Annotated in this window: 111 protein-coding genes and 1 riboswitch (2 of these 112 cut by a window edge); of the genes, 51 read left to right on the top strand and 60 right to left on the bottom strand. The window is 72.9% G+C overall.

Features of this window, described 5'->3' with window-relative positions:
- The 5 genes from MUB56_RS13730 to mraZ form a co-directional block, all read right to left on the bottom strand.
- Positions 1–794, bottom strand: partial view of a penicillin-binding protein 2 gene (locus MUB56_RS13730; protein WP_244927584.1) — the start only. Its footprint begins 1,003 nt before the window's first position; 794 of the gene's 1,797 nt are visible here — the first part of the coding sequence; it begins with the start codon at positions 792–794; its stop codon lies off the left edge, out of view.
- 17 nt (positions 795–811) lie between these two features.
- Entirely contained in the window at positions 812–1,405 is a 594-nt protein-coding gene (locus MUB56_RS13725) for a hypothetical protein (protein ID WP_244927583.1), read from the bottom strand.
- A gap of 10 nt (positions 1,406–1,415) precedes the next feature.
- Positions 1,416–2,384, bottom strand: a complete 969-nt coding sequence (gene rsmH, locus MUB56_RS13720; RefSeq protein WP_244927582.1) for a 16S rRNA (cytosine(1402)-N(4))-methyltransferase RsmH — start codon at positions 2,382–2,384, stop codon at positions 1,416–1,418.
- 2 nt (positions 2,385–2,386) lie between these two features.
- Positions 2,387–2,524: a hypothetical protein gene (locus tag MUB56_RS13715; RefSeq protein ID WP_244927581.1), complete on the bottom strand. Its 138-nt coding sequence runs from the start codon at positions 2,522–2,524 to the stop codon at positions 2,387–2,389.
- A gap of 178 nt (positions 2,525–2,702) precedes the next feature.
- Complete coding sequence (gene mraZ, locus MUB56_RS13710; RefSeq protein ID WP_244927580.1) at positions 2,703–3,131, bottom strand: division/cell wall cluster transcriptional repressor MraZ; 429 nt, start codon at positions 3,129–3,131, stop codon at positions 2,703–2,705.
- A gap of 369 nt (positions 3,132–3,500) precedes the next feature.
- On the opposite strand from mraZ, the gene MUB56_RS13705 reads away from it, so the two are divergent.
- From MUB56_RS13705 to MUB56_RS13695, 3 genes are read left to right on the top strand one after another with little or no spacing between them, the layout of a single operon-like run.
- Positions 3,501–4,484 carry a MoxR family ATPase gene (locus MUB56_RS13705; protein WP_244927579.1) on the top strand — a complete coding sequence of 328 codons (984 nt, stop codon included), beginning with the start codon at positions 3,501–3,503 and terminating at the stop codon, positions 4,482–4,484.
- 4 nt (positions 4,485–4,488) lie between these two features.
- Positions 4,489–5,748, top strand: a complete 1,260-nt coding sequence (locus tag MUB56_RS13700; RefSeq protein ID WP_244927578.1) for a DUF58 domain-containing protein — start codon at positions 4,489–4,491, stop codon at positions 5,746–5,748.
- A complete protein-coding gene (locus MUB56_RS13695; protein ID WP_244927577.1) occupies positions 5,745–8,132 on the top strand; it encodes a DUF3488 and transglutaminase-like domain-containing protein in 2,388 nt (795 codons plus the stop codon). The genes MUB56_RS13700 and MUB56_RS13695 overlap by 4 nt, the downstream gene beginning before the upstream one ends.
- A 178-nt stretch (positions 8,133–8,310) precedes the next feature.
- Here the strand turns inward: MUB56_RS13695 and MUB56_RS13690 are convergent, their stop codons facing one another.
- The 5 genes from MUB56_RS13690 to MUB56_RS13670 all read right to left on the bottom strand — a co-directional run bounded on the left by MUB56_RS13690 (position 8,311) and on the right by MUB56_RS13670 (position 12,102).
- A complete protein-coding gene (locus tag MUB56_RS13690; protein WP_244927576.1) occupies positions 8,311–8,808 on the bottom strand; it encodes a DUF3040 domain-containing protein in 498 nt (165 codons plus the stop codon).
- 76 nt (positions 8,809–8,884) lie between these two features.
- Positions 8,885–10,111 (bottom strand): DNA polymerase IV, encoded by a 1,227-nt coding sequence (dinB, locus tag MUB56_RS13685; RefSeq protein WP_244927575.1) that lies wholly within the window; start codon positions 10,109–10,111, stop codon positions 8,885–8,887.
- Between the two features lie 12 nt (positions 10,112–10,123).
- Positions 10,124–10,864, bottom strand: a complete 741-nt coding sequence (locus MUB56_RS13680) for a methyltransferase (RefSeq protein WP_244927574.1) — start codon at positions 10,862–10,864, stop codon at positions 10,124–10,126.
- Positions 10,865–10,936: 72 nt separating this feature from the next.
- Positions 10,937–11,383: an SAV_6107 family HEPN domain-containing protein gene (locus MUB56_RS13675; RefSeq protein ID WP_244927573.1), complete on the bottom strand. Its 447-nt coding sequence runs from the start codon at positions 11,381–11,383 to the stop codon at positions 10,937–10,939.
- Between the two features lie 224 nt (positions 11,384–11,607).
- Positions 11,608–12,102, bottom strand: a complete 495-nt coding sequence (locus MUB56_RS13670) for a hypothetical protein (RefSeq protein ID WP_244927572.1) — start codon at positions 12,100–12,102, stop codon at positions 11,608–11,610.
- Between the two features lie 91 nt (positions 12,103–12,193).
- Here MUB56_RS13670 and MUB56_RS13665 point away from each other — a divergent pair, with 91 nt between their 5' ends.
- The 3 genes from MUB56_RS13665 to MUB56_RS13655 are packed head-to-tail and all read left to right on the top strand — an operon-like array spanning position 12,194 to position 15,372.
- On the top strand, positions 12,194–12,667 hold the full coding sequence (locus tag MUB56_RS13665; protein ID WP_244927571.1) for a YbaK/EbsC family protein: 474 nt from the start codon (positions 12,194–12,196) through the stop codon (positions 12,665–12,667).
- A gap of 3 nt (positions 12,668–12,670) precedes the next feature.
- Complete coding sequence (locus MUB56_RS13660) at positions 12,671–14,044, top strand: ATP-grasp domain-containing protein (RefSeq protein ID WP_244927570.1); 1,374 nt, start codon at positions 12,671–12,673, stop codon at positions 14,042–14,044.
- Positions 14,045–14,061: 17 nt separating this feature from the next.
- Positions 14,062–15,372: an NAD(P)/FAD-dependent oxidoreductase gene (locus MUB56_RS13655; RefSeq protein ID WP_244927569.1), complete on the top strand. Its 1,311-nt coding sequence runs from the start codon at positions 14,062–14,064 to the stop codon at positions 15,370–15,372.
- A gap of 18 nt (positions 15,373–15,390) precedes the next feature.
- On the opposite strand, the gene metF is transcribed toward MUB56_RS13655, so the two are convergent.
- The gene (gene metF, locus MUB56_RS13650; RefSeq protein ID WP_244927568.1) at positions 15,391–16,278 is read right to left on the bottom strand and encodes a methylenetetrahydrofolate reductase [NAD(P)H]; all 888 of its coding nucleotides are present in this window, start codon (positions 16,276–16,278) and stop codon (positions 15,391–15,393) included.
- Positions 16,279–16,354: 76 nt separating this feature from the next.
- Between metF and MUB56_RS13645 the strand changes: the two genes are divergently transcribed.
- Positions 16,355–17,422 (top strand): polyprenyl synthetase family protein, encoded by a 1,068-nt coding sequence (locus MUB56_RS13645; RefSeq protein ID WP_244927567.1) that lies wholly within the window; start codon positions 16,355–16,357, stop codon positions 17,420–17,422.
- Between the two features lie 105 nt (positions 17,423–17,527).
- Here MUB56_RS13645 and MUB56_RS13640 read toward each other — a convergent pair whose 3' ends face one another.
- The gene (locus MUB56_RS13640; protein WP_244927566.1) at positions 17,528–17,896 is read right to left on the bottom strand and encodes an Rv2175c family DNA-binding protein; all 369 of its coding nucleotides are present in this window, start codon (positions 17,894–17,896) and stop codon (positions 17,528–17,530) included.
- Between the two features lie 126 nt (positions 17,897–18,022).
- Here MUB56_RS13640 and pknB point away from each other — a divergent pair, with 126 nt between their 5' ends.
- From pknB to MUB56_RS13600, 8 genes are all read left to right on the top strand, one after another.
- Entirely contained in the window at positions 18,023–20,053 is a 2,031-nt protein-coding gene (pknB, locus tag MUB56_RS13635) for a Stk1 family PASTA domain-containing Ser/Thr kinase (protein ID WP_244927565.1), read from the top strand.
- A gap of 37 nt (positions 20,054–20,090) precedes the next feature.
- On the top strand, positions 20,091–20,987 hold the full coding sequence (locus MUB56_RS13630; protein ID WP_244927564.1) for a deoxyribonuclease IV: 897 nt from the start codon (positions 20,091–20,093) through the stop codon (positions 20,985–20,987).
- Positions 20,984–21,877 carry a DMT family transporter gene (locus tag MUB56_RS13625; RefSeq protein WP_244927563.1) on the top strand — a complete coding sequence of 298 codons (894 nt, stop codon included), beginning with the start codon at positions 20,984–20,986 and terminating at the stop codon, positions 21,875–21,877. Before MUB56_RS13630 ends, MUB56_RS13625 begins: the two co-directional genes overlap by 4 nt.
- Positions 21,878–22,157: 280 nt before the next feature.
- Positions 22,158–23,195, top strand: a complete 1,038-nt coding sequence (aroF, locus tag MUB56_RS13620) for a 3-deoxy-7-phosphoheptulonate synthase (protein ID WP_244927562.1) — start codon at positions 22,158–22,160, stop codon at positions 23,193–23,195.
- A gap of 57 nt (positions 23,196–23,252) precedes the next feature.
- Positions 23,253–24,248, top strand: coding sequence for a discoidin domain-containing protein (locus tag MUB56_RS13615; RefSeq protein WP_244927561.1), 996 nt, complete (start codon positions 23,253–23,255; stop codon positions 24,246–24,248).
- The gene (locus MUB56_RS13610; protein WP_244927560.1) at positions 24,245–25,417 is read left to right on the top strand and encodes a M48 family metalloprotease; all 1,173 of its coding nucleotides are present in this window, start codon (positions 24,245–24,247) and stop codon (positions 25,415–25,417) included. Before MUB56_RS13615 ends, MUB56_RS13610 begins: the two co-directional genes overlap by 4 nt.
- Positions 25,417–27,558 (top strand): DUF4011 domain-containing protein, encoded by a 2,142-nt coding sequence (locus tag MUB56_RS13605; protein ID WP_244927559.1) that lies wholly within the window; start codon positions 25,417–25,419, stop codon positions 27,556–27,558. Before MUB56_RS13610 ends, MUB56_RS13605 begins: the two co-directional genes overlap by 1 nt.
- 1,289 nt (positions 27,559–28,847) lie before the next feature.
- Positions 28,848–30,395, top strand: a complete 1,548-nt coding sequence (locus MUB56_RS13600) for an AAA domain-containing protein (protein ID WP_348536728.1) — start codon at positions 28,848–28,850, stop codon at positions 30,393–30,395.
- 11 nt (positions 30,396–30,406) lie between these two features.
- On the opposite strand, the gene MUB56_RS13595 is transcribed toward MUB56_RS13600, so the two are convergent.
- The 5 genes from MUB56_RS13595 to MUB56_RS13575 all read right to left on the bottom strand — a co-directional run bounded on the left by MUB56_RS13595 (position 30,407) and on the right by MUB56_RS13575 (position 36,179).
- Entirely contained in the window at positions 30,407–31,666 is a 1,260-nt protein-coding gene (locus tag MUB56_RS13595) for a sigma-70 family RNA polymerase sigma factor (protein WP_244927558.1), read from the bottom strand.
- Between the two features lie 21 nt (positions 31,667–31,687).
- Positions 31,688–32,110 (bottom strand): YciI family protein, encoded by a 423-nt coding sequence (locus MUB56_RS13590; RefSeq protein WP_244927557.1) that lies wholly within the window; start codon positions 32,108–32,110, stop codon positions 31,688–31,690.
- A gap of 95 nt (positions 32,111–32,205) precedes the next feature.
- Entirely contained in the window at positions 32,206–33,198 is a 993-nt protein-coding gene (locus MUB56_RS13585; RefSeq protein WP_244927556.1) for a GntG family PLP-dependent aldolase, read from the bottom strand.
- Positions 33,199–33,317: 119 nt separating this feature from the next.
- The gene (locus MUB56_RS13580) at positions 33,318–34,661 is read right to left on the bottom strand and encodes a 3-deoxy-7-phosphoheptulonate synthase class II (protein WP_244927555.1); all 1,344 of its coding nucleotides are present in this window, start codon (positions 34,659–34,661) and stop codon (positions 33,318–33,320) included.
- Between the two features lie 66 nt (positions 34,662–34,727).
- A complete protein-coding gene (locus tag MUB56_RS13575) occupies positions 34,728–36,179 on the bottom strand; it encodes an APC family permease (protein ID WP_244927554.1) in 1,452 nt (483 codons plus the stop codon).
- Positions 36,180–36,293: 114 nt separating this feature from the next.
- Between MUB56_RS13575 and MUB56_RS13570 the strand changes: the two genes are divergently transcribed.
- Genes MUB56_RS13570 through MUB56_RS13555 form a run of 4 tightly spaced genes read left to right on the top strand, consistent with a single transcriptional unit; the run spans position 36,294 to position 39,697 of the window.
- A complete protein-coding gene (locus MUB56_RS13570) occupies positions 36,294–36,851 on the top strand; it encodes a helix-turn-helix domain-containing protein (protein WP_244927553.1) in 558 nt (185 codons plus the stop codon).
- Positions 36,848–38,359, top strand: coding sequence for an MFS transporter (locus MUB56_RS13565; RefSeq protein WP_244927552.1), 1,512 nt, complete (start codon positions 36,848–36,850; stop codon positions 38,357–38,359). The genes MUB56_RS13570 and MUB56_RS13565 overlap by 4 nt, the downstream gene beginning before the upstream one ends.
- A 58-nt stretch (positions 38,360–38,417) precedes the next feature.
- Entirely contained in the window at positions 38,418–38,993 is a 576-nt protein-coding gene (locus MUB56_RS13560) for an RNA polymerase sigma factor (protein WP_244927551.1), read from the top strand.
- Entirely contained in the window at positions 38,978–39,697 is a 720-nt protein-coding gene (locus MUB56_RS13555) for a hypothetical protein (RefSeq protein WP_244927550.1), read from the top strand. The genes MUB56_RS13560 and MUB56_RS13555 overlap by 16 nt, the downstream gene beginning before the upstream one ends.
- A 1-nt stretch (position 39,698) precedes the next feature.
- Here the strand turns inward: MUB56_RS13555 and MUB56_RS13550 are convergent, their stop codons facing one another.
- Positions 39,699–40,727, bottom strand: a complete 1,029-nt coding sequence (locus MUB56_RS13550) for a 6-phosphofructokinase (RefSeq protein WP_244927549.1) — start codon at positions 40,725–40,727, stop codon at positions 39,699–39,701.
- Between the two features lie 126 nt (positions 40,728–40,853).
- On the opposite strand from MUB56_RS13550, the gene MUB56_RS13545 reads away from it, so the two are divergent.
- The gene (locus tag MUB56_RS13545; protein WP_244927548.1) at positions 40,854–41,669 is read left to right on the top strand and encodes a DUF1028 domain-containing protein; all 816 of its coding nucleotides are present in this window, start codon (positions 40,854–40,856) and stop codon (positions 41,667–41,669) included.
- A complete protein-coding gene (locus MUB56_RS13540) occupies positions 41,666–42,094 on the top strand; it encodes a hypothetical protein (protein WP_244927547.1) in 429 nt (142 codons plus the stop codon). The genes MUB56_RS13545 and MUB56_RS13540 overlap by 4 nt, the downstream gene beginning before the upstream one ends.
- 144 nt (positions 42,095–42,238) lie before the next feature.
- On the opposite strand, the gene MUB56_RS13535 is transcribed toward MUB56_RS13540, so the two are convergent.
- Genes MUB56_RS13535 through MUB56_RS13510 form a run of 6 tightly spaced genes read right to left on the bottom strand, consistent with a single transcriptional unit; the run spans position 42,239 to position 47,018 of the window.
- Positions 42,239–43,120: a hypothetical protein gene (locus MUB56_RS13535; RefSeq protein ID WP_244927546.1), complete on the bottom strand. Its 882-nt coding sequence runs from the start codon at positions 43,118–43,120 to the stop codon at positions 42,239–42,241.
- A 7-nt stretch (positions 43,121–43,127) separates the two neighbouring features.
- The gene (locus tag MUB56_RS13530; protein WP_244927545.1) at positions 43,128–43,976 is read right to left on the bottom strand and encodes an arylamine N-acetyltransferase; all 849 of its coding nucleotides are present in this window, start codon (positions 43,974–43,976) and stop codon (positions 43,128–43,130) included.
- Positions 43,963–44,625: a response regulator transcription factor gene (locus MUB56_RS13525; RefSeq protein ID WP_244927544.1), complete on the bottom strand. Its 663-nt coding sequence runs from the start codon at positions 44,623–44,625 to the stop codon at positions 43,963–43,965. Before MUB56_RS13525 ends, MUB56_RS13530 begins: the two co-directional genes overlap by 14 nt.
- A 10-nt stretch (positions 44,626–44,635) precedes the next feature.
- On the bottom strand, positions 44,636–45,166 hold the full coding sequence (locus MUB56_RS13520) for a flavin reductase family protein (protein WP_244927543.1): 531 nt from the start codon (positions 45,164–45,166) through the stop codon (positions 44,636–44,638).
- Positions 45,163–46,287, bottom strand: coding sequence for a DUF5931 domain-containing protein (locus tag MUB56_RS13515; RefSeq protein ID WP_280637416.1), 1,125 nt, complete (start codon positions 46,285–46,287; stop codon positions 45,163–45,165). The genes MUB56_RS13520 and MUB56_RS13515 overlap by 4 nt, the downstream gene beginning before the upstream one ends.
- 8 nt (positions 46,288–46,295) lie before the next feature.
- The gene (locus MUB56_RS13510) at positions 46,296–47,018 is read right to left on the bottom strand and encodes a lysophospholipid acyltransferase family protein (protein WP_244927541.1); all 723 of its coding nucleotides are present in this window, start codon (positions 47,016–47,018) and stop codon (positions 46,296–46,298) included.
- Between the two features lie 67 nt (positions 47,019–47,085).
- Here MUB56_RS13510 and MUB56_RS13505 point away from each other — a divergent pair, with 67 nt between their 5' ends.
- The gene (locus MUB56_RS13505; RefSeq protein ID WP_244927540.1) at positions 47,086–47,856 is read left to right on the top strand and encodes an alpha/beta fold hydrolase; all 771 of its coding nucleotides are present in this window, start codon (positions 47,086–47,088) and stop codon (positions 47,854–47,856) included.
- Positions 47,857–47,888: 32 nt separating this feature from the next.
- Positions 47,889–48,356: a hypothetical protein gene (locus tag MUB56_RS13500; protein WP_244927539.1), complete on the top strand. Its 468-nt coding sequence runs from the start codon at positions 47,889–47,891 to the stop codon at positions 48,354–48,356.
- Positions 48,357–48,518: 162 nt separating this feature from the next.
- Here the strand turns inward: MUB56_RS13500 and MUB56_RS13495 are convergent, their stop codons facing one another.
- The 5 genes from MUB56_RS13495 to MUB56_RS13475 form a co-directional block, all read right to left on the bottom strand.
- Positions 48,519–49,538, bottom strand: a complete 1,020-nt coding sequence (locus tag MUB56_RS13495) for an ROK family protein (protein ID WP_244927538.1) — start codon at positions 49,536–49,538, stop codon at positions 48,519–48,521.
- A gap of 163 nt (positions 49,539–49,701) precedes the next feature.
- Complete coding sequence (locus MUB56_RS13490; protein WP_244927537.1) at positions 49,702–50,643, bottom strand: ROK family glucokinase; 942 nt, start codon at positions 50,641–50,643, stop codon at positions 49,702–49,704.
- Entirely contained in the window at positions 50,640–51,047 is a 408-nt protein-coding gene (locus MUB56_RS13485) for a hypothetical protein (RefSeq protein WP_244927536.1), read from the bottom strand. Before MUB56_RS13485 ends, MUB56_RS13490 begins: the two co-directional genes overlap by 4 nt.
- A complete protein-coding gene (locus MUB56_RS13480) occupies positions 51,044–52,234 on the bottom strand; it encodes an ArsA family ATPase (RefSeq protein WP_244927535.1) in 1,191 nt (396 codons plus the stop codon). The genes MUB56_RS13485 and MUB56_RS13480 overlap by 4 nt, the downstream gene beginning before the upstream one ends.
- 4 nt (positions 52,235–52,238) lie before the next feature.
- Positions 52,239–52,676, bottom strand: coding sequence for an SRPBCC family protein (locus tag MUB56_RS13475; protein WP_244927534.1), 438 nt, complete (start codon positions 52,674–52,676; stop codon positions 52,239–52,241).
- Between the two features lie 176 nt (positions 52,677–52,852).
- Between MUB56_RS13475 and MUB56_RS13470 the strand changes: the two genes are divergently transcribed.
- The gene (locus tag MUB56_RS13470) at positions 52,853–54,637 is read left to right on the top strand and encodes an AMP-dependent synthetase/ligase (RefSeq protein ID WP_244927533.1); all 1,785 of its coding nucleotides are present in this window, start codon (positions 52,853–52,855) and stop codon (positions 54,635–54,637) included.
- Here the strand turns inward: MUB56_RS13470 and MUB56_RS13465 are convergent.
- From MUB56_RS13465 to MUB56_RS13440, 6 genes are all read right to left on the bottom strand, one after another.
- Positions 54,628–55,890: a M48 family metallopeptidase gene (locus MUB56_RS13465; protein ID WP_244927532.1), complete on the bottom strand. Its 1,263-nt coding sequence runs from the start codon at positions 55,888–55,890 to the stop codon at positions 54,628–54,630. The genes MUB56_RS13470 and MUB56_RS13465 overlap by 10 nt on opposite strands.
- On the bottom strand, positions 55,887–57,095 hold the full coding sequence (locus MUB56_RS13460; RefSeq protein ID WP_244927531.1) for a hypothetical protein: 1,209 nt from the start codon (positions 57,093–57,095) through the stop codon (positions 55,887–55,889). The genes MUB56_RS13465 and MUB56_RS13460 overlap by 4 nt, the downstream gene beginning before the upstream one ends.
- 37 nt (positions 57,096–57,132) lie before the next feature.
- A complete protein-coding gene (locus tag MUB56_RS13455) occupies positions 57,133–58,116 on the bottom strand; it encodes a C40 family peptidase (RefSeq protein ID WP_244927530.1) in 984 nt (327 codons plus the stop codon).
- 13 nt (positions 58,117–58,129) lie between these two features.
- A riboswitch (cyclic di-AMP (ydaO/yuaA leader) is annotated at positions 58,130–58,304 on the bottom strand.
- A 135-nt stretch (positions 58,305–58,439) separates the two neighbouring features.
- Positions 58,440–58,646 (bottom strand): hypothetical protein, encoded by a 207-nt coding sequence (locus MUB56_RS13450; RefSeq protein ID WP_244927529.1) that lies wholly within the window; start codon positions 58,644–58,646, stop codon positions 58,440–58,442.
- Positions 58,647–58,702: 56 nt separating this feature from the next.
- Complete coding sequence (locus MUB56_RS13445) at positions 58,703–59,923, bottom strand: NYN domain-containing protein (RefSeq protein ID WP_244927528.1); 1,221 nt, start codon at positions 59,921–59,923, stop codon at positions 58,703–58,705.
- A gap of 75 nt (positions 59,924–59,998) precedes the next feature.
- Positions 59,999–60,259 (bottom strand): hypothetical protein, encoded by a 261-nt coding sequence (locus MUB56_RS13440; protein WP_244927527.1) that lies wholly within the window; start codon positions 60,257–60,259, stop codon positions 59,999–60,001.
- Between the two features lie 114 nt (positions 60,260–60,373).
- Between MUB56_RS13440 and MUB56_RS13435 the strand changes: the two genes are divergently transcribed.
- The 4 genes from MUB56_RS13435 to MUB56_RS13420 all read left to right on the top strand — a co-directional run bounded on the left by MUB56_RS13435 (position 60,374) and on the right by MUB56_RS13420 (position 64,636).
- Positions 60,374–62,164: a DEDD exonuclease domain-containing protein gene (locus MUB56_RS13435; RefSeq protein WP_244927526.1), complete on the top strand. Its 1,791-nt coding sequence runs from the start codon at positions 60,374–60,376 to the stop codon at positions 62,162–62,164.
- Between the two features lie 86 nt (positions 62,165–62,250).
- Positions 62,251–62,529, top strand: a complete 279-nt coding sequence (locus MUB56_RS13430) for an Lrp/AsnC ligand binding domain-containing protein (RefSeq protein ID WP_244927525.1) — start codon at positions 62,251–62,253, stop codon at positions 62,527–62,529.
- Between the two features lie 8 nt (positions 62,530–62,537).
- On the top strand, positions 62,538–63,980 hold the full coding sequence (locus tag MUB56_RS13425) for a hypothetical protein (protein ID WP_244927524.1): 1,443 nt from the start codon (positions 62,538–62,540) through the stop codon (positions 63,978–63,980).
- Between the two features lie 35 nt (positions 63,981–64,015).
- Positions 64,016–64,636 carry a hypothetical protein gene (locus MUB56_RS13420; RefSeq protein ID WP_244927523.1) on the top strand — a complete coding sequence of 207 codons (621 nt, stop codon included), beginning with the start codon at positions 64,016–64,018 and terminating at the stop codon, positions 64,634–64,636.
- Positions 64,637–64,646: 10 nt separating this feature from the next.
- Here MUB56_RS13420 and trpD read toward each other — a convergent pair whose 3' ends face one another.
- Genes trpD through MUB56_RS13405 form a run of 3 tightly spaced genes read right to left on the bottom strand, consistent with a single transcriptional unit; the run spans position 64,647 to position 67,117 of the window.
- Positions 64,647–65,672, bottom strand: a complete 1,026-nt coding sequence (gene trpD / locus MUB56_RS13415) for an anthranilate phosphoribosyltransferase (RefSeq protein WP_244927522.1) — start codon at positions 65,670–65,672, stop codon at positions 64,647–64,649.
- 1 nt (position 65,673) lies between these two features.
- On the bottom strand, positions 65,674–66,096 hold the full coding sequence (locus MUB56_RS13410) for a hypothetical protein (protein WP_244927521.1): 423 nt from the start codon (positions 66,094–66,096) through the stop codon (positions 65,674–65,676).
- Between the two features lie 58 nt (positions 66,097–66,154).
- Complete coding sequence (locus MUB56_RS13405) at positions 66,155–67,117, bottom strand: cytochrome c oxidase assembly protein (protein WP_244927520.1); 963 nt, start codon at positions 67,115–67,117, stop codon at positions 66,155–66,157.
- 106 nt (positions 67,118–67,223) lie between these two features.
- Here MUB56_RS13405 and MUB56_RS13400 point away from each other — a divergent pair, with 106 nt between their 5' ends.
- From MUB56_RS13400 to MUB56_RS13380, 5 genes are all read left to right on the top strand, one after another.
- Entirely contained in the window at positions 67,224–67,829 is a 606-nt protein-coding gene (locus tag MUB56_RS13400) for a heme-copper oxidase subunit III (protein WP_280637415.1), read from the top strand.
- A 30-nt stretch (positions 67,830–67,859) separates the two neighbouring features.
- Positions 67,860–68,732 carry a c-type cytochrome gene (locus MUB56_RS13395; protein ID WP_244927519.1) on the top strand — a complete coding sequence of 291 codons (873 nt, stop codon included), beginning with the start codon at positions 67,860–67,862 and terminating at the stop codon, positions 68,730–68,732.
- Positions 68,729–69,790, top strand: a complete 1,062-nt coding sequence (locus MUB56_RS13390; RefSeq protein ID WP_244927518.1) for a Rieske 2Fe-2S domain-containing protein — start codon at positions 68,729–68,731, stop codon at positions 69,788–69,790. The genes MUB56_RS13395 and MUB56_RS13390 overlap by 4 nt, the downstream gene beginning before the upstream one ends.
- The gene (locus tag MUB56_RS13385; RefSeq protein ID WP_244927517.1) at positions 69,790–71,541 is read left to right on the top strand and encodes a ubiquinol-cytochrome c reductase cytochrome b subunit; all 1,752 of its coding nucleotides are present in this window, start codon (positions 69,790–69,792) and stop codon (positions 71,539–71,541) included. The genes MUB56_RS13390 and MUB56_RS13385 overlap by 1 nt, the downstream gene beginning before the upstream one ends.
- A 135-nt stretch (positions 71,542–71,676) precedes the next feature.
- Positions 71,677–72,711 carry an LLM class flavin-dependent oxidoreductase gene (locus MUB56_RS13380; protein ID WP_244927516.1) on the top strand — a complete coding sequence of 345 codons (1,035 nt, stop codon included), beginning with the start codon at positions 71,677–71,679 and terminating at the stop codon, positions 72,709–72,711.
- Positions 72,712–72,740: 29 nt separating this feature from the next.
- Here the strand turns inward: MUB56_RS13380 and MUB56_RS13375 are convergent, their stop codons facing one another.
- From MUB56_RS13375 to coxB, 4 genes are all read right to left on the bottom strand, one after another.
- The gene (locus tag MUB56_RS13375; RefSeq protein ID WP_244927515.1) at positions 72,741–74,039 is read right to left on the bottom strand and encodes an Ig-like domain-containing protein; all 1,299 of its coding nucleotides are present in this window, start codon (positions 74,037–74,039) and stop codon (positions 72,741–72,743) included.
- Positions 74,040–74,084: 45 nt separating this feature from the next.
- Complete coding sequence (locus MUB56_RS13370; RefSeq protein ID WP_244927514.1) at positions 74,085–74,501, bottom strand: cytochrome c oxidase subunit 4; 417 nt, start codon at positions 74,499–74,501, stop codon at positions 74,085–74,087.
- The gene (gene ctaD / locus MUB56_RS13365) at positions 74,501–76,183 is read right to left on the bottom strand and encodes a cytochrome c oxidase subunit I (RefSeq protein ID WP_244932403.1); all 1,683 of its coding nucleotides are present in this window, start codon (positions 76,181–76,183) and stop codon (positions 74,501–74,503) included. The genes MUB56_RS13370 and ctaD overlap by 1 nt, the downstream gene beginning before the upstream one ends.
- Positions 76,184–76,251: 68 nt before the next feature.
- A complete protein-coding gene (coxB, locus tag MUB56_RS13360) occupies positions 76,252–77,046 on the bottom strand; it encodes a cytochrome c oxidase subunit II (protein WP_244927513.1) in 795 nt (264 codons plus the stop codon).
- A 234-nt stretch (positions 77,047–77,280) separates the two neighbouring features.
- On the opposite strand from coxB, the gene MUB56_RS13355 reads away from it, so the two are divergent.
- Together MUB56_RS13355 and MUB56_RS13350 are read left to right on the top strand one after the other, a co-directional pair.
- Positions 77,281–78,444: an aminotransferase class V-fold PLP-dependent enzyme gene (locus MUB56_RS13355; protein ID WP_244927512.1), complete on the top strand. Its 1,164-nt coding sequence runs from the start codon at positions 77,281–77,283 to the stop codon at positions 78,442–78,444.
- A complete protein-coding gene (locus MUB56_RS13350; protein WP_244927511.1) occupies positions 78,441–78,680 on the top strand; it encodes a sulfurtransferase TusA family protein in 240 nt (79 codons plus the stop codon). The genes MUB56_RS13355 and MUB56_RS13350 overlap by 4 nt, the downstream gene beginning before the upstream one ends.
- Before the next feature lie 18 nt (positions 78,681–78,698).
- Here MUB56_RS13350 and MUB56_RS13345 read toward each other — a convergent pair whose 3' ends face one another.
- Positions 78,699–79,682 (bottom strand): carbohydrate kinase family protein, encoded by a 984-nt coding sequence (locus MUB56_RS13345; RefSeq protein WP_244927510.1) that lies wholly within the window; start codon positions 79,680–79,682, stop codon positions 78,699–78,701.
- A 64-nt stretch (positions 79,683–79,746) separates the two neighbouring features.
- Here MUB56_RS13345 and MUB56_RS13340 point away from each other — a divergent pair, with 64 nt between their 5' ends.
- Positions 79,747–79,944: a hypothetical protein gene (locus tag MUB56_RS13340; RefSeq protein WP_244927509.1), complete on the top strand. Its 198-nt coding sequence runs from the start codon at positions 79,747–79,749 to the stop codon at positions 79,942–79,944.
- Between the two features lie 213 nt (positions 79,945–80,157).
- Here MUB56_RS13340 and erpA read toward each other — a convergent pair whose 3' ends face one another.
- Positions 80,158–80,520, bottom strand: coding sequence for an iron-sulfur cluster insertion protein ErpA (gene erpA, locus MUB56_RS13335; RefSeq protein ID WP_244927508.1), 363 nt, complete (start codon positions 80,518–80,520; stop codon positions 80,158–80,160).
- A gap of 62 nt (positions 80,521–80,582) precedes the next feature.
- Entirely contained in the window at positions 80,583–81,677 is a 1,095-nt protein-coding gene (locus tag MUB56_RS13330) for a glycerate kinase (protein ID WP_244927507.1), read from the bottom strand.
- Positions 81,678–81,700: 23 nt separating this feature from the next.
- On the opposite strand from MUB56_RS13330, the gene MUB56_RS13325 reads away from it, so the two are divergent.
- Both MUB56_RS13325 and nadA read left to right on the top strand, forming a co-directional pair.
- Positions 81,701–82,582, top strand: coding sequence for a GNAT family N-acetyltransferase (locus tag MUB56_RS13325; protein WP_244927506.1), 882 nt, complete (start codon positions 81,701–81,703; stop codon positions 82,580–82,582).
- A 40-nt stretch (positions 82,583–82,622) separates the two neighbouring features.
- Complete coding sequence (gene nadA / locus MUB56_RS13320) at positions 82,623–83,795, top strand: quinolinate synthase NadA (protein ID WP_244927505.1); 1,173 nt, start codon at positions 82,623–82,625, stop codon at positions 83,793–83,795.
- 171 nt (positions 83,796–83,966) lie between these two features.
- Here nadA and MUB56_RS13315 read toward each other — a convergent pair whose 3' ends face one another.
- The 10 genes from MUB56_RS13315 to MUB56_RS13275 all read right to left on the bottom strand — a co-directional run bounded on the left by MUB56_RS13315 (position 83,967) and on the right by MUB56_RS13275 (position 93,494).
- Entirely contained in the window at positions 83,967–85,163 is a 1,197-nt protein-coding gene (locus tag MUB56_RS13315) for a GAF domain-containing sensor histidine kinase (RefSeq protein ID WP_244927504.1), read from the bottom strand.
- Between the two features lie 68 nt (positions 85,164–85,231).
- Positions 85,232–87,082: an HlyD family efflux transporter periplasmic adaptor subunit gene (locus MUB56_RS13310; protein ID WP_244927503.1), complete on the bottom strand. Its 1,851-nt coding sequence runs from the start codon at positions 87,080–87,082 to the stop codon at positions 85,232–85,234.
- Positions 87,079–87,900: a DUF5666 domain-containing protein gene (locus tag MUB56_RS13305; RefSeq protein WP_244927502.1), complete on the bottom strand. Its 822-nt coding sequence runs from the start codon at positions 87,898–87,900 to the stop codon at positions 87,079–87,081. The genes MUB56_RS13310 and MUB56_RS13305 overlap by 4 nt, the downstream gene beginning before the upstream one ends.
- A gap of 119 nt (positions 87,901–88,019) precedes the next feature.
- A complete protein-coding gene (locus MUB56_RS13300) occupies positions 88,020–89,165 on the bottom strand; it encodes an ABC transporter permease (protein WP_244927501.1) in 1,146 nt (381 codons plus the stop codon).
- Entirely contained in the window at positions 89,162–89,860 is a 699-nt protein-coding gene (locus tag MUB56_RS13295) for an ABC transporter ATP-binding protein (protein ID WP_348536688.1), read from the bottom strand. The genes MUB56_RS13300 and MUB56_RS13295 overlap by 4 nt, the downstream gene beginning before the upstream one ends.
- The gene (locus tag MUB56_RS25955) at positions 89,857–90,384 is read right to left on the bottom strand and encodes a hypothetical protein (RefSeq protein ID WP_348536727.1); all 528 of its coding nucleotides are present in this window, start codon (positions 90,382–90,384) and stop codon (positions 89,857–89,859) included. Before MUB56_RS25955 ends, MUB56_RS13295 begins: the two co-directional genes overlap by 4 nt.
- A 199-nt stretch (positions 90,385–90,583) precedes the next feature.
- Positions 90,584–91,039 carry a biotin/lipoyl-binding protein gene (locus MUB56_RS13290; RefSeq protein ID WP_244927500.1) on the bottom strand — a complete coding sequence of 152 codons (456 nt, stop codon included), beginning with the start codon at positions 91,037–91,039 and terminating at the stop codon, positions 90,584–90,586.
- A 90-nt stretch (positions 91,040–91,129) separates the two neighbouring features.
- Complete coding sequence (locus MUB56_RS13285; RefSeq protein WP_244927499.1) at positions 91,130–91,717, bottom strand: hypothetical protein; 588 nt, start codon at positions 91,715–91,717, stop codon at positions 91,130–91,132.
- Between the two features lie 13 nt (positions 91,718–91,730).
- Positions 91,731–92,660 (bottom strand): zinc metalloprotease HtpX, encoded by a 930-nt coding sequence (gene htpX / locus MUB56_RS13280; RefSeq protein WP_244927498.1) that lies wholly within the window; start codon positions 92,658–92,660, stop codon positions 91,731–91,733.
- Between the two features lie 42 nt (positions 92,661–92,702).
- A complete protein-coding gene (locus MUB56_RS13275) occupies positions 92,703–93,494 on the bottom strand; it encodes a PspA/IM30 family protein (RefSeq protein ID WP_244927497.1) in 792 nt (263 codons plus the stop codon).
- A gap of 163 nt (positions 93,495–93,657) precedes the next feature.
- Between MUB56_RS13275 and MUB56_RS13270 the strand changes: the two genes are divergently transcribed.
- The gene (locus tag MUB56_RS13270; protein ID WP_244927496.1) at positions 93,658–94,242 is read left to right on the top strand and encodes a DUF3043 domain-containing protein; all 585 of its coding nucleotides are present in this window, start codon (positions 93,658–93,660) and stop codon (positions 94,240–94,242) included.
- A gap of 19 nt (positions 94,243–94,261) precedes the next feature.
- Positions 94,262–95,077: a hypothetical protein gene (locus tag MUB56_RS13265; protein WP_244927495.1), complete on the top strand. Its 816-nt coding sequence runs from the start codon at positions 94,262–94,264 to the stop codon at positions 95,075–95,077.
- Positions 95,078–95,121: 44 nt separating this feature from the next.
- Here the strand turns inward: MUB56_RS13265 and MUB56_RS13260 are convergent, their stop codons facing one another.
- Positions 95,122–96,129, bottom strand: a complete 1,008-nt coding sequence (locus MUB56_RS13260; protein WP_244927494.1) for an aldo/keto reductase family protein — start codon at positions 96,127–96,129, stop codon at positions 95,122–95,124.
- A gap of 44 nt (positions 96,130–96,173) precedes the next feature.
- Here MUB56_RS13260 and MUB56_RS13255 point away from each other — a divergent pair, with 44 nt between their 5' ends.
- From MUB56_RS13255 to MUB56_RS13245, 3 genes are read left to right on the top strand one after another with little or no spacing between them, the layout of a single operon-like run.
- Positions 96,174–96,728 carry a GNAT family N-acetyltransferase gene (locus tag MUB56_RS13255; protein WP_244927493.1) on the top strand — a complete coding sequence of 185 codons (555 nt, stop codon included), beginning with the start codon at positions 96,174–96,176 and terminating at the stop codon, positions 96,726–96,728.
- Positions 96,725–97,414: an AzlC family ABC transporter permease gene (locus MUB56_RS13250; RefSeq protein WP_244927492.1), complete on the top strand. Its 690-nt coding sequence runs from the start codon at positions 96,725–96,727 to the stop codon at positions 97,412–97,414. The genes MUB56_RS13255 and MUB56_RS13250 overlap by 4 nt, the downstream gene beginning before the upstream one ends.
- Positions 97,411–97,707: an AzlD domain-containing protein gene (locus tag MUB56_RS13245; protein WP_244927491.1), complete on the top strand. Its 297-nt coding sequence runs from the start codon at positions 97,411–97,413 to the stop codon at positions 97,705–97,707. The genes MUB56_RS13250 and MUB56_RS13245 overlap by 4 nt, the downstream gene beginning before the upstream one ends.
- Before the next feature lie 37 nt (positions 97,708–97,744).
- On the opposite strand, the gene MUB56_RS13240 is transcribed toward MUB56_RS13245, so the two are convergent.
- On the bottom strand, positions 97,745–99,733 hold the full coding sequence (locus tag MUB56_RS13240) for a PTS sugar transporter subunit IIA (RefSeq protein WP_244927490.1): 1,989 nt from the start codon (positions 99,731–99,733) through the stop codon (positions 97,745–97,747).
- Between the two features lie 197 nt (positions 99,734–99,930).
- On the opposite strand from MUB56_RS13240, the gene MUB56_RS13235 reads away from it, so the two are divergent.
- Positions 99,931–100,989 carry a zinc-dependent dehydrogenase gene (locus tag MUB56_RS13235; protein ID WP_244927489.1) on the top strand — a complete coding sequence of 353 codons (1,059 nt, stop codon included), beginning with the start codon at positions 99,931–99,933 and terminating at the stop codon, positions 100,987–100,989.
- 206 nt (positions 100,990–101,195) lie between these two features.
- Here the strand turns inward: MUB56_RS13235 and MUB56_RS13230 are convergent, their stop codons facing one another.
- Both MUB56_RS13230 and dapB read right to left on the bottom strand, forming a co-directional pair.
- On the bottom strand, positions 101,196–102,728 hold the full coding sequence (locus tag MUB56_RS13230; protein ID WP_244927488.1) for a M4 family metallopeptidase: 1,533 nt from the start codon (positions 102,726–102,728) through the stop codon (positions 101,196–101,198).
- 79 nt (positions 102,729–102,807) lie between these two features.
- Positions 102,808–103,554: a 4-hydroxy-tetrahydrodipicolinate reductase gene (gene dapB / locus MUB56_RS13225; protein WP_244932401.1), complete on the bottom strand. Its 747-nt coding sequence runs from the start codon at positions 103,552–103,554 to the stop codon at positions 102,808–102,810.
- 73 nt (positions 103,555–103,627) lie between these two features.
- Here dapB and MUB56_RS13220 point away from each other — a divergent pair, with 73 nt between their 5' ends.
- The 7 genes from MUB56_RS13220 (at position 103,628) to MUB56_RS13190 (ending at position 112,136) form a co-directional block, all read left to right on the top strand.
- Positions 103,628–104,143: a class I SAM-dependent methyltransferase gene (locus MUB56_RS13220; RefSeq protein WP_244927487.1), complete on the top strand. Its 516-nt coding sequence runs from the start codon at positions 103,628–103,630 to the stop codon at positions 104,141–104,143.
- Between the two features lie 83 nt (positions 104,144–104,226).
- On the top strand, positions 104,227–104,823 hold the full coding sequence (locus tag MUB56_RS13215; protein ID WP_244927486.1) for a SatD family protein: 597 nt from the start codon (positions 104,227–104,229) through the stop codon (positions 104,821–104,823).
- Complete coding sequence (locus MUB56_RS13210; protein WP_244927485.1) at positions 104,820–105,380, top strand: hypothetical protein; 561 nt, start codon at positions 104,820–104,822, stop codon at positions 105,378–105,380. Before MUB56_RS13215 ends, MUB56_RS13210 begins: the two co-directional genes overlap by 4 nt.
- A gap of 53 nt (positions 105,381–105,433) precedes the next feature.
- Positions 105,434–107,296 carry an ATP-binding protein gene (locus MUB56_RS13205; protein ID WP_244927484.1) on the top strand — a complete coding sequence of 621 codons (1,863 nt, stop codon included), beginning with the start codon at positions 105,434–105,436 and terminating at the stop codon, positions 107,294–107,296.
- 64 nt (positions 107,297–107,360) lie between these two features.
- Positions 107,361–109,337: a DUF4157 domain-containing protein gene (locus MUB56_RS13200; protein ID WP_244927483.1), complete on the top strand. Its 1,977-nt coding sequence runs from the start codon at positions 107,361–107,363 to the stop codon at positions 109,335–109,337.
- A gap of 2 nt (positions 109,338–109,339) precedes the next feature.
- Entirely contained in the window at positions 109,340–109,867 is a 528-nt protein-coding gene (locus tag MUB56_RS13195; RefSeq protein ID WP_244927482.1) for a hypothetical protein, read from the top strand.
- Positions 109,868–109,928: 61 nt separating this feature from the next.
- Entirely contained in the window at positions 109,929–112,136 is a 2,208-nt protein-coding gene (locus MUB56_RS13190; protein WP_244927481.1) for a hypothetical protein, read from the top strand.
- A 30-nt stretch (positions 112,137–112,166) separates the two neighbouring features.
- Here the strand turns inward: MUB56_RS13190 and MUB56_RS13185 are convergent, their stop codons facing one another.
- Positions 112,167–112,854, bottom strand: the final stretch of a protein-coding gene (locus MUB56_RS13185) for a pitrilysin family protein (protein ID WP_244927480.1). It continues 704 nt past the right edge of the window; 688 of the gene's 1,392 nt are visible here — the last part of the coding sequence; the start codon falls outside the window, past its right edge — the gene reads right to left on this strand; the stop codon is at positions 112,167–112,169.

The raw sequence follows: 112,854 nt of genomic DNA, 5'->3' as shown, positions 1-112,854 counted from the left end.
GAGGAGCCACCCGCGGACTCGACGGTCTGGCGGAGCACCCGTTGGGTGTACCAGCTCAGGTCGCGGTCGACGGTCGTGATGATGTCCTGGCCGTCGACGGCCGGCACCGTGGTGTTGTCGCCGAGCGGGATCTTGCTGCCCGCGCCGCGCTGGTACGTCGCCTCACCGTCGGTGCCGGAGAGCACCTTGTCGAACGCGAGCTCCATGCCGGCCAGCGGCCGGTAGCGCCCTTCCGCGTCGGGCGTGCCGACGAAGCCGATCAGGTTGGCGGCCACGTCGTCCGCGGGGTACTGCCGCACCGGGTCGCGCTCGGTCCACAGCCCGTCGTACTTCTTCTCCTTGGCGGCGTCGACGACCGCGTTGGCCTGCGCGGCCGGGACCTGCCGTGCGATGTACTCGAACCGGCTGCCCTTCTCGCGCTGCCCTCGCAGCAGCGGGAGGATCTTGAAGTAGTCGACGTCGAGCCGGTTGGCCAGGAACTTCGCGAGAGCGGGTGCCTCCTTCGCGGTGAGCGAGGGATCGGCGACCACCATCGCGCCGTCGCCGGAGTCCGCGAGCGGCTCGCCGTTGCGGTCGAGGATGTCACCGCGCTCGGCGGGCAGCACCACCTCGGCGAGGCCCTCGGCGGCCGCCATCGCGGCGTAGCCGTTCGGGTCGAGCCCCTGCAGCTGCACCAGGCGGGCACCGAACGCCGAGAGCACCATGGCGATCAGGATGAACCCGATCCGCAGCCGCACGTGCGGCGACCCTCGCAGGCTCCCCCGGGCGGTGACCGGCTGACGGTCTCGGCTCACGGTGCTCCCTCGACCCATCAGCGGTTGCGGTTCCTGGACTTGCGCTTGTCCTGCTTATCTCCCCGATCGACTGCGGCGTCGGAGGACACGCCCGGCGGCGGGGTTGCCGTGGTCGCCGCGGGGGGCGTGGGCGGCAACGAGACGACGATCGGGTCCGGGTCGAGTGCCTTCGGGACCTTCGGCTCGCGCTGCCCGAGCGGGAGCTTGGCGCCCACGGTCGGGCACGGCGCGCCGCCGACGGTGCCGGTGGCGGTGTGCAGGAAGCCGGTGCAGTCGGGCAGCACCATGCCCTGGCGCTGCGCCTTCACACCCAGCCGCTCGGGATCGCGCAGGTCCTCCAGCTCGGCGTTGAGCTGCTCCTCGCGCGCGGCCAGCCTGGTGGCCCGCTCCTGGTAGGTGCCCATCGTGAAGGACGCCTGCTGCATCGAGGTGTTGAACATCAGCAGGCCGACCACGCCGAGCAGCAGGATCAGGCTGACGAACAGCACGAACGGCACCCGGGCCGCGCGCACCGCCCGGGTGCGCGGCACCACGGTGAGGCGGGCCCGCTCGACGGCGGCACCGGCGATCCGCGGGACGCGGGATCGCAGCTGGGAGGCTGGACTGCTCATCGGGCACTGCTCATGACGGGGCTCCCGGGGAAGGGGGACGGACTCGTTCGACGGCCCGCAGCCGCACGGACGCGGCTCGGGGGTTCTGCGCTGTCTCGGTGGCGTCGGCCTTCTCGGCCCCTCGGGTGACCAGCCGGAGTGCGGGCTCGCTGCCCTCGGGCACGAACGGCAGGTCGAGGGGGACCTCGGAGCGGGTCACGGCGGTGAACGCCTGCTTGACCAGCCGGTCCTCGAGCGAGTGGTAGGACTCGACGACGACCCGGCCGCCGACGCCGATCGCGCCGATCGCGGCGGGCATCGCGCGCCGGAGCACGGCCAGCTCGTCGTTGACCTCCATCCGCAGCGCCTGGAAGGTGCGCTTCGCGGGATGTCCACCGGTACGGCGGGCGGGTGCGGGGATCTCGGCGTACAGCAGCTCGACCAGGCGGCCCGAGGTCGTGAACGGCTGGGTCTCGCGCTCGCGGACCACGGCGCCGGCGATCTTGCGGGCGAACTTCTCCTCGCCGTAGTCGCGCAGCACCCGGGTCAGCTCGGCGGCGGAGTAGGTGTTGAGCACGTCGGCGGCGGTCGGGCCGGTGGTGCCGTCCATGCGCATGTCGAGGGGCGCGTCCTCGGCGTAGGCGAAGCCGCGCTCGCGGACGTCGAGCTGCATCGAGGAGACCCCGAGGTCGAAGAGGACGGCGTCGACCGAGGCCAGGCCCTGGTCCTCGAGCACGTCGGCCAGCTCGTCGTACACCGCGTGCACGCCGGTGAACCGGTCGCCGTACGGCGCGAGCCGGGCACCGGCGAGCTCCAGGGCGGCCGGGTCGCGGTCGACCCCGATCACCCGGGCGGTCGGCACCCGCTCGAGGACGGCCTCGGTGTGGCCGCCGAGGCCGAGGGTGCAGTCGACGAGCACCGCGCCGTCGCGCCCCAGGGCCGGCGCGAGGAGGGCGACGACCCGGTCCAGGAGGACGGGGACGTGCTGGGGACGGGCCATGCTCAGTGCCCGAGGTGGGTGAGGACGACGACGGCCAGGGCGGCTCCGACCGACACGACGGCGGAGAAGGTCATCAGGACCACGGCGTCGCGCGCCTGGTGGCGCACCCGCCGTACGTCGTTCACTGGCGTGCTGCTCATCTCGACCCCATCCGGTGAAGCTGTCCCGAAACGGATCCGCAGGGCCAGGTCCCTGCCCGCTCTCCCGGGGAAGTCGCCGTCTGGAACCGGGGAAGTGATCCCAGCTGGCGAGTGAGAGAGCGGGCACGAGACCTGGCCCTGCGCGTCCGTTGTGCTGCTGTGTGTGTGACTGGTGGAGCTAGTTGCCGCTGGGTTCCTCGTCGAGCTCGGCGAACTTCTGCTGGGCACCGGTGGAGTACTCCCGCCAGCGGGCGGGGTCCCAGATCTCGATCCGGTCCATGACGCCGATCACGACGACGTCCTTGTCGAGATCGGCGTACTCCCGCAGGTTCGCGGGGATGCCGATCCGGCCCTGCTTGTCGAGCGCGCCCTCGTCGGCGCCCGCGAAGAGGACTCGCGCGTACTCACGCGCGCTCTTCACGGTCATCGGCGTGGCCCGGGCCCGGTTGGCCTCCTCCATGAAGACGTCCGAGGGCCACACGACCAGGCAGTTCTCCTGACCTTGCGTCACCACGAGCCCCTCCGCGAGTCGGTCCCTGAACTTCGCTGGAAGGAAGAGACGGCCCTTGTCGTCGAGTTTCGGCGTGTACGTGCCCATGAAGAACATCAGGCACCTCCACTCCCTCTTCCCCCACTTCGCTCCACATTACCCCACAACTCCCCACCGTCAATCACATCGAGCGTGTCTGCGCGCCCGATTCGCCCCTGTTTCGGGTCGGTGCACCGCGGGCTCCACCGCCCACTCCCCCGCATCCGTGCAGGTCAGCGCGGTACGACGCCCCACTCGACGGGACCGGTGGGGCGTGGTGGGGGAAACCGGCCCCCAGGTGGGGCGCAGGTGGGGGACGCGACGCGGCAACCAAGGGGGCGCGCCACGAGTCGAACGTTCGCCCGCACACCTGCACGGCACCGCGTAAGTTGCGCGAACGTCCTACGGTTGGAGAACCGAGGTGGGGACGACGGGGAAGGACCGCATGTGGACGCGTCGACTGCTGGAGGAGCCGACCTGGAGACGCTGGCCCGGGTGGTCAGCCGGATCCGGGGCAACATCGAGAGGGTCATCGAGGGCAAGCCCGACGTGGTGAACTCCGCGCTGGTCGTCCTGCTCGCCGAGGGACACCTGCTGATCGAGGACGTCCCGGGCGTCGGCAAGACCATGCTCAGCAAGGCGCTCGCGCGCAGCATCGACTCGACGGTGCGCCGGATCCAGTTCACCCCGGACCTGCTCCCGTCCGACGTCACCGGGGTCTCGGTGTTCAACCAGGACACCCGCGAGTTCGAGTTCCGCCCCGGGGGCGTGTTCGCCAACATCGTCGTCGGGGACGAGATCAACCGGGCCTCCCCCAAGACGCAGTCGGCGCTGCTGGAGTGCATGGAGGAGCGCCAGGTCACCGTCGACAACACGACGTACACGCTCGAGACGCCGTTCATGGTGATCGCGACGCAGAACCCCGTCGAGATGGAGGGCACCTACGCGCTTCCGGAGGCGCAGCGCGACCGGTTCATGTGCCGGGTCTCGGTCGGCTACCCGGTCGAGGCCGCCGAGATCGCGATGATCGCGAGCCACACGACCACCAACCCCCTCGACGACCTCGAGGCGGTGACCGACGCCGCCGAGATCCGCAAGCTCACCGCCATCGTCGGCCAGGTGCACGTCTCCCAGGCCGTGCAGCGCTACGTCGTCGCGCTCGCCGCGGCGACCCGGCGCACCGACGACCTGACCCTGGGCGCCTCCCCGCGCGCCACCCTCCACCTGGTCCGCGCGGCCAAGGCGTCCGCCGCCATGCACGGCCGCGACTACGTGCTCCCCGACGACGTGCACGGCCTGGCCCGGCCCGTCCTGGCCCACCGGCTGCTGCCCAGCGTCGAGGCCGCCATGAGCGGGCGGTCGACCGGCACGATCCTCGACGGCATCGTGGCGAGCGTCCCGGTGCCGGACTCGCGGCCGAGCCAGGTCTGAGCTCGTGCGCGAGGCACTCGCCGGGCTCACCGTCCGCGGCCGGGCGTTCCTGGCCGCCGGGATCACGGCGGTGGTCTGCGCCGTCGTGCTGGGCCAGCCCGCGCTGACCCGGATCGGCGTCCTGGTGCTGACCCTCCCCCTCGTGACCGCGTTCGTGATCGGCCGCAGCCGCTACAAGCTGGCGCTGGTGCGGACCGTCAGCCCGCAGCTGGTCGCCGCCGGCCAGCCCGCCCGGGTCAACCTGACCCTCACCAACGAGGGGCGCACCCCCAGCGGGGTGCTGCTGCTGGAGGACCACGTCCCGTACGTCCTCGGCACCCGACCCCGATTCGTGCTCGAGGGCATCGGCCACGGGTGGCGCCGGCACGTCACCTACCAGGTCCGCTCCGACGTCCGCGGCCGGTTCGAGATCGGTCCGATGACGGTGCGGGTCGGCGACCCGTTCGGATTCGTGGAGCTGGGCCGGGCCTTCCGGACGACGGTCCCCCTGACCGTGACGCCGCGGACGGTCCCACTGCCGGGGATCCCCCTCGGCGGCGCCTGGACCGGCTCGGGCGACAACCGGCCGCGGGCCTTCGCCACCGGATCCGCGGAGGACGTCACCGTCCGCGAGTACCGCCGCGGCGACGACCTGCGCCGGGTGCACTGGCGCAGCTCGGCGCGGGTGGGCGAGCTGATGGTGCGCCGCGAGGAGCAGCCGTGGCAGTCGCGGGCGACCCTGTTCCTGGACAACCGGCTGCGGGCGCACCGCGGCCAGGGCATCGCCTCGTCGTTCGAGGCGGCGGTCTCGGCGGCCGCCTCGATCGCGCTGCACCTGAGCCAGCGCGGGTTCACCGTCCGGCTCGTCACCGCCGCCGGCGAGGAGCGCGGGGCCACCTGGCACCTGCGCGACGCCGACCTCAACGCCGCCGCCCTGCTGGAGGCGCTGGCCGTCGTCCAGGCCGTCCAGGCCCCGCGGCTCGACTCCGGCTGGCTGACCGAGCAGTCGCACGGCGGGCTCACCGTCGCCGTCCTCGGCAGCATCGAGGCCGCCGACGTGCCCGTGCTGCGCCGGATGCACCACCACACCGGCGCGGCGGTCGCCGTCGCCCTCGACGTCGACGCCTGGGGGTCGAGCGGCGCCACCAACGGCGGGGCCGCCCCGGTGCTCGCCCAGCAGGGCTGGCGCGCGGTCCCCCTCGGTCCCCGGGACCGGCTGGAGACGGCCTGGCAGGACCTCGCCCGGCGCAGCACCCGCGCCCCGCAGCGGGCGGTCGCCCGATGAGCCGGGCCTCGTCCCGGCTGACCACGGTCCTGCTGACCGCGGGCGTCGCGGCCGCGACCACCTGGGTCTCCATGCTCTCGTGGGACGGCTTCGCCGCCGTCCCCGCCGGCTACCTCCGGCCGCTGCTGATGCTCGGCGTCGTGGTCGCGGTCACCGGCGCGCTGGCGCGCTGGCGCCGCCTGCCGGGGGTCGTGGTCTTCGCGCTGCAGCTGGTGCTCTCCGCCGCCGCGGCGTGCTGGGTCCTCACCGGGTCGCCGCTGCCGGTCGGTCCGGCGTACACCGAGCTGATCGCCGCCTTCTCCGACGCGGTCACCAGTGCCAACCGCTACGCCTCCCCGGTCCCTGCCCGGGTGCCCCCGATCGACCCGCTGCTGATCGCCGGCGGCCTGGCCTGCCTGCTCCTGGTCGACCTGGTCGCGTGCACCCTGCGCCGGGTGCCGCTGGCCGGGCTGCCGCTGCTCGTCGTCTACACGGTGCCGGTGAGCATGCTCGACAGCGGCCTGTCGTGGTGGATCTTCGCCCTCTCGGCGGCGGGGTTCCTCACCCTGCTCTTCCTGAACGAGAACGAGCAGATCGCGCGGTGGGGCCGCCCCCTCGGCTCCGACACCACCGTCACCGACCCGAGCACCTTCAGCGTCCGCACCGGCGCCGCGCGCACCAGCGCCGGCGCGATCGGTGGGGTCGCGACCGCGCTCGCCATCGTGGTCCCGCTCGCGATCCCGACCCTCGACCTGCACCTGTTCGACATCGGGCCCGGGTCGGGCGGCAACGACGAGATCACCCTCGAGAACCCGATGACCGACCTGCGCCGCGACCTCAAGCGCGAGGTGGACATCCCCCTGCTCCAGGTCACGACGGACGACCCGGACCCGTCGTACCTGCGGATCTCGGTGCTCAACCGCTTCAGCGACGAGGAGTGGACCTCCGGCGACCGCGCGATCCCCACCGACCAGCTGGCCGACGGTTCGCTGCCGCCGCTGGACGGCGTCGCCGACCGAGTGCCGCGCCGGGAGTACGACTACGAGGTCTCGATCGGCTCGGCCTTCCGCTCCACCTGGCTGCCGACCCAGGCGCCGGTCAGCACCGTCACCGCAGACGGCGACTGGCGCTACGACGAGGCGACCATGGACTTCCTCGCGGGCGACAAGGGTCTCGACACCGCCGGCCTCGACTACGAGATGACCGCGGTCGAGCTCGACCTCGACCCCGAGGACATGGCCGCCGCACCGTCGTCGCCGACCGCGGTGGGCAGCAGCTTCGTCGAGGTGCCCGACGACCTGTCCGAGCTCGCGCGCGACGTGGCGGCCGCGGTCACCGCCACGGCGTCCTCGCCCTTCGAGAAGGCCGTCGCGCTGCAGAACTGGTTCCGCGAGGACGGCGGGTTCACCTACTCCCTCGACGTCGACCTCGGCAACGGCTCCGACGACCTCGACGCCTTCCTGACCGACAAGGAGGGCTACTGCGAGCAGTTCGCCTCCGCGATGGCCGTGATGGCCCGCGAGGTCGGCATCCCCGCCCGGGTGGCCGTCGGGTTCCTCAGCCCGGAGCGGCGGGGCTCGTCGACCTACGAGTACAGCTCCTTCGACCTGCACGCCTGGCCCGAGATCTTCATCCCCGGCTCCGGCTGGGTCGCCTTCGAGCCGACGCCGGCCGACCGCGCCAGCGGCGTCCCGTCGTACACCCGGATCGACCTCGGCGACCAGCGCCCCGACGTCGTCCCGTCACCGACGGCCACCGGGAGCGACGACCGGCCCAGCCGCGGGAGCTCGGCGAGCACCGCGCCGACGGAGACCGCGGACCCGGAGGCCGCAGCCGGCGGCGGGAGCGACGGTGGCATCCCGTGGCTGCCCGTCGGCGGAGGGCTCGCGGGCGTGCTGCTGCTCGCCGGCCTGCTCGCCGTACCCCGGGCGGTACGACGCGCGCGGCGCGAGCGGCGCCTCGACGGTGATCCGGAGACCGTCTGGGCCGAGCTGCGCGACACCGCGCTCGACCTCAGGCTCCCCTGGCCCGCCCAGCGCTCCCCGCGCGAGACCCGCGACCACCTGGTCGGCTACCTCGGCGCCCCCGCCGACGGTCCGCCCGTCGAGCGACCCGCCCACGGGCGGCACCTCGCTCCCGGCCCGGTCCGCTCCCTGGACCGGATCGTCGTGGCGCTCGAGCTGGCGAGGTACTCGCGAGACGGCAGAGCCCAGGCGGAGTCGCTGCGCGAGGACCTGGAGGCGAGCATCGCGGGGCTGCGGGCCGGCGCCACGCCGCGCGCGGTGCGCCGTGCCGAGTGGTGGCCGCGCTCGCTGTTCCGCCCGGCGACCGCGGGGTGGGTGCGGAGCGGGACCGCTCAGCCGGCGGAGTCGGTGCACGGTGGGGTCGTCGATCGGGTGCGGTGACGCTCGGCGGTGGTGCGCTGCTCGGCGCACGGATCTGCTCGCGTGACCTAGTTGGGTCTCGACACGCCGGTTCCGGCTTCGTTCCTCAGCCGGACGGCTCGCTCGACCACCATCAGCGAGTCCGCTGGCGCGTCCTCGCTACTCGACCACCGACAGCCGATCCGCTGGCGCGTCTCGGCTAGAAGCCGGCGTCGCGGTCGCGCCGGCGGCGCCAGCGCGCCTCCATCCGCGACATGAAGGCGCCGGAGCGGGGCGCTCGCAGCAGGCGGGGGCGGGGACGACGGCCACCCTCGATGACCGTGAAGCCACGGGAGGGATGGCCCGCCATCCGAGCCGCGTCGGCGGCCGCGGCGGCCTGCTGACCACGGATCGCGTTCAGGCCGATCACGGCGGAGGCGAGCATGATGACGAAGCCGACGATGCCGACCACGATCAGATTGGTCATGGCGCCGGACAGCAGCACCGCCATGCCCAGGACGAAGACCACGCCTGCGGCGATGGCCCGGCGACGGGCGGTCCGACGTAGCGAGGTGCCGCGCAGCGTCGAGGCGAACTTGGGGTCCTCCTCGACGAGGGCGCGCTCCATCTGCTCGAGCAGTCGCAGCTCCTCTTCCGAGAGTGGCACCGGTTCCTCCAACGGGGTGAGCTGGCCGTCCAGGCTCCCCATGCCTGGCATGGGGCCAATTCTAGGCAGGCCCCTCGTAACACGGTAGCCGTCATCGCGAATTTGCTGACGAACGGTCCCACCGGTCTCAGCCGGCAGCCGGTCGGCGGCTGCCCCGGTCGTGCCGCAGCAGGCTCGCCGGAGCCACGACGGCGGCCCCGAAGCGCTCCGCGGCGAGATCGACCGCCCGGTCCGCGTCGGCCCACCCGTGCTCAGGCTCCCCCAGCAAGTGCTGGTGGTGGACACCCGTGCGCGCCACCAGCCCCTCGACCCGTACGCCGACCAGTCGCAGGCGGTCGCGGTGGCCGCCGAGGGCGTCGTACAGCGTGACCGCGATGCGGTAGACCTCCTGGGTCACGTCGGTCGGCTCGAACAGGGTGCGGGAGCGGTTGAGGGTGCGGAAGTCGGCGTAGCGGACCGTGATCGCCACGGTCCGACCGACCTTGCCGGCGGCGCGCATCCGGCGGCAGACCCGGGCCGCGAGCCGGAGCAGCTGGCGCAGCACGAACCCCCGGTCGGCCGAGTCCCGGACGAACGTCTCCTGCGCCCCCATCGACCGGTCGGGCTCCCCCAGCCCGAAGCCGGCGGCGTTGCGGGCCACGACCTCGCGTCGGTCGCTGCCCCACGCGAGCGCCATCAGGTGCGTGCCGGAGCTCGGACCGAGGTGGTGCTGCAGCACCTCGAGCGGCATCCGGGCCACGTCGCCCACGGTCTGCAGGCCCAGCCGACGCAGGGCCGCCCGAGTGCTCGCGCCGACGCCGTACAGCTCGCCGACGTCGAGCGGGTGGAGGTAGTCGGCCACCCCCTCGGGCGGGATCACGAGCACCCCGTCCGGCTTCGCGCGGCGGCTGGCCAGCTTGGCGACCGAGAGGGAGGCCGCAAGCCCGACCGAGCAGGTGATGCCCTGCTCGTCGTGGATCCGCGAGCGCAGCTGCTCGGCGATCGCATCCGGTGGGCCGAGCCGGCGTACCGAGCCGCGGACGTCGAGGAACGCCTCGTCCAGCGAGACCACCTCGACCAGCGGGGTCACCCGACGGAAGGTCTCCATGACCGCGCGCGAGACGGTCGAGAAGGCGTGGAAGTCGGGAGCCAGGGTCACCGCCTGCGGACAGCGCCGGCGGGCCTCCGCGCCGGGCATGCCGGAGCGGACCCCGAACGCCCGAGCCTGGTACGACGCCGACAGCACCACCCCGCGGTGACCGCCGCCGACGATGACGGGCCGGTCCTGCAGGTCGGGCCGGTCCCGGGTCACCACGGAGGCGTAGAACGCGTCCATGTCGACATGCAGGATCGGCGTCGCGACGGCGGCCGTCACGGCCGGCTCGGCTCAGCGGGACACGACGACGTGCAGCTGCGTGGCGAGCGGGAGGTACTCGGGGCGCTCGGCGACCGCCTGCTCGAGCGCGACGAGCGCCGAGGTGGCACCGGGCTCGAGGTCGAGCAGCGAGCCGGGCACCAGGTCGGCGAAGACCCGCACGCCGTGGACCCGGGGCGCACCGAAGCCGGCCTCGGACAGCAGCGCGACCAGCTCGTCGTGGGTGAACCGTCGGCCCGACCGGCCGGACGGCGTCGGGTCGTCGAGCATCGCGAGGGCCTGCTGGAAGTGCCCCGCCATCGCCCGGGCCACCACGGCGGCGTGCCGCTGGGCGACCAGGAGGCTGAGCGTGCCGCCCGGGCGGAGCACCTCGCGCAGGGTGGCCAGGGCGGCGGCGGGGTCGTCGACGACCTCGAGGACGCCGTGGCACAGGACGAGGTCGGCGGCCGCCGGGCCGGGTGCGTCGAGCAGGGTCGAGAGGTCGCCCTGCTGACCGACGACCTCGACGCCCTGCTCCCGCGCCCGGCGGGCGAGCGCCGCCAAGGCGTCGGGGCTGGGATCGACGACGACGACGCGGTGGCCGAGCTCGGCGACACGAACCGCGAACCCGCCGGTCCCGCCGCCGATGTCGAGGACGTCCAGTCCGGCTGCCGATCCGTCGAGGACCGGTCGCAGGGCCTCCCAGACCACGGCGGTGCGGGCGGCGCCTCGTCGTTCGCTGGGTCGCTCGCTCGGACGCTCGGTCGCTGGCATGCCGACCACCCTAGGGGGTCCCGGGAGACCAGGCCGGTCACAGGTCGGGACCGGGCGACGACCGCGTCGACGTCAGCCGGCACGGGTGGCCGGCGCGACCGCGCCGACGTGCGACACCAGGCCCAGCGTCCGCTCCACGACTCCGAGGAACCGGTCGGCGTCGCGCACCAGGTCGTCGGCCTCGCGCGCACTGACCGCCCGGGTGGAACCGGCCTCGGCGGCCGCGCGCTTCGGGGCGCCCGAGGCGAAGAAGGCGGCCCACTCGCCGAGCTCGGGCGCGACCTCGGTCAGCAGCACCCAGGCGTTCTTCTGGGGCCGTCGCCGAACCGGGGTCGGCCGGGCCCGGGCGGCCAGCAGCGCCGCCGCGGCCCGCAGTGCCGCCACATGGGCGCAGGCGTAGCGGGTCGGCACGTCCGTGGCCGCCACCGCCTCGCTCAACGACTCCGCCGCCCGGGCGAGGTAGGAGTGCGTGGTCGCCGGCAGGGCGTAGGGGTTGGGGATCGTCGGTCCGTCGTGCATGCGCGTCTCCTCGTGCCACCGACCCCCGAGGTCCGACGGGAACGGGGGTCGAGGTCGCTCCCGTCGGACCGTTCGAACATTTGTTCGAACGCCGTCACGGTACACCGCCGCACCGACAGGGCGTCAAGAGCTCCTTCGACGGCTCGGTCGACGCCTGCTCGACGGCTACCCGGCAACCACCACGCATGACGTCCCGCGCCCGCCCCCCGCGCCCAGGCGATCTCTCAGTCGACGGGGCTTCCGGCCCGGTCCGAGGCGCGCAGGAACCCGGCGGTGTCGCGGTGGTAGAGGAAGTACACGAGGACGATCTCGATCAGCAGCGAGAGCACCGCGAAGACGACGTAGACGGTCGGTGGCGTCGTCCGGAGCCCGGCGACGGTGCCGAGCGCGGTGAAGCCGATCAGGATCGTCAGACAGGTCCGGGCCCAGGAGTGCCCCGCCCGCACGAACGCCATCAGCACCATGGCCAGCCCCGCGATCACCACGAAGAGCACGACGGCCACGGGGGCGAATGCCGGGATGTGCACCGAGCTGTCCTTGACGGCGTCGAGGCCCCCGGCCTCCAGGGTCTTGCGCACCGACCGGTTGTGCTCGGCCCACGACCGGATCAGGGCGTCCTCGAGGACGACCGAGAGGACGGCCGCGACCGCACCGAGGGCCAGCAGCGCGCCCAGCACCTGGGTCGCGCGGGTGACGGTGGTCGGCTGGTGCCCGGCCATGTGGGTCCTTTCCAGAGGGTGGAGCCGCGAGGAGAGCCGCGCCTGCGAAAACCGGTCCCGGGACGTGCCGCGGGCTGGCTAGGGTCGCAGCATGACCACGGAGCACCCCACGATCACGCGCTTTCGAGACGAGCACGCACGCCGCGGAGGCACCGGTGAGGTCGTCATTCTGCCGGACACCGTCCACACCGCGGCACTCGCCGCCGCGGCGCTCGGGTGCGAGGTGGGGGCGATCGCCAACAGCCTGCTCTTCGACGCGGGCGGGCGACCCGTGCTGATCCTGACCTCCGGGGCGCACCGGGTGGACACCTCCAAGGTCGCCGACTCGATCGGCGTCGAGGCGCTGAAGCGCGCGAAGCCGGAGTTCGTCCGCGAGCACACCGGGCAGGTGATCGGCGGAGTCTCCCCCATCGGCCACCCCGCGCCCGTGCCGACGTACCTCGACCCGTGGCTGCGCCGGCACGAGGTGGTCTGGGCCGCCGCCGGCCATCCCGCGGCGGTGTTCTCGACCACCGTGGCGGAGCTGCTCGCGCTGACCGGCGCGGCCGAGATCGACGTGGAGTAGCCCGTGTCCGGCCAGACCGACCTGAGCGACCCGGCGGTCCGCGCGGCCGTCACCGCCCGGCTCGGTGAGCTGTACGCCGGGCGCAGCGTGGTGGTCGGCCCCGGCCCGCTGGCCGGCTGGTCGGGCTGGGTACGACGACTGCAGGCGCTCGGCTGTCGCGTGCTGGTCGTGGCGACCAGCCGCGGCACCGGTCCGGTCGCCGAGCCCGACGCCGTCGTCGAGGTGACTCCCCCGCCTGCCGTCCTGGTCAGCGACGAGCTGGGCGGCCAGGACCGCCTGGTGCGCACCCTGCCGACCGCGGCCCGCGCGGCGATCGACCGGTTCGACCCGGATCGCAGCGCGGTCTGGCTGGCCGCGCCGTTCGTGACGAGCGACGAGCCGATCGACGGCCGGACGGTGACCGGCGGGCGGCCGGCGTCGTACCTCGCGCTCGAGGACAAGTCGCGGGCCGACGCGGTGTGGGTGGGCGCCGGGGTGACCCACCCGCCGTACCGGCTCGTCGGCGCCGGTGACGCCGGCGCGCTCGCCGCCGCGACCGCCGACCTCTCCGGACCGCTGGGCGCGGTCTGGTCCGGCGACGGGTTCAACGGCGGCGGTGAGTACGTCCGCTGGGTGCGCGACCCGGACGACCAGCTGACCGCCCGGGCGTTCTTCGCCCAGCACTGTGCCCGGGTGCGGGTGCTGCCGTTCCTCGACGGGGTGCCCTGCTCGATCCACGCGATGGTGCTGCCGGACGGCACGGCGGCGTTCCGGCCCGTCGAGATCGCGGTGCTGCGCGACCCGTCGACCCGGCGCCTGCTCTACGGCGGACTCGGCACCTTCTGGGACCCGCCCCCGGCCGACCGCGACGAGATGCGCGCGGTCGCGCGGCGGGTCGGCGCGCACCTGGCTGCGGAGCACGACTACCGCGGCGCGTTCGGCGTCGACGGCGTGCTGGGCGCCGACGGGTTCCGCCCGACCGAGCTGAACACCCGGATGTCGGCCGGGCTCAGCCTGCTCGCCCGCGCCGACGTCGAGCTGTTCGCGCTGCTGCACGTCAACCTGCTCGCCGGGGTCGACACCGGGCTGCGCGCCGCGGACGTGGAGACCGTCGTCCCGCTCCTCGACGAGCACCGGCAGGCCCACGTCGTCGCCCTGGCGACCGGCACCCGGCTCGGGGCGGACGTCCGCGTGCCGCTGCACCTGGCCGAGGCGGCCGGCACCCTGGTCGCGAGCGACACGGCCAGCGGCTTCCACGCCACCCTCGACCCCTGCTCGCCGCCCGGTCCCGACGGCCGGGTCGCCCCGGCGCTGGCCGCGCTGCTCGCGCACCTGGACGCGACGTACGGCTCCTCCTTCGGCGCCCTCGAGCCCGCCCCCGACGTCCGCACCCGCTAAGCCCTAGGGTCACCGGCATGGCGCGGGTGGTGGTCGTGGGTGGCGGGTACGGCGGACTGGCGTCCGCGGCACGGCTCGCGAAGCTCGGCCACCAGGTCACGCTCGTGGAGCGCTCCGCGGAGCTGGGCGGCGCGCTCGGTCGCGTCGAGGCGGACGGCTTCGGCTGGGACGCGGGGCCGGCGTACACGCTGCTGCCGGCGGTGCTGCGCGACCTGTTCCGCAAGTCCGGCCGGCCCCTGGAGCGCGAGCTGGAGCTGGAGCAGCTCGAGGTCGTGCGCGAGCACCGGTTCGAGGACGACACCCGGGTCCGGGTCCCGGCGGGCCCGCGCGGCGCCCAGCTGGCGGCCTTCGACGCCCTGGAGCCGGGGCTGGGCCAGCGGTGGGTCGACCACGTGGCGTCGTACACCGACGACTGGGAGGTGCTGCGCCGCGGCTACCTCGAGGTGCCCTGGACGCCCGGCTCGCTGCCCCGCGAGCTCGCCGCCCGGCTGGACAGCCGCGAGACCCTGCACAAGCGGCTGCGGAAGACGTTCAAGGACGAGCGGCTGCGGTTGGTCGCCGGCCACCCCTTCGTCGCCGACGGGCACGACCTGCGCAACGTCCCCGCCTGGGCCGGGCTGGAGGCGTACGTCGAGCAGCGCTTCGGCGCCTGGACGGTGCCGGGCGGAATGGTCGGACTGGCGCAGGCGCTCGGGAACCGGCTGGCCACCCGGAAGGTGGAGGTGCTGACGTCGACGACCGCGCGCGACCTGGTGCTGCGCGAGGGCCGGGTCGCGGCGGTCGCGACCGACGCGGGCGACCTGGACGCCGACGTCGTCGTCTGCGCCGTCGACCCGCGACGGCTGCCCGCACTCGCGTCGTACGTCGACCGCACCACGCCGGCGATCCCGCCCGTGGTCTGCCACGTGGGCGTCGAGGGTGACCTGCCCGCGCTCGCCGACCTGCCGCCGGAGCTGGTGCTGCACGGCGACCCGCTGCTCGTGGTCCGCACCGGCGGCTCCGCCCCGGACGGCGCCACCGCGCTCACCGTGCACGGCCGCGGCCAGCTCGCCGAGGACATCCTGCGCGCGCTCGCCCGCCACCAGATCGATCTGCGGCACGCCCTGGTCACCCGCGTCGACCGGTCGCCGCGGGAGCTGGTCGAGCAGTGGGGCGGCTCGCCGCTGGGCGTGCTCTGGCAGGGCCGCGCGAGCGTGCGGCAGCGGCTCGGGCCGCAGACCCCGATCCCCGGGGTGTACGCCGCCGGCGCGTCCGCGACCCCCGGCAGCGGGCTGCCGTTCGTGGGGCTGTCCGCCGCACTGGTCGCACAGGCGGTCGGACCGGCGTAGGTCCGCTGGACCCTCGAGTCAGACCCCGACGTTGAGCGCCTCGAAGATCTCCAGCGTCGCCTTCGAGCGGTTCAGGGTGTAGAAGTGCAGGCCCGGTGCGCCGCCGGCGAGCAGGTCCTCGCACAGCTCGGCGGCGAGCCTGATGCCCTCGGCCCGCAGCGCGACCGGGTCGCCGTCGTACGCCGAGATCCGCTCGACCACCTCGACCGGCACGTCGGCACCGATCAGCTCACCCTGGCGGCGGATCGCGTTGAGGTTCAGGATCGGCATGATGCCGGGCAGGATCGGCAGGTCGACGCCGCGGGCGCGGACCCGCTCGACGAGACCGAAGTAGTCGGCCGCGCGGAAGAACATCTGGGTGACCGCGAACTCCGCGCCGGCGCGGGCCTTCGCGACCAGCACGTCGGCGTCGTGGTCGAGCGACTCGGCCGTCGGGTGGCCCTCCGGGAAGGCGGCCACCCCGATCCGGAAGTCGCCGCGGCGGCGGACCAGCTCGACCAGCTCGCTGGCGTAGGTGAGCCCACCCTCGGTCGGGGTCCACGCCGCCCGGGGGCCGTCGCTCGGGTCGCCGCGCAGCGCCATCACGTGGTTGACGCCGGCGGCCGTGTAGGTGTCGAGGATGCCCTCGATCTCCTCCTGGGTGTGGCCGACGCAGGTCAGGTGGGCGACGGGGAGCATGGACGTCTCGTGGGCGATCCGGCTGGTGACCCGGACCGTGGTGTCGCGCGTCGCGCCGCCCGCGCCGTACGTCACCGAGACGAACGTGGGCCGGTAGGGCTCCAGGTCGTTGATCGCACGCCAGAGCTGCTCCTCACCCGCCTCGTCCTTCGGGGGGAAGAACTCGAACGAGAAGGACCGCCCGCCCTGCGCGATCAGGTCGGCCATGCTGCGTCCGTGCTCGGTCATGGCCCGAAGTCTAGGTACGACGACCGGCCCCGGACCGAATCGTCCGGTCCCCGGGCGCCGGTCTAGGCTCGCTCGCGTGACTGCCAGCGGATGGGACGACGCCGGGTTCCGCGACCAGGTCCAGGGGGTGCTCGACGACTTCGTCGACGAGCAGGCCGCCCGACTCGCCCCCCTGGGCGACGACGCGGGGCGGCTGCTGACCGAGGTGCGCGGGGTGATCGGCGGCGGCAAGCGGCTCCGGGCCGCGTTCTGCTGGTGGGGACACCACGCCGTCGCCGCGCCGTCCGACGAGAAGGCCCTGCTCCGCGCCTGCGCCGCCCTCGAGCTGCTGCACGCGAGCGCCCTGGTCCACGACGACCTGATGGACGCCTCCGACACCCGCCGCGGGCGACCCGCGACGCACCGTGGCTTCGCGACGGCGCACCGCCGATCGCGCTGGCGCGGCGACCCGGAGCAGTACGGCGCCGCCGCCGCGATCCTGCTCGGCGACCTGCTGCTGTCCTGGTCCGATGAGCTGCTGCGCCGCTGCGGCCTGCCGCTGGAGCAGGTGGCGCCGGCGCTCGACGTGTTCGACCGGTGCCGCTCGGAGGTGATCGCGGGACAGTTCCTCGACGTCTCCGTGCAGGCCCGCGGCGAGGCCGACGTCGAGACCGCCATGACCGTGCTGCGCTACAAGTCGGCCAAGTACTCCATCGAGCGGCCGATCCACATCGGCGCCGCCCTCGCCGGCGCCGGTCCCGAGACCCTGGCGACGCTGTCGGCGTTCGGGCTGCCGCTGGGCGAGGCGTTCCAGCTCCGCGACGACCTGCTCGGCGTCTTCGGCGACCCGGCGACGACCGGGAAGCCCGCCGGCGACGACCTCGTCGAGGGCAAGCGCACCGTCCTGATCGCGCTCGCGCTCGACGCGGCCCCGCAGGCCGACGCCGAGCTCCTCGACCACTCGCTCGGCACCCCGCTGGGCGCGGACGAGGTCGCCGGGCTGCGCCGCATCATCGCCGACTCCGGCGCCCACGCCCAGGTGGAGGCCGTCATCGAGCAGCTGGCCGAGACGGCCGTGGCCGCGCTGCACCGCGGTGGCTTCGACCCCGCGGCCACCCAGGTCCTGGAGGAGCTGGCCTCCGCGGCCACCCAGCGAGTGGTGTAGCCCGGATCGGCGAGGTAGCCCGGATCGGCGGGGTACTCCGTCACACCAGGGGGATCCTGCCGTCGATCCACCCCGCTGGTGTGACGGACTATCCCGCCGACTCGGCTAGAGGGCCATCGCCTGGGCGCGGCGCTTGACCTCGCTGCCGCGGTTCTCCCGCAGCGCGTCGATCGGGCGCCCGGGGTAGCTGTCGTCGGTGAACAGCCAGGCGATGATCTCGCGGTCGGTGAAGTGACCGTCGTGGAGCATCGTCAGCAGACCGGAGAGGCCCTTGACGACGAGGCCGTCCTGGATGAAGTCGGCGGGGACCTGCTGGCCGGCACCGGGGGTCGGGACGGCGGCGGCGAGCTCGTGGTCGCGGATCATCGTCTTCACCTTGGCGACGGTGACGCCCAGCAGCTTGGCGGTCGCGGCCCAGTCCAGCCAGTCGGGGACCAGGGCGGCGAGGTCGGCGTCAGCGAGTCGTTCGGTCATGGCTCCCACTGTCCCACGCGGCGGCCCGCACGCCACGCCGGGGACGTGCGAACCGGCCCCGGAGGCCGCGCGACCGTACGATTGGCCCGACGGATCCTTCCCCATCCGTCACGCAGGAGGGTCGTTGTGGCGTCGGACGGGCACACCCGCGCGCCTGTTGGCGCGCCCGCGGACGCCCTGACCGGACGCATCCTCGACGGGCGCTACCGGATCGGGTCCCGGGTCGCCCGCGGCGGCATGGCCAGCGTCTACGAGGCCACCGACCTCCGACTCGAGCGGACCGTCGCGGTCAAGGTGATGCACCCCGGACTGGGTGACGACGACGAGTTCGCGGCCCGCTTCGTGCGCGAGGCCCGGTCCGCCGCCCGGCTCTCGCACCCCAACGTGGTCGCGGTCTACGACCAGGGCGAGGACGACGGCGTCGTGTTCCTGGCCATGGAGCTGGTGGAGGGCCACACCCTGCGCGACACCATCGGCAAGGAGAGCCCGATGTCCCCGCTGCGGGCCCTCGCGCTGCTCGAGCCGGTGCTCTCCGCGCTCGCCGCCGCCCACCGGGCCGGGCTGGTGCACCGCGACGTGAAGCCCGAGAACGTCCTGATCGCCGACGACGGCCGGGTCAAGGTCGCCGACTTCGGCCTCGCGAAGGCCGTCAGCACCGACACCCAGCACACCGCCACCGGCGGCGTGCTGATCGGCACCGTCTCCTACCTCGCCCCCGAGCTGGTCGTCGACGGCCGAGCCGACGCACGCGCCGACGTGTACGCCGCCGGGGTGCTGCTCTACGAGCTGCTCACCGGCCGCAAGCCGCACGAGGGCGAGTCGCCGATCCAGGTCGCCTACAAGCACGTCCACGAGGACGTCCCGCCCCCGAGCACGCTCGCGCCCGGGCTGCCGGCGTACGTCGACGCGCTCGTCGCCCGGGCCACCGCCCGCGACCGCGAGCAGCGGCCCGCCGACGCTGCGGTGCTGCTGCGCCACGTGCACCGGGTCACCCAGGCGCTGGCTGCCGGGGTGCGCGAGGACGACGAGCTGACCGCCGACCTCCGGCCCCGCGCGGTGGTCGCCGAGCCCGAGCCGACGGTGCTGATCGAGCGGCCCGGGGACACCGCCCCCGAGATCTGGGACGCCGAGGAGCTGGGCCGGATCCTGGGCCCGTCGCTCAGCGACGCCACGCAGGTCCGCGCGCCCGCCCCGCCGGCCACCCCCGCACCGGTCCCCCTCGTCGAGCGGTCGGCCCCGCAGCGGCCCGCGCGTCCTGCCCGTCCCCGCCGGTCCCGCCGCGGGCTGGTCCTGCTGCTGGTCGCCGTACTCGTCGCGGCCGCCGTCGGCGCCGGCGCCTGGTGGTTCGGGTCCGGCCGCTACGTGAACGTGCCCGGCGTCGTCAGCCTCGGTGAGGCCGCCGCGATCGAGAAGCTGGAGGCCGCCGGCCTGGAGGCCGAGGTCGGCGACCCGGCGTACTCCGAGACGGTGCCCGTGGGCGTCGTGATCGCCACCGATCCGGGCGCCGGGGCGCAGGTCCTCGACGGAGGCACCGTGACGCTCACCGTCTCGCTCGGCAAGGAGCGCTACACGCTGCCCAACCTCGCCGGACTCACCGAGGCGCAGGCCCAGGAGAAGCTCGCCGAGCTCAACCTGTCGTTCGGCGCCGTCCGGCAGCGCTGGTCCGAGACCGTCCCCGAGGGCGTCGTGCTCAACAGCTCGCCGCGTCCGGGCAAGGTGCTGACCCGCGGCACCAACGTCGACCTCGCGGTCAGCAAGGGCCGCCGCCCGATCAAGGTCGGCGACTGGACCGGCAAGTCGTACGACGCCGCGCGGGACGCCCTGGAGAAGCGCGGACTGGTGGCGAAGGTGGGCGACGAGCAGTACTCCGACGACGTCGCGAAGGGTGACGTGATCGGCCAGGACCCGCGCGAGGGCACCCTCTTCAAGGGCGACACCGTCACCTTCACCGTCTCCCTCGGCCCCGAGCTCGTCGAGGTCCCGAGCGTGCGCGCCTCCGGGGTCGACGCCGCCCGCCAGCAGCTCGAGGACCTCGGCTTCGTCGTCAAGACGAAGGAGGCGGCGGGCTACCTCGGCCTCGGCTACGTCTTCTCCTCGGACCCGGGCGCGGGCGAGAAGGTCCCCAAGGGCAGCACCATCACGCTCTCGCTGATCTGATTTCCCGCACGCGGCGGGCCGCGGCTAGCCTCGCCCGGTGCCGACCTCCCCCGCCGCGACCCGCAACCCCGTCGGCACCCACGTGATCGTCGGCAAGGGGCTGGTCGCCGGCGCCCTCGCCTCCGCCGAGGAGCTGGGCTGCGAGACGTTCCAGGTCTTCGTCGGCAACCCGCGCGGCTGGGCGCTGTCGGCCGGCAAGCCCGCCGAGGACGCGGCGTTCCGGGCCGCGATCGCCGAGCGGGCGATGCGGGTGTTCGTGCACGCGCCGTACCTGGTCAACCTCGGCTCGCCGACCGCCGCGACGTACGAGAAGTCGGTCGCCTCGGTCGCCCACAACCTCAGGCGGGCCGCCGAGATCGGCGCCGAGGGCGTGGTCGTGCACACCGGGTCGTTCGTGGATCCGTCCGACGGCGACTCCTCCGCGCGGTACGACGCCGCGATGCGCCAGGTCCGCGAGGGCCTGCTGCCGCTGCTCGACGCGCTCGGCGACTCCGAGGACTCCCCCTGGCTGCTGCTCGAGCCGACCGCCGGGCAGGGCCGGTCCCTGTGCGCGGGCGTCGAGGACCTGGCGCCGTACCTCGCCGCCCTCGACGACCACCCCAGGGCCGGGATCTGCCTGGACACCTGCCACGTCTTCGCCGCCGGCGCGCCGCTCGACGAGCCCGGCGGCACCACCGCGACCGTCGACCGGATCGTCGAGATCGGCGGTCCGGGCCGGCTGCGGCTGGTGCACGCGAACGACTCGATGGACGTGCGCGGCGCGTTCAAGGACCGGCACCAGCAGCTCGGCCAGGGCCACATCGGCGTCGAGGCGTTCGCCGAGCTGCTCGCCCACCCCGCGACCGAGGGCGTGCCGTTCGTGCTGGAGACGCCCGGCTCGCGCGACGCCGGCAACCCCGACATCGCGCTGCTGAAGAAGCTGCGCGACCCGTGAGCACCTCCCGTCGGACCTCCCTGGTCGCGACGCTCGTCCTGCTGGCCATGACGGCGAGCTGGGGATCGACGTTCTTCCTGATCAAGGATCTGCTGGACCGGGTCCCGACGCTGGACTTCCTGGCGTTGCGCTTCGCGATCGCGGGCCTGGTGATGACGGCGGTGGCACCGCGGGCGCTGGCCCGGCTCTCCGCGGAGTCACGGCGGCGGGCGGTCGTCCTCGGCGGCGTGTACGGCGTCGCGCAGATCCTGCAGACCGCGGGGCTCGCCCACACGCCGGCGAGCGTGTCGGGCTTCATCACCGGCATGTACGTCGTCTGCACCCCGCTGCTCGCCGCCGTGCTGCTGCGGACCCGGATCACCCCGCTGGCCTGGGCGGCCGTCGCGCTCGCCGCCACCGGGCTGGGCGTGCTGACCCTGGACGGCTTCTCGGTGGGGTACGGCGAGGCGATCACGCTGGTCGCCGCGGTGCTGTACGCGCTGCACATCGTCGCGCTCGGTGCCTGGGCGAACGCGCGCGAGGCGCTCGGGATGTCGATCGTGCAGCTGCTGGTGATCGCGGTGATCTGCCTGGTCGCGACCGCGCCGGACGGCGTCGTGCTGCCCGACAACGGCCGCGACTGGCTCTCGATCGTCTACATGGCCCTGGTCGCCGGCGCCCTCGCGCTGATCGGCCAGACCTGGGCGCAGTCCCACCTGCCCCCGACCCGCAGTGCCATCGTGATGAGCATGGAGCCGGTCTTCGCCGCGTTCTTCGCCGTGCTGCTCGGCGGCGAGTCGCTCACCGGCCGGATGGTCACCGGCGGGCTGCTCGTGCTCGCCGCCATGCTGGTCGTCGAGGCCGCGCCCCGACGCAAGGTCGAGGGCGAGGTCCAGCACCTCGCGGTCTGATCGGTCCTCCCGGAGCAGTCCTCTCGAAGGCTCCGGACGCACCCCGCTGCCGCCCGGTGTCCGCACTCTGAAAACCAGGGGCGCTCGTCGGTGGCGTCGCCTACGGTTCAAGGCGTGGCACCGACCTACTTCTTTCGACACCTGCCGGGAGCACCCGTGCAGGCCGTCGTGACGTAGACGCGCCGCACCACCACCAACGCCCCCGGCTTCCGGCCTGGGGCGTTTCGTCTGTCCGGGGCCGCGCCGGCCAGAGAAGGGAACTACCAGCATGGTCGTCGTCATGTCCCCGGACGCCACCGACGAGGACGTCGCCAACGTCGTCGCCCGGGTCGAGGGAGTCGGAGGCGAGGCCTTCGTCAGCAAGGGCGTCGTCCGGACCATCATCGGCCTGGTCGGCGACATCGACTCCTTCCACCACCTCAACCTGCGCACCCTGAAGGGTGTCGCGGACGTGCACCGCATCTCCGACCCCTACAAGCTCGTCAGCCGCCAGCACCACGCCGACCGGTCCACGGTCTGGGTGGGCCGCGACGGCCACCGGGTCCCGATCGGGCCCGACAGCTTCACCTTCCTCGCGGGTCCGTGCGCGGTCGAGACGGCCGAGCAGACGCTGGAGTCGGCGCTGATGGCGAAGTCGGCCGGCGCCACGATCCTGCGCGGCGGTGCCTTCAAGCCGCGGACCTCGCCGTACGCCTTCCAGGGCCTGGGCGTCCCCGGTCTGGAGATCCTCGCGAGCGTCCGCGAGGCGACCGGCCTCCCGGTGGTGACCGAGGTGGTCGACGCCCGGGACGTGCCGGTGGTGGCGGAGTACGCCGACATGCTGCAGATCGGCACCCGCAACATGGCCAACTTCGGGCTGCTCCAGGCGGCGGGCGACGCCGGCAAGCCGGTGCTGCTCAAGCGCGGGATGACCGCGACCATCGAGGAGTGGCTGATGGCGGCCGAGTACATCGCCCAGCGCGGCAACCTCGACGTCGTGCTGTGCGAGCGCGGCATCCGGACCTTCGAGCCGGCCACCCGCAACACCCTGGACATCTCCGCCGTGCCGGTGGTCCAGGCGGCCAGCCACCTGCCGATCATCGTCGACCCCTCGCATGCCGCGGGTCGCAAGGACCTCGTGGTGCCGCTGTCGCGGGCGGCCATCGCGGTCGGCGCCGACGGCGTCATCGTCGACGTCCACCCGGACCCGGAGACCGCCCTGTGCGACGGGCCGCAGGCGCTGCTCGGCACCGAGCTGCGCGAGCTCGCGCAGGCGGTGCGCAAGCTGCCCGCGGTGGTCGGGCGGGTGGACGCGAGGAGCCTGGTCCGGACCGACTGAACCGGTCTCGCCTAATCTTTCGACGCGAGACCCGCGACCGGCCGGCGAAGGAGCGAGATGACGACCTGCACGAGGTGCGGCCACCAGTTCGAGGTGGGCCGGTTCTGCACCAACTGCGGCGCGGCGGTCGATCCGGACGTTCTGCGGGTCCCCGGTCCGGGGCCCACCGACACGGCGGAGCGGCCCGCCGTACCCCCGGTCGAACCGCCGCCTCCTCCGCCGCCGCTGCCGCCCGCCCCCACCAGTGCGCGGTTCCCGCTGTTCGCCGACGAGGTCGGTGAGCGGACCGACGCTGCCCGGACGCCCCCGCCGCCGCCGCTCTCCTCCGGACACCGGGCCGAGGGCCGGCGGTCCGGCTGGCTGGTCGGGGTCGCGGTCGCCGCCGTCCTGGTCGTGGTGGCGCTGGTGGGCGTGAGCCTGCTGCTGGCCGGCAACGGCGACGACGAGCCCGACCGGGCCGACGACCAGGCCGGGGCCGCGAGCTCCCCGCCGCCGTCGGAGCCGGCCGGCGAGTCCACCGGGCCGACCGGGGCCACCGAACCCACGGCCGCGACGGGCGAGCCCGCGGACGTGGCGGGCGCCGCGAGCGCCGAGGTGCCCGCGACGTCCCCGCCCGGCACCGACGTCGACGGCGCGCGGATCCGCTACGACGCCGCGAAGATGCTCGACGGGGACCCCGGCACCTGCTGGCGGATGACCGGCGACGGCACCGGCGAGGAGATCGTGTTGACCCTGGCCGAGCCGACGACCGTCACCGAGCTCGGCCTCGTCAACGGCTACGCGAAGACGGCCCGCGACGGTCGCAACCGCCCCCTCGACTGGTACGCCGGCAACCGCCGGGTGCTGAAGGCCGAGTGGGTGCTCGACGACGGTACGACGGTGCCGCAGGACCTGCGGGAGACCCGCGACCTGCAGACCGTCCCGATCGACCCGGTCGAGACCACGACCGTGGTGCTGCGGCTGGTCGAGGTCAGCGAGCCGGGCCGGGGCCGGGCGGAGCGCGACAACACCGCCGTCAGCGAAGTCACCGTGGTGGGCACGCCCGGCGGATGAGGCCGCTGCCGTACCACCGATCCGTCGCCGAGATCCTGGAGCGCGAGCACCCGGTCTCGTTCCGGGCCCTCGCCGCGAGCACCCGGCCGGGCGGACCGGAGCTGGACCAGTCGCTGCTGCGGTCGACGTACCGCCTGGAGCCGCAGGCGCATCCCGACGTGCACCAGGCCGTCGGGCGGGCGGCCGACGCGCTGGGCGTCGCGGTGCCCACCGAGGTGTACGCCGACGAGCGCGGCGGCGCGGCCAACGCCGAGCTGGTCTTCGTCCCCGAGCGGGCGATCCTGGTGTTCACCGGCTCGACCCTGGAGCTGCTGGACCCCGACGAGCTCTGCGCGGTCGCCGCCCACGAGCTCGCGCACCACCTGCTGTGGACCCTGGAGGACGGCCGCTACCTGGCCGCCTCCCGGCTGCTCGACACCGCCGAGACCGACGCCCGGACCCCGTCGGAGTACCTGGAGACGGCCCGCCGCTACCGGCTCGCGACCGAGCTGTACGCCGACCGGGCCGCCCTCGACGCGACCGAGGACCTGGTCCCGGTCGTCGGCGGACTGCTGAAGGTCGCGACCGGGCTGAAGCAGGCCGACCCCGCGGCGTACCTCCGCCAGGCCGCGGAGGTCGACCTCACGACCCCCAGCGCGGGCAGCACGCACCCGGAGACCGTGCTGCGGGCGTGGGCGCTCCAGCGGTGGGCCGAGGACCCGGCGAGCGCCGACGACCTCGTCGTCGAGGCCTTCGCGCCGGCGCTCGACCTGGACTCCCTCGACCTGCCGGGCCAGGACCGGCTCCTGGTCCTGACCCGGGACCTGGTCGCCGGCTGGCTCACCCTGACCGCCGAGCCGGCGACGCCGGCGACCGAGCCGGCGGCCGAGGTGCTCGAGCTCGCGGAGCAGTACGGCGTGGCCGCCGCGGCGTACCCCCGGACGCCCGGCTCGCTGCTCCCCGACCGGCTGCCGCCGGAGACCCGGCGCTACCTCGCGAGCGTCCTCGCCGACCTGGCGACCGCCGACCCCGAAGCCGGCCACGACACCCTCGCGCGCACCCTGGTCCTCGCCCGCGGGGCGGGGCTCGGACCGGACTTCCACCAGATGCTCGGGACCGACCTCGGCCTCGCCGACGGCGACCGGCAGCGGGTCGCCCAGCGGGCCGACGCCCTGGCCGGTGGTGAGTGATGCAGGAGCTGGTCTCCCGAGCGGTCGAGCGCGGCGGACTGCCCGTCGACGACGTCCTCGCCCTCCTGCTGCCGCTGGTCGCGCAGGTCCGCGAGACCCACGAGCGCGGCCGGGTCGCGCCGCTGCAGGGCCTGCAGCGGCTGCGGGTCGAGGACCACGCGCTGGGCTTCGACCCCCTCGACGCGCTGCACCCGCGGCACGACGATCGGGCGGTCCGGGAGGCGGGCCGGCCCGCGTCCGCGGTGGTCGACGTACGGCGTGCGGACGAGGGGCCGCGGATCGTCGCCGGCTGGCAGCGCTGGGAGCACCTGCTCGGCCACCACGACGAGCTCACCGACGTCGGCAGCCTGGGCGAGCTGCTCGCCGCCCTGTGCCTGGGGCTGGACCTCGCGGACCCGGGCGACGCGGCCCGGCTGGCGCAGCACCGACGCAACCTGTTCGCGCTCCACCCCGACCTGCACCCGGTGATCGCGTCGGTGGCGACGTCGATGCTGGAGCCGGATCGGCACCGGCGCGCCCAGGACCTCGGCGACGTCGCCGTCCGGCTGGCGAGCTACCGCGACCAGCCGGAGGACTTCGACCTCGACCGGGTCCTGTCCACCGGCGCGGCCGACCGGCGCGGGGCCGTCCTCACGCACCTGCGCGACCGGCTGTTCGACCTCACCCGGCGCAACCCGCTGCTGCACTTCCGGGCCACCCAGCGCACCCTCGACCTCACCGAGGCGTCGGTGCCACTGGTGCTCGACGTCCGCAGCATCCGGCCCGAGCAGCTGTTCACCTGGACCGGCCCGACCGCGCGGCGGCTCGCCGAAGGCAAGGCCGTCGACGTCGGCTCGATGGTGCGGTGGGATGACGCGCCGTACGCCGCCGCCGCGCTGGACGCGCTGATCTCGGCCGCGCGCCGCGACCGCGCCGAGTACGGCCAGGACCAGCTGCGGCTGGTGGTGGCGTTCCTGCGCTGGCACGACGTCAAGGGGGACCCGGGGACGCGGGTCCCCTCCCCGCTGGTGCTGGCGCCGGTGACGCTGACCAAGCAGCGCGGGGTGCGCGACTCCTACCGGCTCCAGCTGGTCGACGCCGTGGCCGAGGTCAACCCGGTGCTGCGCCACCAGCTCCGCGAGCTCTACGGGTTCGAGCTGCCCGAGACCGTCGCCCTGGACGACCCGGAGGCGCTGGCCGACCTGCGGGCGACCATCGAGCGGCAGGCCCGCACCAGCCAGCCGGGGGTGTCGGTGACGCTGGTCGACCGGCCGCGGGTCGACCTGATCCGCTCGCGCGCCCAGCTCGCGGTCACGGCGTACCGGCGACGGCGCAGCACCGGGCGGCCGACCATCGGACGGCGGCAGTACGCCTACTCCTACGCCCACCCGGGCTGGCTGCCGCTCGGCCTCCAGGTGTTCCGCGACCGGGTGCTGCGGACTCCGCTGCCGGTCTCGGTCGAGCTCGGTGACGCACCGGTCCCGCGGCAGGCGATGACCGAGCAGCCGCAGGACGGGGTCGTCGAGCGCGAGCTGTACTCGATCGACACCGAGGGCGACGACAATCCGTACGCCTGGGAGGTCGACCTCTGCTCGGTGACCCTGGCCAACTTCAACTACCGCACGCTCAGCCTGGTCCGCGACTACGACGCCCTGCTCGCCGACCCGGTCCCCAACGCCGCCTTCGACGAGCTGTTCTCCACCGCGCCGCGCGACCTGCCCGACCCGGGGATCGAGATCCCGGTCGAGGACCGCTACCTCGTGGTGCCCGCCGACGACTCCCAGCTCGCCGCGATCGCCCAGGCCCGCGCGGGCGACAACTTCGTCATCCAGGGACCGCCCGGCACCGGCAAGTCGCAGACCATCACCAACCTGATCGCCGACTACCTCGCTCGCGGCCAGCGGGTGCTGTTCGTCTGCCAGAAGCGGGCGGCGCTGGACGTCGTGACGCCCGACTGCGCTCCCAGGGGCTGGACGAGGTCTGCACCCTGGTCCACGACAGCCAGGCGGACAAGAAGGCGTTCGTGCACGGCCTGCGCGACACCTACGAGCGCTGGCAGGCCGACTCCGACGATCTCGAAGCCGCGGAGGCCGAGCGCGACCGGCTGGTCCGCGAGCTGGTCGCGGCACGCAGCGAGGTCGGCTCCTTCGAGCTCGCGCTGACCACCGGGCCCGAGCCCCGGGCGATCGACCTCCTCGACCGGCTGATCGAGCTGCGCGACTCCCGCTGGGACGGCGACCTCGGGCCCGCCGAGCGGTTGCTCCTCCCCCTGCCGGACGAGTGGCTGGCCGCCCGTCCCGGGGTGGACGGCCTGGTCGCGGCGCTGGCCAGGCACGACGGTGCCGAGGTGCTGGCCGCCTCGCCGGCCGGTCTCGTCGACCCCGGCTGCCTGGCCGACCCGCGCGCCGACGCCCTGGTCGCCGACCGGGCCGCAACCGCGACCGCGCTGCTGGGCCGGATCGCCGCCGCGCTGGCGGCCGGTCCGGCCGGCACCCTGGCCGAGGCCCGCGCGGTCGCCCGGCTGCACGCCCTGACCGACCCGCTGTCCGAGCGGGACCGGCTCGACGTACTCCGCCAACGCTCGGCCGGCGCGGCCGAGCTGCGCGACCTCGCCGCGGTCCACGACGAGGCCCGACAGGCTCTCGACCGGGCGAGCGAGGCCGCGGCCGGGTGGCGGCAGCCGCTCGGTCCCGACGAGGCCCGGGCCGCACTCGAGGTGGCGCGCGACAAGGAGGGCTCGTTCCTGCGCTTCCTCAGCGGGCGCTGGCGCCGGGTCCGCGACTCCGTCGCGCAGGGGTACGCCGACCCGACGTCCCCGACCGCTGCGCTCACCCTGCTCGTCGCCCGCCACGACGCCGACGCCCGGCTCGCCGCGCTCCGGGAGACGGCGGCCCGCGACTGGGGCCACGCTGACCTGGCCGCGCTGGACACCGAGCTGGCCGCGGTCCGCCGCCTCGACGGCCCCCTCGCCACCTGGCGCGACCTGCTCGTGACTGCCGAGGACCCGCTCCGCGACGACCTCGACGCGCTGGGTCCGCTGCTCGACGAGCTGGACACGGTGGCGGCGGGTGTCCTCGACCTGCGCGCGCCGATCGCCGATCTGGGTCGCGACCTTGCCGTGCTGGCCGGCGCTCCCGGCCAGGCGCTGGTCCGCGCGGTCGCGCCCCCGCTGCGCGCGCTCGCCGACCACCCGGCGGTGCTGGCAGCAGTGCGCGCACTCACCCTGCCACCGGACGCGCTCGAGCACGCCGTACTCCTCGCCGAGCTGGAGCGGCGCCGGGGCGCGGCGCCCGCCCTCGACACCGTCGACGGGCAGCGGCTCGCCGACCTGCTGGCGCGGCTCGGCGACCTGCTCCCCCGGCTCCAGCAGGCCAACGCCCGGGTCGTCATCGCCCGGCTGCGGGCCCGGTTCACCGCGAGCGTCGAGCTCAGCCGGCGCAGCGTCAGCGGGATGCCCCCGGAGGAGCGGGCGACCAAGGCGGTCTGGAGCGCGGGCCGGCGGGTGCTGGAGCACGAGTTCGGCAAGGTCCGCGCCTACAAGCCGATCCGCCAGCTCGCCTCGGCCGAGCCGGGCGCCGTCGTCGGCGCGATGCGTCCGGTCTGGCTGATGAGCCCGTCCTCGCTGTCCGACGTGCTGCCGCTGGAGTCGGTCTTCGACGTGGTGATCTACGACGAGGCGAGCCAGGTGCCGGTCGAGGAGGCGGTGCCCGCCCTGCACCGGGCCGCGCAGGTGATCGTGGTCGGCGACCGGATGCAGCTGCCGCCGACGACGTACTTCCAGGCCCGGGTGGAGCGCGACTCCGGACCCGATGAGGACGACGACGAGGCCACCCGGATCGGGGTCGTCCTCGACGCCGACAGCTTCCTGGCCGTCAGCTCGGTCCGGCTGCCGTCGACGATGCTGCTGTGGCACTACCGCAGCCGCTACGAGGCGCTGATCCAGTTCAGCAACGCGGCGTTCTACGACGGCCGGCTGGCCACCATCCCGGACCGGCAGCCGACGTCGCCCCGCAGCGCCGGCCTCGCGGTGGACTCCGAGGACCCGCCCGCCGGTCTCCTCGACGAGGTGCTCGCCCGCAGCGTCAGCCTGGTTCGGGTGACCGACGGCGTCTACACGCAGCGCACCAACCCCGCCGAGGCGACCGTCATCGCCGGGCTGGTGCGCGACCTGCTGCTGCGCGGCACCGGCCTGACGATCGGCGTGGTCGCCTTCTCCGAGGCCCAGCAGGGCGAGATCGAGCGCGCCCTGGAGCGGCAGAGCGCGGCGGACCCGGCCTTCGCGACGGCCTACGAGGCCGAGCTGACCCGCGAGGAGGACGGCCAGGGGGTCGGGCTGTTCGTGAAGAACCTGGAGAACGTCCAGGGCGACGAGCGGGACGTCGTGATCATGAGCGTCTGCTACGGCCCCGGCACCGACGGCCGGATGCGGATGGGCTTCGGGCCGATCAACAACAGCGGCGGGGAGAAGCGGCTCAACGTCATCTTCAGCCGCGCCAAGCGGCACATGGTCCTGGTCTCCAGCATCGAGCACACCGCGATCACCAACACCTACAACGACGGCGCCAACACGTTGCGGGCCTTCCTGCAGTACGCCGCCGCCGTCTCCGCGGGCGACCGGGTCGCGGCGCTGGGGCTGCTCCGCTCACTGCGGGAGCGCGACGGCCGCCGCCCGCCCCCGAGCGCGGTCGCACCGGCGGTGGTCGTGCAGGTCGCGCAGGCGCTGCGCGACCGTGGACTGGAGGTCGAGCAGGACGTCGGCCAGTCCCACTTCCGGTGCGACCTGGCGCTGCGGCGCCCCGGCAGCCCGTCGTACGACGTCGCGGTGCTGGTCGACCACCCGGCCCGACTCCGGAGCGCGCCGGCCGACGAGCGGCGGATCACCCAGCCGGCCACCCTCGCGTCCGCGGGCTGGCGGGTCGAGCAGGTCGTGGCGACCGAGTGGCTGGAGCGTCCCGACGCGGTCGTGGACCGGCTGGTCGCGGGCGTCGACCGTTCGTAGGCTCGGGCTTCTCAGCCGAGCGCCGCGATCTTGCGCCGCAGCAGGCCGCGCTCGCGCTCGTTGGCGCAGAGGGCGACCGCCGCCTCCAGCTCGGCCCGGGCCTCCCCGGCCCGGCCGAGCCGGGCCAACAGCTCGCCGCGGACGCTGGGCAGCAGGTGCGACCCCGCGAGGTGACCGGCCGCGACCAGCTCGTCGACCGCGGCGAGTCCGGCGGCCGGGCCCTCGGCCATCGCGAGCGCGACGGCCCGGTTGAGCTCGACGACCGGCGAGGGGGCCAGCCGGCCGAGCGCCTCGTAGAGCAGCACCACCCGCTCCCAGTCGGTCGCCGCCACCGACGGCGCGTCCGCGTGGCAGGCGGCGATCGCGGCCTGCACGCCGTACGCCCCGAGGCCGCGGCCGACCCGGCCCGCCCGGTCCAGTGCCGCCCGCCCGCGGCGGATCGCGGCCTGGTCCCAGCGCCGGCGGTCCTGGTCCTCCAGCAGCACCGGGTCCCCGCCCGCGTCGACGCGGGCGGGGAACCGGGCGGCCGTCAGCTCGAGCAGCGCGAGCAGGCCGTGCGCCTCCGGCTCGTCGGGGACCAGCCGGGCCAGCACCCGGGCCAGTCGGACCGCCTCACCCGCCAGGTCGACGCGGATCAGGTCGCGGCCCGAGGACGCCGTCGAGCCCTCGGTGAAGATCAGGTAGAGCACGCTCAGCACCGAGCCGAGCCGCTCGCGCCGTTCGGCCGCCGGGGGCACGTCGAACGGCACCCGCGCCGCGGCGAGGGTCTTCTTGGCCCGGGTGATGCGGGCCTGCACGGTCGCGGTCGGCACCAGGAACGCGCGGGCGATCTCGTCGCTGGTCAGGCCGCCCAGCACCCGCAGCGTCAGCGCCACCTGGGACTCCGGCGACAGGGCGGGATGGCAGGAGACGAACATCAGCGCCAGCGCGTCGTCCTCGATCCGGTCCGGGTCCCACAGCAGGTCCGGGTCAGCGCGCGCGTCGGCGCCCGCCCCGTCGCGCGCGAGGGCGGCGTACCGCTCGTCGCGGGCGGCGCGCCGGCGGAAGCCGTCGATCGCGCGCCGCCGGCCGACGGTGAGCAGCCAGCCCGCCGGGTTGGCGGGCACCCCGTCGCGCGGCCAGCCCACCAGCGCCTCGGCGAGCGCCTCCTGCGCGAGGTCCTCGGCGAGCGCGAAGTCGCCGGTATAGCGGGCGAGGGTGCCGACGATGTGGGCGGACTCGATCCGCCACACCGCCGCCACCGCCTCCCGGCCGGTGCCCGCCGCACTCACGAGAACCTCAGCGCCGCGACCTCAGAGCTGGCCCGTCGACTCGCGCCAGGCCCGCTCCTTCTGGATCCACGGGTTGTCCTGCGGGAACTCGTCGATGCTCGGCACCCGCCGGATCTCGGTCTGGAAGCCGGGCCCCGCGGCGGGCATCCGCTTGGCCCACTCGACCGCCTCCTCCTTGGAGGCGACCTCGAGGAGGTAGAAGCCGCCGAACAGCTCCTTGGTCTCGCCGTACGGGCCGTCCGTGACGATCGGGGGCTGCGACGAGTAGTCGACGACCACACCGCCGGATGCGTCGTCGAGCCCCTCGGCGGCGACCAGCACACCGGCGTTGATCAGCTCCTCGTTGAAACGGCCCATCGTCTCCAGCATCTGGTTCATGTCGACGTCGGCGAAGGCGGCGAACGCCTCGTCGGAGGTGGCCCGCATGATCAGCATGTACTTCATCGTGTTCTCCTCGGTTCGGGGTCCCGGTCAGGACCTTCTCACCCGGCAGTCGAACGGGGAACGCCCGGATCGACATCGCCACCGAAAGAAGTTCCCTACAGCGCGGCGAGGATCCCTGCGGCCCGCTCGGCGTCGGCGCGCGAGACGTCGAGGTGGGTGACCAGCCGCACGGCCCGCGGCCCGACCGCGGAGACCAGGATGCCGGCCTCCCGGGCCAGTTGGACGTACGCCGCCGCGTCCGGCCGCTCGACCACGACGATGTTGGTCTCGACCCCGTCCGGGTCACCGCCGCAGGCCGCGGCGAGCAGCCGGGCGTGCTCGTGGTCGTCGGCGAGCCGCTCGACGTGGTGGTCGAGGGCGTGCAGGCCGGCCGCCGCCAGGATGCCGACCTGGCGCATGCCGCCGCCCATCCGCTTGCGCCAGACCCGGCCCTCGGCGATCGCGTCGGCGGAGCCGACCATCAGCGAGCCGACCGGCGCGCCGAGCCCCTTGGAGAGGCAGACGGCCAGCACGTCGGCGATGGCGCCGTACTCCCGCAGCGGCGTGCCGGTGGCGACGTGGGCGTTCCAGATCCGGGCGCCGTCCAGGTGCACGGCCGCGCCGGCCGCGGTGGCGAACTCGCGCAGGTCGCGCAGGTCGGCCAGCGGGAGCACCGCTCCCCCGGCGAAGTTGTGGGTGTTCTCGACCGAGATCGCCGCGGTCGGTACGAAGAACGGCCCCATGTCGGGAGCGAACAGGTCCCGCAGCACCGGCAGGTCGACCTGGCCGCGCGGGTGGATCCAGGTGCGCATGGTGATGCCGGAGTACGCCGCGTGCGCCCCCAGCTCGGCCCGCGCGATGTGGGCCCGCGATTCGCAGAGCACCTCCTGGCCGGGCTGCACGACCGAGCGGACGGCCAGCACGTTGGCCATCGAGCCGGTCGGGGTGAACAGCGCCGCCTCGTGCCCGAACAGCTCGGCCACCCGCTCCTCGAGCGCGCGGACCGTCGGGTCCTCGCCGTACACGTCGTCGCCGACCTCGGCGCGCGCCATCGCGGCGCGCATCGCCTCGGTGGGGCGGGTGAGGGTGTCGGAGCGGAGATCGATCATCGTTGTCCCTCGGTGGTCGAGTAGCGAGCGCTGGCGAGCGTATCGAGACCGGCTGACGTGGTCTCGATACGCCGCCTCGTTCCTCGGCGGCTACTCGACCGACGAGGCTCGGAGATCGATCAGGGCTTGCTCTGCCGCAGCATGTCCGCGACCAGGAACGCCAGCTCGAGCGACTGCACGCGGTTCAGGCGCGGGTCGCAGACCGACTCGTAGCGGTTGCCGAGGTCGATCTCGGCCAGCTCCTCGCCGCCGCCGACGCACTCGGTGACGTCGTCACCGGTGAGCTCGACGTGCAGGCCGCCGGGCCAGGTGCCGAGCGAGCGGTGCACGTCGAAGAAGCCCTGCACCTCGTCGATCACGTCGCCGAAGCGGCGGGTCTTGTAGCCCGAGCTCGCCTCGAAGGTGTTGCCGTGCATCGGGTCGCAGATCCAGGCGACCTGGAGGCCCTCGGCGGTGACCTTCTCGACCAGGGCCGGCAGCCCGTCGCGGATCTTGCCGGCGCCGAAGCGGGTGATGAAGGTCAGCCGGCCGGCCTCGTTGGCCGGGTTCAGCTTGGCGGCGAGGGCCAGGGCGTCGTCCGGGGAGGTGGTCGGGCCGAGCTTGACGCCGATCGGGTTCTGGATGTGGCTCAGCAGCTCGACGTGGGCGTTGTCGAGCTGGCGGGTGCGCTCGCCGATCCACACGAAGTGCCCGGAGACGTCGTACGGCAGCTGGGTGCGCGAGTCGATGCGGGTCATGGCGTGCTCGTACTCCAGCACCAGCGCCTCGTGGCTGGAGTGGAAGTCGACCCGGTGGAATTCGTCGGGGTCGGCGCCGATGGCCTTCATGAAGGTCAGCGCGCGCTCGATCTCGTTGGCCAGCTGCTCGTACTGCTGCCCGACGGACGACTCCTTGACGAAGTCGGTGTTCCAGGTGTGCACCTGGCGCAGATCGGCGTACCCGCCCGTGACGAAGGCGCGCACCAGGTTCAGGGTCGCGGCCGAGGCGTTGTAGACGTCGACGAGGCGCTGCGGGTCGGGGATCCGCGCGGCCTCGGTGAACTCGAAGCCGTTGACGGCGTCACCGCGGTACGCCGGCAGCGTGATGCCACCCCGCGTCTCCAGGTCGCTCGAGCGTGGCTTGGCGTACTGGCCGGCCAGCCGGCCGACCTTCACGACCGGCACCGAGGCGGCGTACGTCAGCACCACCGCCATCTGCAGCAGCACCCGGAGCTTGTTGCGCACGTTGTCGGCGGTCACGCCGGCGAACGTCTCGGCGCAGTCGCCGCCCTGGAGCAGGAACGCCTCGCCGCGGGCGACGGCGCCGATCTTGGTCTTCAGCTCGTCGCACTCGCCCGCGAAGACCAGCGGCGGCATGGTGCGCAGCCGGTCGACGGCGGCATCGACCGCGCCGCGGTCGGGGTAGGTCGGCTGCTGGGCCGGGCCGAGGGCGTGCAGGCTCGCGAGGTCGGGGATGGTGCTCACCCCTCCAGGGTACGGCGGGCCCCCGGGCTCCCCCGATTCGCCACGAGGCGGTGAGACCGCCCTCGCTCAGTCCTCGAGGTGGTCGATGTCGCGGAAGCCGGTCTTCTTGGCGCGGATGCCGCGGTTGGTCATCCAGGTGAAGGCCCACAGCACGATCCCGAGGCCGAGCAGTCCGCCGGCGATCTTGTACTGGATCATGTCCGCCTCCAGGCGCGCCCACGGGCCGAGGAGGAAGGCGCAGCCGACGGCGCCGATGATCGGGACGACGGTGGGCGCCCGGAACGCGCGCTCGGGCGTGGGGTCGCGGCGCAGCACCAGGCAACAGCCGTTGACGATCGTGAAGACGGCCAGCAGCAGCAGCGAGGTGGTGCCCGACAGGGCCGCCACGACCGAGCTGTCGGACTGGGTCCGCACCACGACGATCAGCGCCAGGGCGAGCACGGTGGTGAAGAGGATCGCGACCCAGGGCGAGCGCCGGCCCGGGAGAACCCGGCCCAGGGTCCGCGGCAGCACGTCCTGGCGGGCCATCCCGTAGATCAGCCGGCTCGCCATCAGCATGTTGATCAGGGCGGTGTTGGCGACGGCGAAGACGGTCAGGAAGGGGAAGATCTTGTCGATCGGCAGGTCGGGCGCCCCGACCCGCACCACGTCGAGGAGTACGCCGGCCTCGGGGTTCTGCGGGTTGGCGATGTCGCCGGGCGGGATGACCGCGACCACGGTGATCGCCACCAGCATGTAGATGACGACGGCGATGCCGAGCCCGGTGAGCATCATCCGCGGGAAGATGCGCAGCGGGTCCTTGGTCTCCTCGACCATGTTCACCGAGTCCTCGAAGCCCACCATCGAGAAGAACGCGATCGCAGTGGCGATCGTGACGGCCATGAACAGGCCCTTGTCGTCGGGGCTCTCGAAGACCGTCACCTGGCTCAGGTCGCCGTCGCCACCCGTGACGGCGTAGAAGCCGATCCCGATGACGATCGCCAGCGCGGTCATCTCGACCAGGGTCAGCAGGACGTTGAACTTCACGCTCTCCCCGACGCCGCGCAGGTTGACCCCGGCGAGCAGCATCATGAACAGCAGCGCCACGACCAGGCTGGCGGTGTCGCCGGTCGGGATGCCCGGCAGCAGCTCGTCGAGGCCGATGAGCAGGTTCTCGGCCAGCAGCCCCGAGGACGTCGAGGCGCTGGTGATGCCCGAGCAGACCACGGTGAAGGCCACCAGGAACGTGATGAAGTGGATGCCGAAGGCCTTGTGCGCGTAGAGCGCCGCCCCCGCCGCCTGGGGGTACTTGGTGACCAGCTCCAGGTAGGAGAACGCCGTCAGGGTCGCGACCGCGAACGCCACCAGGAACGGTAGCCAGGCGATCCCGCCCACCTGACCGGCCAGCCGGCCGGTCACGGCGTACACGCCCGCGCCGAGGATGTCGCCGACGATGAAGAGCAACAGGAGCTTGGGCCCCATCACCCGCTTCAGGTCCGGCTCGGGACCGTTGACGTCGACGTGGTCGGTGGCACTCATGGCTGACCTGTTGCCCTCACCCCTTCGGAGGAAACCTGCCGGAGTTGGTGGCACAGACCAGTTGTGAGACACTTTTGTCTCATTCGATCCACTGATGTCCCATGGAGGTCCGTCGTGCCGACCCGCGACGAGCTGCTCGACGGCGCGCTGCGCCACCTCAACGCCGATCCCGCCGCTTCGATGGCGGAGGTGGCCGAGGCGACCGGGGTGGGCCGCGCGACGCTCCACCGGCACTTCACCGGACGCGCCGACCTCGTGCACGCCATCGGGGAGCGCTGCCTGGACCGCTGGGAGCAGACCCAGGCCGGCGCCGGGCTGGCGGAGGCGACCGCCTCCGGCGACGCCTCGGCGATCACGGCCTGCGTGGACACGATGGTGCGCTCGCTGGCGCGCGACGCCGAGGACTTCGCCTTCGCGCTGACCGAGCACTCGCTGCAGGACTTCCCCGACCTCGTCGAGCGCACCCGGTCGCTGGTCGCGGTCGAGGTGGCGATGTTCTCGGCCGCCCAGCGTGCCGGCGTGCTGCGTCCCGACGTACCCCCTGCGTGGTTGAGCCACGTCGTGTACGGCGTGATGGTCGCCGTCCGCGAGGCGCTGCGCGCGGGTGAGATCGGCTCCCGGGCTGCCGGCGACCTCGCGGTCCGCACCTTCCTGTCCGGGGCGTCCGCATGAGCGCGGATCGGCTGCGCTGGGCCGGCCTCGCCGTGCTCTGCACGAGCCTGCTGGTCGTCGTCATGGACATGACGATCCTCAGCCTGGCCATGCCGGCCATCTCCGCGGACCTGCGCCCCGGCGCCGTGGAGCTGCTGTGGATGGTCGACGTCTACGCGCTGGTCCTCGCCGGCCTGCTGGTGACCGCCAGCGCGCTCGGCGACCGCTGGGGCCGACGACGGATGCTGGTCGCGGGGTTCGCGACCTTCGGCCTCGCGTCGATGGCCGTGCTGGTCGTCGACAGCCCGGCCGGCGTGATCGCCGTCCGCGCACTGCTCGGCGTCGGCGGCGCCATGATCATGCCGTCGACCCTGTCGATGGTGCGCACGATGTTCACCGACCCGCGCGAGCGGGCGACGGCGCTGGGCTGCTGGGGCGCCACCGCCGCGGTCGGCACGGCGCTCGGCCCGATCATCGGCGGCGCACTCCTCGAGGCGTTCAGCTGGCACTCGGCCTTCCTGGTCAACGTGCCGGTGATGGCGGTGGCGATCGTCGCCGCCCTGCTGCTGCTCCCCGAGAGCAGGTCCGAGCGGCCCGGGACCCTCGACCCGGTCGCCACCGTGCTCTCGGTGCTGGGCATGGTCGCGCTCGTCTACGCCGTCAAGCACACCGGCGAGCACGGACCCACCGGCGAGGGGGCGCTCGCCGCCGTCGTCGCCGTCGTCGGCCTGGTCCTCTTCGTGCGTCGCTGCCTGGCCCAGCCCAACCCGGTCCTGGAGGTCCGCCTGTTCCGCGAGCGCTCCTTCAGCGCGGGCGTCATCACGGCGCTCTGCACCAGCATCGCCTCGATCGCCGCGCTCCTGCTGCTCAGCCAGTGGCTGCAGCTGGTGCGCGGCTGGTCCCCCCTGGAGTCCGGCTTCGCGCTGCTCCCGATGGCGGTGGCCGGGGTGCTCTGCTCGCTGCTCGCGCCCGGGTTGGCCGACCGCATCGGGGCCCGCCCGGTGCTCGCCGGCGGGCTGGCCGTGGGCGGCATCGGCTTCCTCCTGGTCTTCCTGCTCCCGGAGCCACTGTCGTACGCCGGCGTCGCCGCCTCCCTGGTGCTGGTCGGCGCGGGCAGCGGCTCGCTCGCAGTCGCCTCGGCCGCGATCATGTCGGGAGCGCCGGCTGACAAGGCCGGCAGCGCCGCCGCGATCGAGGAGTCCAGCTACGAGATCGGCGGGGTGCTGGGCGTGGCCGTGCTCGGGAGCCTGGCCGGTGCGATCTACCGGGCCGACTTGCCCGTCTCCGACCTCACGGCCGCCGGCCTCGACGCCGCCTCCGGTGACGTCGCCCGCGACTCGCTCGGCGGAGCGCTCGAGATCGCCGAGCTCGCAGGTCCGGGCGGCAGCGCCCTGGCGACCCAGGCCACCGAGGCGTTCACCCACTCGCTGACCGGCGCCGGGCTCGCGGGCGGGCTGGTGATGCTCGCCGCAGCCGCCCTCGTGTGGTGGATCGCTCCGCGGGACCTGGACGTCTCCGCCGGGCACTGACGCAGCTCCCCCGGTAACGCAGGCGCCGCTGCCGGACACTTCCGGTCAGGAGGTGCCCATGACGGAGTCCGAGCGCGAGGCGTTCACCCGGTGCTGGCAGCAGAACGTCGACCGGCTGCACGCGTACGCCGTACGCCACGTCGGCCGCGACGACGCCCCCGAGATCGTCTCGGAGGCGTTCCTGCAGGCCTGGCGGCGCTGGTCCGACGTACCCGACCCGGCCCTGCCGTGGCTGATCGGCACGGCCCGCCGGCTGGCCGCCAACCAGCGGCGCGGGCACCGGCGCCGCGACGCGCTGACCGACCGCGTGGCGCTCGTGGAGGGGGCGGCCGCGACCGCCGAAGCCGCCGAGGTGGTCGCCACCCAGCGGCAGGCCGCGGTCGGTGCGCTCGCCGCGCTCGCCCCCGCCGACCGCGAGGCGCTGCTGCTCCTCGCCTGGGACGGGCTGAGCGTCGAGCAGGCGGCGACGGTCCTCGGCATCCGGGCCGGCACCCTGCGCGTCCGCCTGCACCGGGCCCGCGCCCGGCTGGCCGCCGCCCACGACACCCAGACCCGCACCGACGGCTATCCCGAGACCAAGACCGGCACCGACAGCGACACCGACACCGAGGAGATCCCGTGCCCCAGCAGCTGAGCGACCCCGAGGACCTGGTCCGCGCACTCCGGCCCGACCTGCCCGCCGACCCCGTCTGGGCCGACGCCGCCCTGGCCCGGGTGCTCGCCACCCCGCGTCCCCGGCCGCGGCGGCGCCGCTGGGTCGTCGGCGGCGCGGCGCTCGCAACGTTCGCCGTCGGCGGGGGTGCGTACGCCGGCGGGCTGGTGCCGTCGGTGGTCGTCGACAGGCTGGGGCAGGGCGACCAGTCCGAGCCGCTCATGAGGATCGGGGACGTGCGCGAGGTGTTCTCGCTGACCACGGCCGATGGATCGGTGGTGCAGTTCTTCGTCGCCCCCAACGAGGCCGGCGGTGAGTGCGTCGCGGTCACGCATGACCTCGACCGGGGCACCGAGCCAGGCGACTTCGGCTTCGGGTGCGCGGCCGGGGGTCTCCTCGGAGACGGCACCGTCGCGGGCGAGAACGGGGTCGGCGTACTCGAGACCGACAGCGAGCATCCCGGTCCGCCGGTCCTCTTCGGCATCATCGGGCAGCACACGTCGACCTGGCCGGTCGGGACCACGTCCGTCAGGGTGACCGGGCCGGGGTTCACCCGGTCCGTCCCCGCGACGAAGCCGGAGGGCTGGGCATTGGAGCTACCGTCCGGGCCCGCGGCGTACCTCGTCGAGATGGTGGCCGCGGACGGGTCGGTGCTCCAGACCACCCGAGAGCGGGTCCGGTCGTAGCTCAGCCGAAGAAGACCTGCGCCTCGGCGTACTCCTCGGGGCTGACCAGCTTCAGCTCGCCGGTGCCCTCGATCAGCGGGAGCCGGACGATCTTGGTGCCCTGCAGCGCCATCATCGTGCCGAAGTCGCCGTCGGCGACCGCGTCGATCGCCTGCAGGCCGAAGCGGGTGGCGAGCCAGCGGTCGAAGGCCGTGGGGGTGCCGCCGCGCTGGACGTGGCCCAGGACGACGGCGCGCGCCTCCTTGCCGGTGCGCTGCTCGATCTCGCTGGCCAGCCGGTCGCCGATGCCGCCGAGCCGGACGTGACCGAACGCGTCGACCTCCCCGGAGGACAGCGTCATGTCGCCGCCCTCGACGGGGACCGCGCCCTCGGAGACCACGACGATCGGGGCGTACTGGGTCGCGAACCGGGTCTCGACGTGCGCGCAGAGCGCCTCGATGTCGAAGGGCTGCTCGGGGATCAGCACCGCGCTGGCGCCGCCCGCGATGCCGGCGTGCAGGGCGATCCAGCCGGCGTGCCGGCCCATCACCTCGACGACGAGCACCCGGTGGTGCGACTCGGCGGTGGTGTGCAACCGGTCGATGGCCTCGGTCGCGATGTTGACCGCGGTGTCGAAGCCGAAGGTGAAGTCGGTGCCGGACAGGTCGTTGTCGATGGTCTTCGGCACGCCGACGACCTGGACGCCGAGGTCGGCGAGCTTGGTCGCCACGCCGAGGGTGTCCTCGCCGCCGATCGCGACCAGTGCGTCGACGCCGTGCGCGGCCAGGTTGTCCTTGATCCGCTCGACGCCGCCGTCGATCTTGAACGGGTTGGTGCGCGAGGAGCCGAGGATGGTGCCGCCGCGGGGCAGGATGCCGCGGCACTGCTCGATCCCCAGCTCCATGGTCAGCCCCTCGAGCGGCCCCTTCCAGCCGTCGCGGAAGCCCACGAACTCGAAGCCGTGCTCGCGCACCCCCTTGCGGACGACCGCCCGGATGACGGCGTTCAGGCCGGGACAGTCCCCGCCCCCGGTGAGCACTCCGACGCGCATCGACAACTCCCTCTGCTGACCTCTGCTTGACCAGGTTGGATCGTTCACAGAGGACCCTAGTGGGACCGGGGTCGCACCGGCTACGGCGAGACGGGCCCGCGGCGCCGGCGTCGCTACGCTGCGACCATGACGTTCTCGATCGTGGCCCGGTCCGCCGACGGTGAGTCCTGGGGGGTCGCGGTCGCCTCCCGGTTCCTGGCGGTGGGGGCCAGCGTGCCGGCCGCCGTCGCCCAGGTCGGCGCGATCGCCACCCAGGCCGACGCCAACGTCGCCTACAAGGGCCTGGCCCTCTCCCACCTCGACGACGGCGCCACCGCCCCGGTCGCCCTGCAGCGGCTGCTGGAGGAGGACGAGGGCCGCGACCACCGCCAGGTCGGGATCGTCGACGTCGACGGCGGCGCCGCGACCCACACCGGCCCCGCCTGCCTGGACTGGGCCGGCGGGCTGACCGGCGAGGGCTACGCGATCCAGGGCAACGTGCTGGCCGGGGAGCAGGTCGTGCTCGCGATGCGCGACGCCTGGGAGGCCTCCGACGCCGACCTGCCGCTGGCCCACCGGCTGCTCGCCGCGCTGACCGCGGGCGACGACGCCGGCGGTGACCGGCGGGGTCGGCAGTCGGCCGCGCTGCTCGTCGTACGCGACGAGGCCGGGTACGGCGGCCTCGACGACATCGCCGTCGACCTGCGCGTCGACGACCACACCGCGCCGATCCCCGAGCTGACCCGGCTGCTGGACCTCAACGACCTCTACCTCACCGCCTCGACCGAGGAGGAGAAGGAGCCGGTGACGCCCGAGCTGGACGCCGAGCTGGCCGCGTTCGCCGAGGCCCGGGGGCACCGCGACTTCGCGGCCTGGGTCGGCACCGAGAACTACGAGATGCGCGTCGCGCCCGACCTGTCGTGGATCGACGAGAAGGTGCTCGCGATCGTCCGCGGCCAGTGACCGCCGAGGAGCTCTGGCAGGCCTTTCTCGCCTCGATCCCCGCTGACGCCGAGCTCGTCGTCGTCGACGGCCCGCCGTCGCTGGTCCTCTGGGATGTCGAGACCCTCGGCTCGCCGCGGGCGGCGTTCCTGGCGCCCGATGCGCGGGCCGACCCGGCGACCGGGCTGGCCTGGATCGCCGCCCACGAGCCGCACACCTGGGCCCTGGTGGTCGAGGGGCGCTACGCCGCCGGCCCTATCGCGTCGTACCTCGTCGCGCGGGCGACCCGCGGGCTTCTCCAGGTCACCACCGACCCGGCCTGGTCGAGCGACCGCGCCGCAGAGCTCGGCGTACCGGACGACGTGCTGCCGGAACTCGTCACGCCCGGCCCGGTCGGCCCCGCCGACTCCCGGCTCGTGGGACGGGCGGTATCGCTCGTGGTCTGAGGGCAGGGCGAGCCGCTGGGCCGCTGCGGATTCATCATGGGATGCAGACGAGCTGTCACTTCCCATGGTGTGCCCGCCGTGGGAAGTGACAACTCGGCGACATCCCATGATGAACCGGAGACTCATGGGACAGGTGTGACCGCCCTACGACAACCGGTCCAGCGCCGCCCGGGCCGCGTCCCGCCCATGGGTGGCCTCCTCCAGGACGGTCTCGGCCTCCGAACGCGCGTCCTCGGCGTCGGACAGCTCGTCGTCGACCTCCTCCGCGGTGGTCTCCAGCTCGGCGAGCCGGCGCCGCAGCTCCTCCATCTCCCCCTGCAGCTGGAGGGCCCTGGCCTCCAGCTCGGTGACCGAGGCGGCGGCCTCGTCGAGCTCCTGCTGCGCGGCGTCGACCTCCTCCTGGGCCGACTCGAGCAGGTCCTCGGCCGCAGCCCGGGCCTTGGCGTCCGCGTCCGGGTCGGGGACGACGTGCAGCTCCGGGCGGGACACGGGTACGGCGTCGCGCGCCGTGGCCTGGAAGCCGAGCGCCTCGGGCGCCGCCACCGCGGCGGCGAGGTCGACCTCGTCGACGCCGGTGGCCGTCAGCGCCGTCACCAGCAGGCCGCTGCGCACCGCGTCCGCGCACCCCTCGTCGACCATCGCCGCGGTCAGGGTGGCTTCGATCTGGTCGGCGACGGCCGGGGTGACCTTCAGCCCGCGCTCCTTCGCGACACCACGCGCCTGGGTGGTCACGGCGGCGGTCAGCTGCCGCCGCTGCCTGGTCAGCGCGCGCAGCTCGTCGCCCGACATCGAAGCCTGCGCCTCGCGCAGGGCGGCGCCGACCGCGAGCACCTGGTCGACCTGCTCGGTCTCGTGCCGGACGAGCAGGTTGACCACCCAGGCCGCGGTGGCCGGCTTGCGCAGCGCCTTGACCTGCTTGCCGAGCTCGGTCCCCTTCAGTGCCTTCGCCCGGGCGTCGCGGACCGGGGTGAACTCGGCCAGGTCGAGCCCGTAGAGCTCGTCGGCGATCTGGAGCAGCTCGCTCATCGAGACCTCATGGCCGACCGGCCGTCTCCCACTCCTGGTGCGCCGCCCAGCTCCGGGCGTGCAGCTCGCGCAACGGCTCCTGCGGGAGGTCGTCGAGCGGCACCTGCAGCTGCTCGGCCAGCGCGGCGCGCCAGTCGTCGTACGACGCCAGCACGGTCTCGGTGACGCCGGTCGGGGTCACCCGGCGCAGCAGGCAGCCGCGCACCTCCCAGATCCCCTCGGTGTCGCGCCGCTGGACGACCACGATCCGGGCGAACCGTCCCTCGCCCGGGGCGGACAGCTCGGCGTGCGCGGCCACCATCGCCCCGGGCCCGGTGTCGCCGTCGGTGACCTCCACCCCGACGAACGAGCCGGACGCGTCGTTGCGGAAGGACCAGCCGTCGGGCCGGACGTCGTCGAGCCGGTAGCGGAAGCCGTCCTGCACCTGCTCACCCTCGACCAGCGGCAGCGGGAGCCGGAACCCCTCACCCAGGCCGACGTCGGCCCACCAGCGGCCGCCGGGGTTGCCGGCAGTCGGCAGGTCGGTCACCACCAGCACCAGGTGGTTGAGCGGGCCGGTCCGCTGCGCCTCGTCGTGCCACACGTGCCCGTGCCGCCGCTCCACGGTGAACCCGAGGTCGTTCAGCACCAGCTCCAGGGCGGCGTTCTGGTGGAGGCAGTAGCCGGCCCGACCGACCCGGCCGACCCGGTCCAGGCAGGTCTCCGGGTCGACCGACGGCGGCAGGCCGAGCATGATGCCGAGGTTCTCGTACGGCACGTGCTGCAGGTGCCGGTCGTGGACCAGGAACAGGGTGTCCAGGGTCGGCGGTGCTCCGGCGTCGATCTGCAGCCGCTGGAGGTACCTACGCGTCGGCATCGTCGAGCCCCCGCTCGATCGCGTAGCGGGTCAGCTCCACCCGGTTGTGCATCTGGAGCTTGCGCAGCGTGTTCTGCACGTGGTTCTGGACGGTCCGGTGCGAGAGCACCAGCCGCTCGGCGATCTGGCGGTACGACAGCCCCTTGGCCACCATCTTCAACACCTCGGTCTCGCGCTCGGTCAACTCGGGGAAGCCGTCCTGCGCGGCGGTCGGCTCACTGAGCCGCCGGTACTCCCCCAGCACCAGGCCCGCCAGCCCCGGAGTGAAGACGGTGTCTCCCGCGGCGACCCGGCGTACGGCGTCGAGCAGCTCCTCGCGCGACGCCGACTTCACCAGGTACCCGGTGGCGCCGGCCTTGACCGCCTCCAGGACGTCGGCCTGCTCGCCGGAGGCGGAGAGGATCAGCACCCGCGCCGACGGGTCGTGGCGGAGCACCTCGGCGGTGACCTCGACGCCGTTCGGGGCCGGGATCTGCAGGTCGAGCACCAGCACCTGCGGCCGCACCGCCCGGAACCGGGCCAGCGCCTCGGCGCCGTTCGCGGCGACTCCCACCACGTCGAAGCCCGCCACCTGCAGGTCGCGCTCGACGGCGTCGCGCCACATGGGGTGGTCGTCGACGACCATGACGCGGATCGGCTGCTCGTCCATGGCGGGAAATCTAGTGGTTGTCCTCGGGCGCCGGACGCAGCCACCGCCCCCGTCGGTGGGCCAGCGGGTCGCGGTCGTCGCCGACGACGATCTCCTCCACCACGCAGGTCAGCTGCGTCGACCAGCCGACGGTCCCGGTCGTCTCGACGCGTACGCCGGCCCAGGTGGTCGCGCCCGCCAGCCGAGGACCCCACGACGTCTGCTCGAAAGCGGCCAGCAGGAACGGGCCGCCGGGAGCCGGGGCGGTGCCGGCGAACGCCTCGGCCAGGCCGCGGTGCTCCCAGGAGAGCAGCTGGACGACGCACCGCCCGGAGTCGGCCACCACGTCGGCGAGGTCGGAGTCGGGATCGATCAGCGCCAGCAGCCGCGCCGGCTCCCCGGCGGCGACCATCAGCGAGCTCACGGTCAGCCCGGCCCGCCCGTGCCGGTCGTCGAGGTCGCCCGCGGTCCACAGCGAGACCGCGCCGCCGAGTCGGCCGCGGAGGCGGCGTACCGGGTCGGGCTCGGGGTCGGCGAACGGGTGCGTGCTGTGGATGGTCATCGGGCCTCCCGCGGGACGGTGAGCTCCCACTCGGTGCCGTCGGCCCCGGTGGTCAGGGTCGCGGTGCCGCCCAGGTCGGAGACCCGGCCGCAGATCGACTCGCGCACGCCGAGCCGACCCTGGTCGGCGGCCTCGCCGAGCCGGCCCTCGGGGATGCCGGGGCCGTCGTCGCGCACCGAGACCTCCACCCGGTCCGGAAGCGCCTCCAGCAGCACCCAGGCCGAGGCCCCGGGCGCGTGGCGGGCGACGTTGTCGAGGCAGGCCGCGACCGCGGCCACCAGCTCGCGGCCGGCGTACCCCGCCAGCTCGACGGGTACGCCGGGGCCCGCGACCACGACGCCGGGCCGCGCGAGCCGGGCGAGCTCCGCGGCCACGTCGACCGTGCCCGCCCCGCCGTCCGCGGCGGGCAGCGCGTCCTGCGCGTGGATCAGGCCGCGCAGCACGGTCTCCTGCTCCCCGGCCAGCCGGCCCAGCTCGGCCGCCTCGCCCCCGAGCTCCGCGCCGCGGCGCTGCACCAGCGCCAGCACCTGCAACACCCCGTCGTGCACGGCCCGCGCGAGCCGGGCCCGCTCGGCCGCGGCCGCCGCCTCGCGCTCCGCGGCGTCGCGGTGCTCGGCCATCCGCTGCAGCGAGTCGGCCAGCCCGCCGATGACGACGCCCCCGATCACCAGCAGGTAGGCGTTGCCGTAGTTGGTCTGACTGATCTCCTGCCGGATGCCGAGGTCGGCGAGCGCCAGCACGAGCGCGGCGGCCAGGCCGCCCTGCCAGCGCCAGTGCACCGCCCAGGCCAGCAGCGCGCCCATCACCCAGAAGCCGGGCACCGTCGCGCTGAACCCGGCGCCCTTCACCAGGGGGGTGGCCAGCAGCAGGGCGAGGGCGACCGCCAGGTCGAGGCCCAGCACGACGCGGTTGCGGCGCGCCGGGTCGGCGTACGCCCAGACCGTGAAGGCCGTCCAGCCGACCATCGTCAGGGTCAGGACCAGACCTGCGACCGGGCGCTGGAAGTTGTCCGCGCGGTAGAGGTTGAGCCCGACCGCGTTGACGAGCAGGACCACCCGCAGCAGCGCGAGGGCCCGGAACAGCCGGTCCTCGACCGTCGTCTCGGGCCGGCGCCAGCCGATCTCTCGACTCAGGACGCCTTCTTCTGCTCGTCCGCCGCGGCCGCCTGCTCGGCCTTCTTCGACTCCTCCTTGGCGCGGGAGGCGTACTTGTCGACGTACTCCTGGTCGGAGAGCCGCATGATCTCGTACATGATCTCGTCGGTGATCGAACGCAGGATGAACCGGTCGTTCTCCATGCCCTCGTAGCGGGAGAAGTCCAGCGGCTTGCCGAAGCGCACCACCGGCCGCACCAGCCGCCCGAACTTCTTGCCCGGCGGCGCGACCACGTCGGTGCCGACGACGGCCACCGGGATCACGGGCACGCCGGTCTCGAGCGCCAGCCGGGCGACGCCCGTCTTGCCGCGGTACAGCTTCCCGTCGTGGGAGCGGGTGCCCTCGGGGTAGATGCCGAACAGGTCCCCCTCGTCGAGGATCCGCTTGGCGGCACTCAGCGCACCCTCGGCCGCCGAGGCACCGGAGCGGTCGATCGGCACCTGGCCGGCACCGGAGAAGAACTGCCGCTGGAACCAGCCCTTGATACCGGGGGTGGTGAAGTACTCGGCCTTCGCCACGAACGTCACCCGCCGCGACAGGGTGAGCGGCATGAACAGCCAGTCGGCGTACGAGAGGTGGTTGCTGGCGAGGATCGCCGGGCCCTCCAGCGGGACGTTGTCGGCCCCGATCACCTGGGGGCGGAACACGACGCGGAGCGCCGGCCCCAGCGCGATCCACTTCAGGAACCAGTAGAACACCGCACACCCTTCCCACGACCGACCGAGACACCGGAACTGTAGACCCTCGCACACCTACAGTGAGCCCATGACGATGCACCCGCTGGCGACGCCACTCTCGGTCCCCGCGCGCCCCGAACTCACCGGCGGCCGGCGCGTCGGCGTGCTGATCTGCCACGGTTTCACCGGCCAGCCCGCCTCGGTCAAGCCGTGGGGGGAGCATCTCGCCGCGCTGGGGTACGCCGTCGAGGTCCCGCGCCTGCCCGGGCACGGCACCACCTGGCAGGAGATGAACCGCACGAGCTGGGTCGACTGGTACGGCGAGCTGACCCGGGTCTTCGACAAGCTCTGCCTGGACAACGACGCGGTCGTCGTCGGCGGGCTCTCCATGGGCGGCGCGTTGAGCCTGCGGGTCGCCGCCGAGCATCCCGACCGGGTCTCGGGCGTGGTCGTCGTCAACCCCGCGGTCGCGACCAAGCGCTTCGACGTCAAGCTGCTGCCCGTGCTCAAGCACGTGCTCCCCTCGATGCCCGGCATCGTCGACGACATCAAGAAGGACGGCGTGACCGAGCACGGCTACCCGCGGGTGCCGCTGCGGGCCGCCGCCTCGATGTTCGGGGCCTGGCCGGCGCTCGCCGGTGAGCTGTCGAGGATCACCGCTCCGCTGCTGTACTTCCGCTCCACCGTCGACCACGTGGTCGACGAGCTGTCCGAGCCGCTCATCACCGGCTCGGTCTCCTCGCGCGACGTCACCGTCGTACGCCTCGAGGAGAGCTACCACGTCGCGACGCTCGACAACGACGCACCGCGCATCTACGCCGACACGGCCGACTTCGTGGCCCGGGTGACCGCGCTCTAGAAGGCCTGGGGCCGACGGCCTACCCTCGAGTGGTGCAGCGCGACGATGACGAGGACGCAGTCTGGCGCTCCATCGTCGACAACTACGGGACCCGACCCGACCTCGACCCCGAGGCGACGCCGGACCTGGCGGCCGACCTGGGGCCCGACCTGCCGGCGGAGCTGGGGCCCGACCTGGCCCCCGAGATGGTGGGTCCGGGGGGCGGCGACGGCCTCGCCGACGAGCCCGAGTGGTTCACCGCGCCGCTGGTCGACCCCGAGGACCGCTTCGTCCCCCCGCCGCCGCCCCCGCTGCCGCGACCCAGCCGGGACCGGCTCGCCGCCTGGCTCGGCGTGTTCGGCTCCCCTGCCGTGCTCCTGGTGTGCCTGGTCGCGAACATCGGCCTGCCCCGGCTGCTGGCCTACGGCCTGGTCGCCGCCTTCGTGGGCGGCTTCCTCTATCTGGTGTGGCAGATGCCCCGCGGCCCGCGCGACCCGTGGGACGACGGCGCCCAGATCTAGGGACCGGTCCGTCGTCGGCGGCCGGATGCCGTCAGGTTCCTGCTGGGCGGTCTCAGGAGTCTCCCCAGCATCATCGGTGTCGAGAAACTCGTGCTGGTGTCGAGATGCTTCACGACGTAGGCGTGAGTTTCTCCGCCTGGGCGGTGAAACTCTCCGCCGCCGTTACTCCCCCGACCGCCGCGCAGCCCGCGCACCGACCCGAGTACGACGCAGCGCGCGCGCCCGCCGACCGCCACTGCGGACAGCCGAGCGGGCCTTGTCGGCGGCGCCGACGACGCCCGCCTCGGGGCCGAGGGTCGCCCGCAGCAGCGGCGGGACGACCCGGTGGCCGGTGCCGACGAGCGAGCGGGCCAGCGCGGAGCGGGCCGGCGCCAGCAGGTGCTCGCCCGCGGCGGAGACGCCGCCGGCGACGACGACCACGTCGGGGTCGAAGGCCGCGACCAGGTTGGCGACGCCGACGCCGAGCCAGTCGCCGACCGACGCGAACGCCTGGAGGGCCACCTGGTCGCCCTGGTCGGCGGCCTGGGTGACCATCGGCCCGACGAGGTCGGCGGGGTCGCCGCCGCAGAGCCCGTCGAGCAGCGTGGGGACCCGGCCGAGCTGAGAGCGCGCGTGCCGGGCGAGCGCGTTGCCGCTGCAGTACTGCTCCCAGCAGCCGGTGCCGCCGCACTCGCACACCAGTCCGTCGGGGACCACCTGCATGTGGCCGAACTCCCCCGCCATCCCGTTGCTGCCGCGGTGCACCCGGCCGTTGAGCACGACCGCCCCGCCGATGCCGGTGCCGAGGGTGACCACGATCGCGTCGGTGGCCCCGCGGGCGGCGCCGAAGGCGACCTCGGCCCGGGCCGCGCAGTTGGCGTCGTTGTCGAGGACGACGGTGGTGCCCCAGCGCTCCATCAGCCGGGCCCGCACCTGCTCGCCGCGCCAGGGCAGGTGCGGCGCGAACATCACCCGCTCGCCCGCGCCGTCGACGAAGCCGGCCGCGGCGAGGCCCACCCCGTCGATGGCCCGGCGACCGGCGACCTCCTGGACCGCCTCGGTCAGCGCGTCCTCCACGACCACCGGGTCGACCAGCCGGCCCGGGGTGGACCGGCGTGCGGTGCGCAGCACCCGGCCGCTCGCGCTGACGGCCGAGGCCAGCACCTTGGTGCCGCCGACGTCGACGCCGATGAAGAGGGCCATGTCAGGCCAGGTCCTTGGAGTCGGCGCCGTCGCGAGCGGGTTCCCGCGCCGAGCTGGCAAGGCGGAGGAGCGAAGGTGGGACGGAGTCCCTCCGAGTCGACGACAACGCGGCCAGGTCGGATGCGGGGATCCGCGGAGCAGGCGCCGACTTCATAGACATGGCCTATCGCCGGGCGAGGTCGGCGGCGCCGATCAGCCCCGCCCGGTTGCCCAGTCGGGCCTTGCGGATCTCCAGCGACGGGCGGTGCCCGCGGCCGGTGAGCTGGGCTGCGAACGCGGCCCGGGTGGGGCCGAGCAGCAGCTCCCCCGCCTCGCTGACGCCGCCGCCGATGACGACGACCGCGGGGTCGAGGATCGCGGTGAGCGAGGCGATGCCCTCGCCGAGCCACTTGCCGAGGTCGGCCAGCTGCTCGACCGCGAACGGGTCGCCCGCGCGGGCGGCCTCGGTGATCAGCGGGCCGGTGATCTTGTCGGCATCCCCGCCGGCCAGGTCGAGCACGTGCCGCGCGAGCAGCGAGCCGCCCCGCGCGGAGACCCGGGCCTCCCGGACCAGGGCGCTGCCGCTGGCGTACTGCTCGAAGCAGCCGTGGTTCCCGCAGCCGCACAGGGCGCCGCCGGGGACGACGCGCATGTGGCCGATCTCCGCGCCGACGCCGAAGGCGCCGCGGTAGAGCTCGCCGTCGAGCACGACCCCACCACCGACCCCGGTGCCGACGGTCACGAGCAGCAGGTCGTCGACGTCGTGGCCGGCGCCGTAGCGGAACTCACCCCAGGCGGCGGCGTTCGCGTCGTTCTCGATCACGACCGGCAGGTCGACGCGCTTCTCGAGCTCGGTCTTCAGGTCGACGTTGCGCCAGGCGATGTTGGGGGCGAACATCACGATCGCCCGCGCCTTGTCGATGTAGCCCGCGGCGCCCACGCCGACCGCGGAGATCTCGTGTCGCGAGCTCAGCTCGGTGACGAGACCGGCGATGGCGTCCTCGATGGCGTCGGCGCTGGTCGCCGGCGAGACCACCCGCAGCTCCTCGACGATGCTGCCGTCCTCGTCGATGACGCCGCCGGCGATCTTCGTGCCGCCCACGTCCACCCCACACGCCAGGGTCATTCGTCCTCCACCCATCCGTCGTCGGGGACATCTTCGTCGAGATCGATCCGCTCGACTCCGCCGGCCCCGGCGCGGTGCTCCGGCGAGACGGCCGTCGCGAGCAGCCCGGCCGCCGCCTGCGCGAGCGATGCCGCCGCCGACATCAGGTGGGCGCGGACCTCGGGGCTCGTCTGCCGGACCAGGTGCACGGTGCGACAGACCGGGCAGTACGTGCACGCGGCGTCGCCGGTCGCGACGTGCGCGTCGACGTCGCGCAGCGCACCCGCGGCGTACGACGCCAGCCCGGCCAGGCCGCTGCCCAGGTCCGAGCCCTGGTCCCGGGCGAGGTCGGCGAACGCGCCGAACAGCTTGGCGGCCTCCTCACCGACGCTGCCGACGCCGCTGCCCTGCTCGTCCTCGCTCACGCGCGCTCCTTCTCCGGGGCCGCGGCCACCTCACGGAACCTCACCTGCAGCTCACCCGCCTCGACCCGCGCGCCGGCGACCTGGAGCCGGGCGAGACTCGACGGCAGGGTGAGGACGCGACGATACGACCCCACGGTCACGACCAGGTCGTCGCCGTTGCGGGCGAGGTCCACGTCGGCGCGGGTGACGTGGGGCAGCGCGAGGTGCAGCACCGCTCCCGAGGAGGTACGGCGGATCCGGAACGGCCCGTCACCCGCGGGCGGGGCCAGCGGGTCGGAGTCGCCGTACACCTCGCGGGCGAGGTCGGTCAGCGCCGCGACCCCGACCGGCTCCCGGGGCCGGTAGACCGAGCGCCAGATCGGCAGCCCGTCGAAGGACTGCTCCACCTGCACGAGCACGTCGTCCTGGGCCAGCACCCAGCCGGCACGCCAGTCGTCGGCGTCCTCGGCCGGGAAGACCCGGTTGGCGACGACGCCGTCGACGCGGTAGCCGTACAGCGACAGCGTCGTGTAGGAGCGGCGGGCCTCGGCGAGCACGATCGACTCGGGGGTGAGCACCAGCCGCACGCTCGCCTCCGGACCCGACAGCAGCTGACGCACCTCGTCCAGCTCGGCGTGCAGCCGCTCGACGGCGTCGAAGACCCGGTCACCGGGCATCGGGACGCCGGCCGCGCGGTTCAGCACGGGCCGGAGCGCCTTGACGATCCGGCGCTCGGCGGGAAAGACCCGCTGCATGTACCAGCCCAGCGCCTCGGGCAGCGCGAGCAGTCGCAGCGTCTCCGCGGTCGGGGCGCAGTCGACCACGATCACGTCCCAGGCCCCCGAGCGGGCGTGCAGCCGCAGCTCGAGCAGGGCCAGCACCTCCTCGGCGCCCGGGATGACCGTCAGCTCCTCCGCGGCCACCGGGTCGACGCCGGCGACGTCGAGCACCGAGAGCAGGTAGCCCTGGATCTCCGCCCAGGACTGCTGGAACCGCAGCTGCGCGTCGACCTGTTGCACGAAGAGCCGCTCGGCGACCTCGGTCGGCTCGGCCCCGACGGCGACGCCGTACGCGTCGGCGAGCGAGTGGGCCGCGTCGGTGGAGAGCACCAGGGTCCGGTGGCCGCCCGCCGCCGACAGCGCGGCCGTCCCCGCGGCGACCGTCGACTTGCCGACCCCGCCCTTGCCGGTGAACAGAAGGATGCGCACTCGGCTACGCCGACTCGACGCGCTTCTTCAGCCCTTTGAGCGCGGTATCGATGAGGATCTTCTCGCCCTTGCGCTTGAGCATGCCGATCAGCGGTATCGACACGTCGAGGGCCAGCCGGTAGGTCACCTCGGTGCTGCCGTTGCCGAGGTCGCGCAGGACGTAGGCCCCGTCGAGGGCGCGCAGCATCTTGCCCTCGACCAGGGTCCAGGTGACCTCGCGGTCGCCGTCCCAGGTGTAGGCGAGGGTGTACTCGTCCTTGATCGGCGAGACGTCGAGGGCGAAGAAGACCTGCTCGGCCCGACCGTCCGCGCCCGGGACGGTGACCTCGACGGTCTTCATCCCCTTGGCCCAGGTGGGATAGGCCTCGAAGTCCGCGATCACCGCCATCACGGCTGCGGGGGCGGCGTCGATCACGATGGAGGACGTGGTCTGTTCGGCCATGGGATGCCCCCTGGGATCAGTGCGCTGGGTCAGTGCGTGAGAAGTGGGACCAGACGGTCCGGAGCGTACCGGATACCGGCGGTACGGCCCGCGGCGGTAACCTGCCGGGTGGCGCCCCTCGGGCGGCGCCGGGAGCCGGCGGTCTTGGGCCGGGCGGAGCGCGACAAGGAGGAAGCGTGCGGGAGTTCTCCACGCCCCTGACCATCGAGGTCCCGGCAACCGGGAACCTCACCGACGACGTGGTGGCCAACGCCTCGGAGGCCCCCGACGCGGTCGCCTTCAGCCGGCACACCGAGACCGGGTGGGTGGACGTCACCTGCGCCGAGTTCCTGACCGACGTCAGCGCCGTGGCCAAGGGGCTGATCGCCGCCGGCATCGAGCCCGGCGACCGGGTCGCCCTGATCTCGAAGACCCGCTACGAGTGGACGCTGCTCGACTACGCGATCTGGTTCGCGGGCGCCGTGACGGTGCCGATCTACGAGACGTCCTCGGCCGAGCAGGTCGCCTGGATCCTGCGCGACTCCGCCGCCCGTGCGGTGGTCGCCGAGGACGTGGGGCACATCGCCCGGATCGCGGAGGCCCGCGGTGACCTGGAGCGGCTCAACCACGTCTGGTCGATCACCGACAACGCCGTCGACGTGCTGTCCAGCCTCGGCGAGGACATCAGCGACGAGGAGCTCGAGAAGCGTCGTACGACGGCGACCCCGCTCGACCTGGCGACGCTGATCTACACCTCCGGCACCACCGGGCGCCCCAAGGGCTGCGTCCTCACCCACGGCAACTTCATGTTCGAGCTGGGGGTCGCGGTCGACGAGCTCGACATGCTCTTCGACGACGACGCCTCCACGCTGCTCTTCCTGCCCCTGGCCCACGTCTTCGCGCGGATCATCCAGATCGGCTGCGTCAAGACCCGCACCCGACTGGGCCACAGCGCCGACATCAAGAACCTGCTGGTCGATCTGCAGGAGTTCAAGCCGACGTTCATCCTCGCGGTGCCGCGGGTCTTCGAGAAGGTCTTCAACAGCGCCTCGCAGAAGGCCACGGCCGACGGCAAGGGCAAGATCTTCGAGCGCGCCGCCGAGATCGCCATCGCCTACTCCCGGGGTCTCGACCGGGGCCGGCCCTCGCTCGCGGTGCGGGCCCAGCACGCGCTCTTCTCGCGCCTGGTCTACGCCAAGCTGCGGACCGCGCTCGGCGGCGAGTGCAGGTACGCCATCTCCGGCGGGGCCCCGCTCGGCGAGCGGCTCGGCCACTTCTACCGCGGCATCGGTCTGATCGTGCTCGAGGGCTACGGCCTCACCGAGACCACGGCGGCGCTCACCGCCAACCTCCCGGACGCGCAGAAGATGGGCACCGTCGGCCGGCCGCTCCCCGGCACCTCGGTGCGGGTCGCCGACGACGGCGAGCTGCTCTTCCGCGGCGGCCAGGTCTTCGCCGGCTACTGGGAGAACGAGACGGCGACCGCCGAGGTGCTCGAGAGCGACGGCTGGTTCCACACCGGCGACGTCGGCGAGGTCGACGACGAGGGCTTCGTGCGGATCACCGGTCGCAAGAAGGAGATCATCGTCACGGCCGGAGGCAAGAACGTCGCCCCCGCCGTGCTCGAGGACCGGCTGCGGGCACACGCCCTGGTCAGCCAGTGCCTGGTCGTCGGCGACGGCCAGCCGTTCATCGCGGCCCTGGTCACCATCGACCCCGAGTCCTTCCCCCTGTGGGCGGAGTCGAACAAGAAGTCCGGCTCGATCGCCGACCTGGTCGACGACCTCGACCTGCGGGCGGCCGTCGAGCTCGCGGTCGAGGACGCCAACAAGGCGGTCTCCAAGGCCGAGGCGATCCGCAAGTTCACGATCCTGCCCGAGGACTGGACCGAGGAGGGCGGCCAGCTCACCCCGAGCCTCAAGCTGAAACGCGCCGTGGTGATGCGCGAGCACCGGCTCGAGGTCGAGAAGCTCTACTCCTGATCCTCGGCCAGTCGTTCGGCCATCCGCTCGGCCAGGGCGGTGCGCGTCAGCGCGGTCGGGTGGCTGCCGAACCAGAAGTGCTCCCAGCCCGGCGGCTCGGGGTCGGCGATCGAGCGCAGGGCCAGCTGCCGCTGCAGCTCGACGAACGCCACCGGGTCGCCGGTCGCCCGGATCGCGTCCACGTCGGCCCGGGTCTCGACCTGGCGGCTGATGGTGTTCTGCACGGGACTGCTCAGCACGGCCGCGACGGCGTACAGCGCCAGCACCAGCGGCACCAGCGGCACCACCGTCGGGTCGGCCGGTGAGCCGCCGCCCCGGCGGCGCAGGGCACCCAGCACCAGCCCGAGCAGGCCGATCGCGAAGCCGGTGCCGGCGGCGCCGAGCAGGGTCCCGACGACGACGTCCTGGTGCCGGGCGTGGGCCAGCTCGTGCGCAACCACGGACAGCGCCTCGTCCTGGGGCAGGTCGTCGACCAGGTTGTCGTAGAGCACCACCCGGCGACTGCCGCCGATGCCGGAGACGTAGGCGTTCAAGGTGGTCGTCCGACGCGAGGCGTCCGCGACCAGCACCTCGTCGACGTCCACCCCCTCCTGCTCGGCCAGCGCGAGGATCTCGGTCCGCAGCGGCCCGTCCGGCAGCGGCTCGAAGCTGTTGAACAGCGGCTCGACGACCAGCGGGTAGGCGAACGAGCCCAGCAGCACCAGCACGGCAGCGACGCCACCGGCGACCGCGGGCCAGGCCCGGTGCCAGCGCCGGGCGCAGGCGACCAGCACCAGGAGGGCCAGCGAGACGCCCACGATGTCGACGGCCTCCCCCTTGACCAGGTCGACCGCCCAGGCCGGCCAGGACTGGGTGCTCAGCCCGTAGGCCAGCAGCTGGCGGCGCAGCAGCACCGCGAACGGCAGGGTCAGCAGCCGGAGCCCGATCTCGAAGGCGGCCACGGCCAGGACCACCGCCACCCACCAGGGTCCCGGCAGCCGCGCGAAGAGCGCGCGGCCGCGCCGCGAGAAGCCGAGCCAGCAGGCGGCGGCCAGGCGGACGGCCAGCGAGACGTACCCGATCCAGTCGGTGCGGCTCGCGAACTCCGCGGCCCGGTCCAGCTGTGCCGGGGTGAACAGCGACGCCGGGTCCGCCGGTCGGAGGGCGCCGCCCGGGACCGGGTCCCACGGCACCAGCACGACGGCGAGCACGACGAAGGCGAACCCACCGAGGGCGGCCGTCACGAGCGAGGTCCTGCGGGCCGCCGGGGTCACGCGGCCAAGTCTGACAAACGGTCCTGCCAGGCCCCGACCAGCTCCCGCTCCGAGAGCCCGGCGCGGCGCAGCGCCCGGTCGAGCGACATCCCCGCGGCGACATCGTCGTACAGCGCGATGAGCGCGTCCTCCCCCGCCCGCTCGGCGATGACCTCGCAGGCCAGCCAGGCGCTCTCGTAGACGGCGCCGAGGTGGGTGGCGCGCAGGTCGAACTCGGTCGCCCCGGGGAGCGTGTCCGGTACGCCGTCGCGGCGGACCTGCTCGATGATCTGGGCCGCCGTCGTCGCCACCGGGAGCCGCACGTCGCGCAGCGCGACGTAGTCGGCGAAGCCCTCGAGCAGCCACAGCGGGGTGCTGCTGCTCGTGGGCGCGTCGGTGGCCACGTGGGTCGCCTCGTGGCTCATCACCACCTGGGCGCCCGCGGGGCGGAGCCGGCCGAGCTCCACCGGGTTGACCATCACGTGCACGGGTGAGCCGGGCGCCAGCGACCCGTCGACGCTGGTGGTGACGGCGGCGATGCCGGCGTACGTCCCCGGATCGGCGTCGAGCGCCCGGTCCAGGTCCTCGGCCGAGGCGGGCACCTCCACGACGAGCCGGGGCCGCCAGTCGGTCACCACCCGGCGCACGACCGGCACGGCGCGCGCCGCGAGCCGGGCGTAGCGGTCGACGTCGGCGGCGACCGCTGCCAGCACCAGCGTCTCGGGGGTACGACGGACGCTGACCTCTCCGGCCAGCCAGACCGGGGTGCGCCCGTCACCGCCCCCGATGGACACCAGGCCGACCTCGCCGTCGACGGACCGGAACGCAACCGGCACCTCGGCCAGCGCCGGTGCTCGGTCGAAGCCGTCGAAGCGCCACGCGACGTCCGCTCGGACGGACCAGGTGCCGTCCGCGGTCGCCGGACCGGTCGAGGCGACGTAGCGGGCCGAGAAGTCGCGGACCCGCAGTTCACCGGCGTTGGTCGCGACCGCGGCCAGCAGGTCGCCCGCCGCCTGGTCACCCTCCGCGGCGAGCGCCCGGGCGGCCTCGGGGTCGGCGGCCGAGACGGCGTCGACGAGCGCGTCGAGCACCCGGCCGGCCGCCGCCGAGTCCACGGCCCGTGCCGTGGGGGCGGCGGGCGACGGCGCGACGTACGGGTCGTCGACGACGAGCTGCCAGGTCAGCACCCCGACGACGAGCAGCAGGAACGACGAAAGGCCGGCCACCCACCAACGGGGGCGACCGGCCTTCGGGGTCGGAGCGTCAGCCAGGGCGGACGGCGCCGACGTACGGCATGGAGTGCAGGTCCGAGACGACCACGCCGGTGCCGGGGTTCGCGGCGTGCACGATCATGCCGTTGCCGATGTACATGCCGACGTGGCTGATCGGGCTGTAGTAGAAGACCAGGTCACCCGGTTGCAGGTCGCCCTCGGCGATCCGCGGACCGGAGGAGTACTGGGCGCTGGAGGAGTGCGGCAGCGCGACGCCGGCCTGGGCCCAGGCCATCATCGTCAGGCCGGAGCAGTCGAACGCGTTCGGACCGGCGGCGCCGTAGACGTAGGCGTCGCCCACCTGCGCCATGGCGTACGAGATCGCCGCGCCCGCGCGGCCCGAGGCCGGGACGTCGGACGGGACCCGCTGGGAGCCGCGGGACAGCAGCGCCTCGCGCTCCTCGGCCTTCAGCTTGTCGAGCAGCTTCTCGGCCTCGGCGAGCTTGCCGTCGGTCGTCTCCTTCTCGGCGGCGAGCGCCGCCTCGGTCTTCGCGACCTGCTTCGAGCGCGCCTCAGTGGCCTCGCGGCGGATCTCGAGCGCGTCGACCTCGGCGGAGTAGCCGGCCAGCAGGTCGCCCTGGAGGTCGTTGTAGCTCGCCATCGTCGAGAGCTGGTTGAGGAAGGCGCTCGGGTCGTCGGAGACGAAGAGCCGGCCGGCGGCCGAGGTGGCGGAGCCGGCGTACTCGCTGACCAGCGAGTCGGCGACCTGGTCGCGGATCACGTCGAGCTTGGCGTCCTGGCGCTTCTCGTCGGCACGGAGCGTCCCGAGGTCGCTGCGCAGCTCGGTCAGCTCCAGCTTGGCGTCGTTGTAGCGCTCCGAGGCCTGCTCGGCCTCGTGGAAGAGCCGGTCGACGCGAGCCTGCACATCGTCGATGTCCGGCTCGGCCTGCGCCGGCGAGGTGGGAATGAAGCCGACGGATCCGGCGAGGGCGAGCCCTGCGAGGGCAGTGATGAAGCGCTTCCGACCGTTGAGCACGAGCGGGATGTTCCCCTTGGGTGTCGTACGCCTACCGGGTGAGCTGACGGGTTCGGGCACGACTTGCCCTACTCACGCTCCTCGTACGAGCCCGTGGACGTCGTACGCCTTGCGAGAGATTCACCCCAGATGTGGTGGGTCCCCGGCTCCCGGTCCGCAAGCGAACCGGAACTCGACGCGGTGCTCGCGCGAACCTGGGCGGTCCACTTCCACGAGCACCTGAGTGCGACAGGCTAGTCGCCACGGAGGGGCTGGCAAAACCGGACCCGACCGATTCACGGGTTTTCTTTACTTCCGCCGCTGTCGCCCGGGTGAGACCTGCCTCACGCCGACTCGACCGCCGGCGGGTCGACGGGTCGGACGAGGCGCAGCGGCGGGACCAGCCCACCCGCGGCCAGCACCTCCAGCGCCCGGCGCTCGTCGTCGTCGAAGGTCAGCTCGGGCGGCGGGCCCAGGAGCACGGTGACCACACAGTCGTGGCACGCGAGCCCGCGCACCACACAGGAGTCGCAGTCGATTCTCGTCGTCATGCGCCCACCGTGACAGCGACCACCGACAGTCCCCTGCCCCCCACCCCTCGCCGAGTTCAGGAGGTGCGGGCGAGCAGGCCGAGGAGGGCCTCGGAGGCCACGGCGCGGGCACCGGCGCGGGAGACGTCGGTCGCCACCGCGCGGTCGCTGGAGACGACCACCACCATCCGGCCCCGCGGCTCGGCGGCGACCAGCTCGCGGAGCACGTCGTCGGCGATCACCCCCTCCGGGCTGAACAGCACCTTCACCCCGCGCGGCACCCGGACCACCGGGCGCGTCGAGCTGGACGCGGCGTCGAAGACGACCGTCGCCTCGGCTCCGGTGCGAGCGACCAGCGGGGCGAGCGCGCCGAGCAGCCGGGTCCGCTGGGCCTCCAACGTGGACTCGGGCCAGGCGGTCTTGCTGACGTTGTAGCCGTCGACGAGCAGTCGCGCGCGGGGCAGGGAGAGGTACTGCTCGAGCACTGCCGGAGTCGCGCCACCCGGTACGGCGGTGGAGGCCGCCGCCGGCGCGCCCGCCTCGGCGAGCTCGCGCTCGATCCGGTCCCCCGGCGCGCCCGAGACCGGAGGCAGGGCCAGCTCGCGCTGCAGCCCGGCCGCGGACTCCAGCACGGTGTCGAGGAGCATCCGGGCCCGGAGGCTGCCCTCGTCGCGCTCGGAGCGAGCGGCGCGGCGACCGGCGCTGAGCTCGGCCTCGGCCCGCTCCACCTGAGCGCGCAGCCGTCGGAGCTCCTTGTCCTGCGCGGCGGACGCCGTCTCGGTTGCCGTACGACGCTCCTCGGCCGCCCGGGTGGCCTCCTCGGCCTCCTCCCGCGCACTGCGCTCGCCGGCCCGGGCCTCGCCCAGCTTGCGGCGCAGGGTCGAGACCTCGACCTTGTACTCCTCGACCTGCACCTTGTGCGCCGCCCGCACCTCGCGCAGCGTCTGCTCGACCTGCTCCAGCCGCTGGCGCAACCGGGCCGCCTCCGCCTCGTCCCGCTCCGTCGCCCCGTCTCGCTCGGCGAGCTCGACTGCGGCCTCCTCGACGACGGTGGGCCAGCCCTCCGGGCGCAGCAGCCAGGCCAGGGCGGCGCGGCCCGCGGCGTCGTCCTCGCGGTCGGGCGAGGTACGCCCCGCCACCTGGGTGGCGACCCGCTCGCGGAACTCCTCGTCGGCCAGCGCGGTGATGATCGCGCCGGCGCCCAGCCGCGCTCGTCGTACCGGCGCGAACTCCGCGACCCGGCGCAGCGCGGGGGGCAGCCGGACCACGGCCGGGAGCACGTCGGCCGTGAGCGCCACGACGCGCGTGCGAGCGGACGCCGGCAGTGCGTCCAGTCCTGGGCCGGTCGGCCCTGACGAGCCCGACATGGTGGGCTAGCCGGCGGCCGGGTCGTCGGCGACGGCGGCGTCGTTGCGGGAGACGACCTCGATCGCGTCGGCGCGGCCGCACCAGCGGCAGGTCACCGACTCGACGCTCTCGCCGTCGACCGCGGTCTCCTCGACCCGGTGGTCGCCGGCGAGGTCGAAGTGCCAGTACTCCGTCGTACGACGGGTGCGGGTGACGTCGAAGCGGGTGAGGTTGCCGCAGCCGGCGCAGCGCCAGCGGTGGGCGGCGTCGGGGATCACGGTGCTCACAGGGGATTCTCCTCAAAGACGGTGCTGCTCGGGACGGTCTAACCCTAGGGCTGACCTGGGAGGCCCGGGCGCGGCGCCCGCGGATTGTCGGTGCCTCGACCTACGTTCGAGCACATGAGCAGCACCACCCACGTTGCGCGCTCCCGCTGGGAGTCGCAACGCAGTTTCGACGAGCTGGGCCGTCGACTGAGCGAGGTGACCTTCTGCGTGGTCGACCTCGAGACCACCGGCGGCTCCGCGCAGGGCGGCTCGATGATCACCGAGATCGGGGCGGTGAAGGTCCGCGGCGGCGAGGTGCTCGGCGAGTTCCAGACGCTGGTCGACCCGCACACCGAGATCCCGCCGTTCATCGCCGTGCTCACCGGCATCAGCAACGCGATGGTCGCGGGGGCGCCGTCGATCGACTCGGCGCTGCCGGCGTTCCTGGAGTTCGCGCAGGGCTGCGTGCTGGTGGCCCACAACGCGCCCTTCGACGTCGGCTTCCTCCAGCACTTCGCCGCCCAGCAGGGCCGGCCGTGGCCGGCGTTCGAGGTGCTCGACACCGCCCGGCTGGCCCGCCGGGTGATCACCCGCGACGACGCGCCCAACTGCAAGCTCGCCTCGCTGGCCCGGGTCTTCGGCTCCACCACGACGCCCAACCACCGGGCCCTCTCCGACGCCCGCGCGACCGTCGACGTCCTGCACGGCCTGATGGAGCGGCTGGGCGGGCTCGGCGTGCACACCCTCGAGGAGCTGCAGACCTTCTCGGCCCGGGTCAGCACCGCCCAGCGCCGCAAGCGCCACCTCGCGGAGGGGCTGCCGCACTCCCCCGGGGTCTACCTCTTCCGCGACGACAGCGAGCGGGTCCTGTACATCGGCACCTCCCGCGACCTGCGCACCCGCGTCCGCAGCTACTTCACCGCCTCCGAGACCCGGTCGCGGATGGGCGAGATGGTGGGCCTGGCCTCGCAGGTCACCGGCATCGAGTGCGCGACGGCCCTGGAGGCGGAGGTGCGTGAGCTGCGGCTGATCGCCGAGCACAAGCCGCGCTACAACCGGCGCTCGCGCTTCCCCGAGAAGGTCCACTTCATCAAGCTCACCCGGGAGCCCTGGCCGCGGCTGTCGCTGGTCAAGCGGGTCCTCGACGACGACGCCGACTACCTCGGGCCGTTCGGCTCCAGGAAGGCCGCCGAGAAGTCCCTCGCGGCGCTGCACGACACCTTCCCGGTGCGCCAGTGCTCGGAGCGGATGAGCCGCGCGCCCTCCCGCACCCCGTGCGTGCTGGCCGAGCTGGGTCGGTGCCTCTCCCCGTGCGACGGCAGCGTCGATGAGGCGACGTACGCCGCGGTGGTGCGCCAGCTGCGCGAGACCCTGCTGCACCGACCCGACGAGGTGGTCGAGGCGATCAACGACCGGATGGCCGCGCTGGCCGCGGACGAGCGCTTCGAGGAGGCCGGCACCCACCGCGACCGGCTCGCGGCGTTCATCCGGGCCGCCGCCCGCACGCAGCGGCTCTCGGCGCTGACCCGCTGCTCCGAGGTGGTCGCGGCGCGCCGCGAGGACGACGGCCGCTGGGCCGTCCACGTCGTCCGGTTCGGCCGGCTCGCGGCGTCCGGGGTGATCCCACCCGGGGCCGACGCCCACCAGTTCGTCCGGGAGCTGCGAGCCACCGCCGAGACCGTCCGGAGCGCGCCCGGACCGGTGCCCGCGGCGACCGCCGAGGAGACCGAGAAGGTGCTGCGCTGGCTGGAGTCCCCCGGCATCCGGCTGGTCGAGGTCGACGGCGAATGGGTCTGCCCGGTCGCCGGTGCCACCCGCCACCTGGCCCTCCACGACGCCGTGAACGAGTCGCGCCGCTCCCTGGTCCCGTTCGCCGACCGGCGCGACCTGGCGCCGGTAGCGGAGACGCGCCAGCGGATCCGCTGACGGTGGTTGAGCGAGCCGCGCGACCGAGGCACGAGGTCGCGACCGGCGTGTCGAAACCCACCAGCCGGCCCGGTAGCGTTCGGCGCATGATCACCGCCATCGTCTTCGTGAAGGCCGACGTCGCCCGGATCCCCGAGGTGGCCGAGGCGATCGCCGCCCTCGACGGCGTCAGCGAGGTCTACTCCGTGACCGGACAGATCGACCTGATCGCCCTGGTCCGGGTCCGCGAGCACGACGACATCGCCGCCGTCGTCGCCGACCGGCTCAACAAGGTCCCCGGCGTGAACGCGACCGAGACCCACATCGCCTTCCGCGCCTACTCCCGCCACGACCTGGAGTCCGCCTTCTCGCTGGGCCTCGACTGAGCCCACCTGTGCGCACGCTGACGCTGGTTCGGCGGGTCGCCCCGCTGATCCTGCTGCTCGTCGTGCTCGCGGTGCTGACCGTCCGGGCCGCCGAGCAGCTGGACAACCAGGACACCTACTTCCACCTGCGCTTCGGCCACGAGCTGCTGGGCGAATGGTCACTGCGCGACCCGGGCAGCGTCAGCTCGTTCGCGACCGCCGACTGGGTGCCGACCCAGTGGCTGCCCCAGATCACGATGGCCGCCGTCGAGGACCGGGCCGGCCTGGCCGGCGTCGCCTGGCTCAGCGGCCTGGCGTTCCTCGCGCTCGCGCTGACGCTGTACGTCGTCGCCCGCCGCCGGGTCGAGCCGCTCGCCGCCGCACCGCTGACGGCCCTGGCCCTGGTCGCGTCCAGCTCCGGGTTGTCGGCGCGACCGCAGGTGCTGAGCTACCTCCTGGTGGCCGTGACGGCGACGGCCTGGCTGGCCGCCGCACGGTCCGGCCGGACGCCGTGGTGGCTGGTGCCGCTCACCTGGGTGTGGGCCTGCTGCCACGGGATGTGGCCGGTCGGCCTGGCGATCGGCGGGGTCGCGGTCCTCGCGACCGCGCTCCGGCCGGACCGGCGCTGGGACCGGGTCGCCCGGGGCGCGGCGGTGGTCGCCCTCAGCGGGCTCGCCACGCTGGTGACGCCCGTCGGCCCGCGGCTCCTCGGTGCCGTGGTGGCGGTCGACGAGCGGCGCGAGTTCTTCTCCGAGTGGGGCCGGCCCGACCCCGGCGACCCGCGGCTGCTGGCCCTGCTCGCCCTGCTCCTGGTCGCCGCCGCCGCGCTGGCCTGGCGCGGCACGGACGGCCCGCGCGGCCCCCGCACGCTGCGCGGGCTGCGCGAGTCCCCGGACCTGACGGCCCTCGGCCTGCTGGTCCTCGCGGGCGGCTGCACGGTCGCCTCGGGCCGCACCGTCCCGGTGGCGGCCGCCCTGCTCGTCCCGGTGGCCGCGACCGCCCTGCACCGGCACCTCGGCGACCGGCCGGCCTGGACCCGTCTCGAGCAGGTGGTGGTCCTCGGCGGGGTCGCGCTCGCGCTGCCGGTACTCGCGGCCGTCGTACCCCACACGGCGGACGAGCCGCCAGCGCGCCCGGCGTGGACGGACCCGGCCCTCGCCGCACTGCCGGCCGGCACGCCGGTGCTCAACGACTGGAACCTCGGGGGCTGGCTGATGTGGCGCCATCCCCAGCTCGACCCGGTCATGCACGGCTACGGCGACACCTTCACGGTCGAGGAGCTGCGCCGCAACACCGACATCCTCGCGCTCCGTCCGGGGTGGCGCACGCTGGTGCGCGAGACGGGGGTGTCGTACGCCCTGGTGCGGCCGCGCTCACCGCTCGGCCGCGCGCTCGTGGACGACGAGGGCTGGCGGGTGCTGCACCGCTCCCCCGATCTCGTGCTGCTGAAGCCGCCTCCCGGCTGGATGTGAGCACGCGTCGCGGCCCGGACCCGTAGCCTCGCCGCGTGACCTGGCTCGACGACCACTGGCTCGACGTCCTGGGGTGGGGCGGCAGCGCGCTGCTGGTGTACTCCCTGCTGCAGGCGCGGGTGCTGCGCTTCCGCACGCTCAACCTGGCCGGCTGCGTCGTGCTGCTGGTGTTCAACGCCCTGGTCGGCGTCTGGCCGATGGTCGGGATGAACATCGTCCTGGCCGCCATCAACGTCCGGTTCATCGTCAAGCTGCTCGGCGAGGCCCACGACGAGGCCGTCTTCGAGGTGCTCCCGGTCGGCACCGGGGACGCCTACCTGGCCTACGTGCTGCGCCAGCACCGGGCGGACATCGCCCGCTTCCAGCCCGACTGGGACGGCGTCCACGAGGGCGACCACGCGTTCGTGGTGCAGCGCGGCGACGAGACCGTCGGCGTGGTGGTGGTGCGCCCCGACGGCGACGTCGCGCGGCTGCGGCTCGACTACGTCACCCCGAGGTACCGCGACTTCACCCCCGGCGAGTTCGTCTGGCGCCGCAGCGACGCGCTGCGCGAGCTCGGCTACCGCCACGTGCTGACCGCGCCGAACATGGTCGGCGCGTACTACGAGCACGTCGGTTTCCGGCCCAACGGCCGCGAGTTCGTCCTCGACCTCTAGACGAGAAGCCTCAGGCCGAGCTGGCCGCCACCCAGCGGTCCAGGAGCGCGGCCGCGGCTCCGGAGTCGACGGCCTCGCGGGCCCGCTCCAGACCGGCGGCGAGGGCCGAGTCGACGGGGTCGCCCGGCGTGCCGTGCACGGCGAGTGCCGCGCCCGCGTTGAGCAGGACGGCGTCGCGCACCGGACCCGACTCTCCGGCCATCACCCGGCGCACCACGTCGGCGTTGTAGGCGGGCTCGCCGCCGCGGAGGTCCTCGGTGGTCGCCGGAGCCAGGCCGTACGACGCCGGATCCACCGTGGTCTCGGTGACGGTGCCGTCGTGCACGACCCACACCGACGAGGTCGTGGTGGTGGTGAGCTCGTCGAGGCCGTCGTCGCCGCGGAAGACCCAGGCGTCGACCCCGCGGGCGGCGTACACCCCGGCCATCACCGGTGCCATCCGGGCATCCGCACAGCCGATCGCCTGGGCGCCCGGGCGGGTGGGGTTGGTCAGCGGGCCGAGGAAGTTGAACGTGGTGCCGATGCCGAGCTCCCGGCGCGCGACGGCGGCATGCCGCATCGCGGGGTGGAAGGCGGCCGAGAAGCAGAAGGTGATCCCCGCCTCGACCGCGACCTCGGCGACCCGGTCGGCCGGCAGGTCGAGGCGGATGCCGAGCTCCTCGAGCACGTCGGCCGAGCCCGACTTCGAGGACGCCGAGCGGTTGCCGTGCTTGACGACCCGCGCGCCCGCGCCGGCGGCCACGATGGCGGCCATCGTGGAGATGTTGACCGACATCGAGCGGTCGCCGCCGGTGCCGACGACATCGAGCAGCCGACCCTCCACGGTGATCGGGGTCGCGCGCGCCAGCATCGTGTCGGCGAGGCCGCTCACCTCGGCGATCGTCTCGCCCTTGGCCCGCAGCGCGACCGCGAAGCCGGCGATCTGCACGGGCGTCGCCTCCCCGGCGAGCAGCTCGCCCATCGCCCACGCGGTCTGGTCGGCGGACAGGTCCTCCCCGGCGACGAGCGCGCCGAGGACCTCAGGCCAGGTCGTCACCTCAGCTAGGGACGGAGGTGGTGGCGGGGACCCGGGCGCGCAGCAGCGCGACCACGGAGTCGGCCAGCTGGATCGGGTCGAGCGGGTGCGGCACGGCCGCCTCGGCCCGCGACCACGTGGCCAGCCACGCGTCCTGCGGGCGGCCGGTCAGCACGACCACCGGCGGGCACTGGTAGATCTCGTCCTTGAGCTGCTTGGCGATCCCCATCCCACCGGCGGGGACGGCCTCGCCGTCGAGGATCACCAGGTCGATGCGACCGGAGTCCATGTTCTGGATCACGACCGGCTCGGTGGCGACCTCGACGTACTCCAGCTCGGGCAGGTCCGGGTGCGGTCGCCGCCCCAGCGCCAGGATCACCTGCTGCCGGGTGTTGACGTCGTCGCTGTAGACCAGCACCTGGAGAGGCTTCGTCGACTCGCTCACGGTCGCGATGGTACGACGTCAGCAGACCCGGCGCTCACGGACCTCCACGATCACCGGATCACGGCTCGGCGCGGCTCGCGGCCCGCTCCCGGGCCTCCCGGGCCTCGAGGAGGTCGAGGCGCCGGTCCTCGCGCACGGCCTCCTTCATCGACGAGCGCACCCACTGGAAGAACAGCACCCCGAAGAACGCGAGCCCCACCAGGTCACCGGAGGCCCACAGGATGCCGCCGGCCAGGTGCTGGTCGTCGGCCGCGCCGGGCAGCCACGACCCCATCGGCCCCTCGCGCAGCGCCCGGTAGTGCTCGCCGCCGATCAGCGTGTCCTGGCCCATGATCGTGACGCCGAGGAACGCGTGGAACGGCAGCGTCAGCACGGTCAGCGCCACCCGGAACGGGTAGCTCACCCGCCCGGGCACCGGGTCCACGCCCATCAGCGGCCAGAAGAACAGCGAGCCGACGAGCACCAGGTGCAGGTGCATCATCTCGTGGACGTACGTCGAGGACAGCGACGCGTCGTACCAGCCGGTGAAGTAGAGCGCCCATGGCGAGACGACGTAGAGGCCGAAGGCCAGCGGCGGGAAGGACAGCACCCGCGCCACCCGCGAGTGCAGCACGGCGAGCAGCCAGCGCCGCGGGCCCGCCGGCAGGGTGCGCAGCGCCAGGGTGACCGGGGCGCCGAGCGCGAGCGCCATCGGGACGACCATCGAGAGCACCATGTGCTGGACCATGTGCACGCTCAGCAGCGTCGAGTCGTATGACGCCAGCCCGGACGCCGTCGCGACGTAGAACGAGCCCATCCCGACGCCGACGAACGCGATCGTTCGACCGACCGGCCAGCGGTCGCCCCGGCGGCGCAGCACCAGGACTCCCCATCCGTAGAGACCCACCGCCCACACCGTCAGCACGAACGGCAGCGGGGCCAGCGACCACTCCGAGAAGAACCGCCCGAAGGAGAGCTCCGGGAGCTCGGGGCCGGTCGTCAGCACGGTGGTCAGCGCGGTCGTCACCGCAGGGTTCAGCACTCTGTGAAGTTTAAGACCCCCTCCATCAGGGGGTCGGGGTGGCCAGGAGATCAGGTCACGACATAATGACGGCGTGGCGACAGCAACGACCATTCCGGCATCCCGTCTGCACGGGCACCACGACCGACCGAGCATGGTCAGCGTCGGGACGATCATCTGGCTCTCGAGCGAGCTGATGTTCTTCGCGGCGCTCTTCGCGTCGTACTTCACGATCCGCTCGGTGAGCCCCGACCTGTGGTCGCAGAACACCGAGATCCTCAACATCCCGTTCGCGGCGGTGAACACCACGATCCTGGTGCTGTCGTCACTGACGTGCCAGCTCGGCGTCTTCGCCGCCGAGCGTGGTCAGGTGGGTCGCACCGGCTCGGTCTTCCAGGTCAAGGGCTGGGGACTGCGCGAGTGGTTCATCCTGACCTACATCATGGGCGCGGTCTTCGTCGCCGGACAGGCCGTCGAGTACGCCACCCTCGTGCAGGAGGGCGTGACCATCCAGGACTCGGCCTACGGCACGATGTTCTACCTCACCACCGGGTTCCACGGGATCCACGTGACCGGTGGTCTGATCGCGTTCCTGTTCGTGCTCGGACGCACCTACATCGCCCGCCGATTCACCCATGAGCAGGCGGTCAGCGCCATCGTCGTCTCCTACTACTGGCACTTCGTCGACGTGGTCTGGATCGGGCTCTTCGCCACGATCTACCTCGTCAAGTAGCCCGCCCCGCCGACTCGCAAGGAACAATTCGTGCGTCTCCTCAACCGCTCCGCCGGTCGACTCTCGCGGCATCGCCGCAGCCGTCTCGCCGGGTTGGCGCTGCTCCTCATCGGACTTCTCACCACAGGCGGGATCACCTATGCGGTGATGCCCAGCTCCCAGGCCGAGAACGCGCAGAGCAATGCCGTCCAGGTCGAGGAGGGGCGCAAGCTCTTCCTCCAGGGCTGCTCGTTCTGCCACGGTCAGAACGGCGAGGGCATCGCCACCGTCAACGGTGACAACTACGGCCCCTCCCTCGTGGGCGTCGGCGCCGCCGCCGTGCACTTCCAGGTCGAGACCGGCCGGATGCCGCTGGCCCAGCCAGGCGTCCAGGGTCAGGTCAAGCCCCGGACCTTCTCCGACGAGGAGGTCGAGCAGCTCGCGGCGTACGTCGCCTCGCTCGGCCCCGGCCCCGCCCGCCCCTCGGAGGAGGACTACAGCACCAACGGGCTCGACGATGACGAGCGCGAGGCCGCGATCTCCCGAGGCGGCCAGATCTTCCTCACCAACTGCACCGCCTGCCACAACTTCAACGGCAAGGGCGGCGCCATGCCCCAGGGCGGCTTCGCGCCCGACCTGAGCGACACCGAGGCCGTGCACATCTACGAGGCCATGCTGACCGGCCCCGGCCAGATGGACAGCTTCTCCAACGGCAACCTCGCGCCCGAAGAGAAGCGCGACGTCATCGCCTACCTCTACTCGCTGCGGGAGCAGCCGGCGTACGGCGGCTTCACCCTCGGCGGCCTCGGCCCCGTCTCCGAGGGCCTGTTCGCCTGGCTGATCGGCATCGGAGGCCTCGTGGGCTTCGCGGTCTGGATCGCCGCCCACACCACGCGCACGACGAAGAAGAAGGTGGACGCGTGACCGGCCACGACAACCTCCCCGTCCCGGCGGAGGAGCCGATCGACAACCCGGGCCTGCCGGAGCACACCTGGCGGCCGACCGATGTCGACCCCAAGGCCGAGAAGCGCGCCGAGCGCCAGGTCGCTGCGATGTTCGGGCTCTCCGCGGTCTGCGCCGTGCTCTTCGTGGTGGCCTACTTCGCCCTGGAGATCGGCGACAACCACGACACCGTCCTGGGCCTGGGCGCCTCGACCGTCGCCCTGGGCAGCAGCCTCGGCGGTGCGCTGCTGCTCATCGGCATCGGCATCATCCAGTGGGCACGCAAGCTGATGGGTGACCACGAGATCAGCGAGCAGCGCCACCCGGCCGCCTCCAGCGAGGAGGACCGGGCGGCCACCATCGCGGCCCTGCAGGCCGGCCTCGAGGAGTCCGGCATCGCGCGCCGTCCCCTGGTCCGCAACTCCCTGCTGGGTGCCGTCGCCATCCTGGGCGCCCCGGTGATCGTGCTGCTGCGCGACCTGGGCCCGACCAACGCCCAGGTGTCCGACGCGGCGACCGGTGCCGGCCTGGAGCACACCGTCTGGAAGCAGGGCATGCGCATCGTGCGCGACGTCGTCGGTACGCCGATCCGGCCCTCCGACATCGAGATCGGCGACCTGTTCAACGCCGAGCCTGCCGCGATCTTCGAGACCGACGACAACGGCCAGCCGCTGATCGAGGGTGTCGAGCTGCAGGTCGCGAAGTCCAAGGCCGCCGTCGTCCTGATCCGGATGGATCCGGCCGACAACGTGCCCGCCCGCGGACGCGAGAACTGGAGCGTCGACGGGATCCTCTGCTACTCCAAGATCTGCACTCACGTCGGCTGCCCGATCTCGCTGAACGAGCGCAAGACCCACCACCTGCTGTGCCCGTGCCACCAGTCGACCTTCGACCTGGCCGACGCGGGACGCGTCATCTTCGGCCCCGCGGCCCGGGCCCTGCCCCAGCTGCCGATCGCGGTCGACCCCGAGGGCTACCTCGTCGCCCAGAGCGACTTCACCGAGCCCGTCGGACCAAGCTTCTGGGAGCGTGACTACTGATGGCCATCGACACCAGCAAGGTCGCGTCGAGCAACAGCTCGGCCGCGACCCCGGCCAAGCCAAGCAAGGCCGGCGCCGTGGCCACCTGGGCCGACGAGCGGCTCGGCCTGGCCACCATGGCCAAGAAGAACCTGCGCAAGGTCTTCCCGGACCACTGGTCCTTCATGCTCGGCGAGATCGCCCTGTGGAGCTTCGTCGTCCTGCTGCTCAGCGGCGTCTTCCTCACGCTGTGGTTCACCCCCAGCATGAGCGAGATCCACTACGAGGGCTCGTACGACCAGCTGCGTGGCGTCGCGATGTCCGAGGCGATGGTCTCCACGCTCGACATCTCGTTCGACGTCCGCGGTGGCCTGCTCATGCGGCAGATGCACCACTGGGCGGCGATGCTGTTCATCGCCTCGATGATGATCCACCTGCTCCGGGTGTTCTTCACGGGCGCGCACCGCAAGCCCCGCGAGCTCAACTGGGTCATCGGGTCGCTGCTGCTGCTGCTCGGCACCCTCGAGGGCTTCACCGGCTACTCGCTCCCCGACGACCTGCTCTCCGGCACCGGCGTCCGCGCCGCTGACGGGTTCATGAAGTCGATCCCCGTCGTGGGGACGTACCTCTCGTTCTTCCTCTTCGGTGGCGAGTTCCCCGGCGACGCGATCATCCCGCGGCTCTACATCATCCACGTGCTGCTGATCCCGGGGCTGCTGCTCGCCCTGATCGCGGCCCACATGCTGCTGCTCGTGTACCACAAGCACACCCAGTGGCCTGGTCCCGGCCGCACCGAGCAGAACGTCGTCGGCTTCCCGATGCTGCCGGTGTACGCCGCCAAGGCCGGCGGGTTCTTCTTCATCGTCTTCGGCGTCACCGCTCTCATGGGTGGCCTGATGCAGATCAACCCGGTGTGGATGTACGGGCCGTACGACCCGTCCAAGGTGACCGCGGGCTCTCAGCCCGACTGGTACATGGGCTGGCCGGACGGCGCGCTGCGGATCATGCCCGGGTGGGAGACCCACCTGTGGGGCGACTTCACGATCGCCTGGAACGTCTTCCTGCCGATCATCGTGCTGCCGGGCCTGATGTTCACGATCCTGATGATGCTGCCGTTCCTGGAGTCCTGGATCACCGGCGACAAGCGGGACCACCACCTGCTGCAGCGTCCTCGCAACGCTCCGACGCGTACGGCGTTGATGGTCGCGCTGATGACCTTCTACGGCCTGCTGTGGGCCGCGGGCGGCAACGACATCATCGCGATCAAGCTGCACATGTCGATCAACACGATCACCTACTGGATGCGGTTCCTGGTCTTCGTCGGACCCGTGGTCGCGTTCCTGATCACCCGACGCTGGTGCATCTCGCTGCAGCGGCACGACAACGACAAGCTGCTGCACGGCTACGAGACCGGCATCATCATGCGGTCCCCCGAGGGCGGCTACTCCGAGAAGCACCTGCCGCTCAGCCCCGACAAGGCGTACGCCATCACGGCGCGCGACCGCGACGAGGTCTACACGGTCGAGGACAACGTCGACGAGAACGGCATCCCGGCGCCGGCCAGCCGCAAGCAGGCACTGCGCGCGCGGCTGTCGACGCTCTGGTTCGGGGACAACGTGCAGAAGCCCACGGCGACCGAGCTCGGCGAGGCGCACCACCACGCCGACCACGAGCACGAGCTGCAGGCGTCCCTGGACGGTCACGCGGCCGACGGACACCAGTTCGACGGCCACCACTCGGTCGAGGGCGAGCAGCTCCGCGGCGACCACTGAGCACCGCACCTGCACCACCACGAGGGCCCCGGGATCTCCCGGGGCCCTCGTGCCTTTCCCGCACCGCGAGAGGGCCGGAATGCGCCGCCCACCAGTGGTGGTTGAACAGGCAACCAACTAGCGAAGGACACCACCATGGGCACCGGCCTCCAGCTCGGCCTCGACACGTTCGGCGACGTCACCGTCGACCTCGACGGCACTCCCCTCTCGCACGCCGAGGTGGTCCGCAACACCGTCGAGCAGGGCGTGCTGGCCGACCGGGTCGGCGTCGATGCGTTCGGGGTCGGGGAGCACCACCGCGACGACTACGCCGTGTCGGCCCCCGACATCGTGCTGAGCGCGATCGCGGCGCGGACCGAGCGGATCGTGCTGGGCACGGCCGTGACGGTGCTGAGCTCCGACGACCCGGTCCGCGTCTACGAGCGGTTCGCCACCCTCGACGCGATCTCGCGGGGCCGCGCGGAGGTGACCCTGGGTCGGGGCTCGTTCACCGAGTCCTTCCCGCTGTTCGGCCTCGATCTCGGCGACTACGAGCGGCTGTTCAGCGAGAAGCTCGACCTGTTCGCCGCCCTGCGGTCCGAGGGCGAGGTCTCCTGGGAGGGGACGGTACGACGTCCGCTGGTGGGCGCCGAGGTCTACCCGAAGACCGAGCGCGGGAGCCTGCCCGCCTGGGTCGGCGTCGGTGGCTCACCCGAGTCCGTCGTCCGCGCCGCCCGCTACGGCTTCCCGCTGGCCCTGGCGATCATCGGCGGCGAGCCGGCCCGGTTCGCGCCGTACGCCGACCTCTACCGGCGGGCGCTCGACGAGCTCGACCAGCCGACGCTGCCGATCCTGGTGCACTCCCCCGGGTTCGTCTTCGACACCGACGAGCAGGCCAAGGAGCTGCTGTTCCCGCACTTCAAGGCCAACCGCGACCGGATCGGCGCCGAGCGCGGCTGGCCGCCGGCCTCGCGCCTCGACTTCGAGCGGGAGGTGTCCGGCGGCTCGCTCTACGTCGGCTCCCCCGAGACCGTGGCCCAGAAGATCGCGGCCACCGTGCGGGTGCTCGGGATCGACCGCTTCGACCTGAAGTACAGCAACGGCCCGATGCCGCACGAGCACCTGATGCGCTCCGTGGAGCTGTACGGCACCGAGGTAGCGCCCCGGGTGCGCGAGCTGCTGGCGGACTGAGCCCGGGCGGTGTCCGGGCCGAGTCCGGGTCAGCTGAGCGCGGAGCCCTGGCGGTAGTCGGCGAACGAGGCGTTCCAGTCGCCGTACCCGTTGTCGAGGGTCATCGGCCGGTCGGTGCCGACGTACTCGACGACATCGCCACGCTTGCTCATGGCGTAGAGCCAGCCGGCGTCGGCGGTGCTCAGGCCGGTGCAGCCGTGGCTGACGTTCTCGCGCCCCTGGGAGCCCACCGACCACGGGGCGGCGTGGATGAACTCCCCGGAGTGGGTCAGCCGCATCGCCCAGCGCACGTCGTTGATGTCGTAGGCCTCCGAGCTGCCCGCGGCGATGCCGACCGTCTCGGAGTTCATCCGCCGCTTCTCGGACTTCTCCATGATCACCTTGGTGCCCGAGCGGGTCGTGAACCCGGCCTTGCCCGTCGTGATCGGCAGCTTCCGGAGCAGCTTGCCGTTGCTGAACACCTGCATCTGGTGGCTCTTCGCATCGACCTTGTAGACGTTGGCGTCGCCGACGTGGAACTCGATCCGCCGGCTCTCCTGGCCGTACACCCCGCCGCCGGCGGGCACCGAGTTGATGTCGACGTCGACGGTCACGTCGGTGCCGGCCCGCCAGTACCTCTTCGGACGCCAGTGCACCTCGGTGTCGCTGATCCAGCGCCAGCTGCCCCGCTGGACCGGGCTGGAGGTGACGTGCAGGTGCTGCTCGATCGAGGCCCGATCGGTCACCGGGACGTCGAAGGAGACCACGACCGGCATCCCGACCCCGACGGTCTCGCCGGCGAGCGGGGCGACGGAGGCGTAGGTCTGCTCCTCGAGCGAGAGCTCCCGGGTGCTGAACCGCGCGACCCGCCGCACGGTCGCGCCGTCGGCGGCGCTCGCGCGGGCGCGCAGGACGTACGACGTGCCGGGCTCCAGCAGTCCGGTCGCGGTCCAGGAGGTCTCGTCAGCGCTCAGCGCGCCCGCGACCTCGCCCGCCCCGTCACCAGAGGTGGGGGCGACCGAGACGCTCGTGAGCCGGGAGCCTTCGGCGCGCACTGCCAGCACCTGGTCGACCGGCACGTCGGTCGCACCGGTGCGCACGTTGGCGTGCACCCGGCCGCTCTGCGCCGCGGCGGCGGCCTCCGATGCGGCAGGGGATGGATCGTCCCCAGCGGATCCGGTGAAGGCGGAGCCCGCGTCGCAGGCCGTCAGGGCGGCGGCGAGCACCAGTGCGGTGCCGGTGACGAGGGCCGAGCGGGCACGGCTCACGAACATGCAGAACTCCAGGAAGGACGCGGCGAGCCGCCGGACGTGGACGTCCGGCGGCTCGTCAAGCGTAACCGCGCGCACCCGCCGGCAGAGAAACCTGCCGGTGCTGCGCGCGTCACGGGTGCGTCAGTGCGCGTGCTCTCCGCGGTAGTACTCGAAGATCAGGCCGCTCAGGGCGAGCGAGCCCAGCGCGGCGCCGATGATGACCAGCCACCAGGCGGTCATGGCCAGGGCGAAGACGATGACGCTCAGCGTCAGCGCACACCACAGCGGCCACCAGGAGTACGGCGGGAAGAACCCGAGCTCCCCGGCACCGTCGGCGATCTCGGCCTCCTTGCGGTCCTCCGGACGGGGGTCCATCCGGCGGGCGTGGAAGCCGAGGTAGAGCGTGACCATGGCGGTCAGCAGGGTGGTCATGAACAGCGCGGACGTACCGGTCCAGTCGCCACCGTGGTCGCTGGCGTCGGTGACCAGCCAGTACGCCGGGGTGACCAGCACCAGGAAGATGGTGCAGGCCGCGAAGATCCAGGCTTCGGCCTTCATCAGTGCTTGCCCTCCTGGTCGTCGCCGTGGGTCCGGTCGTCGAGCATCTCCGCCCGGCCCTCCATGTCAGGTGCGTCCGCCGGCTTCCCGTCCCGGGCCGCGGTGTTCTCCTCGAGCTCCAGCGCGGCGATCTCCGGGTGGTGGAGGTCGAAGGCCGGGGACTCCGAGCGGATCCGCGGGATCGTCACGAAGTTGTGGCGCGGCGGCGGGCAGCTGGTGGCCCACTCCAGCGAGCGGCCCCAGCCCCACGGGTCGTCGACCTCCACCTTCGGAGCCCGGCGCGACACGTAGACGTTGTAGAAGAACGGCAACGTCGAGGCGCTGAGCAGGAAGGCACCGATGGTCGAGACCTGGTTGAGGGTGGTGAAGCCGTCGCCGGGCAGGTAGTCGGCGTAGCGACGCGGCATGCCCTCGACACCCAGCCAGTGCTGGACCAGGAACGTCGTGTGGAAGCCGACGAACAGCAGCCAGAAGTGCAGCTTGCCGAGGCGCTCGTCGAGCATCCGACCGGTCATCTTCGGCCACCAGAAGTAGAACCCGGCGAACATCGCGAACACCACGGTGCCGAAGACGACGTAGTGGAAGTGCGCGACCACGAAGTAGGAGTCGGAGACGTGGAAGTCGAGCGGCGGGCTGGCCAGGATGATGCCGGTCAGACCACCGAAGAGGAAGGTCGTGAGGAAGCCGATCGACCACAGCATCGGGGTGTCGAAGGACAACGACCCGCCCCACATCGTGCCGATCCAGTTGAAGAACTTCACTCCGGTCGGCACCGCGATCAAGAACGTCATACCGGAGAAGAACGGTAGGTCGACCGCCCCCGTGACGAACATGTGGTGCGCCCACACCGCGACCGAGAGGATCGCGATGCCGAGCGTCGCGCCGACCAGGCCGACGTAGCCGAAGATCGGCTTGCGGCTGAACACCGGGAGGATCTCCGTCACGATGCCGAAGAACGGCAGCGCGATGATGTAGACCTCCGGGTGCCCGAAGAACCAGAACAGGTGCTGCCACAGGATCGCGCCGCCGTGGGCGGTGTCGAAGACGTGGGCCCCGATCTGTCGATCGGCCTCGAGCGAGAGCAGCGCGCCGGCGAGCACCGGGAACGCGATCAGCACGAGCAGCGAGGTGATCAGGGTGTTCCACACGAACAGCGGCATCCGGAACATCGTCATGCCGGGGGCGCGCATGCAGATGATCGTGGTGATGAAGTTGACCGCGCCGAGGATCGTGCCGAGGCCGGCCATCCACAGGCCCATGATCCACAGGTCACCGCCCACGCCCGGCGAGCGCACGGCGTCGGAGAGCGGGGTGTAGGCGAACCAACCGAAGTCGGCCGCGCCCTGCGGGGTCAGGAAGCCGGAGGCCGCGATCAGGCCGCCGAACAGGAACAGCCAGTAGCTGAACATGTTCAGACGAGGGAACGCGACGTCCGGGGAGCCGATCTGCAGCGGCATGATCACGTTCGCGAACCCGAAGAACAACGGCGTCGCGAAGAGCAGCAGCATGATCGTGCCGTGCATCGTGAACAGCTGGTTGTAGAGCTCGTCGTTGACGATCTGGTTGCCCGGGTAGGCCAGCTCGGAGCGGATCAGCAGCGCCATCAGGCCACCGATCAGGAACCACACGAACGACGTGATCAGGTACATCTTGCCGATCAGCTTGTGATCGGTGGTGGTCATGATCCGGACCAGCTCCTGGCCCAGCGGCTTGCGGGCCGGAGCGATGGCCGGCCTGCTCGCGGTGGCAGTCACTCTGCTGCTCCCTCGTGCTCGTCGGAATCGAGACCCACCTGCGTGTCGGCGTAGCTGCCGCCGATCAGGGGCTTCTCGGAGGTCGCGCCCTGCTCGACGAGGCCGTCGACGTGGGCGTCGTACTCCTCGACGCTGACGATCTTCACCTCGAAGAGCATCCGCGAGTGGTAGACCCCGCAGAGCTCGTAGCACTTGCCGGCGAAGGTGCCGGTCGTCTGGGGGGTGACCTCGAAGGAGTTCACCCGACCCGGGATGACGTCCATCTTCATCAGGAAGCCGGGGACGCCGAAGTCGTGGATGACGTCGGGTGAGTGCAGGTTGAACCGCGTGGTGACGCCGACCGGCAGGTAGAGCGTCGGGATGTCGGACCCGGTGCCGGAGACGTAGGCGTACTTCGCGTAGGGGAAGGTGTCGTCGTCGTTCTCCCCCTCCTCGTCGGCGCTGTAGTCGAGCTCGCCGACGCCGTGGTTGAACGCCCAGCTCCACTGCTGAGCAGTGACCTCGACGATGTTCTCGGGCTCCTTGGAGCGGTCGAGCAGGACGTTCTGGGTCTCGACGGTCTGCTGGAAGAAGACGACGACCATCATGATCGGCGCGATCGTGTAGAAGATCTCGAGCGGCAGGTTGTAACGGGTCTGGATCGGGATCTCGTCGTCGCTGCGGCGGCGGTAGCGGATGACGACCCAGGCGATGAGTCCCCACACCACGACACCGGTGATCAGGGCAGCGATCCACGCGCCCTGCCACAGGTCGAGGGTGTGCTCGCCCTGCTTGGTCGCCGGCTCGGGCATCGCCAGCCGCTTCCATTGGCCGCTATCGGATCCACAGCCGGCGAGGGCTACGACGCTGACACCGAGCACGGAGATCAGGAGCAGGCGGCGGAGGTATCCGCGCCCTCCGGTCCCGCGCCTGGGGAGTTGCAGACTCAACGCTGGAGCCTTCCTCTCGGGCATTCACAAGTACTGCCGAACACTATCCGAATCGCACGCCGGTCGCGGGAGCGGGGCACCCGGTAGGTTCCCGGTGTGACAAATGCAGCGGCCCGGTCCGGGGTACCCCTGCCCCGCTACTTCGACACCGCCTCGGCGGAGTCCCTGCATCCGGCGGCGCGCGAGACCCTCCTGGCCGCGCTCGACCAGGGGTACGCCGACCCGCGCCGGCTGCACGGTCCGGCCCGCAACGCGCGGCTGCTTCTCGACAACGCCCGGGCGGTCGTGGCGGAGTGCCTGGGTGTGCGCCCCGACGAGGTCTCCTTCACCTCCTCGGGCACCGAGGCGGTGCACCGCGGCCTGCTCGGCCTGCTCGCGGCGCGGCCGGGGCTCGGCGACCGGGTGGTGATGACCGCGGTCGAGCACTCCGCCGTCGTCCACGCCGCCCGGTGGCGCCGCCCCGAGGGCCACGTGGAGGTGCCGGTCGACCCGTGGGGGCGGGTCGCGCCCGACGACGTCGCCGCGGCGGCCGGCTCCCCCGGGATCGGGCTGGTCGCCGTGCAGAGCGCCAACCACGAGGTCGGCACGCTGCAGCCCGTCGCCGAGGTCGCTGCCGCGCTGCACGACGCCTCGTCGCAGGTGCCGCTGTTCGTCGACGCCTGCGCGTCGATGGGCCGGCTCCCCCTGCCGGCCGGCTGGTCGGCCGCCGCAGGCTCGGCTCACAAGTGGGGCGGTCCGGCCGGGATCGGGGTGCTGCTGGTGCGCAAGGGGGTGCGCTGGACGACGCCGTTCCCGGGCGACGACCGGGTCGACGAGCGGGTCTCCGGCTTCGAGAACGTCCCCGCCGCCCTGGCCGCCGCGGCGGCACTGCAGGCGGTCGTTGGCGAGCGCGACGCGGTCAACGCCCGGCAGGCGGCGCTCGTGGACCGGGTGCGGGCCGGCGTGGCCGCCGTCCCGGACGTCGAGGTGGTCGGCGACCCGGTGGGCCGGCTCCCCCACCTGCTGACGTTCTCGTGCCTCTACGTCGACGGCGAGGCGCTGGTCGACGGCCTGGCCCGCCGCGGGTTCTCGGTCGCGAGCGGCTCCGCGTGCACCTCGTCGAGCCTGGAGCCGAGCCGGGTCTTGGCCGCGATGGGCGCGCTGACGCACGGCAACGTGCGGCTCTCGCTCGCCCGCGACGCGACCGCCGACGACGTCGACGCCTTCCTGGCCGCGCTGCCCGAGGTGGTCACCGCGATCCGCGCGGACGCGGGCCTGTGAACACCCCGGTCGACGTCGAGCTCGACTGCCGCGGCCTGCTCTGCCCGCTGCCGGTCATCGAGCTCGGCAAGCGGTTCCCGCAGGTGCCGCTCGGCGGCGTGGTGGCCGTGGTGGCCACCGACGTCGCCGCGCGCCACGACGTACCGGCGTGGTGCCGGATGCGCGGGCAGGAGTACCTCGGCGAGGACCGCGCCGACGACGACGTGCCCCGCTACCTGGTGCGCCGGCTGACCTGAGCTGCCCGATCGGGAGGGTCAGCGCACCAGCGCGAGGTGCGGCTCGATGTCCTTGGCCGCCTCGGGGCCGTAGGACTCCTCCAGGCGGCCCAGGAACTGGTCGCGGGTGAAGGTGTACTCCTGGGTGCCCACCGTCTCCACGACGTACGCCGCGAGCACGCACCCGACCTGGGCCGCACGCTCGTGGTCGACGCCCCAGGTGACGGCGGCCAGGAAGCCGGACCGGAAGGCGTCGCCGACCCCGGTCGGCTCGACGGCGGTGACGTTCTTCGCTGCGGGGAGCACGATGTCGGGCTCGCCGACCCGGCTCACCCGGACGCCCTGGGCACCGAGGGTGGTCACCTGGGTGCCGACCCGGGAGAGAATCTCCTCGGCGGACCAGCCGGTCTTCTGCTCGATCAGGTGGGACTCGTACTCGTTGGAGAACAGGATCGCCGCCCCATCGACGAGGTCGCGGATCAGCTCGCCGCCACTGAACGCGAGCTGCTGGCTGGGGTCGGCGATGAACGGGTAGCCGCGCTGGCGGCACTCCTGGGTGTGGCGCAGCATCCCGTCCGGGTCGTCGGCACCGATCAGGACGTACGTCGGTGCCCCGACCCGGTCGACGATCGGACCGAGCTCCATCAGCCGGGCCTCGCTCATCGCGCCGGGGTAGAAGGAGGCGATCTGTGCGCCCGTCGGGTCGGTCGTGCACACGAACCGGGCGGTGTGACGGGTCTCGGAGATCCGCACGTGGGAGCAGTTCACGCCGTGCCGCTCCAGCCACGAGCGGTAGTCGGCGAAGTCCTCGCCGGCCGATCCGACGAGGACCGGGTTCAGGCCGAGCCGGCCCAGACCGAAGCACATGTTGGCGGCGACGCCACCGCGCCGGATCTCCAGGTCGTCGACGAGGAAGGAGAGCGAGATCTTGTCCAGCTGCTCCACCACCAGGGAGTCGGAGAACTTCCCGGCGTAGCCCATCAGGTGGTCGGTGGCGATGGAACCGGCGATCAGCAGTGACATGGCACGGAAGACTACCCGTGGGTACCGCTGGGACTACCCCGGAGTAGCCCCTAGCGTCCTTCCCATGACCCAGCTCTCCCACGACGACCTGAGCTCGCTGCAGGAGATGCACGCCGACTGCGAGGCCGTCGTACGTCACCTGCCCGCCACGGGACCGTCGCTGCGCTACGAGGACTACCCCCGCGACGTCGCGAAGCCGGAGATCGAGATCACCGAGGCCGCGACCCGGATCGCCAACGCGCTTCAGCTCCACCTGGACTGAGGCGCCCCACCCCGCACTTCGGCGGCCACCCCTCCCTCGGCCGTTCGACGCCAACAGCCCCCCGCCGGTCACCGGCGGGGGGCTGTTGTGTGGTGCGTGGTGCTGCTGTTCAGGAACGACTGGGTCTCGACACGCGCCTTCTGACTTCGCAGGCTCAGTCAGAGCGCTCGCTCGACCACCATCATCGAGTCCGCTGGCGCGTCCTCGATCTCGTCAGTGGAACGAGTCACCGCACGCGCAGGATCCCGTGGCGTTGGGGTTGTCGATGGTGAAGCCCTGCTTCTCGATGCTGTCGACGAAGTCGATCATCGCGCCGTTGAGGTAGGGGACGCTCATCCGGTCGACCACGACGGACACGCCGTCGAAGTCGGTGACGACGTCGCCGTCGAGGGTGCGCTCGTCGAAGAAGAGCTGGTAGCGCAGGCCCGAGCAGCCACCCGGCTGCACCGAGATCCGCAGCTGCAGGTCGTCGCGACCCTCCTGGTCGAGAAGGTTCTTCACCTTCGTCGCCGCCACCGGGCTCAGGTTGATCTGGTCGGTGCGACGCTCTGTGGTCGTGTCCACCTGCTCGGTCATGTCTGTGCTCCCAATGAGGTGCGGGGGTGTGGGCTACTGGCTCAATCCTCGCACACCGGGCGTTATTCCCCGGCGGCGCTCGGTCGGCGAGGCGACCAGGTGCGAGCGACCCGGGCCGCGAGCTCGGCCAACGAGCCGGCGGGATCCGCGAAGGCCCGCTCCTGGCCGACCAGGTCGACCAGGGAGTACGCCGACTCGACGCCGAGCGCTCGCATCTCGCGGGACCCGACCAGCACCTGGCCGGCCAGCGCGACGCAGGGCCGGAGGGCGGACTCGGCGATGCTCGCGACGCCGTACGGCACCTTGCCGGAGCGGCTGGAGAAGTCGAAGGCCCCCTCGCCGGTGAGCACCAGGTCGGCCGCGCGGGCGCGCTCGGCGAGCCGGACCGCCGTGGCCACCAGCTCGATGCCCGGCTCGCGGGTCGCGCCGAGGAGCAGCAGCGCGAAGCCGAGTCCCCCCGCCGCGCCGGCGCCCTTCTCCAGCGCGGTACGCCGCCCGGCGGCCACGGCCAGCTCCTCCAGCCAGCCGTCGACGACCGGCAGCCGCTCCTCCGGGATCCCCTTCTGCGGCCCGAAGGTCTTGGTCGCGCCGAGCAGGCCGGCCAGCGGGTTGTCCACGTCGCTGGCGGCGACCAGCCGCACGCCGACCTCCGGCACCGTCACCGTGGTGACGCCCGCGAGCCCGGCGGCGCCCCGGTCCAGCGGCCGGTCGGCACTCGCCCCGAGCGCCGCGAGCAGACCCGCTCCCCCGTCGTTGGTGCCGCTGCCGCCCAGTCCCACCACGACGGTGGACGCGCCGGCCGCGACCGCCGCGAGCACGAGCTCGCCCACGCCGTACGTCGTGGCCTCCTCGGCGCGCTGGGCGCCGGTCAGGTGCAGGCCGCACGCCTGCGCACTCTCGACGTACGCCGTCTCGCCCACCACCAGCACGGTGCCCGGCACCTGCTCGCCGAACGGGCCGCGGACGGTCACCGCGAGCAGGCTGCCGCCGAGGGCGGCGTGCAGGACGTCGACGAAGCCCGGCCCGCCGTCGGCCATCGGCGCCAGGTCGAGCTCGTCGTCCGGGGCGTGCCGGCGCCAGCCGACCGCTATCGCCTCGGCGGCTTCGAGGGCCGTGAGCGTGCCCGCGAACTTGTCGGGGGCGACCAGGATGCGCATGGACGAACCATAGGGTCGGTGCTGTGAACGACGTGCTGATCCGGCCGATGCGGCCCGACGACGTCCCGGTGGCGGAGCGGCTGAGCGCCGAGAGCTTCTACGACCTCGACGTCCGGTCACATCGGCCTGGCCTGCCGGAGCCGGAGCGCCGCCCGGCCGTCCGCGCCGGCAACTGGGTGACCCGCACGCAGCACTTCCTCCTCACCGACGCCGGCGGCTGCTGGGTCGCGGAGGTCGGCGGCGAGCTGGTCGGGTTCGCGACCTCGTTCGTGCGCGAGGGCACCTGGTTCCTCGCGACGTACGCCGTACGACCGGGTCTGCAGGGCCACGGGCTCGGCAAGCGGCTGCTCGACACGGCGATGACGCACGGCCGGGGCTGTCTGCGCGGGATGCTCACGGCCTCCGCCGACCCGAAGGCGGCGCGGCGCTACCGCCTGGCGGGCTTCACGCTGCACCCGCAGATGCTCCTGCGCGGCACCGTCGACCGCAGCGCGATCCCCGTGATCGACAAGGTCCGCGAGGGCACGGCCGGCGACGTCGACCTGCTCGACTCGCTGGACCGGCAGACCCGGGGGGCGGCGCACGGACCGGACCACCAGCTGATGCTCGCCGCGTGGCGGCTGCTGGTCTCGGACACCACCAGCGGGTCCGGCTACGCCTACGTCGGTCCCGACGGCAGCCTGGCGCTGCTCGCCGCGAGCAACCGTCGTACGGCGACGCGGCTGCTGTGGGCCGCGCTCGCCGGCACCACCGGCGAGACCGTCGTCCCGCACCTCACCGTGGCCAACGAGTGGGCGATCGACGTGGGGATGGCCGCGCGCCTGGAGCTGCACCAGGAGGGCTACCTGGGACTGCGCGGGATGAAACCGCCGGCGCCGTACGTTCACAACGGTGCCCTGCTGTGACGTTTGCGGCCTCACCCGAGCACAGGAATACGATCCAGACATGACGACCGTCGATCTCCCGCTGCTGCCGCTGGGCCGTGGCACCGACATCGCCTCCGAGCGCGGCGTCGACTGCCCGGGCGACCTGCCCTCGCCGTCCGACCCCGACCTGGTCGCGCGCGCCGCGGCGGCCAAGGCCGCCCTGGGCGAGCGGCTCTTCGTGCTGGGCCACCACTACCAGCGCGACGAGGTGATCGCGTTCGCCGACGTCACCGGTGACTCCTTCAAGCTGGCGCGCGACGCGGCCGGCCGGCCCGACGCCGAGTTCATCGTCTTCTGCGGCGTCCACTTCATGGCGGAGTCGGCCGACATCCTCACCGGGCCGGACCAGAAGGTGATCCTGCCCGACCTGGCCGCCGGCTGCTCGATGGCCGACATGGCCCGGCTGGCCCAGGTCAAGAGCACCTGGGACGCGCTGACCGCGGCCGGGATCGCGGACTCCGTCGTACCTGTCACGTACATGAACTCCAGCGCCGACATCAAGGCGTTCTGCGGCCGCAACGGCGGCGTCGTCTGCACCTCCAGCAACGCCGAGGTCGCCCTCGAGTGGGCCTTCGAGCAGAAGCCCGACGCCAAGATCCTGTTCCTCCCCGACCAGCACCTCGGCCGCAACACCGCGGTGCTGAAGATGGGCATCTCCCTCGACGAGTGCGTCGTGTGGAACCCGCTGAAGCCGAACGGCGGCCTGACCGTCGAGGAGCTGCAGAAGGCCCGGGTGATCCTGTGGAAGGGCCACTGCTCGGTGCACGGCCGCTTCACCCCCGAGGTCGTCGACGAGCTGCGCGCGACCATCCCGGACGTGCAGATCCTGGTGCACCCCGAGTGCCAGCACGAGGTCGTGCTGAAGGCCGACCTGGTCGGCTCGACGGAGTTCATCATCAAGACCATCGAGGCCGCGCCCGCCGGCTCGTCCTGGGCCATCGGCACCGAGCTCAACCTGGTCAAGCGGCTGGCCAACGCCCACCCGGACAAGCGCATCACGTTCCTCGACAAGACCGTCTGCTACTGCTCGACGATGAACCGGATCGACCTGCCCCACTTCGTGTGGGCGCTGGAGTCGCTGGTCGCGGGCACGGTGCCGAACCAGATCACCGTCGACCCCGAGACCGAGAAGTGGGCGCTGGTCGCCCTGGAGCGGATGCTCGCCCTGCCCGGCAAGACCTCCCGCGACTGACGCCGACCCGTCACTCGCTCGGCATTTTTCGCGGCGTGTCGGCGCGGGATTGACGGGTCGGGCGGTCGTCGTACGACGTGGGTAGCTCGTCGTACGCCGCGGTCCCCGGGTCGACCCGTCAATCGTCAGACGACACGCCGCGAAAAACGCCGAATCATTGACGGGTCGCGCTCAGGCGGGGAGCTCGAACCAGGCGCAGGTGCCGCCGTCCGGCGAGGCGTCCAGGCCGATCTGGCCGCCGTGCGCCTCGACGATCCGACGACAGGTCGCGAGCCCGATGCCGGAGCCCTCGACCGACTCGTCCACCCGGGCCAGCGGCTGGAAGACCCGGTCGCGCTGCTCCGGGGCGATGCCGCGCCCGTGGTCGCACACCTGGATCCGCCAGCGGTCCCCCTGCCGAAGCGCGCCGATCTCGATCCGGGCCTTCTCCCCCGGGCGCGTGAACTTCGCGGCATTCGCGACGAGGTTCTGGACGACCGCGCGCAGCTGGACCGCGTCCCCGACCACCACGGGGAGCTCCTCGACGTCGACGGTGGCTCCGGCCAGCGCCGCTGCCAGGTCCTCCCGGACGTCGGCCACGAGCGCGCCGAGGTCGACGGGCGCCCGGGAGAGCTCGCCACCGAGCCGGGCGAAGCCCAGCAGGTCGTCGATGAGCGCCTGCATGCGCTCGGCGCCGCTGAGTGCCCGGTCCATGAGGAACGTCGAGCCGCCGGACTCCTCGGTCTGCTCGGCGATCATGGCCAGCGCCATCATGACCGCAGCGAGCGGGTTGCGCAGGTCGTGGCTGACCTGGCCGGCGAAGGCCGCCAGCACCTCGTTGGACCGCTCCAGCTCGGACTGCGTGTCGCGCAGGTCGTCGACGGTCGAGCTGAGCTCGCGGGTGCGCAGCTCCAGCTCCAGCAGGTCGACGACCCGGTCGGCCAGGTGCGCCAGCGCGCGCTTCTGCTTGTCGGTCAGGGTCCGGGGCACGGTGTCGAACACGCAGAGGGTGCCGATCAGCGTGCCCTCGGGGGTCGCCAGCGGGTACGTCGCGTAGAAGCGGACGTCTCCGATCACCCCGGTGACGAACGGGTTGTCCCGGAAGCGGTCGTCCCGGCTCGCGTCCGGCACGATCACCGGCACCCCGCCCTGGAAGACGACGTTGCACATCGAGTCCTCGCGGGCGCACACCGAGGCCTCGAAGCCGGCCGTGGCGATCTGGTGCTGCTCGGTGTCGGTGATCAGGTTGATCGTCGCCATCGGTACGTCGGCCACCTGGGCGGCGACGTCGACCAGCGCCACGAGGTCCCCGCGGGGTGGCCGGGTGACCACCCGGTAGCGCCCGATCTGGGCGACACGCGTGTCGTCCGTGGCGGCGGGCACGCTCACTGGGGCTCCTTCGTGTGGTCCAGACGTTTCCGGCCGGAGTCTAGCCACGCCGAGCCGGTGGGCTCCCCTCAGCCACCCGGTCGCCGCGGCGGTCCGCCACCGGTCCCCCGGCTGCCGCCGAAGTCCGCGCCGAAGCCGCCGCCAGGCCCGGCTCCGGTCTCCGTGTCCGCGCTCGGAAGCGCGGCGGTCAGGTCGGCGAGCGCGACCCGCTGACCCGCCTCCAGACCGGAGGCGACCTCGGTCCGGGTGGTCCCGACGAGGCCGGTGACGACCCGCGTACGGGTCGCGGTGCGCTGCTCCACGAGCAGCACACTGCCCGAGGAGATCGCCGACGTCGGGACCGTCAGCACGTCCTCGGCCGTCCCGACGACGACCGCGACGGACGCGGTCGCCCCCGTCGGGAGACCCAGGTTGCGGCCGTCGAGGGTGACGATGACGGAGTACGTCGCGCTCCCCGACGACGTGTCGGCCACCACCCCGACCGAGCTGACCTCCCCGGCCAGCTCCTCGTCGGCCCCGGCCGGCAGCACGGAGGCCGCCTGCCCGAGCGCGAGCGCGCTCACCTGCGCCTGGGTCGCCGACACCCGCACCATGGTGGTGCCGTGGGCGACCACCGTCACGACGGTCGTGCCCGCGTTGGTCGTCGTACCCCTCTCGGCCGCGACCGCGGCGACGGTTCCGGCGTACGGCGCCCTCAGCGTGGCCGAGGCCAACGCCTGACGGGCCGCAACCAGCTCGGCCTTCGCCTCGTCGATCGACGCCTGGTCGCGGGCCAGCGTGGCGGCGGTGACGGTGCCCGAGCGCCCGGCAGGCCCACCGGCCGACCCACCGGACGACCCGCCCGACTCCGACCCGGACGAGGTCGTCGGCAACGACTGCTGGGTCGACTGCGGGGTCGTCTGCTGCGTCGGCTGCGGGGTGCTCTGCTGCGTCGGCTGGGAGGAGTTCTGGGAAGAGCTCTGGGTGGATGCGGACGAGCTCTGCTGCGGGCTCTGCCCGGCCGCGGTGTCCACCACGTCGTCGAGGGTCTCGACGGCGCCGGTGATGGTGCCGGCGAGTGCCTCGAGGGCGGTCTGGAGCGCGTCCTGCGCCGTGGCCACGCTCTGCTGGGCGTCCTGGACGGTGGCGAGCGCAGCCGTGCAGGCCGCGTCCGCCGGTTCCGACTCTTCCGTGGTGTCCTCGGCGGTTCCCTCGGCAGGATCGTCCGAGCCGTCGACCGGGCCGGTGGCCGGGTCCGCCTCGAACGCGTCCGCGCAGGTTGCGGTCTGGGTCTCGAGGGCGGCCTTGGCCTCCGCGATGGCCACCGACGCCGCCGACTGGGTCGAGGTGACCGCCTGCTGCTGCGCGGCGAGGGCTGCGAGCGCCTTGGCCATCGCCGCGGAAACGTCCACGGGCTGGGTGGGCTGTTGCGCGGACGGCGCCTCGCTCTGCGTGGGCTGCTCGCTCGACTCCTCTTCGGGCTCCTGGTCCTGGTGCTGGCTGGGCTGGCTCGAGCCCGACGGGGCCGAGGCGCCGGTCGATCCCGACGACGCCGTGGTCGCCGCGCCGACAGTCTCGGCCTGGGCGTCCTCATCCGACTCCAGCTGCGCCCTCGCGGACGCGACGGCCGACTGGGCACTCCGGACGGCGCGCTGCAGCGGGCGGCGGTCCAGCCGGGCCAGCACCTCGCCGGCCCGGACCCTGCTGCCGGTCTCCACGGTCAGCACGGAGATCGTGCCGTCGGTGCCGAACGCCAGGTCGGCGCTGCCCGCCGGGGCCAGGGTCCCCGCCAGGGCCAGGGTCTCCTCGACGTCGGCGATGCTCACCGTGGCGGTGCGGTATGCCGCGTCGGGCTCGGCCGCGGCGGCGTACGCGGCGTACCCGCCACCGGCCACGGCGAGGGTGACGGCCGCGGCGCCGATGCGTCGGACCGCCCTCACGAGGCGTCGCCCTGGGCCGGGGACCCGCCGGGTCCGCGGCCGGAGGCGCACTCGCCGTCGACCGGGTCGCTGAGACTGATCCGGGTCGCGGTCACGGCCCCGGTGTCGTCGGCCTCGCCGACGGCCATGGCGCAGCGGCCGACCTCGACCGCGGCGGCGTCCGCCTCGACGGTCGAGGAGTACGTCGTGGCGTCCGTGACCGTGACCTCGACGCTGCTGTCCGTGGACTCGACGGTGAACCCGGTGCCGCTCACCGCGGTCACCTCGCCGAACGCCACGCCGAAGCCACGCCGGCCGCCGTCAGGCAGGTCGGTGGGCATGTCGGTCGGCATCCCCTCGGGGCGCGCACCGCCCGGTCCGCCGCCGCCGAAGCCGCCGGCGCACTCGCCGTCCACGGCCTCGGTGATCCGGACGGCGGTGGCCGCTACCGGCTCGCCGTCGGCCGTCTCGCCGTCCGAGGTGACCATCACGCAGCTGCCGACCGTGACGTCGTCCAGGGAGCCGGCGACCTGCTCGAGGAAGGCCGTGTCGGCGGTCCAGCTGACCGCCACCTGCCCCGAGCTCGCGCTCTGGACCTGCAGGGTCTTGCCGCTGACGGCCGCGATGGTGCCGGAGGTGCCGGGAGAACCGGGCATCCCGCCGCCACCGGGACCGCCGCTACCGGGACCGCCGGCACCCGGACCCCCGGCCTGGGCGGCAGCGGGCGACTCGGCGGCGCCCGTGTCGGTGGCCGGCTCGCTGTCCCCACCACAGGCGGCGAGGGTGGCGATCAGGAGCGCCGAGCATGCGGTGCCACGGGTGATGCGGGAGACCTTCATGGGGCGGGGTTCTTCCTCTCGATGGGAACGCATGCTGCTCATTCGCTGCGCAGCGCGTCGATGGGGGTGAGCCGGGCGGCCCGGCTCGCGGGGTAGACGCCGAACCCGATGCCGAGCGCCTAGGCGGTGCCGATGGCGCCGAGGGTGGCGACCAGGGACACGGAGACCGGCTGGTCGATGATCGCCGGCAGCAGCTGGGCGCCGACCACGCCCACCAGGACGCCGACCAGGCCGCCGGTGAAGCCGAGCAGCGAGGCCTCCACGAGGAACTGGTGCCGGATCACGCTCGGGGTCGCGCCGAGCGCCTTGCGCAGCCCGATCTCGCGGATCCGCTCCGTGACGGAGACGAGCATGATGTTCATGACCCCGATCCCGCCGACCAGCAGCGAGATCGCGGCGATGCCCGCGAGCAGCACGGTCAGGGTCTCGTTGGTCGAGTTCGCCGTCTCGACCAGGGAGTCCTGGGTCGAGATGGAGAAGTCGGCCTCGTCGGCGCTCACCCCGTGCAGCGCGAGCAGCAGCGCGTTGATCTCCTGGTACGCCGCGGTCAGGGTGTCGGCCGAGGCGGCCTCGACATAGATCGTCGAGACCGACGACGACGCGGTCCCGGTGAGCCGCTTGGCCGTGCTGATCGGTACGACGGCGAGGTCGTCCTCGCTGGTGCCGCTAGCGGACGCGCCCGACGAGGTCAGCACACCGATCACGGTCATCGGGGTGCCGTCGACCGTGACGGTCTGCCCGACCGGGCTGCCCCTCGCGAACAGCTCGCCGGCCGTGTCGGGGCCGAGCACGACGACGTCGGCCGCCTGCTCCACCTCGGCCGCGGAGAAGAACCGGCCCGCGGAGAGCTCCCGGGTCCGGACGTCGAGCCAGCTGGTCGTGGTGCCCACGACCGAGCTGGTCCAGTTGGTCTCCCCCGCCTCCAGCGAGGCGGACGTCGAGGTGGTGGGTGCGACCTCGGACGCGTCCGGGACCACGGTCTCGTCCGCGATGGCCGTGGCGTCTCGGAGGGTCAGCGTGGACGCGGAGCCGAAGCCGCCGCGCAGGCCGCTGGAGTCGGTGCTGCTGCCGGGCGAGATGATCAGCAGGTTGCTGCCCAGGGCGCTGATCTGCTGGCGCACCTGGTCCTGGGCACCCTGGCCGAGGCCGACGGTGAGGATCACCGACGAGATCCCGATGACGATCCCGAGCATGGTCAGGACCGAGCGGAGCCGATGGGCCCGGACCGCCTCGGCGGCGGCGCGGAGGGTCTCGAGCCAGCTCACCGGTGCACCCCGCCGACCAGCTCGTCGGACGTGATCCGGCCGTCTCGGATGACCAGGTTCCGGCTCGCCCGGGCGGCGACCTCGTGCTCGTGGGTGATCAGCACGATGGTCCGGCCGGCCCCGTGCAGCTCGTCGAGCAGCGCGAGCACGTCGGTCGTCGACTTCGAGTCGAGGTTGCCGGTCGGCTCGTCGGCCAGGATCATCGCGGGCTCGGTGACCAGCGCGCGGGCGACCGCGACCCGCTGCTGCTGGCCACCGGACAGCTCGCCCGGCCGGTTGTCGGTCCGGTCGGCGAGACCCACCCGGCCCAGCGCAGCGACGGCGCGCTCACGACGCTCGACCCGGGGCACGCCGGCGTACACGAGCGGGAGCTCGACGTTGCGCCAGGCCGGCAGCGTCGCCAGGAGGTTGAACTGCTGGAAGACGAAGCCGATGCGCCGGTTGCGCACCTCGGCCAGCTGGGCCTCGCTCATCCCCGACACGTCCTCGCCGGCGAGCAGGTAGCGGCCCTCGCTCGGAGTGTCGAGGCAGCCGAGGATGTTCATCAGCGTCGACTTGCCCGAGCCGGACGGACCGATGACCGCGACGTACTCCCCCTCGGCGATGCTCGTGTCGATGCCGCAGAGCGCCTCGAACTCGATGCTGCCGGAGCGGTAGGTCTTGCGAACGCCCTCGAGGTCGATGATGCCGCTCACGAGGGAGCTCCGCCCATGCCGCCGGGCGGCTGGCCGCCGCCGGGCGGCTGGCCGCCGCCCGGGAACTGCATCTCTCCGCCGTCGCCACCGCCGGTCGGGCGGGAGAAGCCGGGGATCTCGACGACATCGCCCTCGGCCAGGCCGGAGAGCACCTCGGTCGACAGGCCGCACACCCTGCCGGTCTCGACCTCGGTCCTGACCTGGTCGCCGTCGACGATCCTGGTGACGTACGTCGCGCCGTCCTCGGTCGTGAGCGCTCGGCTCGGGACCGTCAGGACGCCCGCGGTCTGCTTGACGATGATCGAGACGTCGGCCGAGGTGCCGGCGTACAGGTCCTGCTGCTTCCCGGTGATCTCAACGGTGACCGGGAAGACCGCGGCGCCGCTGCTGTTGGTCTCCGCGACCAGACCCACCTCGGTGACCGTGCCGTACACGACCTCGGTCGCACCGCTGGGGGTGACCTCGGCCTGCAGGCCCGTCTTCAGGTCCGCGACGTCCTCGGCGGCGACGGTGGCGTCGACCACGAACTCCGAGGTGGAGACGATCGTGACGGCGCTGGTCGTCGTCGAGTCCGTCGAGCCTGTCGAGCCCGAGGAGCTCGACGGGGAGGACGCACCGCCCACCGACGATCCGCCGCCGGAGCCGACGACGTCGCCCTCGGCCAGGTCGAGGCTGACGACGGTGCCGCGGATCGTGGACCGCAGCGTCGTGTCGTCGACGGCCTCACGGGCCTCGGCGACGGAGTCCTGGGCCGTGAGGACGGCGGCCTGGTCGGCCGCGAGCTGGGTGGCCGAGGCGTCGCCGGCCTGATCCTCCTCGAGCTGGGGTGTACGCCGCGTCGAGCGTGGCCACGGCGGCGGTGCGCCGCGCGAGCAGGGTGCTCGCACCGATCCGGGCGAGCGCCTGGCCCTTGCGGACCTTGTCGCCCTCGGCGACCAGCACCCGGGTGACCGTCCCGGAGACCTCGAAGGAGAGGTCCACCCTCCGGGCCGCCGCGATCGTGCCGGACGCCGCGACCGTCTCCCGGACGGTCTCGGACGACACCGTCGAGGTGGTCGGCTCGACGGCCACGGACTCCTCCCGGGTCAGCAGCCAGGCACCGGTGCCGCCGACGGCGACGAGCAGGACGACGGGGACCGCGAGCAGGCGTCGCGATCTCCCTCGGAACAACCTGGGCAAGAGTGATCCCTCCGACGATCGTGCGCAGGCCCTGGGCGGACCTGCCGCGATCAGACTCGTCGGCGGGACTGTGGCGGCGGTGGGCCGAACCTATGAGGAACCTGTGAGGCCCGGAGCGCCCCAGAGTGCCATCCACCGCGACAGGTCCGGCTCGACCGGGAGCTCGCCGCGCAGTGCGTCGCGGATCTGGATCTCCGTCAGGTTGTCGCGCTGCTGCGCCCCGGTCGGCACGAACGGGTAGAAGGTGCCCTGCTTGTAGAGGTAGACCAGGCCGACGTGCCGCCCGGCCGGGTCCTCGAAGGTCACGACCGTGCACAGCAGGCCGGGCCCGAAGCCCTGGTCCTCGAGGCTGGTGTTGACCGCGTGCAGGCTGGCGCACAGCCCCTCGACGCCGGAGCCCGGCTCGCGGTCGACCTCGACCCAGGTGAAGCCGAAGCCGTCGCCGGTGACCCGCACCTCCGGCGCGTCGCCCGTGCTGCGGATCAGCTCGACCAGGTCACGCTCGGTCTCGGCGAACGCGACCCCGGAGGCACCGCGGTAGCAGACCGAGCCGTCGCCGGTCGGCACCAGCCCGAGGGTGGTCTCCAGCGTGACGGCGGCGTTCGCGACGCCGAAGAGGGCGTCGAGGTTGGCCTGCTTGGGCTTGGACCGTCCGAGCAGCGAGTCCCACAGGCCCATCAGTTCAGGCCCATCAGGTGGTACGCCGGCTCAGGTCCGCCTGGATCTCGGCCAGCTGCTCGAGCCGCTGCTCCAGCGAGGGGTGGGTCGAGGTGAGGGTGCGCAGCGCGACGCCCTTGATCGCGGGGGCGATGAAGAACGCGTTCATCGCCTGCGAGGCGCGCAGGTCCTTGGTCGGGATGGTGTTCATCTCGCCGGTGATCTTCTGCAGGGCGGAGGCGAGCGCCTGCGGCTTCATCGTGAGGTACGCCCCGGCCCGGTCGGCCGACAACTCGCGGTAGCGCGAGAGCAGCTTCAGCAGCACGAAGCTGACGGCGTACACGACCATGCTGACCAGGAGCACGACCAGCCAGATCGGCAGCGGGCTGTTGTTGTTGTCGCGGCGGCCGCCGCCGAGGAAGGCGCCGTACTGCGCGCCCTGGGTGAGCATGCCGGCCACGATCCCGGCACTCGAGGCGACGGTCATGACCAGGACGTCGCGGTGGGCGACGTGGGACAGCTCGTGGGCCAGGACGCCCTCCAGCTCCTCGGTGGTCAGGGTGTTGAGGATGCCGGTGGTCACGCAGACGACCGCGCGGTCGGGCGAGCGGCCGGTCGCGAACGCGTTGGGGATCGCCGAGTCGGCGATGCCGACCCGGGGCTTCGGCATGTCGGCCATCGCGCAGAGCCGGTCGATCATCCCGTGCAGCTCCGGCGCCTGCTGCGGGGTCACCTCGCGGGCCCGCATCGCCCGCATCGCGACGGTGTCGGAGCTCCACCACTGGTAGACCGCGACGCCGATGCCGATCAGGCCGACGACCGGCACCAGGGCGCCGTACCCCGAGGAGCCGACCAGCGCCATCAGGCCGCCGACGAGCAGGACGAACAGAGCGCCGAGCAGGAACATCACGAGGGTCATCCGGGCGGTGAGCCCGCGGTCAGGGAGGAAGCGGCTACGTGCCATGTCCCTATTCTCCGGGGTCTTACCAAGAGGTTCCTGTGAGGGTCAGCGAGGTTCCTCGGTCGGCTTCTCGCTCGCCTCGTAGACGACGCCGTTGCCGGCCGTGCCGGGCTCCTCGGGGGCCTCGATCGCGGCCGGCGAGCTCCCACCCTTGAGGCGGGCCAGCTCGGCCTCGACCTCGGACTGGGAGCTCATCGCCTCCAGCTCGCGGGCGATGTCGTCGCCGCGGTTCATCGAGCTCGCGTCGTCGAGGACGCCGGAGGCGATCAGCTCGTCGATCGCGCCGGCGCGGGCCTGCATCTGCTGAGTCTTGTCCTCGGCGCGCTGGATCGCCTGGCCGACGTCGCCCATCTCGTCGCCGATGCCGGACATCGCCTCGTTGATGCGCGTCGACGCCTCGGCGGCCGTGTAGGTCGCCTTGATCGTCTCCTTGCGGGTGCGGAAGGCCTCCACCTTGGTCTGCAGCTGCTGCTGGGCGCGGGTGAGCTTCTCCTCCTCGGCCTGCAGCTGCTCGAGCTGCGTGGTCAGGTCGGCGATCTGGCCGCTCAGCCCGGACTTGCGGGTGAGTGCCTCGCGGGCCAGGTCCTCGCGGCTCATGTCGATGGCCTGCTGGGCCTGCTTCTGGAGCTTGGCCTGCTGCTGCTCGAGCTGCTTGATCTGCAGCTCCACCCGCTTGCGGCTGGTGACGACGTCAGCGACCCCGCGGCGTACCTTGGCGAGCAGGTCGAGCTGACGCTGGTAGCTGTAGTCGAGGGTCTCGCGCGGGTCCTCGGCGCGATCGATGGCCTTGTGGGCCTTGGACTTGAAGATCAAGCTGATGCGTTTCATCAGGCTCATGGGGGTCCCTCTCGGTGGTGTTCCAGCGCTGCCGCCACGTGCCCCTCACCCTATGACCGATCGCCAAGGCCGGGCGACCCGGTACGGCACGCGTTGAGCACGGCGCCGGTAAGGTGGGGGCGCCCGTCGCCCGCGTCCCGCCAGCTCGATCAGAAGGCCACCGTTGTTCCGTCGCAGCAAGTCCGAGACCGAGTCCCCCCAGCCCGCCGAGGCCAAGCCCGGCGGCAAGGGACGCCCGACCCCCAGCCGCAAGGAGGCTGAGGCCGCCGCACGTGCGCGGGCCAAGACCCCGCGCACCCGCAAGGAGCTCGCCCGGGCGCAGCGCGAGGCCCGGTCGGAGTCGAGTCAGCAGGTCCGCGCCGCGATGAAGACCGGCGACGAGCGCTACTACATGCCGCGCGACAAGGGCCCGATGCGACGCTTCGTCCGCGATTTCGTGGACTGCCGCTTCACCTTCCTCGACATCCTGTTCCCGCTGCTGATCGTCTCGATGATCCTCGGCTACACCGGCGTCGACAGCCTGATGGAGCTCAGCAGCTTCCTGCTGCTCGCGACGATGCTGATGCTGGTCTTCGACATCCTCCGGCTCCGCTTCCGGCTGCGGCGCGAGCTCGCCGCCCGGTTCCCGGACGAGAGCACCAAGGGCACCACCTACTACGGCATCAGCCGGGCGCTGAACCCGCGCTTCCTGCGGATGCCCAAGCCGCAGGTCAAGATCGGCCAGCGGCTCCCCGAGACCTACCGCTGACCGGCGCGCTGACCCACCCGTGACCACCGACCAGGTCTACGGCCTGGCGGCCGGGCTGCTCAGCGCCTTCGTCTTCGGCGTCGCCGCGGTCGCGCAAGCGCACGGCGTACGACGCACCGCCGCGTCGCCCGACCGGCTCCTGTCCTTCGTGCGCACCTCCGTGCGCGACGCCTGGACCTGGGCGGTGCTGATCGCCTACCTCGTCGGCTTCCTGCTGCACGCGGTGGCGATCTGGCTGCTGCCCCTCTACCTCGCGCAGGCCACGATCGCGATGTCGCTCCCGGTCACCGCGTTCACCTCCCGCCGGCTCTCCGAGCGGCTCGACGGCGGCCAGTGGGGCTCGATCGGCCTGGTCTCGGCCGGCCTCGTGCTCCTGGCCCTCGGGTCCGGCAGCGCGGGCTCGGTGCGGACCGACTCGGCGTTCCTGGTCTGCCTGTGGGCGGGCGTCGCCCTGCTCGGTCTCGCCTCGACCGCCGGCGGCCGGCTCGGCGGCGCCGGTCTCGGCACCCTCGCCGGTCTCGGGTACGCCGGCTCCGCGATCGCCGTCCGCGGGGTCGGCACACCGGTCGACACGAGCACGGTCCTGGCCGCGCTCGCCGTACCCTCGCTCAGCCTGATCGCGTTCTGGCTCTACTCCCGCGGCATGCACGGCGATGCGATCTCGGCCACCACCGCCCCGATGATCGTGGGCCAGACCTTCGTCCCCGCCCTGGTCGGGGTCGCCCTCCTGGGCGACAGCGTGCGCGACGGCTGGTGGTGGTCGGTCGTGCTCGGCCTGCTGCTCTCCACCGTCGGCGCCATCCGGCTCACCCGCGCCCAAGCCGTCAGTCCCTGACCTTCGGCAGCCGCCGAGGGCGCAGGAGGTCAGGGACGATCGGCTCAGCCGAAGTCGCGCCGCGCCGGGGACTTCGTCTTGGCGGGATCCCGCTCGACGATCGGGCCGAGCACGTCGTCGATGGCGGCGAGTACGTCGGCGTCGAGCCTGACCCCGGCGGCCTTGACGTTGTCGGTGACCTGCTCGGGCTGGCTGGCACCGATGATCGCCGCGGAGACGTTGTCGTTCTGCAGCACCCAGGCCACGGCGAGTTGGGCCATGCTGAGGCCCGCGTCGGCGGCGATCGGCTGCAGCCGCTGGACCCGTTCGAGGACGTCGTCCTTGAGCCAGCGGCTGATCATGTCGGCGCCGCCCTTCTCGTCCGTGGCGCGCGAGCCGGCGGGGTGCGGCTGACCGGGCAGGTACTTGCCGGTGAGCACCCCCTGCGCGATCGGCGACCACACGATCTGGCCGATGCCCAGCTCCTCGGAGGCGGGCACGACCTCGGTCTCGATGACCCGCCAAAGCATGCTGTACTGCGGCTGGTTCGACACGAGCGGGATCCGCAGCTCGCGGGCCAGCGCGTGGGCGGCGCGGATCTCCTCGGCCCGCCACTCCGAGACCCCGATGTAGAGCGCCTTGCCGGAGCGGACGACGTCGGCGAAGGCCTCCATCGTCTCCTCCAGCGGCGTCTCGTAGTCGTAGCGGTGCGCCTGGTAGAGGTCGACGTGGTCGGTCCCGAGCCGGCGCAGCGAGCCGTCGATGGACTCCAGGATGTGCTTGCGCGACAGGCCGTGGTCGTTGGGCCCGCCCGGGCCGGTCGGCCAGTAGACCTTGGTGAAGATCTCCAGCCCCGCGCGCCGCTCCCCCGCCAACGCCTTCCCGAGCACCGTCTCGGCGGCGGTGTTGGCGTAGACGTCCGCGGTGTCGAACGTGGTGATGCCCTCCTCGAGGGCCTGCCGGACGCACGCCGTGGCGGCGGCCTCCTCCACTTGCGAGCCGTGGGTGAGCCAGTTGCCGTACGCGATGGCCGAGATCTTCAGGCCACTCTTGCCGAGGTTGCGGATCTCCATGACTCGACCCTACTGAGCCGTCGGGGGCCTGCGAGGATGAGTGCATGAGCCTTCCCACCGCCGACGTCTCCGTCCGCGTGGCCTGGGCCGACGACGCCCCCGCGATCGCCGACCTGCAGCTGCGTGCCTGGCCCGAGATGTACGGCGGGCTGGTGCCGGCGGACGAGTTCCCGAGCGGACCCGAGGCCACGGCCCACGCCACCGAGACCTGGCGCGCCGCGCTCACCCGCCCGCAGGACGCCCGGCACCGGGTCCTGGTCGCCCTGGAGCGCAACCGGGTCTGCGGCTTCGCGATCACCGGCCCCACGACCGACCCCGACTGCGACCCCGTCGCCGACGGCGAGCTCGCCGAGCTGACCGTCGACGCCGCCGAGCGCGGCAAGGGGCACGGCTCGCGGCTGCTGCAGGCGGTCGCCGACACGATGGTCGCGGACCGGTTCACCCGGGCCGTGACCTGGACGGTCGCCAGTGACGACCGGCTGCGCGCGTTCCTCGTCGCCGCCGGGTGGGCCGCCGACGGCGCGCACCGCGAGCTCGATCTCGACGGAGAGGGCAGCACGCTCGTCAGGCAGGTCCGCCTGCACACCGCGCTGACGTGACGGCAGCGACCGACGAGTCGGACCCGCAGCGCGCCGGGATCGTCCGCGACAGCCTCGGGGTCGGGATCGCGACCGGCCTGTACGGCGTCTCCTTCGGCGCACTGTCCGTCACCTCCGGGCTGAGCGTCGCGCAGACCTGCGTGCTGTCGCTGCTGATGTTCACCGGCGCCTCCCAGTTCGCGCTCATCGGCGTGCTCGCGGGCGGCGGCTCACCGGTCTCCGGTGCCGCGGCGGCGCTGCTGCTCGGCACCCGCAACACCCTCTACGGGCTGCGGCTCGCGCCCCTGCTCGCCTGGTCCGGGGTACGCCGGCTCGGCGCGGCCCAGCTCCTGATCGACGAGTCGAGCGCCATGTCGGTCACCCGCGACACGACCGATCGGGCCCGCACCGGCTTCCTGGTCACGGGCAGCTCCATCTTCCTGCTCTGGAACCTCTTCACCCTCGTCGGCGCGGTCGCCGGCGAGGCCATCGGCGACCCGCGCACCTACGGGCTCGACGCCGCGGCCGGCGGTGCGTTCCTCGCGCTGCTGTGGCCGCGGCTGACCGAGCCCCGCAACCGGCTGGTCGCCGTGCTGGCGGTCGCGGTCGCGCTCGGCGTCGTCCCGTTCGCGCCGGCCGGTGTGCCGGTGCTCGCCGCGGGCGGCGTCGCCCTGCTGGTCGGCGTCCTGGCCAGGGGTATGCGATGACCTGGGCCGCGATCCTCGCTGCCGGCCTCGGCTGCTACCTGCTCAAGCTCGCCGGGCTCTCCGTCCCGGCGTCGGTGCTGGAGCGGCCCGTCGTACGACGGGTGGCCGACCTGATCCCCGTCGCCCTGCTCGCTGCGCTGGTCGCCGTCCAGGTGTTCGCCGACGGCAGCCGGCTGACGCTGGACGCCCGCGCGGCCGGCCTCGGGGCGGCCGTGCTGCTGCTGCTCGTGCGGGCGCCGTTCCTCGTCGTCGTGGTCGGCGCCGCAGCCACCGCGGCCCTGGTCCGGCTCTGAGGAGCCGGGCCAGGGCCGCGGGTGGGACGGGCCTGGGTCAGACCGGCTGGACCGCGCCCAGGATCTCCATCACCTCGGCCGGGGTGGCCGCCGACTCCAGGCGGGCGACCTGCTCCTTGTCGAGGAAGATCTCGGCGATCCGCCCCAGGAGCTTGAGGTGGTCGTCGCCGAGGGCCGCGATGCCCACGACGAACCGCACCTGCTTGTTCTTCCACTCGACCGGCTCGGCGTAGCGCACGAACGAGATCGCCGTCCGCCGTATCGCCGCCTTCGCCTCGTTGGTGCCGTGCGGGATCGCCAGGCCGTTGCCCATGAAGGTCGAGACCGACTCCTCCCGGGCGTGCATCGCGTCGACGTACGACGAGTCCGCGGCCCGGGCGGCGACCAGGAGCTCACCGGCTCGGGTGATCGCGGCGTCGCGGCTCTCGCTCGGGGCGTCGAGCACGATCGAGCCCAGCTCGAGCAGCCCGGCGGGGTCGATGCCGGCCGGCGCCTCCGCGACCGCGGTGTCGCCACCCGCGCCGTTGCGCTGCTGGACCAGCTCGACGATCTCGTCGTAGCGCGGACTGGCCATGAAGTTGTCGACGGAGACGTGGATCGCCGACCCGGTCTTCTGTTCCGCCCGGGCCGTCAGGTCCTGGTGGGTGACCACCAGGTCGTACTCGTCGCTCAGGTTGGCGATCGCCTTGTTGACGACCGTGACGTCGGGGAACCCGGCCGCCCGGATCTTCTTGCGGAGCACCGAGGCGCCCATGGCGGAGGAGCCCATGCCGGCGTCGCAGGCGAAGACGATCGAGCCGATCGGGCCGGAGCCGGCCGCGGAGCCGCTGGTCAGCAGGGACGCGACCGACGACTTCTTGCCCTTGTTGGCCTCCATCTGCGCCGTGGCGGCGGCCAGATCCCCCTCGTCGTCACTCCTGTCGAGCCGGAGCAGGAAGGCGGCCACGGCGAAGGTCACCGCTGCGGAGGCGACGACCGCGAGCGTGACGCCGACGTAGGAGCCCTTCGCGGTCTGGGCGTAGACCGCGAAGATCGATCCCGGAGCGGCCGGGGCACGCAGGCCCACGTCGAACGCGACGTTGACCGCCACCCCGGTCATGCCGCCGGCGATCATGGCCAGGATCAGCTTCGGCTTCATCAGCACGTACGGGAAGTAGATCTCGTGGATGCCGCCGAAGAACTGGATGACCGCGGCACCGGGGGCGGTGGCCCGGGCGATGCCCTTGCCGAAGAAGGAGAAGGCCAGCAGCAGGCCGAGCCCCGGGCCGGGGTTGGCCTCGAGCAGGAACAGCACCGACTTGCCCTCCTCCGCGGCCTCGGAGAGGCCGAGCGGGGTCAGTGCACCGTGGTTGATGGCGTTGTTCAGGAAGAACACCTTGGCCGGCTCGATGAAGACCGAGGTCAGCGGCAGCAGATTGTTGTCGACCAGCTTCTCGACGACGTCGGCGGCGATGTCCATGACCTTGTTGACCAACGGCGCCACGGTGTAGAAGCCGACGAGCGCCATCACGAAGGCCGTGATGCCGGCCGAGAACATGTTGACGAGCATCTCGAAGCCGGCGCGGATCTTGCCCTCCCACAACCCGTCGAGGGTCTTCATGACCCAGGCCGAGAGCGGGCCGAGGATCATCGCCCCGATGAACATGTGGACCTGTCCGAGCTCCGAGGCGTCGGGGTCTCCGGCGATCAGGTCGGCGTTGAACTCGGCGATCAGCAGGTCGGAGCCGGCGATGGCGCCCATCACCGCGAAGGCACCGACGACGGCGCCCCGGTCGCCGTAGATCATCCGGCCGCCCGTGCCCGCGATCAGGATCGGCAGCAGGTAGTGGATCGCCGGGCCGACCATGGTCGCCAGGTCCTCGTTGGGAAGCCAGCCGACGTCGATGAACAGGGCGGTCAGCAGGCCCCAGGCGATCAGGGCCGGGATGTTGGGCATGATCATGTTCGACATCGCCGTGCCGAACTTCTGTACGTGGACGCGCACCCCGCCGCTCTGGCTGGAGACCGTCGATGTGGTGGTGGCCATGGGGACCTCTTTCCGAACGCCGTCGACCCGTGTGACCCCTGTCACGAGTATCTTTGAATGCCTTTATATTCCTCCTCATTGGCGACGTCAAGGGTTCCAAACCAACACATCCAGGGGAATATCAACATGGATGGGGTACGCTGGTCCGACGATTTGCGACCGTCACCAGCCCCGCCGCCACCAGGAGGACATGCGAGATGAAGGCCCTGCGGTTCTACGCACCCGAGGACGTCCGGCTCGAGGACGTGCCGGAGCCGGAGTGCGGCCCCGACGAGATCAAGCTGAAGGTCAAGAACTGCTCGACCTGCGGCACCGACGTGAAGATCTTCTACAACGGCCACCAGAACCTCACCCCACCGCGGACCATCGGTCACGAGATCGCGGGCGAGGTCGTCGAGGTCGGTGCGAACGTCAACGCGACGTACGGCGCCTCCTGGGCCGTCGGCGACCGCGCGCAGGTGATCGCCGCGGTCCCGTGCGGCGAGTGCCACGAGTGCCGCAAGGGCTGGATGGCGGTCTGTGCGAACCAGACCTCGGTCGGCTACCAGTACGACGGCGGCTTCGCCGAGTACATGATCGTCCCCCAGCAGGTGCTGAAGGTCGACGGACTCAACCGGATCCCCGACAACGTCGGGTACGACGAGGCCTCCGCCGCCGAGCCGTTCGCCTGCGCGATCAACGCCCAGGAGCTGCTCGGCATCGAGGAGGGCGACACCGTCGTCGTCTTCGGCGCCGGCCCGATCGGCTGCATGCACATCCGGATCGCCCGCGGCGTCCACCGGGCCGGGCCGGTCTACCTCGTCGACGTCAACGCCGAGCGGCTCAAGATGTCGGCCGACGCCGTGCAGCCCGAGGAGACGATCGACGGCTCCCAGGTCGACGTCGTCGAACGGGTCATGGAGCTCACCGGCGGCCGGGGCGCCGACGTGATCATCACCGCCACCGCCGCCAACGTCACCCAGGAGCAGGCCATCGCGATGGCCGCGCGCAACGGCCGGATCTCGTTCTTCGGCGGCCTGCCGAAGACCGACCCGACCATCACCTGCGACTCCAACGTCGTGCACTACCGCCAGCTGCACATCCACGGTGCCAACGGCTCCGCCCCCGAGCACAACAAGCGGGCCCTGGAGTACATCTCCACCGGCCAGGTGCCGGTCAAGGACCTGATCACCGAGCACATCCCCCTGGAGCGCGTGCTGGACGCCTTCCAGATCGTCAAAGCCGGCAAAGCCATCAAGGTCACCGTCGAGCCGTGAGCGACGAAGTCGCTCACGGCTCGAAACGGTGAGGTTGAGCAAGCCCACGGCCGAGCCTGCGAGGCCGTGACGGCGTGCCGAAACCTAACCGCCCGGCCGGCGCAAGCACAGCGCGCCGGACGCCCGGTAGCCGAACGCAGCACACACACGAGGCCCGTGCTGGATCCCCCTCCAACACGGGCCTCGGCGCATCCGGCGCCGGAGCGTCAGGACACGTTGACCGCACTCCACGCGGCGGCGACGGCGGCCCGCTGGGGGCTGCCGGCGCCGTACAGGTCGGTGGCCGCGGCGAGCGTGGCCGTCCGGGCCTGGGCGTAGGTCGTGCCGGAGGTCATGTAGACCGTCAGGGCCCGGAACCAGATCCTCGCTGCCACGTCGCGGCCGATGCCGCTCACCGCGGAGCCGTTGCAGGTGGTGGAGCTGTGGGCGACCCCGCCGACGGTCTTCGGGCCGGAGCCCTCGGCGAGCAGGTAGAAGAAGTGGTTGCCGACGCCCGAGGAGTAGTGGACGTCGAGGTCCTTGGTGCCACTGGTCCAGCAGTTCTGCGAGGCGCCGTCGGCGTCCGGGTCGTCCATCCGCCGGAAGCCGGTGTGGTGGACGAGGTCGAACTTCTCGCCGATGAGGTAGTCGCCGGGGTCACTGGCGTTGGCGGAGTAGAACTCCACCATCGTCCCGAAGATGTCCGAGGTCGCCTCGTTCAGGCCGCCGGACTCGCCGGAATAGGTGAGGTTCGCGGTGTTCTCGGTGACGCCGTGGCTCATCTCGTGCCCGGCCACGTCGAGGGAGACCAGGGGACCGAACTCGGTGCCGTCGCCGTCGCCGTAGGTCATCTTCGAGCCGTCCCAGAAGGCGTTCACGTAGCCGGTGCCGTAGTGGACCCGGCTCGGCGCGCCGGTGCCGTCGCCGAAGATCCCGTTGCGGCCGTGGACCAGCTTGAAGTAGTCGAAGGTCTGCGCGCCGCCGTAGTGGGCGTCGACCGCCGCGGTCTCCCGGTTGCCGTTGGCGCCGCTGCCGAAGGACGCGTCGGGGCTGGAGTACGCCGTGCCGGTGGAGCAGCCGACCCCGAGGAGCTGGCACAGGAGCGAGTCCTCCTTGTTCTTCATGTCGGTCGTCCGCGCGTTGCCGCGCGCCGGGTCGGTCAGCGTGTACGACGACCCGGACTGCGCGATCGACAGCGGGACCGTCCCGCTGTAGAGCGACTGCCCGGAGCCGTCGGCGGTGTGGATGCCCTCCACCCGGCGCAGCACCGCGCCGGTGCGGGCGTCGACGTACGTCGCGAGCCGGCTGGGCGTGCCGTCGGCCTGGGTGCCGCCGGTGGTGACCTCCCAGGCGAGCCGGGGCTCGGCGCCGAGCGCGTCGACGACCAGCTCCGGGGCGCCGTCGGTGCGCAGGTCGGCGATCGCCGCGGTCGCCCGGGCCGGGGCGAGGGTCTGCTTCACGGCCCCGTCGGCCGTGATGCTGGGCTTGATAGCCAGCGTCAGCGCGGCGTCCAGGGTCTGGCTGACGCCGCGCAGGGACTCGTCGGGCCCGCGGTGCACGACCCGGTCGCCGCCGAGCACCCGCAGCCCGTGGTAGGTCCGGTCCATCCGGACGTGGGTGGCCCCGCCGGCATCCGTGACGGTGTCGGTGACGGCGAACGCCGTGCCTCCGGTGGCCTCGGCGGCCCCGCCGCCGCTCGTGATCCCGAGCGTGCCGATCGCGAGCGTCGCCAGCGTGGCGACTCCCCAGTTCCTGCGCATGGTGCAACCCTCTCGTCCCGATCCGCCCCGAGTGGCGGACCTGACGAACCAACGACGAGAGCCGGGCCCGGGCTACGGGTCAGTCGAGATCGAGGAAGTGCTCGAGGCCGACGGTGAGGCCGGGGTGACCGGCGATCGCCCGCAGGCCGGTCAGCACGCCGGGGGTGAACGAGGCCCGGTCGAGGGAGTCGTGGCGGATGGTCAGCGTCTCCCCCACCCCGCCGAGGATGACCTCCTGGTGCGCGACCAGGCCGCGGATCCGCAGCCCGTGCACCCGGATGCCGTCGACGTCGGCCCCGCGTGCGCCCTCGAGCGAGGTCGAGGTGGCGTCGGGCACCGGCGCGCAGCCGGCCTCGCGACGCGCGGCGGCGATCAGCTCCGCCGTACGCCGGGCCGTCCCGGACGGTGCGTCCGCCTTGTCGGGGTGGTGCAGCTCGACGACCTCCACCGACTCGTAGAACGGGGCCGCGGCGGCCGCGAAGCGCATCATCAGGATCGCGCCGATGGAGAAGTTGGGGGCGATCAGGACACCGGTGGCCGGCGAGCCGGCGAGCCAGCCGCGGAGCGTGGCGAGCCGGGAATCGTCGAAGCCGGTGGTGCCGACGACCGCGTGGATGCCGTGGTCGACGCAGAACCTCAGGTTGTCCATCACGACGTCGGGGTGGGTGAAGTCGACGACCGCCTCGGCGCCGGCGTCCACCAGCGCCTGGATCGGGTCGCCCGCGTCGACCGCCGCGACCAGCGTCGTGTCGGCGCTCTCCTCGACCGCCCGGCACACCTCGGCGCCCACTTTGCCCCGCGCGCCCAGCACGCCCACCTTGATCACGTCGCCCACGTCACCACCGTAGTGGGCCATCCGGTGGCCCCACCCGGGCACCCGTTCTGGCAGGCTGGGCCCCATGGTGGCGCAGGCGATTCCCTCCCGGATCCGGTGGGCGGTCGAGTTCATGGACGTCCAGCCCTCAGATCACGTCCTGGAGATCGGCTGCGGACCCGGAGCGGGCGCCGAGGCGATCTGCAGCAAGCTGGAGACTGGCAAGCTGTTCGCGATCGATCGCTCGGAGTCGGGTGTCGACCGCACCAAGCGGCGGTGCGCGAAGTACGTCGCCTCCGGACGGCTCACCGTGCGCCAGATCGACCTGGCGACGCTGCGGGTGCCGGTGAAGCGGCTGACCAAGGTCTACGCCTTCAACGTGAACCTGTTCTGGGTGCGCGAGTGCCCGGACGAGATCGCCCTGCTCCACGAGCGGGTGCTCCCGGGCGGCGCGGTTTTCTTGTTCTACGAGGTGAAGTTCCCCGACCAGATGCCCACCATCGTCGAGAAGGCGTCGGCGGCGCTGGCCGGCGGCGGCTTCCGGGTCTCGGTGGTCGAGCAGAAGACCCCCGCGGTCGTGGGCGTCATCGGTCGACGCTGAAGCCTCTCGCCTTATAGCCATCTTCCGTAAGGTTATTCCCTAATGTAGGTTCGTCATCAGGGGAGGACCGAGGAGGAGACCACGTGACCGTCCTGGTGCTCACGATCGACCAGCGCGACAGCAGGCGCGGCCGCGACCAGGTGCCCGCGGCGTTGGAGCTGCTGGACGAGGTCCCCGTGCTGCGGCCCTTCGAACGGACCGCCGGCGACGAGCTCCAGGGCGTGCTGGAGGACCCGGCGGCGCTGCCGCCGGCGGTCGAGCTGCTCCTGCGGGCCCGGACCTGGAGCATCGGCATCGGCATCGGAGCCGTCGACCTGCCCCTCCCCCCACACGCCCGCGCCGGCGCCGGCGCGGCGTACCTCCACGCCCGCGCGGCCGTGACCGCCGCGAAGACCAGTCCCTGGCACCTCCGCGTCGCCGGCGACGACCCCGCGGCCCGACAGCTGGAGTCCGCGCTGTGGCTGTGGGCCGCCGTACTGGCCCGCCGCACCGCCCGCGGGTGGGAGGTCGCCGACCTCGTCGACACGGGGCTGTCGTACGACGAGACCGCCCGCACCCTCGGCATCAGCCAGTCGGCGGTCAGCCAGCGCGCCCAGGCGGCCGGCATCGTCGAGGGCCGGCGCGCCCGCGAGCTCGTCACCCACCTGGCCACCGCCGCCCTGCAGCAGGAGACCAGATGAGCACCGACACCGCCGGACTCGTCGTCCTCGTCCTGCTCGGCGCGGCCCTCGTCGCCGCCACCGTCGGCTGGACGGCCGCCGGGCGCGCGGTCTGGGTCCCCTGCTCCGTCGCACTGCTCGCGGCCACCACCGTCACCGCGAGCGCCGTCCCCGAGGTCCTGGTCGAGGGCCGCGGCGGCATCACCCTGCTCGTGGTCCTCGCCGGCTCGCTCGCCGCCGTCGGTGGCGGGCCGTTGACCGCGCTCGTCTTCGCCTGGGTCGATCGCCACGACCACCCTTCGACCGGCGACCAACAGCCGATCCACACCGCCGGCTCCGTGCTGCGCGGCGGTGCCTGGATCGGCGCCCTGGAGCGGATCGCCGTCTTCGCCAGCCTGGTCAGCGGCCAGGTCGAGGGCCTCGCCATCGCGCTGGCCGTCAAGGGGCTGGGCCGCTACCCCGAGTTGCGCAGCGGATCGTCGGCCGGTGCGGCCGAGCGGTTCATCATCGGCACGTTCACCAGCGTGCTCTGGGCCTGCGCCTGCGCCGGCGTCGTCCGCCTCGTCCTGCTGGGCTGACGCACTGCCGCCGTACTCCGGACACGGCCGACGACACGTGCGATCCTGACGCCGTGGAGACCCTCGCCGTTCGACTGACGAGCGCCGTCGAGCGCAGGGCCGATGCCGGCTGGGAGCAGGCGGCGACCGCCCGGGCCGCGCTCGCCGCCGTCGCCGCGGACGGCGTCGACCCCGAGCTGGGCTCCGCGCTCAAGACCATCCGGCACCAGTTCGGGCTCGGTGAGCACGAGACCGACCTGCTGGAGGTCGCCGCCGCGGCCGAGCAGAGCGTCAGCGGCCACCTGCTGCTCGGCCTGCTCGCCGGCGACGGCCACCCGGGCCGACCGACCGTCGCCGTGGCTCTGGAGCTCGCCGGGCTGCCCGCCGACGCCCGGTCCGCCCGCACCCACTTCGGGGAACGCTCCCCGCTGATCCGCTACGGCCTGGTGAGCGTCGCCGGCACCGACGTCCTGCTCAGCAGGCGGGTCGTGGTGACGGAACGGGTCTCGGGCTTCCTGGCGGGCGACGACGTCCCGACCCGGGCCGTGCTGGGGCTGCTGCTCGACGGCGTCCCCGTCGCCGTCGAGGGCACCGACCTGCTCGTCTCCGCGCTCCGCGCCGGGCAGCGCCTGGTCTGGGTGCACGCCCCCGGCGGCGGGGCCGGAGCCGCCATGGCCACGGCCGCGTGCCACCAGCTCGGCGTGTCCTGCCTGATCGCCGACCTCGGCCGGCTCGACGCGGCCGCCCAGGTCCACGACGTCGTCCTGGACCTGCTCGTGGAGTGCGGCCTGTCCGGCACCGTGCTGGTCCTGGTCAACGCCGAGAAGGCGCGGGCCGACTCCTACACGCGCTCCGTCGTACCCGTCATCGCGGTGAGCGGCGAGCCCTGGGACCCCGCCTGGCCGGCGGACCTCCCCCTGACCGTGCCGGCGCCCCGGCTCTCGGTCGCGGAGCGCCAGTCGCTCTGGGAGCCGCTGCTGGGCGAGCTGGCCGGCAGCCGCGAGATCACCGGGATGCCGCTCTCCCCCGAGCAGATCGTGAGCGTCGGCCGGCACGCCGCGACCACGGCCACCCTGCACGGCGAGGAGGGCATCTCTGCCGACCGGATCCGCCACTCCGCCCGCGAGCTCAGCCGGGGCCGGTCGGTGCGTGCGAACGCCGGATCCTCGGTGAGCCTCGACGACCTCGTCCTCCCGCCGGCCGCGTTGGGCGAGGTGACCCGGATGCTGGACTGGGCGCGGTTCCGCGACGAGGTGGTCGCGATGGGTCCGTTGCACGGCAAGGGCGGCAAGGGGATCGGCATCTGTGCCCTCTTCTCCGGGCCCCCCGGCACCGGCAAGACCCTCGCGGCGCACGTCGTGGCCGACTCGCTCGGCATGGACCTCTACCAGGTCGACCTCTCCACCATCGTCGACAAGTACATCGGCGAGACCGAGAAGAACCTCGAGAAGGTCTTCCTCGAGGCCGAGGCGACCAATGCCGTGCTCTTCTTCGACGAGGCCGACGCGCTGTTCGGATCCCGCTCGGAGGTCAAGGACGCCAAGGACCGCTACGCCAACCAGGAGATCGCCTACCTGCTCCAGCGGATGGAGCAGTTCGACGGCATCACCGTGCTGGCCAGCAACCTGCGCGGCAACCTCGACCCCGCGTTCGCCCGCCGGCTGCACTTCATGGTCGCCTTCCCCGACCCCGACCAGCCGACCCGGCACCGGCTGTGGCTCCACCACCTCGCCGGGATCGCCGTCGACCCGGAGGACCCGGTCGACGTCGACTGGCTCAGCAACTCCGTCGAGCTGGCCGGCGGTGACATCCGCAACATGGTGCTCGCCGCGGTGTACGCCGCGGTCGCCCAGGGCCACCCGCTCGGCATGCGGCACGTGGCCGACGCCGTACGCCGCGAGCACATCAAGCTCGGTCGCCGCCCACCCGTGCGCTAGGCCGGCGGGACCGTTCTGGCCGTTCGGCGCACGCAGGACCGCGCGGTGCCTCAGAATGCGGGGTATGAGCCTCGAGCGCGACAAGAGCGCGCGGCCGGACACGCCCGCGCCCGTGGTCCAGCGGGCGGCGGCCGACGTCGCCGTCCCCGCCGCACCGGTGCCGCTGCCCGCGGCCGCCGAGGCGGCCCCGATCGGCAGCCTCTTCGTCGGGCACGCCGAGGACCGCGCCGAGGCCGACGCCGACCAGATGGCCGACGTCGCCCTCTCCCGCCTGCGCCGCCTCGAGGTCGGCGCGGGCGCCGTGGCCGCTCCCGAGGCCCACCAGCACGGCCCCGGCTGCGACCACCTCCGCCGCTCCCCCGCACCCAGCGCCAGTCCGGTCGTCGGCTACGAGGGCGGCGCCCTCGACTCCGGCACCAGCTCGGCCATCGAGAGCCGCCGCGGCGCCGGCAAGCCGCTCGACGCCGAGGTGCGTCGGCGCATGGAGGGGGCCTTCGGGTCCAGCTTCTCCGGCGTCCGGATCCACAACGACGACGCGTCCGCCAAGCTCAACACCGCCGTCTCCGCCCGGGCGTTCACCACCGGCAAGGACGTCTTCTTCGGCAAGGGCCAGTACGCCCCCGGCACCCCGTCTGGCGACAAGGTCCTCGCCCACGAGCTCGCCCACACCCTGCAGCCGTCGGGAGGTGCACACCGGCTGGTGGCGGCCCGTTCCCAGGCCGCGGTCACCCGCGGCGTGGCCGTGTCCGACCAGATCCGCCGGGTGAACTGGAAGTTCTGGAAGAAGACCCCCGAGGAGGAGAAGGCCGCCGCGCAGAAGAAGACGGACGCGGCCACCACGAAGGCGAACACGCCGTACGCCGGGCCGTCCGGCGCTATCCCCTCGGCCACCAAGGAGGGGGTCAAGGGTGGACTGGGTCTCGGTCTGGTCGCCGGCGCCACGGTCGCTGGCCTCGCGACCGGCATGGGCGCCACGAGCGGCTTGACCGGCGAGATGAGCGGTGCTCTCACCGGCGGTGACTCCGGCATCATGGGCAGCATGTCCGGCAGCACCCTGCGCGACGAGGGTCAGGAGTTCGGAGACCAGGGCGCCACGGCGCTGGGCGTCCGCAAGGGCAAGTCGCAGGGCATCGCCGGGGGCCTCGGCCTCGCCGGCGTCGCGAAGGCCGGCGTCGAGACCGGCTTCGTCGTCAGCGCGGCCGGCGGCAACGCCACCGCCAAGATGGGGATGCAGGCCGCCCTCGAGGCCGGCAAGACCGCGGGCGACGTCGGGCTCCGGACTGCCGCCGGTGGCCTCGGCATCGCGACCGGCGCCATCTCCACCCTGCAGGGGCTCTGGAAGGGCTACAAGGCGGGCAAGAAGATCTGGGCGCTCTCGAAGGGTAAGGGCCGCGACATGCTGTCCACCGCCGGTGAGACCTGGAAGGCGATGATCCTGAAGGCGCAGAAGTACAAGCTGGCCATCGCAGCAGCGAAGACCACCCTCGGCGTGCTCGGGATCGCGGCCGGCGTCCTCGTCCTGGCCAGCAACCCGATCGGATGGGGCATCGGCCTCGCCGCAGCGCTCATCGGTGGCGGCATGGCGATCGCCAAGATCGTCGGCAAGGTCAAGGACGCCAAGAAGCGGGCCAAGATCTCCGAGGACCTCAAGGCCAACAAGCCGTTGGAGGACGCCCTCGTCCCCGAGATCCCGAAGAAGGACCTTCCCGGCGCGGCCGAGCCCACGGTTCGTCAGAAGACGCGCAAGGAGGCCATCCAGCACGCCAACACGGTGGCCCGCGAGGCGTCGGACATCGGCGATCTCGCCGGCCGCCTCCGTGCCGCGCTCACGGCCGGAGGCGACTACAACCTCGTGCCGGCGGCGGTCGAGCTCAGCGACCACGGCGTGCCGGTCAAGGAATCGCTCGCGACGGGCCCGCAGCAGGAGATGCACGACAGCTTCATGCTCCTGTCCTCCATCGGTGTCGACGCTCCGGTGGCGCTGTCCGACTCGGGTCAGGAGCTCATCGAGAAGAAGATCTCGCTGGTCGAGGCCCTGTGATCGTGGAGGACCCGGCCCACCGGCTCCTCGAGCTGCTGGCCGAGGAGCTGCACACCGCCGAGATCCCCGGCTGGGTGCTCGCGCCCGTGGGCGACGCCCCGGCGCAGCTCGTGGTCCCGCTCGGCGACGGCGATGCCGGAGCGGACCCGACGGTCCACGTCCTCTTCCTGCCCGGGCACGACGACCCCGCCGTGCTCCAGTACATGGTGGTGCTCGACCACGACGTGCCGCTGGAGACGGTGCCGGTGGTCGCGCGGCTCCTGCACCTGCTGAACACCAACCTGGTGACGACCGGTTTCGAGCTCGGCGAGACGTTCTCATCCGTGGTGTTCCGACACGTCCATGCCGTGGCGATCGATCCGCTCGACCCGGCGGTGGTCGCCTGGACGCTGACCATGGTCTTCCACGCGGTCGTCCACTACGACGTCCTGGTGGCGCAGGCCTGCCGTGGCGCGTCGTACGACGAACTGAGCATCGCCTTCGCGCGCATCCAGGCCGACCTGTTCGCCCCCGCCGACCTTCCTGGTTAGACCGTCGCGACCGGAACCGGCCGTCCCGGACACGAGCACCCACGGAATGGAGCAGGCGGTCATGAGCAGCAGCCACCAGCACGCGGAGCAGGCGCAACCCCGGGCTGCCGTCGCGTCGGCCGCGCCGAGGCCCGCAGCCCCAGCGGCACCCGTGCCACTCGCCGCGGCCGGTCGCCTGGTCGTCGGTCACGCCGAGGACCGTGCCGAGACCGACGCCGACCGGGTGGCCGACTCCGCGCTCTCCCGGCTCCGCGGTGCGGACGCCGACGCCCACGTGCACGGTCCGGGGTGCGAGCACCTGCGCCGCCAGGTCGCTCCGTCCGCCGGCCCTCTGCGCCGGACGGAGGTCCCCGAGGCCCCACCACGCACGGGGGCGGCTGCGGCGCCGTACGTCCGCGGCCCCGCCCGTTCCGTGGGCGACATCCCGGACCGCGCGAACCTCACCGGAGCCGCCGACCAGCTGACCTCGTTCAACAGCGCGCCGACGACGCTGGACGAGCTGGTCGCGTGCTCCGACAAGCACGTCGCCCGGATGGTCCACGACACCCGCTTCGACGGACCGCTCCGTGACGTGCTGCTCGGCGCGTTCGAGGCCGACTGGTTCCGCGCGAAGTCCTGCCTCGTCTTCGGCAAGTGGCCGCAGGGCAAGACGCCTGCGTGGCACGAGCGCCTGTCACTGCAGCTGATGTCCGCGCTCACCGTGTACCGCGGCGCCGTCCACCAGGCGGTGAAGCCGCTCGCCCAGGCCGGCGTGAACAGGCAGCTGAAGGAACGGGCGGCGCAGCTGAAGGGCAACACCAAGCTCGGAGACCGGCTCACCATGCAGCGCGGACTCCCCGGCAAGGACCAGGTCGACTACAAGGGCTCGGTCGGCGCCGACACGGTGACCTCCGACGTCGACGTCTCGACCGGCGGCGTCAACAGCGAGCTGGCGGTACGCGCCTACAACGAGGCCTTCCGCAAGCTCCTCGACGTCCCCTTCGACCCCGGCACGGTCTTCGACCTCAACGTCTACGCGATGGACTTCATCCACGGGAAGACCGACAGCGAGGACAAGAAGTCGTTCACCACCAAGTCGGAGAACCCCGAGCAGCCGGACGCCGCCGACGCCGCGGCCCGCGACCGCGAGCAGGACATCTGGGCCCTCGTCCATGTGGCCCGCTACATGCCCGACGACGCCGACTGGGACGGCTACGTCCTGCAGACGATCGCGGGCATCCGCGACCCGAAGCAGCAGGCCGAGCAGCAGGCGCGGTTGGCGACGGCGCGGTCCCGGGCCAAGGGCTTCGAGGAGCGCCTGGTCGGCATGATGGTCCACCTCGAGAAGGACCTGCACCTCACCGAGAAGCAGCTGGAGCAGTCGGCGTGGGACCAGCAGGAGAACCAGCACTACCTCCAGGGCGCGCTCAGGATGCGGGCCGCGAACAAGCTCTACGAGGACAAGCTCCTGCAGGTCAAGGACATGCGCCTGCAGATCGCGGAGCTGCGCAACGCCGTCGCGCAGGGCAAGCAGGGCGCCGACCCCGAGCAGCTCAAGCTGCTCGTCTCCCGGCTGTCCGGCGAGCTGTCCATGGCCCAGCTGTACGCCAACGAGGTCTACGGATCCGGCGGCGCGACCGTGCACGCCGTCATGGGCATGCAGACCAAGAAGAAGCTCAGCACCGAGCGCGGCTTCGACGTGAAGGCGATCATCCCGGTCCAGGAGTGGTACCAGGCCTTCACCGACAACCTCGGCGACGTGTTGAAGGACTACGAGCACTACGGCAAGGGACACGGCGAGCACGGCGTCGACCACTGGTACGCCGCGTTCAAGATGGGCAAGTACGCCGACCGGATGGTCGATGCGATCCCCCACCTCACCGAGGGCGGCCTGATCACCCAGGCCCACGGCGCCAAGCTCCTCGTGGACGCCGACGTGGAGACCCTGCGCACCCTGGCGGCACACCACGTGGCGGAGAAGAACGGACCGGCGAAGGACGACCCGGCGAGGCTCAAGGAGCATCACTACTTCAAGACGATGGACGCCGGCTCCCTGGACGACCTGCGCCAGGCGGCCCTGGACGTGGGGGCCAAGGTCCGGCAGCTGGTCGCCGCCGCCGAGACCGCACCGATCGTGGACCCCTCGACGGCGCCCGCCCCGGAGGCCCCCGCTACGGCGCCCGGCTCGACCAGCGGCAAGTCGGCGCAGTCGCTGGCCCTCGCCGCCCAGGCCGCCCGGGCCCAGGACCTCCTCGAGGAGATCGAGGACGAGGCCGAGGACTTCGAGTAGGGCCGCCCGCCGCACCCACTGTGCGGCCGATCAGGCGGGGCCGACCACCGCGAGGATCTCGGGCTGGCCGAACACCTGGGCCGCGATCGAGCGGACGTCGTCGAGGGTGACCGCCTCGATGCGGGCCAGCACCTCGTCGATGCTGAGCAGCTCGTCGTACACCAGCTCGGCCTTGCCGATCCGCGACATCCGGGACGCGGAGTCCTCCAGACCGAGCACCAGGCCGCCCCGGAGCTGACCCTTGCCGCGGGCGAGCTCGTCGGCGGAGATGCCCTCGGCGGCGACCTTCGCCAGCTCGCCGCGGATCACCTCGAGCACGTCGTCGAGCTTGCTGGGCAGGCAGCCGACCGACACCCCGACCAGGCCGGAGTCGGCATGGCTGCTCGCGAAGGAGAAGACCGAGTACGCCAGGCCGCGGCGCTCGCGCACCTCCTGGAACAGCCGGCTGGAGGTGCCGCCGCCGAGGGCGGTGTTCAGCACGCCGAGCGCGAAGCGGCGCTCGTCGTTTCGGGTGAGGCCCATCATCCCGAGCACGACGTTGACCTGCTCGAAGGGGCGGGTCGCCTCGACCGTGCCGGGGTGTACCCGGACGGTCTTCGCGGCCGGACGCGGGGGCGCGGGGGTCTCGTCACCGGCCAGGAAGTCGTGGCGCCCGAAGGCCTTGCGAACCTGGCGCACCAGCGCGGTGTGGTCGACGTTGCCGGCGACCGAGACGACC

It is taken from the genome of Nocardioides sp. W7, assembly GCF_022919075.1.
In the GTDB taxonomy this organism is placed as follows: domain Bacteria; phylum Actinomycetota; class Actinomycetes; order Propionibacteriales; family Nocardioidaceae; genus Nocardioides.
This window is presented reverse-complemented; position numbering and strand designations above follow the sequence as displayed.

Coding starts and splice junctions, on each gene's coding strand:
- metF (WP_244927568.1), bottom strand. CDS start 16,278: ATGACCGAGCACGGACGCAGCATGGCCGACCTGATCGCGCAGGGCGGG.
- MUB56_RS13610 (WP_244927560.1), top strand. CDS start 24,245: ATGAGGCCGCTGCCGTACCACCGATCCGTCGCCGAGATCCTGGAGCGC.
- MUB56_RS13590 (WP_244927557.1), bottom strand. CDS start 32,110: ATGAAGTACATGCTGATCATGCGGGCCACCTCCGACGAGGCGTTCGCC.
- MUB56_RS13210 (WP_244927485.1), top strand. CDS start 104,820: ATGAGCACCGACACCGCCGGACTCGTCGTCCTCGTCCTGCTCGGCGCG.
- MUB56_RS13695 (WP_244927577.1), top strand. CDS start 5,745: ATGAGCCGGGCCTCGTCCCGGCTGACCACGGTCCTGCTGACCGCGGGC.
- MUB56_RS13275 (WP_244927497.1), bottom strand. CDS start 93,494: ATGAGCCTGATGAAACGCATCAGCTTGATCTTCAAGTCCAAGGCCCAC.
- MUB56_RS13285 (WP_244927499.1), bottom strand. CDS start 91,717: ATGGGCCTGTGGGACTCGCTGCTCGGACGGTCCAAGCCCAAGCAGGCC.
- MUB56_RS13235 (WP_244927489.1), top strand. CDS start 99,931: ATGAAGGCCCTGCGGTTCTACGCACCCGAGGACGTCCGGCTCGAGGAC.
- MUB56_RS13640 (WP_244927566.1), bottom strand. CDS start 17,896: ATGACCGAACGACTCGCTGACGCCGACCTCGCCGCCCTGGTCCCCGAC.
- MUB56_RS13430 (WP_244927525.1), top strand. CDS start 62,251: ATGATCACCGCCATCGTCTTCGTGAAGGCCGACGTCGCCCGGATCCCC.
- MUB56_RS13665 (WP_244927571.1), top strand. CDS start 12,194: ATGACCACGGAGCACCCCACGATCACGCGCTTTCGAGACGAGCACGCA.
- MUB56_RS13230 (WP_244927488.1), bottom strand. CDS start 102,728: ATGCGCAGGAACTGGGGAGTCGCCACGCTGGCGACGCTCGCGATCGGC.
- MUB56_RS13670 (WP_244927572.1), bottom strand. CDS start 12,102: ATGGCCGGGCACCAGCCGACCACCGTCACCCGCGCGACCCAGGTGCTG.
- MUB56_RS13715 (WP_244927581.1), bottom strand. CDS start 2,524: ATGAGCAGCACGCCAGTGAACGACGTACGGCGGGTGCGCCACCAGGCG.
- MUB56_RS13690 (WP_244927576.1), bottom strand. CDS start 8,808: ATGCCAGGCATGGGGAGCCTGGACGGCCAGCTCACCCCGTTGGAGGAA.
- MUB56_RS13605 (WP_244927559.1), top strand. CDS start 25,417: ATGCAGGAGCTGGTCTCCCGAGCGGTCGAGCGCGGCGGACTGCCCGTC.
- MUB56_RS13245 (WP_244927491.1), top strand. CDS start 97,411: ATGACCTGGGCCGCGATCCTCGCTGCCGGCCTCGGCTGCTACCTGCTC.
- aroF (WP_244927562.1), top strand. CDS start 22,158: ATGTCCCCGGACGCCACCGACGAGGACGTCGCCAACGTCGTCGCCCGG.
- MUB56_RS13305 (WP_244927502.1), bottom strand. CDS start 87,900: ATGAAGGTCTCCCGCATCACCCGTGGCACCGCATGCTCGGCGCTCCTG.
- MUB56_RS13530 (WP_244927545.1), bottom strand. CDS start 43,976: ATGCCGACGCGTAGGTACCTCCAGCGGCTGCAGATCGACGCCGGAGCA.
- MUB56_RS13380 (WP_244927516.1), top strand. CDS start 71,677: ATGGGCACCGGCCTCCAGCTCGGCCTCGACACGTTCGGCGACGTCACC.
- MUB56_RS13190 (WP_244927481.1), top strand. CDS start 109,929: ATGAGCAGCAGCCACCAGCACGCGGAGCAGGCGCAACCCCGGGCTGCC.
- MUB56_RS13340 (WP_244927509.1), top strand. CDS start 79,747: ATGACCCAGCTCTCCCACGACGACCTGAGCTCGCTGCAGGAGATGCAC.
- MUB56_RS13545 (WP_244927548.1), top strand. CDS start 40,854: ATGACGTTCTCGATCGTGGCCCGGTCCGCCGACGGTGAGTCCTGGGGG.
- nadA (WP_244927505.1), top strand. CDS start 82,623: ATGACGACCGTCGATCTCCCGCTGCTGCCGCTGGGCCGTGGCACCGAC.
- MUB56_RS13490 (WP_244927537.1), bottom strand. CDS start 50,643: ATGACCCTGGCGTGTGGGGTGGACGTGGGCGGCACGAAGATCGCCGGC.
- MUB56_RS13450 (WP_244927529.1), bottom strand. CDS start 58,646: ATGACGACGAGAATCGACTGCGACTCCTGTGTGGTGCGCGGGCTCGCG.
- MUB56_RS13495 (WP_244927538.1), bottom strand. CDS start 49,538: ATGGCCCTCTTCATCGGCGTCGACGTCGGCGGCACCAAGGTGCTGGCC.
- MUB56_RS13575 (WP_244927554.1), bottom strand. CDS start 36,179: ATGAGTGCCACCGACCACGTCGACGTCAACGGTCCCGAGCCGGACCTG.
- MUB56_RS13535 (WP_244927546.1), bottom strand. CDS start 43,120: ATGAGCGAGCTGCTCCAGATCGCCGACGAGCTCTACGGGCTCGACCTG.
- MUB56_RS13675 (WP_244927573.1), bottom strand. CDS start 11,383: ATGCACGACGGACCGACGATCCCCAACCCCTACGCCCTGCCGGCGACC.
- MUB56_RS13435 (WP_244927526.1), top strand. CDS start 60,374: ATGAGCAGCACCACCCACGTTGCGCGCTCCCGCTGGGAGTCGCAACGC.
- MUB56_RS13600 (WP_348536728.1), top strand. CDS start 28,848: ATGCCCCCGGAGGAGCGGGCGACCAAGGCGGTCTGGAGCGCGGGCCGG.
- MUB56_RS13520 (WP_244927543.1), bottom strand. CDS start 45,166: ATGACCATCCACAGCACGCACCCGTTCGCCGACCCCGAGCCCGACCCG.
- MUB56_RS13240 (WP_244927490.1), bottom strand. CDS start 99,733: ATGGCCACCACCACATCGACGGTCTCCAGCCAGAGCGGCGGGGTGCGC.
- mraZ (WP_244927580.1), bottom strand. CDS start 3,131: ATGTTCTTCATGGGCACGTACACGCCGAAACTCGACGACAAGGGCCGT.
- coxB (WP_244927513.1), bottom strand. CDS start 77,046: ATGCCCGAGCCGGCGACCAAGCAGGGCGAGCACACCCTCGACCTGTGG.
- MUB56_RS13585 (WP_244927556.1), bottom strand. CDS start 33,198: ATGATCGATCTCCGCTCCGACACCCTCACCCGCCCCACCGAGGCGATG.
- MUB56_RS13525 (WP_244927544.1), bottom strand. CDS start 44,625: ATGGACGAGCAGCCGATCCGCGTCATGGTCGTCGACGACCACCCCATG.
- MUB56_RS13385 (WP_244927517.1), top strand. CDS start 69,790: ATGGCCATCGACACCAGCAAGGTCGCGTCGAGCAACAGCTCGGCCGCG.
- MUB56_RS13615 (WP_244927561.1), top strand. CDS start 23,253: ATGACGACCTGCACGAGGTGCGGCCACCAGTTCGAGGTGGGCCGGTTC.
- MUB56_RS13220 (WP_244927487.1), top strand. CDS start 103,628: ATGGTGGCGCAGGCGATTCCCTCCCGGATCCGGTGGGCGGTCGAGTTC.
- MUB56_RS13200 (WP_244927483.1), top strand. CDS start 107,361: ATGAGCCTCGAGCGCGACAAGAGCGCGCGGCCGGACACGCCCGCGCCC.
- erpA (WP_244927508.1), bottom strand. CDS start 80,520: ATGACCGAGCAGGTGGACACGACCACAGAGCGTCGCACCGACCAGATC.
- MUB56_RS13345 (WP_244927510.1), bottom strand. CDS start 79,682: ATGTCACTGCTGATCGCCGGTTCCATCGCCACCGACCACCTGATGGGC.
- MUB56_RS13550 (WP_244927549.1), bottom strand. CDS start 40,727: ATGCGCGTCGGAGTGCTCACCGGGGGCGGGGACTGTCCCGGCCTGAAC.
- MUB56_RS13260 (WP_244927494.1), bottom strand. CDS start 96,129: ATGGAGATCCGCAACCTCGGCAAGAGTGGCCTGAAGATCTCGGCCATC.
- MUB56_RS13725 (WP_244927583.1), bottom strand. CDS start 1,405: ATGAGCAGTCCAGCCTCCCAGCTGCGATCCCGCGTCCCGCGGATCGCC.
- htpX (WP_244927498.1), bottom strand. CDS start 92,660: ATGGCACGTAGCCGCTTCCTCCCTGACCGCGGGCTCACCGCCCGGATG.
- MUB56_RS13655 (WP_244927569.1), top strand. CDS start 14,062: ATGGCGCGGGTGGTGGTCGTGGGTGGCGGGTACGGCGGACTGGCGTCC.
- MUB56_RS13370 (WP_244927514.1), bottom strand. CDS start 74,501: ATGAAGGCCGAAGCCTGGATCTTCGCGGCCTGCACCATCTTCCTGGTG.
- ctaD (WP_244932403.1), bottom strand. CDS start 76,183: ATGACCACCACCGATCACAAGCTGATCGGCAAGATGTACCTGATCACG.
- MUB56_RS13255 (WP_244927493.1), top strand. CDS start 96,174: ATGAGCCTTCCCACCGCCGACGTCTCCGTCCGCGTGGCCTGGGCCGAC.
- MUB56_RS13505 (WP_244927540.1), top strand. CDS start 47,086: ATGACGATGCACCCGCTGGCGACGCCACTCTCGGTCCCCGCGCGCCCC.
- MUB56_RS13560 (WP_244927551.1), top strand. CDS start 38,418: ATGACGGAGTCCGAGCGCGAGGCGTTCACCCGGTGCTGGCAGCAGAAC.
- MUB56_RS13475 (WP_244927534.1), bottom strand. CDS start 52,676: ATGGCCGAACAGACCACGTCCTCCATCGTGATCGACGCCGCCCCCGCA.
- MUB56_RS13330 (WP_244927507.1), bottom strand. CDS start 81,677: ATGCGCATCCTGGTCGCCCCCGACAAGTTCGCGGGCACGCTCACGGCC.
- MUB56_RS13565 (WP_244927552.1), top strand. CDS start 36,848: ATGAGCGCGGATCGGCTGCGCTGGGCCGGCCTCGCCGTGCTCTGCACG.
- rsmH (WP_244927582.1), bottom strand. CDS start 2,384: ATGGCCCGTCCCCAGCACGTCCCCGTCCTCCTGGACCGGGTCGTCGCC.
- MUB56_RS13680 (WP_244927574.1), bottom strand. CDS start 10,864: ATGCCAGCGACCGAGCGTCCGAGCGAGCGACCCAGCGAACGACGAGGC.